Consider the following 113,431-nt stretch of genomic DNA (forward strand, 5'->3'; position numbering starts at 1 on the left):
CGCCAGCAGCGCCGCCGCCCTCGTCAGTGACCGCCTTATAGAACTACCCTCCCAAAACAGTCAACACCATTTCGCAAAAAAACTATCACAAAATCATAAGTCGCTGTAATCACAAAGAAATTTGAAACACCGCAGTGGGAGGGGACCAAAACGTGCTTCTTAATGGCCGTTAACCTGAAGAGGCGCTCCTCCGATCCGGGCTTTTCCCGTTCTCCAGTCCATCCGGAACGCGCGTTGCCTCATTCGCGCCTCATCCTCGCCCCATGAAACACATAGAGAAGGGTCTCTTCGTTCGAGCGCATCGGCAAGACCGACCGGGCGAAGGCAGCATGGTTTGACTCGCGCGGCAGAAGCGGGCACATCATTCCGGAGACTGAACATATATGGGGACCGCTGGACCTTACGGATGGTGATTGATCCACAGCTGAAGCGCTCGCTGGGCGATGCCCCTCCGATCCTGGCCGACGGGAGGCGGGCGCCCGATCGTCGCGAAATCTCTCTTCGCTGGCTCGCTGGCACCTTCCTGACGGGGGTAACCAGCAGCATTCTCATGGGCGTTGCGCTGTTTGCCGCCTTGGATGGCCGTCAGCAGCTTGCTATTCCGGCAGAGGCCTATGCAAAGACCGAGGCGGCGGTCAAGACGGAGACGACCAAGCAGGGCGGACGCCTCATTCCCGCAACCATTGCCCCGCGCGCCACGGACAAGAAGATCCTGGAAGTCGCAACGCTGGTGAAGGAAGGCGATCAGGAGGTGGTCCGCCGTCAACCCTTTGCGCTCGTGAAAATGTCGCTCGCCAATGCGCCGACCACGCAGGAGGACTATCCGGCCTTCGATCCCCTCGCCGTTATGTCCTCCGACGACAAGGAGCCCGAAGTTCCGCGCGCGGGCGTGATCTATGGTTCGGACGTGGAGTCGGAGGTCAGCCTCAAGACCGAGGACTTCCCGCTCAGCCGATCGGAATATGCCTTTGCGGAACCGATGAGCGCCGACGAGATCGAGGAAAACGTCCGCACCAACGGATCGGTTCTCACCGATGGCGACAGCCAGGTTTCCGCCCTCTACTACGTCGACCCCCAGCGCTTTGCCGCCGACGACGAGGATGTGGCACTCGCGACCGGGATCACCGCCCAGGTCATCGAGCAGAACATGTCGACCGCCGAGCCGGAATCGGTAACGCCGCAAAGCCCCGAGTTCGCAGACGATATCATTGCCATTCATCGCGATACCGCGATTTCCGATGCGATGGTCGAAGCGGGCTACCCCGGCGATCAGGCAAAGCAGGTGGAGCAGGCTCTGTCCGATCTCCGCAGCACGCCCGAGGTCGAGGAAGGCGATGTCCTGCGCATCGGCCTCCTGCAGAAAGGCGAGAAGGCGACGATCATACGGGCGAGCGTCTATCGGGACGGCGCTCATGCGGCCACCGTGGCCGTCGATGACCGCCAGCACCTCGTGGAAGCGTCCGAGCCGCCCATGCTGGATGCGGTTCGCACCGCTTTCGATGACGACGCTGTCGTGACCACGTCCGACGATAACCTGCCTCGCGTCTATGACGGCATTTACCGGGCGGCGCTTTCCTACGGCATGGGACAGTCGATGACGTCCAGGGTCATCAAGCTGCTCGCAAGTTCCGTGGATTTCCAGGCGCGGCTGCGGCCGACGGACACGCTGCAGGCTTTCTTCTCGGTCGATCGCGAGACGGGGCGGGCGGATGCCAATTCAGAGCTTCTCTATCTCCACGCGAAGTTCGGCGACGCAGACGCCCGGCTCTATCGGTTCCAGGACCCGGAGGATGGAAGCGTCGACTACTACAATGAGGACGGCAAGAGCCTGAAGCAGTTCCTCATCCGCAAGCCTGTCCCGAACGGGATCTTCAAGTCGCCCTTCGGCATGCGCCGGCACCCCATTCTCGGCTACATGAAAATGCATACGGGCGTCGATTGGGCCGCGCCATCAGGCACACCCATCATCGCGGCCGGCGACGGCATCGTAGAAAAGGCCGGTTGGGATTCGGGCGGTTACGGCAACCAGACCCTCATTCGCCATGCCAATGGCTATGTTTCTTCCTACAACCACCAGAGCGCCATCGCGAAAGGCGTCAAAAAGGGCGTGCGCGTTCACCAGGGGCAGATCATCGGCTGGGTCGGGACAACCGGAGAGTCCACCGGGCCCCACCTGCACTATGAAATGATCGTCAACGGCACGAAGGTGGATCCCCTCAAGATCAGGCTTCCCGGCGGCAAGTCGCTGGAGGGCCCTTCTCTTGCCCGCTTCCAGGAGGAGCGCAAGCGGATCGATGCCCTGCTGGCCAAGGATGGCAAACAGGAGCAACTGGCCAGCAACTCGAACGGTTGAACCAGATCCGATTTGCTGAACGAGAAAAGCCCCGGACTGCTCCGGGGCTTTCGTCATCTGCATCTCGGTCAGCGGAAGGGTCAGGCCGCCTGGGCAACCGACCCTGCAACCGTGAAGAGCAGCCGGTCGCTGCCGGCACGCACCTTCACCAGCGATCCATCCGGGACTTCGCCCGAAAGGATCTTCTCCGCCAGCGGGTCCTGAACGAACTTCTGGATGATCCGCTTCAGGGGGCGAGCACCGTATACCGGGTCGTATCCCCGCTCCGCCAGCCAGTTCCGGGCCGCTTCGTCCATCTCGATGGCGATCTTGCGCTCGGCCAGAAGGTTGAGCAGGCGCTTCAGCTGGATGTCGACGATCGCCCCCATCTCGCTGCGACGCAGGCGATGGAAGAGAAGGATTTCGTCGACACGGTTGAGGAATTCCGGCCTGAACGCCGCCTTGACGACACCCATCACCTGTTCACGCGCCACTTCGCTGTCTTCGTTTTCACCGAGCGCCGTCAGATATTCGGCACCGAGATTGGAAGTCATGATGATCAGCGTGTTCTTGAAGTCCACGGTGCGACCCTGGCCGTCGGTGAGACGCCCGTCGTCCAGAACCTGAAGGAGCACATTGAAGACATCCGGATGAGCCTTCTCGATCTCGTCGAACAGGACCACCTGGTAGGGCCGGCGGCGAACGGCTTCGGTAAGGGAACCGCCCTCTTCATAGCCGACATATCCCGGAGGAGCGCCGATCAGGCGTGCAACCGAGTGTTTCTCCATGTATTCCGACATGTCCATGCGGACCATCGCCGTTTCGTCATCGAAGAGGAAGCGGGCGAGCGCCTTTGTCAGCTCGGTCTTGCCCACGCCGGTTGGCCCGAGGAAGATGAACGAGCCGATCGGCCGGTTCGGATCCTGAAGCCCGGCGCGCGAACGACGGATCGCGCGGGAAACGGCCTGAACCGCGTCGCCCTGGCCGACGACCGACTTAGCCAGCTCGTCCTCCATGCGCAGGAGCTTCTCGCGCTCGCCCTCCAGCATCTTGTCCACCGGGATACCGGTCCAGCGGGACACCACATGGGCAATGGCATCCGGAGTGACAACCTCTTGAACCATGCCACCCTGCGACTGCCCATCCTGGGCCTCCGCCGCCACAAGCTGGCGCTCGAGATCCGGAATAACACCATAGGCGAGTTCGCCAGCCCTCTGGAATTCACCCTTGCGCTGGGCAATGGCCAATTCGTTGCGGGCTTCGTCCAGTTTTCCCTTCAGATCGGCAGCGAGCCCGAGCTTCTGCTTCTCCGCCTGCCAGCGGGCAGTCAGCGCATCGGCCTGTTCTTCCAGCGCGGCGAGATCCAGTTCAAGACGGGCAAGCCTGTCGGCCGATGCCTGGTCGGTTTCCTTCTTGAGGGCTTCGCGCTCGATCTTGAGCTGGATGATGCGGCGATCGAGTTCATCCAGCTCCTCGGGCTTCGAATCCACCTGCATGCGCAGGCGCGACGCGGCCTCGTCCATGAGGTCGATCGCCTTGTCCGGCAGGAAGCGGTCCGTGATGTAGCGGTTGGAAAGGGTTGCAGCGGCAACCAGCGCGCTGTCCGAAATGCGGACCTTGTGGTGCTGCTCGTATTTTTCCTTGAGCCCGCGGAGAATGGAGATGGTGTCCTCGACCGTCGGCTCCTCGACCATCACCGGCTGGAACCGGCGGGCAAGGGCAGGATCTTTTTCCACGTGCTTGCGGTATTCATCAAGCGTCGTGGCTCCCACGCAATGGAGCTCGCCTCGCGCCAGTGCGGGCTTCAGGAGGTTCGATGCATCCATCGCGCCATCCGATTTTCCCGCCCCCACGAGCGTGTGCATTTCATCGATGAAGAGAATGACTTCCCCGCTCTCCGACTGCACCTCGGAAAGGACCGCCTTCAGCCGCTCTTCGAATTCTCCGCGATATTTCGCACCGGCGATCAGCGCACCCATGTCGAGAGCCATGAGCCGCTTGTCCTTGAGGGACTCGGGCACGTCGCCGTTGACGATGCGCAGCGCAAGCCCTTCGGCGATGGCGGTCTTGCCAACGCCCGGCTCGCCGATCAGCACCGGATTGTTCTTGGTACGACGGGACAGGACCTGAATGGTCCGGCGGATCTCGTCGTCACGACCGATCACCGGGTCGAGCTTGCCTTCCCGGGCCTCCGCTGTCAGGTCCCGAGCATATTTCTTCAGGGCGTCGAAGCCCTGCTCGGCATTCGCGCCATCGGCAGTGCGGCCCTTGCGGATATCGTTGATGACCTGATTGAGCGCTGCTGCAGTGACACCCGCCTTCTTCAGCGTGGCAGCCGTTGAAGCCGTAGTTTCGATGACAAGCGCCAGCAGAAGCCGCTCGACCGTGACGAAGCTGTCGCCGGCCTTCTTGGCAGCGTCTTCAGCCGTTGAGAATACTTTTGCAAGCGGCTGCGAAAGGTAGATCTGGCCGTTGCCGCCGGAAACTTTCGGCAGCTTGGCCAATGCGGCGTCGTTGCCGATGCGGGCCTCGCGGGCACTGCCACCGGCGCGCTCGATGAGCGAAGATGCCATGCCCTGGTCGTCATCGAGGAGCACCTTCAGCACATGTTCCGGGCTGAACTGCTGATGTCCCTCGGAAAGAGCCCAGGTCTGAGCCGACTGCAGGAAGCCCCGCACGCGCTCGGAATATTTTTCGATATTCATGTCTTACCTCCTTGGATCACCCCGCCCTGGAAGGCGCGCGGGTGATGGTTCCGGATCAGCCCCCTTGCAGGCGGGCTGTCGAGCTGAGACTGCCTGAGAATCACAAGCTCCTGTTTGATTGAGGTCAAGCCCGCTGATGGCGGACTGCCCCGTTCGAAGCTGATATGGGGAGTGTTTTCCGGCTTTGAAGGGCAGCCGAAAACGAAGCGGAGTTTTTTTGCCAATGCGGCAATCACTGCCCCAAAACAAAAACCCCGGCGCCATGCACCGGGGTTCTCGATAGTCAGAAAGCAGAGTATTTACTCCGATCCGGCAAGAGCGGGCTCGGCACCCTCGGAAGGCTTGGCCTCGCCTTCGGGAGCCTCCGCTGCGCCACCGCGCGGCTGACGGCGCGGACGTGCTGCAGCACCGCGGCGGCGCGTGGATGCCCGTTCGCGGGAAGCCCCCTCGCCGGCTTCCGCTTCGGCAGCAACGACTTCTGCCGGCATGCCTTCGATGACCGGTTGTGGCGTTGTTTCGTCGATCACGGCAGCTGCGGGAGCAGAGGCCTGACGCTCCGGCCGCTCGCCCCGTTCCTGCCGCTCACCGCGCTCCTGACGCTCTCCCCTTTCGGGGCGCTCACGCCGTTCCCGGCGGTGTTCGCGCTCGTGCTGCTGGTTGTTCTGGCGGGGCTGGGCGCTCTGGGCAGAGGGCTGCTCGTCCTGATCCGATGCATCGGCTGCCTCGGTGCTCTCAGCGCCGTCGGTATCCACGTCATCGTCCCGGTCCATGAAATCGTTCCGGTCGTCGCGCTGGAAACGTTCCTGCATCTGCGCCTGGGCGGCTGCGATGATGCGATTGTAGTGTTCCGCGTGCTGAAGATAGTTTTCCGCCATGACGCGGTCGCCTGCGCTCTGTGCGTCCCGGGCCAGCGCGGCATATTTTTCGGCGATATGCTGGGCGGTGCCGCGAATCTTGACGTCCGGACCCGAGCTGTCGAAAGTGCGCGTCAGCGGGTTGGAGCCCTTGCGGTTGAAGTTGTTGCCGTTACCGCCATTGCCGTTGTTGCCACGCCCGCGACCGCGCTTGTTTTGCTGTCCTGGCCTCATCGAATGCTCACCTGTATTCCCGTTGTGATAACCGGCCCTGGCCTGCGGCAAAGGCCGCTCACGCACAAGGCATCCAAAAACCGACCCGCAAACCGCTCATCGCTTGGTCTGGGGCATCCCATGGCTCGGCCCGATCGACACGACCGTGATCGCGGCAGGGGCAGCGCGCCAACTGTCGGCCGGGTTTCCGTCTTGCCAGGGCCTTCTAGGCCGCATCAAGACTGCCCGACCGGCCCCGTCCGGACCAATGCCGACATCGGAGCCACAAGGCTTTGGAGGTGGCTTTCGCACACCACTGCTGCCTGAAGGTCAAGATTACTGAGTTCACGTCCCGGAAATTTCGGCCTCTCGCGGCTCCGCTCAAGGAGCCATCCCCTCGGCTGATCTGAAACTGGACGAACCGATCGTCCACCCCCGTCTGCCCGGTACGTGGCCGGAACCTATCGCGCTTCGCCGCGAAATCCAAGCACTTTCTCAGCGCTCCTGAAAAATATTACCAAAGCGTCACATCGCCCAAATCCCTTGCGAACAAGGATTTTCCTGCATCTTCTCCACGAACTGACGCAACGTCAGGGCATGGAAAAAACCAGCACGCGATCGTTGCCGCCATAGTCCCGGGCAGCGGCCTCCAGTTGAAACCCCGCCTGTTCAAACAAGGCGGTCACGGGGATCTTCTGATCGTAACCGATCTCCAGGGCGACAATCCCGTTCGGCCGCAGAAGTGGCCCCGTTTGTCGCGCCAGAATTCTGTAGGCATCAAGCCCGTCCTCGCCACCGTCAAGCGCGCGCGTGGGATCGTGAAGCCTGACCTCCGGGTCCAGATCCTCGATCACCCGAGACGGAATGTAAGGCGGATTGGAGACAATCGCGTCGAATGTTCCCTCGACCTTTTCAGCCCAATCGCTCAACAATGGTTGAAACCGATCTCCGAGGCCAAGTTGCCGGGCATTTCTCTCTGCCGTTTTCAGGGCATCTTCGGAAATGTCGACGGCAACGGCTTCTGCATCGGGACACTGGGATAACAACGCCAGAGCAATCGCTCCCGTTCCTGTCCCGAAGTCAATAAAGCGTGGCCTGTTTCCTAGCGCGGCAATGCGTTCAAGATGAGGCAGCACATGGTCCACCAGGATTTCGGTGTCGGGCCGGGGTTCGAGCGTCTCGCTGGACAGAAGCAGCTCCAGCCCGAAGAACTCCCTGCGGCCAAGGATCCGGTGCACGGGTTCGCGCATCAGCCTTCGCCGAACCGCCTGGTCCACCCGCCTGGCCTCATCCTCCGATATCGGTCTTGATGGGTCCGTGACGAGGGCAGTCGGTGCGATGTCCAGCAGGCCACCGATCAGAAGACGCGCATCGGCCGACGGATCGGTCAGCCCCGCATCGAGGAACCTCTTGCGCGTATGCGCGAGCAGTGCGGATAATGTGAGCCCGCTCACGACTGCTCGCCGAGCTGCGCAAGCTGGCCCGCCTGATGATCGGCAAGCAATGCGTCCACGACCTCGTCGATCTCGCCCATCATCATCCGGTCGAGCTTGTAAAGCGTCAGGTTGATGCGGTGATCCGTGACGCGCCCCTGTGGGAAGTTATAGGTGCGGATGCGCTCCGACCTGTCCCCGGAACCGACCTGGCTTTTCCGATCCGCAGACCTTTCGCTCTCTGCCCTCTGGCGTTCCATGTCATAGAGGCGCGAGCGAAGCACCTGCATCGCCTTCGCCCTGTTCTGGTGCTGGGATTTTTCCGAGCTGGTCACGACCAGCCCGGTGGGAAGGTGGGTGATCCGAACTGCAGAATCCGTGGTGTTGACATGCTGTCCGCCCGCACCGGAAGAGCGCATGGTATCGATGCGGATATCCTCGGGCCGGATCTCGATGTCGATCTCCTCTGCCTCCGGCAACACGGCAACCGTTGCAGCCGACGTGTGGATGCGCCCGCTGGCCTCCGTTTCCGGTACGCGCTGGACGCGGTGGACGCCGGACTCGAACTTGAGCCGCGAAAACACGCCCTTGCCCGTGATGGTCGCAATGATTTCCTTGTAGCCGCCCGCTTCACCCTCCGATGCGGACAGGACCTCCACGCGCCATCCATTGGCACTGGCAAATCGCTCATACATGCGAAAAAGATCACCGGCGAAAAGGGCCGCCTCGGATCCTCCGGTTCCGGCCCTGATTTCCACGATGGCGCTTTTCTCGTCGGCGGCATCCTTGGGAAGAAGCAGGATCTGGATGTCTTTTTCCAGAGCATCCAGCCGTTGCGAAAGATCCGGCAGCTCCATCTGAGCCATCTCCCGCATTTCGCGATCGGTATCCCGGTCGGCAATGAGGGTTTCAAGCCCGGCCTTTTCATCCAGCGCCTTCTGGTACTGGCGGATCTTTCCGACCACCGACTGCAGCTCGGAATACTCGGACGCAAGCTTGACATAGACGTCGGCCGCGGGCCCCGCCGACATGCGCGCTTCAATCTCGCCGAAGCGGCGTTCGAGCTCGCGCATTTTCTCTACAGGCAGTTTGGCCAAGGATCGGGACTCCAGGAATTCGAGAGCGCATCAAAGCGGAATGTTGTTTTCCTCGGCGAAGCGCTGCAGCACTTCCCGCATCGGCATCTTCGGCTTCAGATCATCGAGCGCTGTATCCATGACATTGGCAAGCTTGCCGACATCCAGCCCAAGCAGCATCGCCTTGACCGGGCCGATAGCCGCCGGCGACATGGAAACGGAGCGGAAACCCAGCCCGAAAAGCGCCATGGATGACAGCGGCTTCCCCGCCATCTCGCCACACAGGGTTACCGGTGTCTGGTTTCGTTCCCCAGCGCGGACGATATCTCTGAGGATGCGCAGGAAGGGTCGGCCCAGAATGTCGAACCGGTCGGAGACGCGGGCATTGCCCCGGTCCACGGCCATGGAGAACTGGAACAGGTCGTTCGAGCCGACGGACACGAAATCGACTTCCTGCATCAGCTCGTCGAGCTGCCACATCAGGGCCGGCACCTCGAGCATCGCGCCGAACTGCAGACGCTTGGGCAGCGGGTGCCCGAACTTCGACAGGTGCTGAACCTCCTTCTGGAACAGCTCACGCACCCTCTGGATCTCCGACACTTCCGTCACCATCGGGATCATCATCTTCAGGTCGGCACCCGCCGATGCGCGCAGCAAGGCCCGCAACTGGGTCCGAAGCAGACCCGGCCGGTCGAGGGAGAGCCGGATGGCTCTCCACCCCAGCGCCGGGTTTTCTTCCTCATGGGCCCGGAAGTAGGGAACCACCTTGTCACCACCGATATCGAGCGTGCGGAAGGTAACCGGGCGCCCCGCCGCCTGACGGATGACGTTTCGATAGAATTCTTCCTGCTCCTCGAGCTTGGGCAAGGTGGAGGCAATCATGAACTGGAGTTCGGTGCGGAAGAGACCCACGCCTTCAGCGCCGCTTTCAACCAGCTGCGGAAGATCCACCAGCAGGCCGGCATTCATCAGCAGGCTGATGCGGTGGCCGTCACGCGTGACGGGCTCGACGTCGCGCAAGGCGCGAAACTGCTCCTGCCTGCGCGCGCGGAAGCGAACCTTTTCCTCGTAGCTCTTCTGCAGGTCGGACACCGGCCGAAGATGCACCTTGCCGTCGTCGCCATCGATGATGATGGCGTCGCCATTTTCCGCAAGGGCGACCACGCCGGCAGCCTGCCCGACGACCGGGATGCCCATGGCACGCGCAACGATGACGATATGGCTTGTAACAGCACCTTCCTCGAGCACGAGGCCTCGGATGTTTGTACGCGGATAATCGAGCAGCTCCGCCGCACCCATGGCGCGGGCAACGATGATCGAGTCGCTGGGCAGCGACGCGCCGGCTGCCTTCGACCCGTAATCGGTCAGCTGGCGCAGCAACCGGTTGGCAAGATCGTCCAGATCGTGCATCCGCTCCCGCAGATAGGGATCCGTCAGGCGCATCATGCGTGCGCGGGTATCGCTCTGCACCTTTTCGACGGCCGCTTCCGCAGTCAGGCCGTTGCGGATCGCCTCTTCCAGCCGCCGGACCCAGCCCCGATCATGGGCAAACATGCGGTAGGTCTCGAGCACCTCCCGATGCTCACCCTCCATCGAGACTTCCCGCCGCGACAGCATGTCGTCGATCGAAATCCTGAGCGAGCTCATGGCATCCGCAAGACGCGAGATTTCCTTGTCCGTATCCTCGTTCAGAAGGTTCGTGACGACGATGCGCGGCTCGTGGAGGACAACGTGCCCGAGGCCGATGCCGTCGTTGTAGCCGTCGCCGTCGATGGTCACGGGACGCGTCAGGTCAAGCTCGAGACCGGGCTTGGTGATTTTCTTGAGCTCGCCCGTCGCAACCATCTCGGCGAGCACCATCGCCGTCGTCTCGAGGGCCTCTACCTCGTCCTCCCGGTAGTTGCGCATCGCCTTGTTCTGGACAACGAGAACGCCGAGAGAGCGCCCTGCCCGCAGGATCGGCACGCCGAGAAACGAGTGGAACTCCTCTTCACCCGTTTCCGGCAGATAGCGGTAAGCAGGGTGGGACTGCGCGTCCGAAAGGTTGAGCGGCTGGGCCGATGCCGCAATGGTACCGACCAGACCCTGCCCCATCTGAAGCTGAGCCAGGTGCACGGCGCCCTTGTTGAGACCTTCCGTGGCATACAGTTCAAGGACGCCGTCGGCGCGGAGAACGTAGACCGAGCACACCTCCGCCACCATGTTCTGGGCGATCTGGCGAACGATGCGGTCGAGGCGCTCCTGTGGCTCGAGCGGTTCCGCCATCAACTCGCGCAACCGCTTGAGCAGAACGCGCGGACCCGCAGACAGGTCTCTCATCGCGTAGGCTCCTAAGGTCTCAGTTCCCGATCCGCCGCCCGCCGGGCGGCCGGATCACGATTCCGGGAATCCGGTCCGCACATCAACTCTTATCGAGACCGTAGCAGGAATGCAAAGTCCTGACGGCGAGTTCTGCATAGGCACCGTCGATCAGGATGGAGATCTTGATTTCGGAGGTGGTGATCGCCTTGATGTTGATGCCTTTCTCGGCAAGCGCCCGGAAGGCGGATGCCGCCACGCCGGCATGGCTTCGCATGCCAATACCGATCACCGAGACCTTGACCAGGCCGGATTCGCTCTGGGCGACGTCATAGCCGATCTCGTCCTTGTTGTCGGCCAGGACCTTCTTCGCCTTTTCGAGATCTCCCGACGGCACGGTGAAGGTCATGTCGGTCCGCGATCCGTCTTCGGAAATGTTCTGAACGATCATGTCCACGTTGATATGCGCTTCGGCCAGAGGCCCGAAGATCGCGGCGGAAACGCCCGGCCGGTCGGCGAGGCGCCGGAGCGAAATCTGGGCTTCATCCTTGGCATAGGCAATGCCGGTTACGACTTCCTGTTCCACGATCTCATCCTCGTCACAAATCAGCGTACCGGGCGGGTTGATCGGATCGCCCATGCCCGGCGCATCGGGATCCTCGAAGCTCGAGCGCACAAAGGTGCGCACCTTGTGAACCATGGCCAGCTCGACCGAGCGGACCTGCAGCACCTTCGCCCCGAGAGAAGCCATTTCCAGCATTTCCTCGAAGGCAATCTTCTTCAGTCGGCGCGCCTTCGGCTCGATCCGCGGGTCGGTGGTGTAGACACCGTCCACATCGGTATAGATATCGCAACGGTCCGCCTTGACCGCGGCTGCAATGGCAACCGCCGAGGTGTCCGACCCCCCGCGACCAAGCGTGGCGACTCGGTTGTCGGGACCAAGACCCTGGAAGCCGGCAACAACGGCGACCTGGCCCTCTCCCATCCGGCGGATGATATCGCTGCCTTCGATTTCGAGAATGCGGGCGGCGCCATGGGCATTGTCGGTTCGGATCGGGATCTGCCATCCCTGCCAGGAGCGGGCATTGATGCCCATGGACTGCAGGGCGATGGCCAGAAGACCGGCAGTCACGAGTTCCCCGGAGGCAACGACGGCATCGTATTCGCGTGCATCGAAGAACGGGGTGTCGGCACCCGTGACCTTCGGCATGTTCTGCACCCAGTCAACCAGTTCGTTCGTCTTGCCGGACATGGCGGACACCACCACGGCAACCTCGTTGCCCGCATCCACCTCGCGTTTGACGTGACGGGCCACATTGTGGATGCGTTCCAGATTGGCAACGGAAGTGCCGCCAAATTTCATCACGATGCGTGCCATAGGCTAATTCCAGAGCAATGTGGCGCGTCTGATGGAAGCCGCGCCGGCCAAACGAACGGCACCAGTAACGGTGCCGGATACCATACTTGCCGACGGCCCGTGACCGAGCGCGGAAGATGCGCGGTCTCTTAGCGAAAACGGACTTGTGGTGCAATGAAAAAGGCGGCCTGCAATGCGCACCTTTGGTCGGGGCGCCGAGGCTTTTTCCAGCCGATGCCGGGCTTTATCCCCGGCCGGCTCCGTCAGTCACTTCGCCGAGGCGCAGGAGCAGGCGCCGGTCGAAGCAGTGTCCCTGCTCGAACATCCAGTTGATGGCCTGCTGTCCGGACCAGGCCTTCTTGTACGGGCGCGTGCTCGTGAGGGCGTCGTAGACATCGCAGATGGTCGAAATGCGCACGAAGGGCGAAAGCGCTGCGCCGCTCAGCCCCTGCGGATAGCCGCTTCCATCCAGCAACTCGTGATGGTGGCGACAGACGTCGAGCACCATGCCGGGCATGTCGGGATAGGTCACCAGTCGCTGGTATCCAAGCTCGGGGTGGTTGCGGATGATCTGCCGCTCCACGTCGCTCAGGCTGCCGCGCTTGTTCAGGATCATGTTGGGAATAAGCAGTTTTCCGAAATCGTGGAGGATACCGGCGATGCCAAGGAGTTCCACGGTCGCTTCGTCGTAACCGAGTGCCTGCCCGACCGATGCCATGAGGGCGCCCACCGCAAGCGAATGCAGGAAGGTGCCTTCATCCTTCGTCTTGAGACGTGTGAGCTCGAGGACGATCTCTGGTCCTTCGGACATGGATTCGATGAGGTCACGGGAGACCGGAGCAAAGGCCTGAATGTCCTTGATGTCGCCGGTGGCGAAGCCTGTGAAGCCGGTCTTGACGGCAGCCGTCGACCGGGTCAGCGTTTCTGCCGCTTTCTGACGCTTGACTTCATCCACCTGGGCGGGCGCATCGCCATTACCATTCGCCTTCCCTGAGGAAGCGGCCCCCATGGCGCCCTTGCTGCGCGCGGTGTTGACGAGCACGAATTCAGCAGGTGCAGCCGCTATTGCATCCAGATCCTCATCGAGGTCCAGGATGAATCGACGCTTGCTGAACACGAATTGGGGACATTCCACCGATTCGACATACATGCCCTTGCGCAGCTGGCCTTTTGGAATTCGAACAACGGTCATCGTGCCCAGACATCTTCTTATCGCCCATATCCGGTCATACGCGCAGCGCGTAAAGAATTAGTAAGTACGGATACACAAATGCGATAAATGCGTGGGGATCCATACGCAGATGGTGTGCTGCCCATGCAGGGGTAACGTTCTGGATTTATCCCATTTATTACACTTGCATTACATAATCAATTTTTCCAGGAGACCAACGGTTCTAACGACTGGCTCGCGACAGAAGTTACCTCACGTAAGCGTCACAAAATTGGCGAGCCAAGAAATGCCTGCGGCCATGGATGCTGACGATCCACTGCGCGCGGGAAATGGCCAGAGGTCAGGAACCAGCATCCAACCTTGTGCGATCAAACTCGACGGAAAATGTCAGTGGTTTCTGGCCGAATGCCACTGGAAAGCCGAACGGACGATGTCATCGAGGCCGTATACAGGCTGCCATCCGAGCACGCGCCGGGCACGGGCATTGCCGGCGACGAGCGTTGAAGGGTCACCGGGTCGTCTAGGGGAGTCGCGACGGGCAAGGTGATGGCCGCTCACCGCCTCGACTGCGGCCGCGAGTTCGAGAACCGAGGTTCCCGTACCCGTGCCAAGATTGATCGCATCGCTGTCGCCCCCGCCGATCAAGTGCCGCACCGCCCGCACATGTGCATCCGCCAGATCCAGCACATGGACGAAGTCCCGGATGCAGGTTCCGTCACGCGTCTCGTAATCATTCCCGAAGATTGTCAGTTCCTTGCGCCGTCCAAGTGCCACATCGATGGTCAGGGGGATGAGATGGGTTTCCGGCTCGTGCCACTCGCCGATGCGCCCCGAAAAATCCGCACCGGCAGCATTGAAATAGCGGAGGATCACGGCCCGCATGCCTTCGTGCTGGCAGGCATCGCGGATGGCCATCTCGGCAATCAGCTTGGTGCGGCCATAGGGATTGATCGGCTGCTGCTCCTCCTCTTCGGTAATCGGGAGGTTCTGCGGCATGCCATAGGTGGCGCAGGTCGAGGAGAACACCAGCGAGGTGACGCCCGCCTTCTGCGCGGCCCTGAGCACGTTCAGTGTTCCGGTGACATTGTTGTGATAGAAATCCGTAGGCGTGAGCGTCGATTGACCCACTTCGATCAACCCGGCGAAATGCACGATCGCCGCGGGTCGCAGGTCGCAGATCGCCGCCTCGATCGCCTCGTAATTGGTGACATCGCCCTCGATGAGGGGACCCCATTGCACGAATTCCCGATGCCCGTTCGACAGGCAGTCAAAGGTGACGGGTGCATAGCCGCTCTCGGCGAGCAGCATGCAGGTGTGCGAGCCGATATAGCCGGCTCCACCGATCACGAGTATGACATTCGAAGCCATTGCTGCATCCCTGTAAGGTTTGAACCAGTTCAGCGCGGGGAAGAGGATTGAGCCGCTGGAGCCAGAAGAGGCGTGTTCTGGAGGCTTGACGGAAAAGGCAGGCGGATGACGCTGCCTTATGGTTGCGAGACTCGCCTTGCCGGAGTGGCACGGCGGATATGGTAGGCGCTTGCCCCTCGATAACTGCGCAGCAGGTGATCGGTTCCGGGAGCTGCCCGTCAAACGATCCTAGGCCGCGTAGGCAGGCAAATACCGGCTTCCGCCGCTGTCCAGCAGGAGATCGAGGCCCAGATGGAACAGGTCTTCGAGGCACGAGGCGCGAAGCTCCCGGTGCGTGCTCATGGCTTTGGCAGTGCCATCATCGGTCGCACCTGCCCTTCCGCCCGCGCCGGCGATCGGCGGATATATCCTGCAGGAGGAGATCAGAAGGGGCGGGCTCGTCTGGTGATGCAACGGATGGGGACCGACCGTTCGGCTGAAGAGCAGAAGCGGCAGGTCAAGCTGCCGCGCATGGGCTCGGACCATGTCCATCGAAGGATCCGGGTCGCCGCCGAGAAGCAGGATGATCGCCCAGGTCTGGCGTTCGGAAGAAAGGCTGACATGACGTGCGGCATCCGTGCCCGGCAGGGCTGCGAGCCGTATCGCCGTACAATCCATGCCCCGCAGATCGAGCACCGTCTGCAGCGTCAGAAGCGGTGCATCCTCCGCCGCGACCACGAGAGCGCATCTGTCCGCCGGTTCTGCCTTCTTCGGCCGATCCCGGGGCCGGTGAAACCGTTCCGGCCGGCGCCACCAGCCTGGCCTGTCGAGGATGGGGTGATCGAAGTCACCGTCCCGGCAGATCGCGGCGGCGGCAGATGCGAGCGCCGTGGGTTGCGGGCTTCTGCCACGGACATCGAAGGCACCCGCTTCATAAGACCCTTCACGCCTGCGCAGCAGGCTGTTCCAGTCCGTGCTGCCAAACATCGACCAGATGGTGACGGCCGTGATGTCAATGTGGTCGTTCCGCAGCCGTTTCGCCGTTTGCCAGATTTCCGAGAGCCAGCGAAGCTGTTCGTCGCGGCTGCATCCAAGATGGGCCTCGGTTACGGCGATCTTCGTGCCATAACGCCCCCACACTTCGCGAAGCCGGTGTTCCAGGCCAGTGTCCTCCGCGGGCAGATGGACGCGCACGGCTTCCAGATCCGCATAGTGATGCCGCCCGTTTCCGCCCGCCTGCTGCCATTCCGGCCAATATTCCTTGCGGTGATCGAGAAAGCGCTCGCTGGTAAGATAATAGTTTATGCCGACGATCGCTGGCGGCACGGCATCGCGCTCGAGTTCCTCGAGTTCTGCCTGCTCGATGCCGTGATCCATCAGGATCCGGTGCCAGGGATGATCGTTTCCGACGCGCCCGAACAGAAGATCGAGGCTCAGCCATCGCCGCTCGTTCTCGTAATCGGCCTGATATTTCAGCCGTGCGGTGCTGAAGGTCTTGCCCATGTCTTCCGTCTGTACGAGCTCCGCCGCAGGATTAACCGTCCGGATGGCGCGCATGCACAGCATGGTCGCCCGGCACTGGTTGACCACTGCGCGGCAGAAGTCCCGCATGTCGGTGCTATGTGGGTACCAGAAGCCGTAAAGGGCAGAAAACCGCGCCGTCGTCAGCGGTTCGTTGATGGGCGTGAATCGGCGTACATGCGGGTAACGGTCGGCAACCCGAAGCGCATGAGCCGCGAGAAGCTCGGGTAAGTTCCGGTCCAGGAGATCGGTGTAGCGTGGCCCGCTGCCGTGATGCATGAGGCCGATCACGGGCTCGATCCCAAGCGCCTTCAGCTGCGCCAGACGTTCGTCATGCCAGCCGAAATCCTGGATCTCGGGACTTTCGGGGGAAACCGCTTCCCACAGGACAGGATAGCGCAGCGTGCGGATCCCGAGATCCGCGACCGCATCGAGATCCGTGGGACGCTCGTAATGTCCGGTCTCCTGGAACTGGTCCCGATAGGCATCGCCTACCCGTACGATGGAGCATTCGAGCCCGCCCCAGAGTTCGAGCGGATGCTTCGCCGGGCTGGTCACGGCATACCTGCTTCCGGCGCAGGTGCAAGCATCCCGTTCAGATGTGGCCTTGCGACAGGAATGGACTCGGAAATTCTGCGATAGGTCGCCAGCGCCTGACCGACCACCTGATCCATGTTGTAATAGCGGTAGGTGGCAAGCCGGCCGACAAACCAGACATTCTCCTCCGCTCGCGCCAGCGCCTCGTAGCGCTTGTAGAGCGCGGCGTTTTCCGGCCGTGGCACGGGATAGTAGGGATCGCCGCGGTCAGAGGGATACTCATAGGTCAGGCTGGTATGTGGATGCGTCTGGCCGGTCAGGTGCTTGTATTCGGTGATGCGCGTGTAATCGTGGTCCATCGGATAGTTCACGACGGCGACGGACTGATGCCACTCGTTTTCCTCCGTCACATGTTCGAAACCGAGCGACCGATAAGGCAGCTTGCCGAAGCGGTGGTCGAAGTATTCGTCAACAGGGCCCGTATAGACGACGCGCCTGAAGGGGATCTCATCCCTGATGTCGGCAAAATCCGTCTGCAGCATGATCTTGATATTGGGATGATCCAGCATGGACTCGAACATGCGGGTATAGCCGTGCTTCGGCATGTACTGGTATTCGTCGGTGAAATACCGGTCGTCCCGGTTGGTGCGTGTGGGAACGCGGGCCGTCACTGCCTTGTCGAGTTCGGAGGGATCGACGCCCCACTGCTTGCGGGTGTAGCCACGGAAGAACTTCTCATAGAGTTCGCGGCCGATCTGGCTAACGACGACATCTTCCGACGTGCGGATCTCCTCCACCGGTTCCGCCCGTTCGCCGAACCAGACGGCCAGTTCCTCGGTCGTCAAGTCAAGACCATAGAGGCGATTGATGGTATCGAGATTGATCGGAATGGGCAATTGCATCCCGTCCACGCTCGCCAGCACGCGATGCTCGTAAGCCCGCCATTCGGTGAAGCGGGAGAGATAATCGAAGATTTGCCGCGAGTTGGTGTGGAAGATATGCGGGCCATACTGGTGGACGAGCAGGCCCGCCTTGTCATGCCGGTCATAGGCATTGCCTGCAATATGCGGCCGCTTGTCGATGACGAGCACGCGCTCGTTGCGGTCCCGGGCCAGGCGTTCGGCCATTACGCTGCCGGCAAAGCCGGCTCCTACGACGAGCCAGTCAAACATGGAGGGTCTCCTCCGCGGTGACGGGTAGGGAATGCGGCTGGCGCGGTGCGGCCTTCTGCATCAGCTCGCCCATCGCGGCCCAGGTTGCATCCCATGACATGCCTGCCAGATGCCTGTCGACCTTCTTCAACCATTCCTCTTTCGGGCGGGCCAGCAGCATCTCGATCCGCTCTACCACTTCATCGGCGGTTGCCCCGATTTCGACGAGGCCAAGTTCGCCATAGGGGCGGATCACGTCGCGTATGGGGGTAGACACCACCGGCAGTCCGGCTGCCAGAAATTCCGGTGTCTTCGTGGGACTGATGAAGCGCGTCGCCTCGTTGAGCGCAAAGGGCATGAAGCCTGCATCCCAGCCCCTCAGATAGCTCGGAAGCTCCGCATAGGATTTCGAGCCGAGCCAGTGCAGATTCGGTGCCTGCGGCAGCGAGGCGGGATCGATCTTCACGACCGGGCCGATCATCACGAAATGCCAGTCCGGCCTGAGTGCAGCCGCGCGGCGGACGAGATCCAGATCCATGCGCTCGTCGATAACGCCGAAAAAGCCGATGCGCGGGGCGCCGATGCTGCGCTGGTCATCGGGTTCAACCGTCTCCCCGCGGCGCGCGCCTGCAAAATGCGGCACGTCGATGCTGCTTGGAAAGGCGTGGACATTCGGGTGCCGTTTGCGCTTCGATTCATAGAGGCTCTGCCCACCGGTGAACACCACGTCCACCTTGCGGAAAAGCTCGCGCTCCATCGCGATCATGCGCGGATGGGCGCCATTGAAGGCGGAGAGCTCGTCCATGTTGTCATAGACGCGCAGCGCGGCATTGAGATGCCGGCTGAAGGGCAGCGCCATGGGTGTGTAATACCAGAGAAGCGGTGGGCCGCTTTCGATGCTCGCTACGAGTCGATCAACCAGCATGCGGAGGGCACTGGTTATCTGCGGTGCGTTGATGCCGGCCGGCAGGACGGGAGTGAGAACCCGGACCCGTTCGGGAGACAGGGTCTTTTCCAGGCGCGGCTGGACGCCTTGTTCGAAAACCGGTTCTTCAAAAAAATAGACATCCCGGCTGCGCGCTGCCCGGCGGAGCAGATGCTGGGGTCGCTGGAAGACGAAGTTCCAGCGCAGGTGGGAGAAACAGAGGATCGGCGAGGTCCCCGCCAATCCGGTTAGATCGTGGCCCATGATCGCTCGCTTTCTTGGCACTTGCGCCGGGCCGGGCAATCTTGCCAGCCACGCTGCGCTTGGCATGCCTGTAAGCTAACGGAAACCGGATGCTTTGGTTCCGTCGGCGACGAAAGAAGCAGAATCAACCTCGCGTAACGCACGAATGCGATACGGGTTCCATAGAAAACGGTTCCCCTTCGCTTTTTTCGCCACAAATTAATCTCCGAAGTGGTGCACTCCAGTGTTGCGCAAGCAAAACATGAAAAATTCTGAGATACGTCGCCGGCAGGGCACTACATTGAACGGGGCATGAGAGTGAGAGTCATCCTAGAAAACAACGTATTTCCATTGTTCAACCCCGACGCGCAGGAGGACGTAAAGGACCCCTGCCCCGTCTTCGACGGTGCGCTATGGCACATGTTCGGCTCTGGGGGGACGGTCACCACGGAAACATGGGACATCCTCCACGCAACGGCCACTTCGCTGGAAGGGCCCTGGCAGGAGCAGGATCCGATCAAGCTTCCGATCACCGGGTCGGGGATCGCCGCGCCGGGCGTTATCTATGCGGACGGCGTGTTCCACATGTTCGTGCAGACCGAATTCATGAAGCCGCATGGCCGCGTGGAACATGCGGTTTCCAATGACGGCTTCCGCTGGGTCGTGCTCAATCCTGCGCTGGTTTCCATTCCCGGAACGGATGAACACGGCGTCTACGATCCGCATCCGGCTGAAATCGACGGGCAAAAGTATATCGTCTACTCGGCTATGCCGCCCTTCGAGCGTGTGCCGCAGCCCGATGTCTATCTGGCGCGCAGCCTGTCCGGCACCTGGTTCGGGCCCTGGGAGCGCATCGGCAAGATCCTCGATCATAACGACCTGCCGCACCACAACCGTCGCGATGATCCCGATTATGAGTGGGGGATTGAAGGCGCGCAGCTGGTGCAGCTGCCCAACGGGAAGATCCTGCTGAATGCCACCTGCTTCCTGCCGTCCGGCCCGCGCGGCCAGCGCCAGCGGGTCTTCTTCGCGCTCGCGGATCGCGTCGAGGGTCCTTATGCGTCCGTAGGCCCCGTGCTTCATCCGGAGCAGCCCGGCGAAAACGGACATTCCACCGTGCTCCTCCACAACGGCGAGCTCCTGCTGATCTACCAAAGCCGGATCGAGGCCACCAATCACCGCTGGCGCTACGGCATCGCCAAATGCAGCCTTGAGCCTCTGGCGGCTTGAAGAGGCTGGCGATGGATAAAACGGCCGTGCACCCATTGTGAACCCCATCCCTTGAAGCCCCCTATCTCATTTCCGAGCCCGGGGCTCAGGACGGTCTGCATCGCAGAGCCATACCGAACCTCGTCTGTAAACGGGAAAAACAGGTCCACGGATCAGCGCCGCTTCTCGATCGGAACAAGCTTGCATGCCGACCGGATAAACATCACGCTCGATCTTGTATCGGCCTATTGTTGGCCTTCTGGTGTTGGCCTTCTGCCTGAGGCCGAGAATATGACCGCCATTTTCACCGAATGTCATCCCGTCCGGATGACTGATATGAACGATCGGGGACGCTAGGTCGTTAAATTATATTGATCTTTCAGAAATTTACGGATTTGTCTGGACATCCGTGGATCGCGAAGTGGTGCCCCATGCCGGGATCGAACCAGCACTCCTTTCGGAACTCGATTTTGAGTCGAGCGCGTCTACCAGTTCCGCCAATGGGGCAATCACGCGAAGCGAAGACCTGGCGATATAATGCAGGCCCGGCGCGAAAAGCAACGGCTAAGTGTGCTCAGGCGAGGAGGAGCAGAACGCCGGGTTCAGAAGAGCCAAGCGGCAAGGACAGGCGGCAAAGCGCTTGGCGCACCTCGATGGCGCGCAGCCGCGCGGCATCGGCAGACAGATCCGCATCGACAAGCACTCCTATGCCCCTGGTCATCTCCAGCACGAGACGCGCGTGGAATTGCTTCTGCATATCGATGCGCTTCGCCACGAGGCCAAGCGCGGACGAAGCGGTAACCAGCTTGGTTCTGACATTATCGAGCGCAGTCACCATTTCCTCGATGTGTGAGACAGGCGTCGTAGCGGCCAGCGCAATATCACGCGCGTTGACCCAAAGATGCGACGCCGTGCCCACGAGCTGATAATACATGGTGGGATAGGTAGCCCCGGCAGGTTGGGCAATCGGATTGAGATAGCTGACGGCAGCAAACCTGCCGGCGGTCGCGGCATTCGTGCTGATCATCAGAAGATCCTTGCCCGGCGCATCTATGGTCGAGAGAGACAGGGAGCCGTCGGATTTGCGGACGAGACCCGCTACGATTTCATGGGCCGGCCAGGACAAATAGGCGCTGGCGGTAGGCACATCGTCCACAAGCCAGTTCACGCCATTGAAGCCGGCAGAGTTGATCATCCCGGCAATGCCGGACTTCAGCGTGTCCAGTTCCCTGCCGAGGGCGGCGCGATCCGCTCCAGGCTCCAGCGCGAGGTTCAAAAGCCTGTTTATTCCCGTCACGCTCTCGAGAACACCTTCGAGCGCGGTTACGGCCATGTCCGTTTGCAGCGCCCCGAAATCAAGTGACCGGTCGACGGCCTCCAGCATGCGCCGATCATCGGAGACCCGCTGCGCAACGGACCAAAAAGCCGCATTGTCCTTGGCCGAAGATATACGAAGCCCCGAGGACATTCTTTGCAGAAGTGTTGCGCGTTCTTCCTCCAGGCGTTCTTGTGCCCGCCCGATACCCGACTGGTGACGGGATGTTGGAACTGTCATGAAGTGGCACCCGTTTATTGATGTGCCACTACTATAATAATCCTCTTATTGTTCTGGTTCAGGAAACACTAAAATTGACACGATCTCGGCAAACGCAGCTTGCCGTCACGCAAGTGTCAACGCCCCTGTCACGTCGGGCATTTACAGGCGCAGGCCGGACGCATAAAAAGCAGCCGACTGAAACGGAACGGAATGCCATGCTGCGCCGCCTTTACGACTGGACCCTCTCCCTCGCGGCAAGGCCGTCGGCCGAAAAATGGCTCGCCGTCATCGCCTTCGTGGAGAGCTCCGTTTTCCTCGTTCCCGCCGATGTCCTGTTCCTGCCCATGGCCCTCGCTCGCCCCGAAAGGGCCTGGCGATATGCCTTCGTGGCCACGCTGGCATCGGTCCTCGGGGGGATTGCAGGCTGGTATCTCGGCTATTATGCCTTCGAGGCGCTGGCAAAGCCGGTCCTGGAATTCTATGGCAAGCTGGACGCCTTCGAGGCGCTGCGCACATCCGTCGACTATTCGACGATCCTCCTGCTGCTCGTGACATCGGGGCTCGCTCACCTGCCCCCCATCAAGGTGGTCACCATTCTCTCGGGGGTGGCCCATGTGAACCTTGCGCTGTTCATCGTGTCGGCAGTTCTGGCGCGCGGGGCGCGGTTCTATCTCATCGCGTGGCTGCTCCGGGTTTACGGTGAGCCGATCCGTGAGTTTATCGAGAAGCGCCTCGGTCTTCTTGCCGGCATCGGTGCCGGCGTTCTCATCCTGACTTTCGTGGCCTACAAGCTATTCGCGCATTGAGGGGAGAAGGCCATGGTATCGGCAAACACGGTGATCTCGGGCAAGCCCGGCTTTGCAACGGCGCTTCTGCTGGCGGCCGGCATGGCCGTCACGGTCGGATCGGCGCTCGGCTTCGAGCATATCGGCGGCTATATTCCCTGCGCTCTCTGCCTGCTGCAGCGACAACCCTATTATTACGGCATTCCGGTGGCCCTGCTTGCCGCACTCAACGCGGCCCTTGGCGGCCCCGCTTGGCTTACACGGCTGTTGATCGCCCTGGTCGGCGTCATGATGATCGTCGGTGCCGGCCTCGGGGTCTACCATTCGGGCGTGGAATGGCATTTCTGGGAAGGCCCCGCGACCTGTGCCACCAGTGCCAATGGCGTCACGCAGGACGCGGGCAATCTGCTCGATGACCTGAACAAGGTAAAGGGCCCATCCTGCACGGAGGCGTCGCTGCGGGTGCTCGGGCTGTCGTTTGCCGGATGGAACGTCATCGCAAGCCTGATCCTGGCGACCATCGCCTTTCGCGGCGTGGCGACGCGCCGCGCCTGATAGCGCGTCAGGGCTGCAGTTCGCTGTCCCAGTAGAGGTAATCCATCCAGCTTTCATGCAGGTAGTTGGGCGGGAAAAGCCGGCCGTTGTTATGGAGATCCTGCACCGAAGGCCGGTAGGGCTTTTGTGCAGGAAACATGCCCGCCTGCTTCGGAAGCTTGGACCCCTTCCGCAGATTGCAGGGGGAACAGGCGGTCACCACGTTTTCCCAGGTCGTCTGCCCCCCATGGGCCCGGGGCAATACGTGGTCGAAGGTCAGATCATCAGGAGATCCGCAATACTGACATTCGAACTTGTCCCGCAGGAAAACATTGAAGCGGGTGAAGGCGGGATTGCGAGTCGGCTGCACATAGGTCTTGAGGCACACCACGCTCGGCAGGCGCATGGAGAAGCTCGGAGACGACACCGAATGATCATATTCGGCGATGATGTTCACACGGTCGAGAAAAACCGCCTTGATCGCGTCCTGCCAGGACCATAGCGACAAGGGATAATAGCTCAGCGGCCTGTAGTCAGCATTCAGTACAAGTGCCGGCAAGGCCTGCGGCGAGACTGCAATCGTCAAGGTCATGCTCCTGATCGATTCTGCTTTCCAGGAACTTATACTAAGTCGCTTGTGACAGGCTTGTGAAGCCAAATATCCAGAAAAACACGGAATTCCCGCGAGACCAGTTGTCTCAGGGAAGTGTGTCGGCCGCGGGCGCGAGATGCCGCCCATAGAAGGCCCAGAAAAGTCTGGCGGCAACGGAGCGGTCTGGCGACCAGCGGCGAGCGATCGCGCTAACAAGTGCCGCGGCAGGGCGGTCGCCGATGCCCAGGGCACGTCCGACAGCGATGCGCAGGGCAAGGTCCCCGGACGGAAAAATGTCCGGATGCCCCGCATTGAAGAGCAGGTGCACTTCCGCGGTCCAGGGCCCGATGCCTTTCAGCGCGGTCAGCGCGGAGATGGCCTGATCCGCCGGCAGCCGCCCTACCGCCTCGAGATCAAGCTTGCCGTTCAGGATGGCCTCTGCGAGCTTCGACAGGCAATCCGCCTTGGCTGCGGTCAGGCCGAGACGCGGACCATGCCCTTTTGCGAGGGCAATGAAACGCACCGCATCCAGCGTTCCGGTTTCGTCAACGAGGCGCTGCCAGATAGCCTCCGCACTCCTGCGCGACACGAGTTGCGAAACGACGACGCTGGCGAGACCGGCAAAACCGGCCCGGCCCGGTCGCTCCGGCAAGGGGCCGGCAGCTTCGATAATGGGAATGAGAGCGGGGTCCCGCGCCGCCAGACGGTCAAGGGCAGCACCAAACGGGGGATCGAGAACGGGTTCGGCCACGACTGTCCTTTTCCCCTAGCCGGAAATCATGGCAGAAGGGACCATGCCCCAAACGCACCGTCAACCCGCCATTTTCCGCTTTGCTCCCAGCCCCAACGGCAGGCTTCATCTCGGCCATGCCCTGTCCGCGTTCCTGAACCACGACATGGCCCGTGCCGCGGAAGGCACTTTTCTCATCCGGATCGAAGACATCGACCGGACGCGCTGCACCCCCGAACTCGAGAGGGGCATTCTCGAGGATCTTGCATGGCTGGGGCTTTCTTCCGATCGCCCGATACGGCGTCAATCGGACCATCTCGAGGATTATCAGGCAGCCTTGCAACGCCTTGCGGAGCTTGGCGTCACCTACCCGTCATTCATGACGAGGGGAGACGTGCGCAACCATGTAATGGCGGCGCAGGCAGAGGGCCTTGCATGGCCAAGAGACCCCGACGGAGCACCGCTCTACCCCGCGATCGACCGGCTTCGCGATGCGGCCGAACGCGAGGCCAGGCTCAAGCGCGGCGACCGCCATGCCATTCGTCTCGACGTGGGAAAGGCGATTGCCATGGCAGGCCCTGATCTGGACTGGCTGGAAACGGGTGAAGGCGTGCCTCGCCGCGTCGCGGCCAATCCCGCAGCCTGGGGAGACATCGTCTTGTCCCGGTCCGATGCCCCGGGCAGCTACGCCCTCTCGGTCGTCGTGGACGACGCCGCTCAAGGGGTCACTGATGTGGTCCGCGGCCAGGATCTTTACCATGCAACCGCCATCCAGCGTCTGCTGCAGGTCTTGCTGGGACTGCCGGAGCCCGTCTATCACCACCACAGGCTCGTCCTCGATGAAGAAGGCCGAAAGCTCTCAAAAAGCAGCAACTCGACTGCCCTCGCCGAACTGCGAACGCAGGGCCTTACACCTTCAGATATTCGCCGCCTGGTCTCTCTGTGACGGCGGAGGCGGCAGGGGCTCTCCCGTAACCCGTCGCAGCAGACGGTTCATCACCCGGTACTTGAGCATTGCTGCATTGATCTCCGCACCGATGATGAAGATGACGGCGGTCATGTAGAGAAAGACAAGGGCGATCATCAGCGACGCCAGGCCGGCATAGGTACGGGCATAGTTTGCGAAGGTGGTGATGTAGTAGGCAAAGACGATAGCCCCGATCGTCCAGGCAATTAGCGTCAGGGAAACGCCGGGAAGAACGTCCCGGAAGCGGCGGCGACCGGCAGGAAGCCAGAGATGGGCAATGGTTACGCCGACCGTCAGCACCAGAAGCGTGCCATAGACACGCCAGCTGGCCAGAACACCGAGCGGCTCCTTCATCCAGGGAAAACGTTGCTCCGCAAAGCCGAGCGCAACCGGAACCACCACAAGGAGAAGGCTGATGGCCGCGAGCGACAGGACGGCCGCGAGCACCCAGAAAAGGCTCGTGATACGGGTGATGTACCAACGCCGCGTTTCGGGGATGCGATAGGCTCGGTTCAGCGAAACCCGCACCGCCTCAACTCCGTTGGAGGCAAAATAGGCCGCCGCCAGCACCGAAATCGTCAGAAGGCCGCTGCGCGGAATGGTCAGAACCTGACGCACTTCGTCCGAGATCGGCTTGGCGATGCTGGGGGGCCAGGTATCGAAGATGAGATGCACGGCGGTCTCGGCAAAACGGTCAGCGCCCATGTAAGTGGCCAGGGTCGTGCCGAAAATCAGGAAGGGGAAAAGAGCAAGCAGCGTCGAGAGCGCGACATGGCTTGCCATTGCCCAACCGTCATCTTCGGAAAAATGATAGAGCGCATCATAGACGACGCGGTAAACAATGCGGATAAAGGTCGCCATTCCATCTCCGGTTCATTGACGGAAGGACAGACCAGCCCTCCTTCCGCGAAGCCGAATATGGGAAACCGCAAACCATTTGTACAGGAATCGCCATGGACGGCCGAAAAACGATCATCGTCACCGGAACTTCCAGCGGCATCGGCGCGTATTGTGCCCATGCGTTGAAGAAAGATGGATGGCGGGTATTCGCCACCGTGCGACGGGAAGAAGATCGCCGGGCTCTGGATGCGGATGGCATTGAGACCTTCCTGATGGATTATCGCGACCATGCCAGCATCGAGGCCATGGTTGCCGCGGTCCTCGCCAGATCAGGGGGTCGGATCGATGCGCTCTTCAACAATGGAGCCTACGGCCAGCCGGGCGCGGTGGAAGATCTGCCCGTCGAAGCCCTGCGGGAGCAGTTCGAGGTCAATCTGTTCGGATGGCATCATCTGACACGCCTCGTCATTCCCCACATGAGGCGCACCGGTGCCGGGAGAATTGTCCAGTGCTCGTCGATCCTGGGCCTGGTTCCCTATCGCTGGCGCGGTGCTTACACCGCTTCCAAGTTCGCGCTCGAAGGATTGAGCCTGACGCTCCGCATGGAACTCGACGGTAGCGGGATTTTCGTCAGCCTGATCGAGCCCGGACCGATTGCATCCCGTTTCACGGCCAATGCCCTCGCTCGGATCAAGGACAACATCGACCTCGAGAGTTCCGTACATGCTGCGGCCTATCGCCGCGAACTCGCCCGGCTGGACGGCACGGGACCTGTAAACCGCTACAAGCTCGGCCCGGAGGCCGTCTACAAAGTGCTGATCGAAGCCTTGACCTCCGCGAGACCGCGCCCTCATTATCTCGTCACCACCCCGGCCAAACGCGGCTATTTCCTGAAGAAGCTGATGCCCGCGGACCTGTTCTACAGGTTGCTGCGCCGGTTCGACTAAACGCCCTCGAAAGGTATACAGATCGCCATGTCCGGCTTTACCACCGTGCTCGCCCTCATCGTCATGGGCCTCGTCGCGCTCGTTCTTGTTCGTGGCCTCTTCAACATGATGAAGGGTGGCAACGCCAACCTGTCCAACAAGCTGATGCAGATGCGCGTGCTGCTGCAGGCGCTCGCCGTGGCGCTGATCATGCTGACCCTCTGGCTGACGGGCGGCGGGCGCTGATCGTTTGGCCCTGTTTGCGCCGGTCGCTGGCGCGCCGGAAAAAGCCGGCCTGACCGAGACGTGACAGGCTGAAACTGACGAACATCAAGATAGCCGCGACGTGTTGATGCGCGGTCGAAGAGACGAGAATGGTCAAGCTCAACAAGATCTACACCCGCACCGGAGACAACGGAACCACGGCCCTCGTCAGCGGACCGAGGCGCGTCAAGCATGACCTTCGCATCGAAGCCTACGGCACGGTCGACGAAACGAATTCGGCAATCGGCATCGCGCGCCTGCACACCCGCGGCATGGACCCTCTGGACGGCATGCTGGAGCGGATCCAGAACGATCTCTTCGATCTTGGGGCCGATCTTGCCACGCCGGATACCGGCGAAAAGCTCGAATGGGAACCGCTGCGGATCGTTCCGTCGCAGGTCAGCCGCGTCGAGGCCGACATCGATGAACTCAATGCCGAACTCGAGCCTTTGACGTCCTTCGTGCTTCCCGGCGGATCCGAAGCTGCAGCCCACCTTCACCTGGCCCGCACCATTGCACGGAGGGCAGAGAGGCTTGTGGTGGCCCTGTCCCGCGAAGAAACGGAGATCGTGGCACCGGAAGTGATCCAGTATCTCAACCGCCTGTCGGACTTCCTCTTCGTTGCGGCCCGCATGGCCAATGACCGGGGCCGCGCCGACGTGCTGTGGGTTCCCGGACAGAACAGGTAATTTCCCGGCACGCGCTTCGTGCCTCTTGCCAGCGCGGGAGCCCTCGCCCATCTTCGGAAACAGGCGCGGCAAAGCGACGCAGAAGGGCGATAGATGCTGATACCCCTCCATGACGCGAATGCGCTACGGCACATCAGGACACCCGTGGTCACGCGGCTGCTGATCCTTGCGAACATCGCCGTTTATCTGCTCATGCTGCCAGACGGCCTCGCGGCCCTGGCAGACAGGCTTGTGCTGCTGTTCGGGTTCATTCCGGCGCTGGTCACGCATGCCGCGGTTCTTCCTCCGGACCTGCAGCTGGTGCCGCCGGAAATAACCTTCGTGACCTACGCCTTCCTCCATGGCAGCATTTCGCACATCGGGATCAACATGATCTTCCTCTACATCTTCGGCGACAATGTCGAGGACGCCATGGGACATGGGAAGTTCCTGTTCTTCTATCTGGCCTGCGCTGCGGCTGGCGCGGGCCTGCATCTGATCCTGACGGGCCAGCCGGAAGCTCCCCTGATCGGGGCGTCCGGTGCGATTTCGGGCGTGGTGATAGCCTATGCCCTCCTGCATCCGCATGTAAGGCTTTGGGTGCTCGTCCTGTTTGGGATTCCTGTTCCGCTCCCGGCGTTCATTCCGCTGGTCTTCTGGATCGGCCAGCAGTTCTTCGAACTCGTGACAGGCCTGGGCGACAGCGTATCCTTTGCCGCACATGTGGGGGGAATCGTTGCGGGCGGGCTCCTGGTGCTGGTTCTGAGAAGGCCGGGGGTGCCGTTATTCGATCGCGATATCGCACGCAGCAGGGCGGCCGCGGACGAGCCTGTCCCCGTTCAGCCCTGGCGTCGCATTCAGAACGACAAGAAAGGCCCTTCCTCGGATGATTCCCCGCCTCCCGCAACCCGGTGGGGACGTTGACGGAACCGGCAGGGCGCTTTAAATCCGGACCGGAATTTTGCGGCCGACATGGGCAAGTGTGGCGTTTCGGAGGAAAAGCGCGGTTCCATGTCGCCAACCGACCATCAAAGACCGTGCCCTTTGGCGCATTTTTCCGCCGACAGAGTTTGAAGGAAGAACACCATGAAGATCCTCGTACCCGTGAAGCGCGTGGTTGATTACAACGTGAAGATCCGCGTGAAGCCGGATGGTTCGGGCGTTGAGCTCGCGAACGTCAAGATGTCGATGAACCCCTTCGACGAAATCTCGGTCGAGGAAGCGCTGCGTCTGAAGGAAGCCGGCAAGGCCGAGGAAGTGGTCGTCGTCTCCATCGGTCCGGCCAAGGCTGAAGAGACGCTCCGCACCGCGCTTGCCATGGGTGCCGACCGCGCCATCCTGGTGGAGACCGACGACACCGTCGAGCCGCTCGCTGTCGCCAAGATCCTCAAGGGCGTTGTCGAAGCTGAAAACCCCGGCCTCGTGATTGTCGGCAAGCAGGCGATCGACGACGACGCCAACCAGACCGGCCAGATGCTCGCCGCCCTCCTCGGCTGGGCCCAGGGCACCTTCGCTTCGAAGGTCGAGATCGGTGCAGACAAGGCAACCGTCACGCGCGAAGTCGACGGTGGTCTCCAGACCATCGATATCAAGCTGCCGGCCGTCGTCACCACCGACCTGCGCCTCAACGAGCCGCGCTATGCCTCTCTGCCGAACATCATGAAGGCGAAGAAGAAGCCGCTCGACAAGAAGACTCCCGCCGACTTCAACGTGTCGACCGCAGCCCGCCTCAAGGTTCTGAAGACCGAGGAGCCGGAAGGCCGCAAGGCTGGCGTCAAGGTCAAGTCTGTCGCCGAGCTGGTTGAAAAGCTCAAGACCGAAGCCGGCGTCCTCTAAGTTTCAAGGATAGGAGAAATTCAAATGGCTATCCTGCTTCTCGCAGAACACGACAACACCACCGTTTCCGACCAGACCGCCAAGGCGCTTTCCGCTGCACAGAAGATCGGCGGCGACATCCACGTCCTGGTGGCCGGCAAGGGTGCATCTGCCGCCGCTTCGGCTGCCGCCAAGCTCTCCGGCGTCTCCAAGGTGCTGCTCGCCGAAAGCGACGACCTTGCAAACAACCTGGCAGAACCGCTTGCTGCTCTGATCGTTTCTCTCGCCGGCTCCTATGACACGATCATCGCAGCCGCGACCTCGGTCGCCAAGAACGTGATGCCGCGCGTTGCCGCCCTGCTCGACGTCATGCAGGTCTCGGAAATCACCGAAGTTGTCTCTGCAGACACCTTCAAGCGTCCGATCTATGCAGGCAACGCGATCCAGACCGTCCAGTCCACCGACGCCAAGAAGGTGATCACGGTGCGGACGGCCTCCTTCGCTTCTGCCGGTGAAGGCGGTTCGGCTGCTGTCGAGAGCATTTCGGCCGCCGGCAACCCGGGTGTTTCCAGCCACGTTGCCGACGCCCTGTCGTCTTCCGACCGCCCGGAACTGACCTCGGCCAAGATCATCGTGTCCGGCGGCCGTGCCGTCGGTTCGGCCGAGAAGTTCAAGGAAGTCATCCTTCCGGTCGCCGACAAGCTCGGTGCCGCCGTCGGCGCCTCGCGCGCGGCGGTCGATGCAGGCTACGCTCCGAACGACTGGCAGGTCGGCCAGACCGGCAAGGTGGTCGCCCCGCAGCTTTACATCGCCTGCGGCATCTCCGGTGCGATCCAGCATCTCGCCGGGATGAAGGACTCCAAGGTCATCGTTGCCATCAACAAGGACGAGGAAGCCCCGATCTTCCAGGTGGCCGACTACGGTCTCGTCGCCGACATCTTCGAAGCTCTGCCGGAGCTCGAAAAGGCTCTGTGAGCCAGTCCTTAACCGCACGCCTCTTCTGCGAAAGATGGGGCTGGTCAATCGACGTACAGCAGACTATCACTCTTGCCGGGTTCTGAAGGAGCCCGGCAAATTTCTGGTCCGGTGCAGGCAGTTCCTGCCCTCAGGAGGTCGACATGATCAAGAACATCGGCATCATCGGCGCAGGTCAGATGGGCTGCGGCATTGCCCATGTCTCTGCGGTAGCAGGCTACAAGGTGCACATCTATGATGTTGCCAAGGAGCGGATCGAACCTGCACTCGCCACGATCAACGGCAATCTTGCCCGCCAAGTCTCTTCCGGCAAGATGTCCGACGACGCGCGCAATCAGGCCCTGTCGCGGATCACCGCATCTGCCGACGTCAACGACCTCGCCAATGCGGATCTCGTCATAGAGGCGGCAACCGAAGACGAATCCGTCAAGCGCAAGATCTACGCGCAGGTCTGTCCCGTGCTGAAGCCCGAGGCGATCCTGGCCACGAACACCTCCTCGCTTTCGATCACCCGTCTCGCCTCCTCGACCGATCGCGCCGAACGTTTCATGGGCATCCACTTCATGAACCCCGTGCCGGTGATGAAGCTCGTGGAACTGGTCCGCGGCATCGCAACCGACGAGGAAACGTTCCAGGCCGCTCGGGAATTCGTCAACACGCTCGACAAGACCACCACTGTCGCGGAAGATTTCCCCGCCTTCATCGTCAACCGCATTCTGCTGCCGATGATCAACGAGGCAATCTACACGCTCTATGAAGGTGTGGGCACGGTCGAGGCCATCGATACCGCCATGCGGCTTGGCGCGAACCATCCGATGGGCCCGTTGCAGCTCGCCGATTTCATCGGTCTGGACACCTGCCTGTCGATCATGCAGGTGCTGCATGACGGGCTGGCCGACAGCAAGTATCGGCCCTGTCCGCTGCTCGTGAAATATGTCGAGGCAGGCTGGCTTGGCCGCAAGTCGGGTCGCGGCTTCTACGATTACCGCGGCGAACACCCGGTCCCCACTCGCTGATCGGTGGGGAGCCTCAGCTCCCCGCAGCCTCGATCAGCGCGCGCGCTTCCGGCCCATCCCATGCGGCAGGGCCATTCATCGAGCCGAGAACGCAACCCTTTTCGTCGATCAGGAGGCTGACCGGCAGTCCGAGGGCGAGGCCTTCCTTCTTCAGCGCATTGAAAATTCCCATCGAACTGTCCCGATAGGACTTCAGATGCTTGATTCCGGTTTCGGTGAGAAAGGCCTTCGGCTTCTCGTCGGATCCCGTGTCGATATTGACGGCGACGACCTCGAAGGCATTGCCACCGGCGAGGTTCTCCAGCCGATCGAGCGCCGGCATCTCCTCGCGGCACGGAAAGCACCAGGTGGCCCAAAGATTGAGCAAGACCGTCTTTCCTGCAAAGTCCTTGAGGGTGAGGTCCTTTCCATCGGGACTCTTGAAGCCTACGCCATCCAGCAGGCGGGGCGGATCGAGCGGTGTCATCGCAGCCACCGCTCCTTTGGCGGCGGCAGCAAAGGCCGCCTTGCGCGCCGGAGGTATCTGGCATTGCGAAGCGGAGGCAACCGTACCGCCGGACGCCTGACCGGCATTGCCAGACCCGGCCCCATTCACGTATACCGCTGCCACACCGGCAAGGCCGCCCGCAACAAGGGCAGCCGCGATCAAGAGGACGGGGGGAAGGCCGAGAGGCTTCTTCACTGTCATTTCAGTCTCCAGGATGGTAGCGCATGGCAAACGGCACTTCCGACACTCAAGCTTCCAATCAGATGTGGGGCGGGCGCTTCGCGTCCGGACCGGATGCCATCATGGAGGAGATAAATGCCTCCATCGACTTCGACAAGAAGCTGTATGCCGAAGATATCCGCGGCTCGATAGCGCATGCGACGATGCTGGCAAAGCAGGGCATCATCACCGAGAGCGACCGGGACGCGATCGTCTCAGGCTTGAACACCATTCGCGGCGAAATCGAAAGTGGCAACTTCGCCTTCTCACGGAAGCTTGAAGACATCCACATGAACATCGAGGCCCGGCTTGCAACGCTGATCGGTCCGGCGGCGGGGCGTCTGCACACCGCGCGCTCGCGCAACGACCAGGTTGCCCTGGACTTCCGCCTCTGGGTCAAGGCTGAACTCCAGCGCACGGATGCGGCTCTCACCAAGCTGATCGCCGCCTTCCTCGACCGGGCGGAAGAGCATGCCGACACCGTCATGCCCGGCTTCACGCACCTGCAGACCGCCCAGCCGGTTACCTTTGGCCACCACTGCATGGCCTATGTGGAAATGTTCGGAAGGGACCGCGCCCGCGTGCGCCACGCCATCGAGCATCTCGACGAAAGCCCGATCGGCGCGGCAGCCCTGGCAGGCACGCCCTACCCGATCGACCGGCACATGACCGCGTCGGCTCTCGGCTTCCGTGAGCCGACACGCAACTCCATCGATACCGTTTCGGACCGTGACTTCGCGCTCGAATTCCTGTCGGTCGCCGCCATAACTGCAATGCATCTTTCCCGGTTGGCGGAAGAGATCGTCATCTGGACCACGCCGCAATTCGGCTTCGTTCGCCTTTCCGACGCCTTTTCGACCGGCTCCTCCATCATGCCGCAGAAGAAGAATCCCGACGCCGCCGAGCTGGTGCGGGCAAAGACCGGTCGCATCAACGGGTCTCTGATCGCCTTGCTGACGGTTATGAAGGGCCTGCCGCTGGCCTATTCGAAGGATATGCAGGAAGACAAGGAACAGGTCTTCGACGCGGCGGAGAGCCTGGAGCTCGCGCTTGCGGCCATGACCGGAATGGTGCGCGACATGACCGTGCGCACGGACCGCATGAAGGAAGCCGCAGGTTCCGGCTTCTCGACTGCGACCGACCTTGCCGACTGGCTCGTGCGCGAAGCGGGGCTTCCCTTCCGTGAAGCCCACCATGTCACCGGACGCGCGGTCGCTGCTGCCGAGGCCAGGGGTTGCACGCTTTCCGAACTCGCACTGGATGACCTGAAGGCGATCAACCCCGCCATCAACGATGGCGTGTATTCCGTTTTGACCGTCGAGGCCTCGGTGGCGTCGCGGAAGAGCTATGGCGGAACGGCACCGGCCGAAGTTCGCCGGCAGATTGCCTATTGGCGCGAACGGGTCTGAAACAGGGCGGGCCCATGTAATACACTTTGCTCCCGGGCCCGATTTCCATTAGAAACACCAGCCTGAAGACTGCCGGGAGACGGCGGTTGCGACTGTTCCCATCGTCTGCACGAGGATCCCGATGCTGAAAAAGACCGTGAAGCTCGCTCCGCTTCTTGCACTCCTTGCGGCATCGCTCGCGCTATCGTCTTGCGGCCGCAAGGGCGATCTGGATCCGCCGAGCGTTGCCGCACAAGCTGACACGAAGTACGGAAAACAGGGGGCAACGCAGCCCGCCCAGCCTGACAAGCCCTTCGTTCTCGATCCGCTCCTCTAATCGCCAAACCAGGTGACTGCTCCGTGAACCACTTCGACTATCGCGACGGCGTACTCTATGCGGAAGACGTTCCGGTCACCGATATCGCCGATCAGGTCGGTACGCCCTTCTACTGCTACTCGACGGCCACGCTGGAACGGCATTACAAGGTCTTTACCTCTGCCTTCGGCGATGTAGACGCCCTCACCTGCTATGCGATGAAGGCGAACTCCAACCAGGCCGTGCTGAAGACGCTGGCCCGGCTGGGCGCGGGCGTCGATGTGGTCTCCGAAGGTGAGTTGCGCCGCGCCCTTGCCGCCGGCTTCCCGGCCGAGAAGATCATGTTCTCCGGCGTGGGCAAGACTGTTGCCGAAATGGACCTTGCACTTGTTGCCGGGATCTATTGCTTCAACGTGGAATCCGAGCCTGAACTCGAGGTTCTCAACCGTCGTGCCATGCTGCTCGGGAAGAAGGCACCGGTTTCCTTCCGCATCAATCCGGATGTCGATGCGCGCACCCACGCGAAGATCTCGACCGGCAAGAAGGAAAACAAGTTCGGCATTTCGTGGGAACGGGCGCGTGCGGTCTATTCCCATGCTGCAACGCTCCCGGGCATCCAGGTCACCGGTATCGACATGCATATCGGAAGCCAGATAACCGAGCTGCAGCCCTTCGACGACGCGTTCCGTCTTCTGCGGGAACTGGTCGACGTGCTGCGATCCGACGGACACACCATCGAGCATGTGGATATCGGGGGCGGCCTGGGTATTCCATACCGTGAAGACAACAATCCGCCGCCGCTGCCCGACGCCTATGCCACCACCGTGAAGAACCAGCTGAAGGATCTTGGCTGCAAGATCGTCACGGAACCGGGCCGCCTGATCGTCGGCAACGCGGGCATTCTGGTGACAGAGGTCATCTATGTGAAGGACGGCGGCGAAAAGACGTTCGTCATCGTCGACGCGGCCATGAACGACCTCATCCGCCCCACGCTCTACGAAGCCTATCATGAGGTCCGCCCCGTGATCGTCACCGCGGCAAACGCGCCGCGGATCAAGGCAGATATCGTTGGCCCCGTCTGCGAGACCGGCGACTATCTGGCGCTCGACCGGGAAATGGCGATGCCGAAGACCGGCGATCTGCTGGCGGTCGGTTCCGCCGGCGCGTACGGCGCGGTTCAGTCCGGCACATACAACACCCGCCGGCTGATACCGGAAGTGCTTGTCAGCGATGACCGCTTCCACGTCATTCGCAATCGCCCCTCCTACGAAGACATCATCGGCCTCGATTCGGTTCCGGACTGGCTCGCGTAAAAACTTTTGCCAATTCCTCCTGGCTGCCACAAAGAGTGCTATCTTCCTTCAAGACTCCGGGTCGAATCTGATCCGGTGAGGAAAGCAAGGGACAGGGCATGACGGAAGGCAGGGACCCGCAGCTGGAAAAGGCCGTATCCCGCAGGATTGCGATGGCGCGCCTGCGTGCACGGCTTGCCCTGCTTGCCGAAAGATCCCTGCCCCATCTCATCGCTCCGCTCTGCGTGCTGTCGCTTTTTCTGTCTGCGGCCTGGTTCGGTTTTTTCAGAAGCTTGCCTGACTGGCCAAGACTGGCTGTGGCAATCCTGCTGGTTTTCTCCTTCCTTGCCAGCCTTCTCCCGCTGGTCCGGCTGCGCTGGCCGGATCTTGCCGAGGTGGACGGGCGGCTGGAGGCCGTGAACCGGCTCCCGCATCAGGCTATCCGGGTTCAACAAGACCGACCCGTTTCCGATACCCCGTTCGCACGAGCGCTGTGGGAGCGCCACCGGGCCCGGATGGCGGAGAAGATAGGTCCCCTGGAGAGCGGACTTCCTCGCCCCGACATCAGCCGGTTCGACAGCCATGGTTTGCGCGCTGTTCCTGCACTGGTCTTCGCAATTGCCGCAGCCTACTCCCTCTCCGGTCAGTCGGGGCGGGTTGCCGATGCATTCGTCTTCAGGGCGCCCGAAGTGAACGAGGCAGGGTTGCGCGTGGATGTGTGGGTCACCCCCCCATCCTATACGAACAAGCCGGCCATGACCCTGGCCGCTGACAAAGGTCCGGTTCCGGTCCCGCGCTTTTCGCAACTCAGCGTACGCGCCAGCGGCGAAGCCACCGATGGCGCGGTCACGTACAGGCCGGCGGGAAGCGAACGAACGGTCCCGCTGAGCCCGGAGAAGCCCGCGTCCGGCCCCAAGGGATCGCCCGCCGAGGGCAGTGTGTTCAAGCTGAAGCTTGAAACCGACGGAGAACTGGAGGCGTTCGGACAGGCGTTCTCCATCCGCCTCATCCCTGACGAACCGCCCCGCATTGCCTTCGACGGCAAACCGAGACGGACGGTGACAGGGGCGCTGGAAATCCGGTTCAAGGCTCACGATGACTATGGCATAGAACGTGCGCGGGTCGATATCGTGCCCCTGGAGCAACCACCGCAAGCACGTCCGCTCTTTCCGCTCCCGGAATTCCCTCTCGACCTTCCCGCCCGGAAGGCGGGAGACATCAAGGGCATTGGCAGCCGAAACCTCACGGAACATCCCCTTGCAGGACAGCGGGTTCGCGTAACCCTGCTTGCAGAAGATGCCGCGGGGCAGACGGGACGCTCCGATCCCATCGACATGGTAATGCCCGCGCGCGGCTTCTCCGATCCGCTTGCGGCGGCAATTGCCGAACAGCGGCAGATTTTCTCTCTCGACACGAGACAGATACAGCGTGCCATCGAATACAATGATGCAGCGGCACTTCGCGCCGACGAGACCATTTCCAATCTATCCCATTTCCTCTTGCTGAAATCGGCTCGAGGGCGCATGGCGCTGGCGCGCGACGAAGCATCCTTGAAGGATGCTGCCGATTATCTCTGGGAAATTGCTCTTGGCATCGACGGCGGGGATCTGCCGATGGCCGAGCGCGCGGTGCGGGACGCCCAGAAGGCACTGGCCGACGCGCTGAAGCGGAACGCGCCGGACAGCGAGATCCAGGCCCTGATGGACAATCTCCGCAAGGCCATGAAGGACTACATGCAGGCCCTGGCCAAGAGAATGGAGCAACAGCCGCAGGGGGCGTCTCCCAAGGGCGATGCGCGCAACGTGATCCGCCAGCAGGATCTGGAGAAGATGCTCAACCAGCTGGAGAACATGGCACGATCAGGAAACAAGGACGCCGCGCAACAGCTTCTTTCCGAAATGCAGAGGCTGATGAACAACCTGCAGGCCGGCAACGGCCAGCGCCAGCCTTCGGAGGCAGAAAGCAGGGCGCGCGAGCAGGTCGACAAGCTTGGAAAGATCCTCAGGGATCAGCAGAAGCTGATGGAGGACACCTACAAGCTCAACCAGGAACTTCAGCAGCAGCAATGGCAGACCGATCCCGGCATGCCGGGTGAAGACGAACCTCTTGATCCCGGCAGCGAAGAGCAGGCGACAGACCCGGGCGCGATGACAAGGAAGCAGCAGCAGGACATGCAGGCGCTTCAGGAAAGGCAGCAGCAACTTGAGCAGCAGCTGAAGGAGCTGGGAGAGGGCCTTAAAGGCCTTGGCATGAAGCCCAACAAGGGCCTTGGCGATGCCGGGAAGGAGATGGAAGGCGCTGGAAAGGCATTGGGACGCGGTGAAGGCCAACCGGCTTTCGAAGGTCAGGGGCGTGCACTCGAGGCGCTGCGTAAGGGCGCGAAGGAAATGATGCAATCCATGGCTGGCCAGGGCCAGGGCGAGGGTCAGGGCATGGGGCAATCCGGGCAGGGACAGGCCGGAGGTCAGGACCCGCTGGGGCGGTCGACCGGTCGTGACGGCATGGGAGATTATGGCGGCGACAAGCTGCCGGACACCACCGATGTCCAGCGGGCTCGTGACATCCTGGATGCGATTCGCCGCAAGCTGGGAGAGGGCGGCATGTCACCCACGGGCCGCCAATACCTGGAACGGCTGCTCAATCTCGACTGAGTAGCGGCCCTTCAGGCCGCGAGCGCCAGGGCCACCGCTTTGCGGATATCCGGCAGTGCAAAGGGCTTCGGCACGACATCGACGATTTTCTCCATGAGATCGTCGGCGCGCTCCCGTTGTTCGGCATATCCCGTCATCAGCAGGATCTTCATCCCGGGGAATGCGTCCGCCGCGCGGTGGGCCAGCTCAATCCCGTCCATCACCGGCATGCGGATATCCGACAGCAAGAGGTCGAAGCCCCCTTCCTGGAGCATCTCGAGACCTTCGGCGCCGTCGGCAGCCTCATGGGTTTCGTGACCATCCATGCGCAAGGCGCGCGCCACGAAACGGCGAAGCGAATCTTCATCTTCCGTGATCAGGATCCGGGCCATTTGCGGTCACTCCATGCTGGTGTTCGATAAAACCTTCATGACCGCTTTTTTCTTTTCGGGGCGTAAACGGCCTTGGTTAACCAAATGGATGGTTAACAAGACTCTTCAAATTGAAGCCATTTTTCCCACTCTGCCTTGGCCTCAGGCGTCGCCTGTGACGACGCCCACGAAAGGCAGCTCCCTAAACGCATAGGCCACGTCCATTCCGTAGCCGACCACGAAGTAGTCGGGGCATTCGAAACCTACATAGTCCGCCTCGAGCTCTTCCTTGCGCTTCACGCTCTTGTCCAGAAGAACGGCGATGGTGACATTGCGGGCCCCGCGGGAATACAGCAGTTCCTTTGCGAAAAGCAGGGTGCGGCCGGATTCCAGGATGTCGTCGATCAGCAGCACGTCCCGGCCGCTGACGTCGCTATCGATATCCTTGACGATGCGCACGCCCTTCGATTCGGTCCCCGCCCCGTAGCTGGAGAGCGTGATGAACTCCACTTCCGGAGCAAGCCCGGTATGGTGCAGCGCGCGTATCAGATCGGCAGCAAAGATGAAGGAGCCCTTGAGGATGGCGATGACGAGCAGGTCCTTGACCGGACCGGAGGCGATCTGTTCGGCCATCTGATTGTTGCGCTCGGCAATCTGCTCGGCGGTGAAAAGGGGTTCGATGTTCTTTCCACGGACGACGGGCATGGTTTTCTCCTCAGCGGGGATCTCGACAGACCCCGCGATATCAAATGATACCACCGGGAGACAGTCTATTGTGCGAGCGAAACCTTAACCTCGGGCGCTTTTCCACCGGCTTGCGGCAATTTTGCCTGAAAGCCGCGGCTCTCGCCCTGGTGGATCGCGCCGATGCGGGTGCGAAACAGGGTGGACGATACGAGCTGTCCGCCGGAATAGATGTCGGCCCGCAGCCTCGGCGCATTCAACGTAGCCTCGCCGTGGTTCTCGATGACGCCCGAGACCACAAGAACCGGCAGCCCGTTCACCGTTTTCGAAAGCGCCGTGACATGGGTTACATCCGCCACGACAGGGGCGGTGCCGCTTCCCGATGCCATCGCTATCGCAGAAACCCCTCCCGCCAGTGCAAAGACGATCAGGAAAACCAGAGCCACAAGCGCGGAGAACATGTTGTCCGACAAGCGCCGGAGCCATTTTTCCCCGGCCGCCAGATCGAAGCTCCTCTCCGGCTCGGCAATCTGAAAAGGGTGCACCGCATGGCGAGGGATCGAAGGCCCGGTCTTTCTTCCGTTGTCGTTGCCGGGCGAAGCCGCCGCATGGGACGCAGCAGATCTGGGCCGGATCGTCCTGGGCTCTGCGATGACCGTGAAATCGGCATCCTCGATCTCGCCGCCATGGGAAAAGCGGTTGAGCGAAGCGGATGGCCGCGTGCGTTCCGGCGGCAGAAGGTCATAGGTCTGGGCGGCGCGAGAACGGGGGCGGTAGGAGCTCATCGGCAGGGCCTCTGTCGTCGGGTGACTGCTCTTCGCCCCTCAGCCGGCTTGCCGGGCATTGAAACGAATCCCGCCCAGTCGTAAAGATTAATGGTTAACGCATCGCAAATGGAGGCGCAGGCGCGCCATTCTTCGGTGCCTTTCATGATTTATTAACGCATCTTGTTAAGAAATGAATGATCCGGAAATCCGTTTCGTCCGCACATCTAGAGACTGGGCACGCCCTTGATTCACTTTGAAAATGTCGGTCTGCGATATGGCATGGGCCCGGAAATCCTGAGGGACCTGACCTTCGACATCCCGAAGCGATCCTTCCAGTTTCTCACCGGTCCCTCGGGCGCGGGAAAGACGACCTTGCTCCGCCTTCTTTTCATGTCGCTGAAGCCGACCCGCGGATTGATTCGCACCTTCGGCCGGGACGTGAACACGATCCCCCCGGGGGAATTGCCGATGCTGCGGCGGCGGATCGGCATCGTGTTTCAGGACTTCCGCCTGCTGGATCACCTCACCACCTACGAGAACGTGGCCCTGCCGTTGCGTGTCCGCGGCAAGGACGAGATTACCTACAAGACCGACGTGCTCGAACTCCTCAAATGGGTTGGGCTCGGCGACCGGATCAACGTCCTGCCTCCCGTCCTGTCCGGCGGGGAAAAGCAGCGCGCTGCCATCGCACGGGCGTTGATCGACCGGCCCGAGGTCTTGCTCGCCGACGAGCCGACGGGGAACGTCGATCCGCCGATGGCGAGACGGCTTCTCAATCTTTTTCTCGAGCTGAACCGGCTTGGCACGGCTGTCGTGATCGCCACGCATGACCTGGGCCTGATGGACCAGGTTGAGGCGCGACGGATGATCCTGACCGGGGGGCACCTCGACATCTATGAGTGAGCCTCCCAGAAACCCCCGTTCGGCAGAAGGCGGAACGCCCCCCCGGCGGCCGGAAATGCGCGTGCGGCCGATGGGCCCCATCGTCCCCCCCACCAACATCCAGAGCAACGCGCTCGCAGTCGTGATCGCGATCATGGCCTTCCTGGCCTGCCTCACGCTCGGCGGTGTCAGCATGGTGCGGGCCACGGCGGCCAGCTGGCAAAGCCAGATCTCCCGCGAAATCACGATCCAGATCAAGCCGGACGACAAGCTGGACATGAACGCTGCTCTGACGAAGGCACGGGACATAGCCCTGAGCTTTGTCGGCACGCGTGACGGACAGATCATGGACGACGCGGCAACATCCCGCCTTCTGGAACCTTGGCTTGGACCGAACCTGAACCTCGACGAATTGCCGGTACCGCGGCTGGTCGTGATCACCATCGATGAGCAGAACCCGCCCGATTTCGAGGCCATGCGAGCCATGCTGAAGGACGAGATTCCGCAGGCTTCGCTCGACGACCACCGGACCTGGGTGGACCGCCTGGTTTCCATGGCCCACACGACCGTTCTGATCGGCCTGTCGATCATGACCCTGGTCTTCAGTGCGATGATTCTCACGGTCATCTTTGCGACACGGGGCGCACTTGCAGGAAACCGCCATATTGTGGAAGTCCTGCACTTCGTGGGGGCAGAGGCCTCCTTCGTCGGAAGAGAGTTCCAGAAGCACTTCCTGAAGATCAGCCTGAAGGGCTCTGCCGCGGGCAGCCTCCTTGCTGCGGGACTTTTCGCCGGGCTGGGCTTCTGGCAAAGCCGCTCCCTTGCCACTCCCCAGAGCGATCAGGCAGCCGCCCTCTTTGGCACATTCTCGGTCGGCTATGGCGGCTATCTGGGCATCTTTGCCACCATGCTGATCATCGCCCTGCTGACGACCATTACGGCGCGACTCACCGTGATGCGCACCATCCACGAGATCGATCAGATACGCTCCGATCCAGCCAGAACCGATATCTTGCCTGATTGACGGGTTGCCATGAAAGCGCCCGGAGCCTGCGATAGAACCAGAAATGATCGTCTGAGGCCGGGCTACTCCGGAGGGCGACAGAATGAACGTGATTCTGACTGCACGGATGACTGAGAAGAAGCGCGACGAGGCTGATGCCGGTATCGGCGCTGCGCCCGATGGGCGTGCGGCGGGCGATGACGCGCGCCCGGCGACGCCGCGGCCTCATCGCAGCCCTGTGCGCCGTTTTCTCCGCTGGGCCGGTCTTGCAAGCGTCATATCGGGAGCAATCTTCTTCGCAGGGTTCCTCTACTTCGCCGATCTCGTAACCTCGCTGGCCACACCGACCGAAATCAAGGCTGACGCCATTGTGGTGCTGACGGGCGGATCGCAGCGACTCAACCAGGCGCTCGATCTGCTCTCCCGCGGAGCCGGGGAACGGCTGCTGATTTCGGGGGTTCACCGGGCCACGACGCCGGGCCAGATCCGGCGCATGACTCAAAGCCCGAACAGCATTTTCCGCTGCTGCGTCGATATCGGTTACGAGGCAAAGGACACGATCGGGAATGCGGCGGAAGCCGTCGACTGGATCCGGGCTCATGGGTATCGCCGCGTTCTGGTTGTCACCAACAACTACCACATGCCGCGAAGCCTGATAGAGCTGCGGCGCGCGGATCCGGAAACAGACTTCATCCCCTACCCCGTCGTCAACTCCAATCTCAAGACGCGGAACTGGTTTGCAGACCCGCAGACACTGCGCGTCATGCTGAGCGAATACCTGAAGATTCTTGCGACCGGCATCCGGGGCATGACCGGGATTGCCGGAGCGAGGGATGACGTCGCGCGCAGAGAGCCGACGAAACAGGGCTGAAAAAGCGGAATGCGGTGACCGCAATCTTTTTATCCCCCGGATAATCGTGTAGCACCACGCAAAAGCCTTAGCGGGAAATTGCGCTCCATGACTGTCCTACGCTCGATTCTTTTCAACGCTATATTCTACGTCAATCTCATCGTGCAGATGATCATCTTCACGCCTTTCTATTTCCTCCTGCCGCGGAAGGTCGCCTACGGAATCCCCAAGTTCTGGGCGCGCTCCAACAATTGGCTCATGGGGCTGATTGCGGGGACGACATTCGAGGTGGAAGGCGCGGAAAACATACCCAAGGGGGGCTACATCTTCGCCCCCAAGCATCAGTCCTTCTGGGATGTGTTCGGGCTCCTGCCGTGGCTCGACGATCCGGTTTACATCCTCAAGCGGGAACTGACCTGGATCCCGCTGTTTGGCTGGTATGTGATGAAGCAGAAGATGATACCGGTGAATCGCGGGGCGAAGGGCAGGGTCATGCTCGACGTGATGCGGCGCGCGACCGAGGAAATGGAAGCCGGCAGACAACTCATCATTTATCCGGAAGGGACCCGCAGAGCGCCGGGCGCAGCGCCGGATTACAAATACGGCATTGCCCGTATCTATCGTGACCTCAAGGTTCCGGTCGTACCTGTCGTCATGCATCCGGGATTGTTCTGGCCCCGCCGCAAGTTCATGCGCTATCCCGGCCATTTCAAGGTGCAGATCCTCCCGCCCATCCAGCCCGGCCTCGATCCGGACCTGTTCCACCAGACGCTCATCGATCGCATGGAGGCTGCAAGCGACCAGCTACTCATCGAAACCGTCAGGAACAATCCGCAGGTCCCCCTGCCGCCTACGGCAGAGAACCGGCTTCAGGAGCTCGGCGCAGAGCTCTGAGAAAGGCGCCGAACGCGGTTCCCCACCTCTTCCAGCCAGTGGTCCCTGATGCCCATCTCTTGGAGATGCTGCAGCGTGTTGAAGACATAGGCGTCGTTGGGTCCCGACTGACCGCTTGCGGTTGCGACCACCTGCGCCGCATGCTCCGCGTCCAGGCCCCCCGCATACTGAACGTGCGTCCGGTCGATGACATAGGTCAGGGCCATCACCTGTCGTCCATCGGTGAGGCGGATCGGAAGGCGCCGCTCCAGATAGACATGCGTGACCAGCTCCCGCCTGCGCAGATAATCGACCACCGCGTCTTCGTGTTCGGGAAGCGTCCGGAAGGCCATGCCGAGGCATGAGCCTCCCCGGTCGAGACCGAGAACCAGACCAGGTCGCTCCTGCGTCCCGCGATGAACCCAGGAACGGACGCAGAGTGATCGCCGGTAGCCATGGATTCGCGCATGCGCGCTTTCCACGTATTCGAAGCCCGGGTTCCACATCAGTGACCCATAACCGAACACCCAGAAATCCGTGATCCCATCCATCCGCCGTCCACCCTCGGTACCCGCAGTCCAATTTGCCGCCGACACGCATTTTTGCCACGGATGACGGACAAACCACCCGAAACGGGGATTCGCCGCACGATTCGCCAATGCCTGGTGATTGCGTGTCGCTTCGATGCCTGCGCCATGCTCTAGTACATATCTGGCAAAAGTGCGTAAGGCTTTTCGCAGCACAGGACGAAAAAGGTCATTGCGGAACGGCGCAGGCCGCACGGCAAAACGAGACGGGAGAATTCAATGACGGGAACCGGAACGACGGCGTCCAGGCGGATCAGAAATCTTGCGGTCGCAGTGGTCGGTTTCACGGCCCTTTATAGCGGCGCGTGGTATTATGGCGCGCACGAAATCCGCTCTCGTCTGCAGCAATTCATGGTGGAACGGCAGGCAGCCGGTCTTACCATCGAGTGCGGCAACATGGAGGTGAAGGGTTTTCCCTTCCGGTTCGAGATCTTCTGCACCAATCCGGGTATTGCCGATCTCAATCACGGCGGCAGCGCGGATGCAGCTGCGCTCCGAACAGCGGCCCAGGTTTATCAACCCTTCCATGTGGTATGGGAAATGGACGGTCCGCTGGATGCAACGCTCGCTACAGGCGAGAAACTCAGCATGAACTGGTCTTCGCTACAGTCCAGTCTCCAGCTGAAATTGGGAGGGCTCGAGCGCTCCTCCGTCGCGGCAGAGGGGTTTGCCCTTCGCTTCCCGTCAGGCAGTGCCGACGAGGCAAGCGCGCTCGACATGAAGGCAGAACATGCCGAATCCCATGTTCGTCAAAACAACGAGGATCTGGATGCGGCCTTTCTGGCCCGGAAGATCGCCCTGAAGCTCCCGGGGACTGGCGCTCCCGTTGCCCTGCCCGTTTTTGACGCCAGTGTCGATGCCACGCTGGGCGGGAAGGCAGGTCTCCTCGACGGCCGCATAAAGGGGCCCGGGCTCCTGCGCCCGGCAACGGGCGAAATAAGGCGGGCTGTCGCGGATTTTGGCGAAGGCAGGGTGACGACTGTCTCCGGCCCCCTGTCTATCGATGAGGAGGGTTTGATATCGGGCAAGCTCTCCCTTGAGGCCGAGCAGTTCGAGAAGTGGGAACCCTTGCTGACGGCTGCGCTGCCGGATGCCGCGGACAACATCCGCACCGCCATGGGCGCTTTGAAGGCCATGGCCGACTCAAAAGGAACGGTGCGCGTCAATCTGGTCCTGGACAAGGGCCAGGTCCTGCTCGGCTTCATTCCGACGGGCATTGTTCTGCCGCCGCTGTGACGCCCTATTTCGGATCGAGGGCGTGGCGGCCGAAATCGGGCGCGTCCACGTCCTGACCAGCCTGGACGATGGAGCGGCGGATTGCACGGGTTCGCGTGAAAAGCTCGAACAGCTTGTCGCCCTCGCCCCAGCGGATTGCCCTCTGCAGGTAGGCCAGGTCCTCGGAGAAGCGGGCAAGCATTTCCAGTATGGCGTCCTTGTTGTGCAGACAGACGTCGCGCCACATGGTCGGGTCCGAGGCTGCGAGACGCGTGAAATCGCGGAAACCGGAAGCGGAGTACTTGATCACTTCCGACTCGGTCACGGTCTCAAGATCATCCGCCGTACCGACGATGTTATAGGCGATGATGTGCGGCAGGTGAGATACGATGGCCAGAACCTTGTCGTGGTGCTGGGGGTCCATCTCGTCGACCATGGAGCCCATGGCCTCCCAGAAGGCGCGCAGCAGTGCCAGGGCGTCCCTGTCCGTCCCTTCGATGGGCGTAAGGATGCACCAGCGGCCCTTGAAAAGTCCGACGAAGCCGGCATCCGGGCCGGACTTTTCCGTACCCGCGATCGGGTGGCCTGGAATGAAATGTACGTGGGGAGGCATGTGCGGCATCATCTGGGCGATGACCGAGGCCTTGGTGGACCCTACATCGGTCACCAGCGCGCCCGGCTTCAGATGCGGCGCGATTTCCTCTGCCACGGCCCCGGATGCACCGACCGGCACGGAAACGATCACGAGATCCGCGCCCTTCACCGCCTCGGCAGCCGACAGCGTGTAGGAATCGCCGAGCCCAAGCTCCTCGGCGCGTTTCAGCGTCTCGGGGCTGCGCGTGGAGATGGTGACATGTCCCGCCATACCCTGCTCGCGAATTTCGCGCGCGATGGACGAGCCGATCAGGCCGATGCCGATCAGGGTGATGCGCTCGAATGCCAGACTGCCCATGGAAACTCCCGCCGGAACAGGCAATTAAGATCAGGAAAGCGGCTCGGGCATAAAGCCCTTTCCCCCTTTTGTCGAGGGCGGAGCGCCTGGATCGACGGAACCGCTTCTCTGTCTCGTGCTGGGCACTCCCTGCGGCGCGATGACCGGCATGAATACGCGCCGCGAGTTTCTCGCAGCCACGGGCAGACCCTGGTAAAGCCGCTTCTGTGCCTCGACAATGATGACGCCAGAGAAAGCCGGCCACAGCAGGCGTCCACATTTCTCGAACCCCTTGCGCAGGCGCAGCAGCCCCGAAAGGCGCGTTGGCGGGAAATGAAGCGCATCGGCACTCGCCCCGGGGGTGAAGTTGGTCTCGCGGAGAAGGCGTGTCAGCTGCCCGCGGGAATAGGGCCGGCCACTGCCGAATGGTGTGTAGTCCAGCTGGGCCCAAACGCCCCGCCGGTTCGGCACGACGATGACGAGGCGCCCGCCGGGCGCCAGAACGCGCCACATCTCCTTCAGCGTCTCCCGAGGATTTTCGGCATATTCGAGCGCGTGGACCATCAGTATGCGGTCGACAGAGGAGTCTGGCAGGGGCAGTTCCTCCTCGAAGACAAGGGCTGTTGCCGAAAGCTCCCCCGTCGGCCAGTTTACGGCGCCCTGTCCTGCCGGCATGAAAGCGAAGGTTCGCTCCGTACCCTCGCGAAAGCGATCGAGGAACGGAACGGCGAAGCCAAAGCCTACCAGACGCTCGTCCGGAAGCGTGGGCCAGAGACCTGCCAATGCGGCAGCGATCGAATGCTCGGCCATACGGCCGAGTTCGGAATGGTAGAATTGGCGAAGGTCGACGATGTCGGCGTGCATTCCTTCAATGTTATCAGCGAGCGGGTGGACTTCAAGGCTGCAATCCCTACATTCAGCCTTGGAATCGAATTGGCGGAGTCCCCTTTATGGAAGCGCTTCAGATCGAATGCTTTCCCTGTCGCAGCGACAATTTCGGCGTGCTCCTGCACGATCCGGAAACTCTCATGACGGCCAGTATCGATGCGCCGGAAGAAATGGCCATCGTGGCTGCGGCGGAGCGCCGCGGCTGGAAACTGACTCATCTATTCACCACCCATCACCACCAGGACCACGTCGAGGCCAATCTGGCGCTGAAGGAACGATATGGGCTCGCCATCATCGGGCCGGCGTCCGAAGCCCGGAAGATACCGGGCATCGACCGCACCGTGGCGGATGGCAGCTCGTTTCTCTTCGGCAACAATACCGTTCGCGTCATCGAGACACCCGGCCACACGGCCGGTCACGTCTGCTACCATCTGCCGGATGCCAAACTGCTTTTTGCCGCCGATACGCTCTTTGCCCTCGGATGCGGGCGGCTCTTCGAGCGTCCTGCGGCGGATATGTGGGCCTCGCTGCAGAAGCTGGCCGCTCTGCCCGATGAAACCGTTGTCTACTTCGGCCACGAATATACCCAGAGCAATGCCCGCTTTGCCCTGACAATCGATCCGGAGAACCGGAGGCTGCGTGATCGCGCCGCGGAAATCGATGCCGCCCGCGCGGAAGGGCGTTTCACCTGCCCCACCACCATCGGGCTGGAAAAGGAAACAAACCCGTTCCTGCGCGCCGGCGATCCACAGATCCGGGCGCTTCTGGAAATGCCGGAGGCGACAAACGAGGAAGTCTTCGCCGAGATACGCCGGCGAAAAGACAATTTCTGAGGGGCCAGGGATGCAATCCAAAGACATTATCGCCATTCTGGACCTCGAGCCGCATCCCGAAGGGGGATGGTATCGGCAGACCTTTCGGGATGCGGATGGCGGGGAACGAGGTCACTCGACCGCCATCTATTACCTGCTGGAAGCGGGGGAGAGATCTCACTGGCACCGGGTCAGGGACGCGGCAGAGGTCTGGCATTACTATGCCGGCGCTCCGCTGATCCTGCGCTCGGCAGCAGATGGCGGCCCGCTGGAAACCGTCATCCTCGGACCGGACATTCTGAAGGGTGAACGGCCTCAGGCCGTCATTCCTGCCAATGTATGGCAGTCGGCGGAATCGCTGGGTGCCTTTACGCTGGTCGGCTGCACCGTTTCTCCCGGCTTCAGCTTCGATGCCTTTGAAATGGCGCCTCCGGCCTGGGCACCCGGCGAGGACAGCAAGGATCTGCCCTGAGCACGGACTGGGCGTATCCTATGCCCGTGCAAAGGCAAGTGACAGCAGGAGCTGGGCTCCGTAATAGGTCCACCAGATGATCGGAGCCGTGTAGCGTCGCAGATACGAATCCTCCGGGATGCGAAAGGTCTCAAGCGACAGGACCGCATCCGACGCCACAAATAGCACCGCTCCCACGAGGATGCCCCCGTTTCCCGAGAGGATTGCCGCAAGCGCCATCGACAGAATGGCAATGCCGTAGGCCACGGCAGGCACGCGCATGCCCCGGGCGCCATTCCAGACTGCCGCCAGCATCCCCAGAACGACCAGCAGAACCGTCAGACCTGCGCCCCACTGCCAGACCTGCGGCAGCGCACGATCCCATCCGCTCCACAACTCCCAGCCATAGAGCAGATGGGCGACGAGGAATGCCGCCAGCCCAGCCAGAAAGGGGCCTCTGGTGCGAAAGACCAGTGCCGCATCGCCAAGGGCAGAGAAGGCGAGAGCGGCAACGACCAGCGAACCCGTTTCATTGAGAGCCGAGAGCGCTGCAAGGAGGAGGACCGAGCCCGCCTTTACGGGAAGCCTCACCTGCCAGGGGCCCCGACGGCCGATGATACCGTAAAGAGCTGCAAGCCCGAGAGAGGCCAGAAGAAGCCCTGCGGCAAGCGGATCGGACAGCATTTTCCTAGTTGCTTATCTTGCGGGCGGAGATCGTCAGCATCCCGATCTGTGTGGGAATTCTGACGAAGACAGGAGCCATCAACCGCACCTTGCCCGCGCTCGCAAACCAGATCTCCATTTCGGAGGACCGCTTGAGGTATTCGATATCCTTGCGTCCCTGCTTGTAACCGCCCTTGGGAACGAAGCGGACGCTGCAGACCATTGCTTCGCCGGCATAGCCGTCGAACTTGAAAGGTTTGGTACCCTTGGCGGCAAGAACCAGGTCCATGCGGGTCTCGCCATCGAAGATCGGCAGAGACCGCGGGCAAACCTTCTTGCCTTCGGGGAAAACCAGCCCGGACAAGGGATCGAGAACCGAGCGGAGATGGCGGGCTGTGACCGGAACCCAGCCTTCCGGCCGGACAGGTTCCGGGCTGATCGAATTGCTCACGACCCGCCCCCCGTTGAAGTTGACGCGATAGACCCTCGTCTTCTTGCCGCTGGAATAGGTAAGATCATAGTTTCGCGCTTTCAGCGCGCCGCCGGCATAGGTGCCCGAGACAGATGTTTCCGCGCGGATGTCGGCAATCAGGTCCGCGAGACCCGACGTGTTCACCCGTCCGGAGATGGAATAGCGCGTCTTGTCGATGCGGGTGCTGAAAACCGCCCGTGCCACAGGGAGACCGCCGATCGCGATCCGGTATTCGGTCTGCTGCGTCAGGGATGCGGCAGGGGAAGCAGATGGTGTAAGGCCCAGAAAAGATAGCGCTGTCGCGGTCGTGATCCAAAAACTCTTGCTCATGGCGCCCCTCTTTTCCATTCGTGCGGATGTCTGGCGGTTCAGCTCCGTCGAACCGTACCGTTTGTTATAACCCGACCCGGCTAGACAAGAAAACATCGGCTTTTTCAAGGATTCTGCTGCCTTGGGCACAGGTTTGGCTTGACTGGCGCGCAGGGCGTGACTATAGAACCGCAACTTTCCAATCCTGCCTGTTGGATTGCGCGCCCGTTTTGTCGGGTTGAGATCCATGGCCAAGAAAAATAGGTGTACCATGTCCCGCTGCTGCGAATTGACTGGCAAGGGTGTTCAGACTGGCAACAATGTCAGCCATGCGAACAACAAGACCAAGCGCCGGTTCCTGCCGAACCTCTGCAACGTCACGCTGATCTCCGACGCTCTCGGCCAGCGTTATCGCCTGCGCGTATCGGCTGCAGCCCTGCGCTCTGTCGAACACCGCGGCGGCCTCGACGCCTTCCTGCTGAAGGCCGACGAATCCGAGCTGAGCATGCGCGCCCGGCTGCTGCGCCGCCAGATCGTCAAGAAGACTGCCGAAGCCGCCTGATAGGCTGACGCATCAAGCTCATACGGCTTTCGAGAGGCTTGTCCGGAAAACCGGTCAAGCCTTTTGTCTGTCCGGCCTGTTCCTCCAACTGGTGGCATCACCCAGGATAAAAAAATGCAAGCGAACCGCTTCGTCCTCCTTTATGCCCTGATGATGACGCTCGTCGTCGTCGCATCCAATTTCCTCGTTCAGTTTCCCCTGAATGGAACCGTCGCCGGCATCGCGCTGGGAGATATCCTCACCTGGGGAGCCTTCACGTATCCGGTAGCATTTCTGGTCACCGACCTGACGAATCGTCAGTTTGGACCCTCGGTCGCCCGTCGGGTGGTCTTCGTGGGATTTGTCGCCGGGGTTGCCCTGTCGCTCGTCACCGCACCGCACCGCATTGCGATCGCGTCCGGCTCTGCCTTCCTGATCGGCCAGCTTCTCGACATCACGGTCTTCAACCGCCTGCGCAGGCAAGCCTGGTGGCAAGCGCCTCTGGCAGGCTCCCTGGCCGGTTCAGCGCTCGATACGGTGATGTTCTTCTCCTTTGCCTTTGCGCCCCTTTTCGTCGTCTTCGGCCCGAACGATCCCTTCGCCATCGAGCAGGCTCCCGTCCTTGGGGTGTTCGCTGCCGAAGCGCCCCGCTGGATCTCCTGGGCAATCGGCGATTTCGCAGCGAAGATCACGGTGGGCCTCGTGATGCTCCTCCCCTACGGTGCGCTGATGAACATCATCCGCCCTATGCCGGCGCTCGACGCCCGCTGACGCGGCACTCGAGATGAAGGCCCGCCAAAGCGGGCTTTCATTCATCGAGCCTGAATTCGAGCATCAGGGTGCGTTGGAAGACGGAGTGGTTGTCGTCCGAGACCAGGATGAGATGAAGCGACCCGTCCGGCATCGGAAGGGCATCAATCCCTTCCATGTTGTCGATCTGATCTGCCATGGTGGCTTCGATGAGGACGTCACCCTCGACGACGGCTCCCGGCACGAGATCTCCTGCCCTTATCCGCCGGATGCGCATGGCAACGCCCGTTGCCAGGTTGAAGCGGCGCTCAAGCAGGAGAAGATCTCCTGACGGCAGGAAGGTACCGTCGGACACGGCAAATGCATCCCTTGCTGCGACGGAGAAACGCCCTTTGCGGGGGCCATCGAGAATGGCTGCCAGGAGGTTTCCGCTCTCGTCCACGCTGCGTTCGGCAACGATCACGGCCGCTCCCTGCAAGGGAGAAGCCTTTGGGGCAGTCACGACCGTTTCAAGCCCACCGTTGGCACGAAGCAGCCCTTCCGGTATCAGAATGGGAACCGTGCCGACCGGACGCGCACGCTCGAAATCGCCCGCGGGATAGACATCGACGCGATGCTTGCGCTCGTAGGAGACCAGTATCTCCGCGCCTCGCACCGCCACTCCCTCGCTATCCATGAAATATTTCTGGGCTTCCAGCCGACCGAGGGCGTCGGTCATCGAGGTGATGCGGACATCCGTCAGGCCGGCAAGGCGCCCGTCCGGGTCGCGCTGGACACGTCCGCGCAACCAGTGGCCCGTATCCAGCACCGAAACGAATTGCGTTCCATCGTCCAGAAACCGGATGGACGACACGCTCCCGAACAAGGCATCCGACGATCCGAGAACCAGGCCGCCGAGAAACTCAAGCTTCCCGAACCGGGTTTCGTCGCTTCCCAACCTGAACTGGCTTATCGGGCTCGCCGTCACGGGGGTCGGGACCATGTCTGCTTGCGCAGCCAGATGCCCCTGGCCTGCAAGACAAAGCAGCAAGGCCATTCCCCACATCGGCAGAGAACGGCCCGACCATGGCATCACGCAGGATTTCTCCGCTTGGCGCCGCGCCCCGTGTTCTCTTCGAAGAGGGACGCAAGCTGCTCGGTCATGGCACCCGCCAGTTCGTCCGCATCCACGATGGTTACGGCCCGGCGATAATAGCGCGTCACGTCGTGACCGATCCCGATTGCCAGCAGCTCAACGGGAGAGCGCGTTTCGATCTGTTCGATGACAGCACGCAGATGGCGCTCGAGATAATTGCCCGGATTCACCGAAAGCGTGGAATCATCCACCGGTGCACCATCGGAAATCATCATCAGGATCCGGCGCTGTTCCCGCCGCTGCATCAGGCGGTTATGCGCCCACATCAGGGCCTCGCCATCGATGTTCTCCTTGAGCAGGCCTTCCCGCATCATGAGCCCGAGGTTGCGGCGTGCCCGGCGCCACGGTGCGTCTGCGGACTTGTAGATGATGTGCCGGAGGTCGTTCAGTCGACCGGGTGCCGGCGGCTTGCCCGAGCCCAGCCACTTCTCGCGCGACTGTCCGCCCTTCCAGGCTTTCGTCGTAAAGCCGAGGAGCTCCACCTTCACGCCGCAGCGTTCGAGCGTGCGCGCCAGAATATCGGCACATGTGGCGGCAACCGTGATCGGTCGCCCGCGCATGGAGCCGGAATTGTCGATCAGCAGCGTCACCACGGTGTCTCGGAACTTGGTGTCCCGCTCCATCTTGAAGGAGAGCGGCTGCATGGGATCGATGACGAGACGCGGCAGGCGGGCGGTGTCGAGATAGCCTTCCTCAAGGTCGAAGTCCCAGGACCGGTTCTGCTTCGCCATCAGACGACGCTGGAGGCGGTTGGCCAACCGACCGACGGCCCCCTGCAAATGGGAGAGCTGCTTGTCGAGGAAGGCACGGAGGCGCTCCAGTTCCGCCTCGTCGCACAGCTCTTCGGCCGTGATTTCCTCGTCGAAATCCTGCGTGAAGATCTTGTAGTCGACCTTCTCGTTGAAATCGTCGAAGGGGCTGGCGGGGCGGCGTGTCTCGCCAGGTGTCTCCGAATCGTCCTGATCGTCATCCGAAAGCTCGTCTTCGGATATCTCCGCGCCGTCCATCTCGCCTTCGTCGAGTTGCTCCTCGGCAGACTGGGAGTCTTCGGCGGGCGCCTGCTCGCTTCCGGCCTCCTCCTCGGCGCTTTCCTGGTTCTCTTCCTGGCTGCGCGGCTGGTCTTCGTCAGCCTCGGGCTGGTTCTCTTCCGCCTCGTCCTGCTCGTCAGCGAGATCGTCAGCCATGTTCATGGAGGAGAGGATGCTGCGCACCACACGGGCAAAGGCCTGCTGATCGTTCAGCGTCGAAGCGAGGTTGTCCAGCTGGCCACCGGCCTTCTGTTCGATGTAGGGCCGCCAGAGATCGAGCACCTTGCCGGCGCTTTCCGGCGCCCTTGCACCGGTCAGCTTTTCCCGGACCAGCATCGCCAGCGCTTCCTGGATGGGCGCATCCTGCTGGCGCTGGATCCCGGAAAAATTGGCCCGGGCGTATTTTTCCGCGTTCATGGCTGCAAGGTTTTCCGCCATGCCCGCCATGCGAAGTGCGCCGATCGATTCTACCCGCGCCTGCTCCACCGCATCATACACGGCACGAGCGTCCGCGCCCTGAGGCGCGAGCGAGTTGTGGATCTTATGGTCATGACAGGCGATGCGAAGGGCCATGCTGTCGCCGAGGCCGCGCGTGACGGCAAGCTCGGCAGCAGAGGGTTTCCGCGACAGTTCGGGGAGCCGGATGGAATTCCCGGTCATCCCCGGCCTGTCATTGGCGAAGGTCACTTCTACCGGCGTTCGGCCGGCGACGGATCTGACGCAGCCGGAGATGGCCCGGCGCACCGGCTCCATGTCCACGACCGTTCCGGATTTCGCTCTGATGTTGTCGCCGCGGCCTGCCATATGTCCTGCCCTGAAGCCTTAGGATCCCAATACGATGTTGGCTGCACTTTCCTTCAGCTCGACGCCGAAGGCGCGCTGATACTGCTCGGCCACAAGGGTCCGCTCCAGCTCGTCGCACTTGTTCAGGAAGGTCACGCGGAAAGCGAAAGCCGTATCGCCAAAAATCTCGGCATTCTCGGCCCAGCTGATCACCGTACGCGGGCTCATGACCGTGGAGAGGTCCCCGTTCATGAAGGCGGCGCGGGTGAGGTCGGCGACGCGAACCATTTTGGAAACGGTGTCGCGGCCTGCCGAGGCAGCAAAGCCCTTGACCTTGGCGCAGACGATATCGACTTCCTTCTCGTGCGGCAGGTAGTTCAGCGTCGTGACGAGAGACCAGCGGTCCATCTGCGCCTGGTTGATCTGCTGCGTGCCATGATAAAGACCAGTCGTATCGCCGAGGCCAACCGTGTTGGCGGTCGCAAAAAGCCGGAAGGCCGGATGCGGGCGGATCACGCGGCTCTGGTCGAGAAGGGTGAGCCGGCCCGAGCTTTCCAGGACGCGCTGGATCACGAACATCACGTCCGGACGCCCGGCATCGTATTCGTCGAAGACGAGCGCGACATTATGTTGGTAGGCCCAGGGCAGAATGCCGTCCTTGAATTCGGTGACCTGCATGCCGTCCTTGACGACGATCGCATCCTTGCCGACCAGATCGATACGGCTGACATGGCTGTCGAGGTTGACGCGCACGCAGGGCCAGTTGAGGCGGGCGGCCACCTGCTCGATATGCGTCGACTTGCCGGTGCCGTGGAAACCGGAAACCATCACGCGGCGGTTATGGGCAAAGCCCGCGAGGATCGCCAGCGTCGTGTCGCGGTCGAAGAGGTAATCGGGATCCAGATCAGGCACATAGGCGCTGCCGACGCTGTAGGCGGGCACGCGGATGTCGGTATCGATCCCGAAAACCTCGCGCACCGAGATCGTCGTGTCGGGCAGGTTGGAATATTCAAGGTCAACTTTGCTCATCGTCTCTCCAAGGCGAACAGGCCACCTGTCCGTCCGTCTTCCCTCTTGCTGTCACGTTTTTGCAGGTGTTCCAGAAAGCGTCTAGCAGAAACCTTCCTGCTTTAACAATTGATACGCCTGTATAACTGCCCGAAAGCGCTCTTCCGAGCCCCTGTCCCCGCCATTTGCGTCCGGGTGATGCTTTTTTACAAGCTCCTTGTAGCGCGACTTGATGTCCTTGGGCGTCGCATTTGCGGCAAGCCCCAAGGTATCGAACGCCTTTGCTTCCAGCGTCTTGAGTTTACGCTCGCGCGGAGCCGGCCCGCCCCCGGCACGCGTCTGGCGGACAAAACCGAATGGATCCTTCAGGCGGCCATTTGCCTGCGCAGAATGGATGTTCGCATGGAGCGGCGAGCTGCGGGCTGCACCATTTACACCCACCGTCCAGGTCGGACGGTGGCCGGTAATGGCCTCCTTCTGATATCGGGCGATTTCGCTGTCCGAGAGACCGGAGAAATAATTGTAGCCCTTGTTGTATTCCTTCACGTGCTCGAAGCAGAAAAGGAAGAACGACCCTTCGGCGTTTCGACCGACGGGCGCCCTATGTGCACCCTTCTCGGTGCAACCATCCCACTGGCACATCGGTGCCGAGGCCTCGATGGTCTCGGCCCGCTTGCGCCGCGTCCGGATGCGGTCGAAATATTTGGAATCAAGCTTCATGCGGCCTAGCGCACCGTCCGATCGGTCAAGGATGGGAATGCGCCCTCTGGGGGAAATACTGTGCGGAGGCGACGCCGGCGAAGGCGACGCGCGACTGCCCTATTATGGGGCTCGAAAACCCTCACAACAAGAATTGACAAACCGGAATGTTGCGGGCTTTGTGAAACTATTTGGCTGCGCCGCCCGCGGCAGCCCCCTCCTCTCCCATCCCGGAGGACCGACAGGATGACCAGCCTCACAGAAACCATCCATGCCCGCCTTGTCGAGGCGCTGAAGCCGGAGCGGCTCGAAGTGATCAACGAGAGCCACATGCATGCAGGGCATCAGCCGGGGTTCGACGGCACGGGTGAAAGCCATCTGCGCATCAGGATCGTGTCAGCCGTCTTTGCCGGGATGCCTCGCCTCGCCCGCCATCGAACGGTAACGGATCTGGTCAGGCCCGAACTGGAGCGGGGCCTGCACGCGCTTGCGATCGAGCCGGCAGCGCCGGGTGAAGCCATACGCTGGTGATCAAACGGCCATTTCCCTGCAGCGCTCTGCACAGGTCATACATGCGCGCACGCAGGCCTCCATCCCATCTAGCCGTGCGCAATCTTCGGCGCAGGCTTCGCAGATCTCTGCGCAGGCCCGGCAGGAATGGATATGCAGCGCAGACCCTGTCATCATGATGTGGGCACTGGCGCGACACATCTCGGCGCACGCGGCCATCAGACGAAAGTGGGCCGGCTCGATATGGGCGCCGCCTACGGTCAGGCAATGTTGCATCTGTGCGGAATGGCATTCGCGGTAACAGGCCATACAGGCGTCGATGCAGGCCTGCATCGGCTCTTCATAAACCTTCATCACTATGCTCCTTGAATGAATTGCGGGCTTTCCGGCGGCCGGCGGGAAGAGAGTTCGGAGAGAGCCGCAGGCACACCGGAAAGCCCAGCCGGAAGGCCAGGCGTCGGAAGGGAATTATTTCTCGCCCTTCTCCAGCCATGCCTTCATGGACTCGATCTCGGCCTTCTGCGCATCGATGATCTTCTGCGCCATGGATTTGGCAGCCTCGTTGTCACCATGTGCCAGCTCGGTTTCAGCCATGGAGATCGCGCCGATGTGGTGGGCGATCATGCCGCAGACGAACGCCACATCGGCGTCATTCTGCATCATGCCGGCCATCATGTTGGTGTTCATCTCGCGCATGCCGAGCCCGAAGGATTTCTGGTAGTCGGTCATCTCCGACGACATCTCCGGCCCCTTTGCAGCCTCGCCCTTGATCTGCCCGGGCATCGCCATGGCATTGGCCCGGCATTTCTCGGGATAGGGGATCTCTTTACCGCGGGCAGGGACGACGGTGACCATCAACATCAGGCCCAGGACAGCCGCAGCACAGGTGGTCTCGAGTATGCCGTTCATGTCTTTTCTCCTTGCTGGAGGCGAAACACGATACGGGCTGTTAAGGTTCCCTTAACCCTGCTCGTCGGAGGGCAAACCTTCTGCCGGCTTGATCCGGATCCGGGTGATGCGGTTTTTCTCCCGCTTCATGATGATGAAGCGCTTGCCATGGAAGGTAAAGGCCTGCCGCTCCTCGGGAATGGTCATGGATTCGTGGATGACGAGGCCGGCAATGGTCGTGGCCTCTTCATCGGGAAGGGTCCAGTCGAGCGCGCGGTTCAGGTCACGGATCGGCACCGACCCATCCACCACGATCGACCCGTCGGCTTCCTGGCGCACGCCCTGGATTTCGAGGTCGTGCTCGTCGGCGATGTCACCGACGATCTCTTCGAGAATGTCCTCAAGGGTGACGATCCCCTGAACCTCCCCGTATTCGTCGACGACCACGGCGAAGTGCATCTTGCGCCGCAGGAAGGCGTTCAGCTGGTCTTTCAGATTGGTGGTATCCGGGACGAACCACGGCTTCTGCGCAATCTTGACGATGTCGAGGTTTTCCGGCTCCACGCCCGGTTCCGCCAGAGCGCGCAACAGATCCTTGGCGTGAACCAGACCGATGATGTTGTCGATGGAGCCGCGCCAGAGCGGCATGCGGGTAAACGGGCTCTCCAGGATGGTGCGAACGATCACCTCGGGCTTGTCATCCGCATTCACCGCGCGCATCGAGGTGCGGTGGATCATGATATCGGAAACTTCGAGCTCGCCGAGATCCAGCACGCCGCCAAGCCGGTCGCGGTCCGCCTTCACCACGGAGCCTTCACGGTGGAGCAGATCCACCGCCCCGCGCAACTCCTCATGCGCGGACAGCATGGAGCTCTCCTTGGAAAGGGTCACGCCGAACAGCCCGAGTACAAGTCTGACGAAGTGGTTGATGGCGCTCGATACAGGGCCGACGACGGCAACGAAGAGGCGGGTGGGAACGGCAACCGCGAGGGCGAAACGATCGGGCGAGGATATCGCCCAGCTCTTCGGCAAGACTTCTGAAAACACGACGACCAGTACGGTCACGATCAGCGTGGCGATAACCACGCCGGACTCGCCGAACAGACCGAGAAAAAGGCTCGTCGTGAGCGAGGACGCCAGGATGTTGACGGCGCTGTTGCCGATGAGCAAGGCCCCTATCAGCCGATCGCGTCGGTCTATCAGCCGATTGACGATACCGGCCCGCGCTTCCCCGTTGCTCTCCAAGGTGTGCATCCGCGCCCGCGAAGTGGCGGTCAGGGCCGTTTCCGTGCCGGAAAAGAACCCCGACGCAACAAGCAGGCCAAGGATGGAGAGGGCTGTCAGCCAGTATTCGGAGAGATAGGAGAAGAGCGTATGTTCGTTCATCCGGGATGTTTCCCCTTCAGGAAGGCCACCACCTCGCTCGCGGGAACGTCGTCGGCAATGAAGGATTGCCCGAGACCTCGGGTCAGGATGAAGGTGAGCTTTCCATCCTTGACCTTCTTGTCCTGGGCTATCGCATCCATCAGGCGGTCCGGCGGGGGCAGCCGGCCAGGAATGTCTGCCATCGATACCGGAAGACCAACGGCCCGGAGATGGGCTTCTACCCGACGTGCAATATCCGGACTGGCGAGATTCATCCGCGCCGAAAACTCATGCGCGAGAACCATGCCGATCGCGACGGCCTCACCGTGAACCAGACGCTTGCTGTCATATTCGGTTGCTGCCTCCAGCGCATGCCCGAACGTGTGGCCGAGATTGAGGAGCGCGCGCGGGCCATTTTCCCGCTCGTCGGCAACAACGACATCAGCCTTGGCCTGGCAGGAGGTGGCAATTGCCCGGATGCGTGCCTCCCCCCCTGAAAACACGTCGTTCCAGCTTCCCTCGAGCCATTCGAAGAATTCCGGCTTGTCGATGAGCCCGTATTTCACCACCTCTGCGTAGCCGGCCCGAAACTCGCGGGGGCTGAGGGTTGCCAGCACATCGGAGTCTGCCAGCACGAGGTCCGGCTGGTTGAAGACACCGATTAGGTTCTTGCCGTGACGGGAATTGATGCCCGTTTTGCCGCCGACAGAGCTGTCCACCTGGGCGAGGAGCGAGGTAGGGATCTGGACGAAACGGACACCGCGGCGCACGATCCCGGCCACGAAGCCAGCGAGATCGCCGATGACGCCTCCACCCAGGGCGACGACGGCATCGTTCCGCTCGATACGGGCCGCGAGCACCTTGTCGCATGCTTCCATCAGGGGTTCGAAGCTTTTCGTCTTTTCTCCCGGGGGGAGGATCACGGCGCTTGCTTCGATGCCGGAGGCGGCAAGACTTTCCGAAAGGGGACGAAGATAATGGGCCGCGACATTTTCATCCGTCACGATCGCTGCCTTCCGGCCCTTGATGCGCGCAGCGATTTCCCGCCCCGCGCGCGCGATTAGGCCGGGACCGATCAGAATGTCATAGGCACGCTCTCCGAGGGGAACATGCACCCGGGCAGCGTTGTCGGTCGCGGCAGTCATTCATCGTCACTTTCATCATAGGGAATACCCGCCACGGCGGCGAGGATCTCGTTGGCCATCTTTTCCTTGCGCACATCGCGCGAAAGCACGGTGAGGTCGGCCTCCGCGTAGATCGGGTAACGCTGGTTCATGAGGTTCTCGAGCGTCTGCTTTGGATTTTCCGTACGCAGCAGCGGACGCGTGTCGCGCTTGTTGACCCTCTCCCAGAGAACGTCGAGATCGGCTTTCAGCCAGACGGAGAGGCCGCCCTTCTTGATGAACCGCCGCGACCGCTCGTTGATGAAGGCACCGCCGCCTGTGGAAACCACGCGTGGTCCTCCGCGCAGTATGCGCTTGATCACGCGTGCTTCCAGAGCCCGGAACTCCTGCTCGCCATAGGCTGCAAAAAGATCGGGAATGGTCATCCGCGAGACCCGTTCGATTTCATTGTCCGTATCGATGAAGGGAATGCCGAGCTGGCTCGCGACAATGCGGCCCACGGACGATTTTCCAGCCCCCATCAGGCCGACCAGGATGAGGTTGCGCTTGCCCAGAGCAGCGCGCGCCTTGTCGCGCAATGTTTCCGGGACGATCGTCAAAATTTCGCTCATTGGCCTGACCATGTTGTATGAGCGGATCGTATCGGCAAATGCAGGGGGAGCGTCAAGTCGTGAACCACGAGAAACATGGCGGTGACCACCGTTCTTGCAAGTCTGCCCCGGCTTATTCATAAAGATCGCAAGGGCGATGCCCAGAAAGAGAGCCTCCGATGCCGACACTCTTCCGCTTTCTCACCGTTCTGGCCATGATTGCTGCAGTTGTTTACGGATCCCTGCTGGCTCTCTCCGTGCTCGTGGTGCCGCGCGAGAGGGAGGTCACCGTTCGGATTCCCTCCGAAAAACTGAACCCGCCCAAGACCGATACCCAGTGAGGACGGGATGATGGTGGATCTGGGCCTCGCGCATGTCGAGAGCTTTCTGGAAATGATGAGCGCAGAGCGGGGAGCAGCCAGCAACACGCTGGAATCCTATCAGCGGGACCTGGAAGACCTGCACGCCTATCTGGCACGCCGCGGAACCCGGCTTGTATCGGCCAGCGCCACGGATCTCGGATCCTACATCCAGTCGCTTGCGGCTGAAGGGTATGCAGCCACATCGCAGGCGCGGCGGCTTTCGACCATCCGGCAGTTTTACAAGTTCCTCTATTCCGAAGGTCTGCGGACGGACAATCCGACCGGTGTACTCGACAGCCCGAAGAAAAACAGGCCCCTTCCGAAGACCATGAGAATGGACGAGGTGGATCGGCTTCTTGCACAGGCAACCGAGGAAGCCGGCATCGAAGACGGCAACAGGCTGACACGTCTGCGCATGCTGGCACTTGTCGAGCTGCTCTATGCGACGGGCATGCGCGTAAGCGAGCTCGTCTCGCTACCTTTGCGCGTCCTCGACCAGGAAGGCCGCTTTCTCGTCATCCGCGGCAAGGGCAACAAGGAGCGTCTTGTACCTCTATCGCGCACGGCTGTGACCGCGCTCAGGAATTATGGCACGGTAAAGGCCGCACAGGAGGCCGAGAAGGGCATCGGTGACCCGGGGCCGTTCCTGTTTCCATCCGCGGGCAAGGAAGGTCACCTCAGCCGGCAGGTGTTTGCAAGAGACCTCAAGGATCTTGCCGCGCGAGCAGGGATTGCCGCTGCTTCACTGTCCCCGCATGTCATGCGGCATGCGTTTGCCAGCCACCTGCTGGCAAATGGTGCGGATCTGCGTGTCGTGCAGGAGCTTTTGGGGCATTCCGACATTTCCACGACACAAATCTATACCCATGTACAGGAAGAAAAGCTGCATCAACTGGTGCAGACACATCACCCTCTTGCCAAACAGGGCAAAAACAAGGATTAGAGCAGCCTTTGCTGCAAGACTGGCCGGCGAGGATCTCCGGCGGGCCCTGATCAGGATCGGAAACGTTTATCATGCATAACTATCTCGATTTCGAAAAGCCCATCTCGGACCTCGAGGGCAAGATCCACGAGCTGAAGAAGCTCGCGCAGGAAGATCAGAGCATTGACACGTCGGAAGAGATTTCCCGGCTGGAGGCGCGGGCACGCGACGCCATGCGGGAAATCTATGCGCAGCTGAATGCATGGCAGAAGACCCAGGTCGCCCGCCACCCGCAGCGCCCCCATTTCGTTGATTATGCCAACGCCCTTTTCGACGATTTCACACCGCTCGCCGGTGACCGCCGATTCGGCGAAGATGCCGCTATCCAGGCAGGTCTCGCGCGTTTCCGCGGGCAGTCGGTGGCCGTAATCGGCCAGGAAAAGGGGCACGATACCAAGTCGCGCATTCTTCACAATTTCGGAAGTGCCCGCCCGGAGGGCTATCGCAAGGCCATCCGCGTGATGGAAATGGCTGACCGCTTCGGCCTGCCCGTCGTCACGCTCGTCGATACCGCAGGCGCCTATCCGGGGGTCGGCGCGGAGGAGCGCGGCCAGGCGGAAGCTATCGCGCGCTCGACCGAGATGTGCCTGAACATCCGCGTTCCGATCGTTTCCGTGGTTCTCGGAGAGGGTGGCTCGGGTGGAGCCATTGCTATTGCGACCGGCAACCGTGTCTACATGCTGGAACATGCCATTTACAGCGTGATTTCGCCGGAAGGCGCGGCCTCCATTCTCTGGCGCGACTCGACCCGTGCCAAGGAAGCTGCCACGAACATGCGCATCACGGCCGAGGACTTGAAGGCGCTGGGCGTGATTGACGGCATCATCAAGGAACCGGTAGGCGGCGCTCACCGCGATCCCGAGCAGGTGATCACAGCGACCGGCGACGTCATAGCCAAGGCCCTTGGCGACCTCTCCTCCCTCTCCGGCGATGCCGTCCGGGCAGAACGACGCCAGAAATTCCTCTCCATCGGCCGCAATCTCTGACGGCACGGTTCGCTTCGTCATAATCATGACGCTATTTCGCGGGATTCATGCCTTCGAAACGGCATGATCGCGAGGGGGCGACATGGTGATATCCAACATTCCGCTTGAGCATTCCTGCCGCTATTGGTTAAGGATTTGTGAAGCATAAGGGCATAAGGTTCGCTCGAACGACCTTTAGGCCAATGATCTCAGGAATTTCGCGGGCATTCCGAAATGCGCATTCGCAATCTTCTCCTCGCGGGCCTCGTTGCCCCCCTCCTCGCTGGCTGCAATGACAGCCTGGAGTCGATCGACATTTCGAAAGTGTCGAACAAGGTCGAGTACCAGCTTTCGGGCAAGATCGTTGAGGAAATGCGCAAGAAGGGAATGGCAAAGACCTCCCCCATCATGCTTCGCATCCTCAAGGAAGAAGGCATGCTCGAGGTTTGGAAGGCGCGGACCGACCAGCGCTTCGAGAAGCTGGTCGACTACAAGATCTGCGCCTGGTCCGGCCGTCTGGGACCGAAGATCAAGGAGGGTGACCGCCAGGCTCCCGAAGGCTTCTACGAGCTGACGCAGGCGAACCTCAATCCCAATTCGAAATACTACCTCGCCATCAACACCGGGTTCCCGAACAATTTCGACCGCGCGAACGGTCGCTACGGCACCAATCTGATGATCCATGGCGCTTGCTCGTCGTCTGGCTGTTATTCGATGACGGATGAACAGGTACTGGAAATCTATGCCCTGGCGCGCGATGCCTTCCGGGGCGGACAGAAGACGGTTCAGCTGCAGGCGCTTCCCTTCCGGATGACCGCAGAGAACATGGCGCGTCACCGCCTGAGCCCTCATTACGACTTCTGGAAAATGCTCAAGGTCGGCTACGACAATTTCGAGGTGACGAAGCGTCCGCCGGAAGTCGCCGTGTGCAACAAGAGCTATGTGTTCAATCAGGACACGGGTGGCAAGGGTTTGAACCCGCGTGGTACCTGCCCCGCCATGTCGACGCCTCCTGCCCTGGCGGCAGCTCTCCAGAAGTACAACGCCAGGTATGACGCCGAATACCAGGCAGCGCTGAAGAAGTTTGACGACAAGGTCTGGTACGACCCGACCGAGGCCGAGCGCAAGGCGGTCGTCGCCAATCTCCGTAAGGGAAAAGAACTGGCCTACGCACCGACGGGCACGGCCCTCGAGGCGGGCAAGCTGGTCTCGATCGAAGAATACCAGGCGCTGCTGTCCGGCCAGGGAGCGAAGCAGACGAAGGCCAGCGTACCGCAGGCGACGGCAGCCCTTGCGGCCGCAGGCCCGTCAACCCCTGCTGCAGCTGCCAATTCCGCAGCACCGGCAGGCGCTTCGAACGAAACCACCGCTTCGGTACCGGTTCCGATGCCCAATCCGAACGCCCCGGTCGCCACGGCTGCGGCCGAACCGCCGAAGAAGCCATTCTGGAAGTTCTGGGCTTCGGAATGACGCCTCCTGATGGCGCTCCTGGAGCGGACTTTCTCGATCTCAAGGGTTTGAAATGTCCGCTCCCGGTTCTGCGGACCCGCAAGAAGTTGCGTGCCCTTCCGGAAGGCGGCAAGCTTCTTGTCGAAACGACCGATCCGCTTGCCGGTATCGACCTGCCCCACTTCTGCAGCCAGGAAGGCCATGAGCTTCTGTCCCAGGAACGCACCGAAGGCGGTCACCGCTTTCTGATCCTGAAGGGACAAGCGCCCCGGACTTAGAACTTCATGCCGGGGACGGCGAGCGGATTGTCCTCGAGTGCCGCACGATCGGGTCGGTCGACCCGGGGCGTGCCGGTAAAGGCATCGAAGAGCTCGGTGACGAAGGCCTCCGGAAGATCCTGCGTGATGAGGACAAGGCGCGTACGCCGATCCTCCGCGTCCGGCCAGCGCTCAAGTCTTACGGGAGGATGGAAGACCTGCTGAACCCCGTGCAGCACCACCGGGCGATCGGGGTCGTCGGCGAGGGCGACGATACCCTTCATCCGCAAGAGCTTCTCCCCATGTGCCGACCGCAGGAGGTCGATGAACATCTCCAGCGCCATCGGCGATACCGGCCGGTCGTGAAGGATAGAGAAAGATCGTATTGAGCGGTCATGCCGCGTCACGTCATGGTGATGATGGTGGTGATGGCGCGGTTCATCGTGGTGGTGGTGATGACCGGACGCATGATGATGATGCCCGCTGTCGCGTTCCTCGTCGCCCAGCCAACGCTTCACGTCCGCAATCTTCTGGTCGGGATTGTAGAGACCGGTTTCCAGCAGGGAGAGAGCACCGGTACCCGGATAGTTCCCATGCAGGATGGGCGCCCTCGGGTTGAGGACAGTCAGGCTGTCCGTGATGTCTTGCATGGCTTCGGCCGATGCCAGATCCGTTTTTGTCAGCACGATGCGGTCGGCCACCGCCACCTGCTTCACCGCTTCCGGATGTCGGTCGAGGGTGCTCTGTCCGTTCACCGCATCCACGAGGGTGACGACGCCTTCCAGCCCGAAATGCTGACCGATGACCGGATTGCCCATCACGGACTGCATGACCGGTGCAGGATCCGCAAGACCGGTCGTTTCAATTACCACCCGTTTCAACGGGCGTAGCCGTCCCGTCTGCATGCGGTCGGCAAGATCCGCCAAAGTGTCGATCAGTTCGCCCCGGACCGTGCAGCAAAGGCACCCGTCCGAGAGCTCGACAATGTTGTCGTTGGACCGCTCGACAAGGAGGTGATCGATCCCCACTTCGCCGAACTCGTTGATGATCACGGCGCAATCCCGCATCGCGGGATCCTTGAGAAGCCGGTTCAGCAGCGTCGACTTTCCAGCTCCGAGGAAGCCGGTGATGATGCTCACCGGAATGCGCTGCAAGGCACGGCTCATCAGATCAGCCCTTTGTCGGCTTCGGGGTCGGAACAGGAACCGACATGGCATCGCCAAGATCGGCATCCGCTTGCTGCTTGCCGCCCTTCTTGGTCTTGCCGCCCTTCTTCTTGCCCTTCTGGTTTTCAACCTTGGCAGAGGCAACCGGTTCCGAGCCCGGTATCAGTCCGGCAAAAACGAAGACCGGTTCCCGCTCCATTTCATGAACATAGGGAGACTGGAGTTTCATCCGCCCCACTTCGTCGCGGCTTTCGCTGCGGACCTTGGCACCTTTCGCGCTGCATATGTCCGCGGAAATGTCGGCCACCCCAAGGGCGGCGTCCGCATCGGGTGCCAGCTGATCGAGTCTCGGGCCGCTTGCCGGCGATACGAAGGCCTTCTGCAGGAGGTCTGCGGACATGTCGGCACGGGCTGCAAGGCTATCCGTTCCCAGCACGACGGAAACGATCGTGCGGCCGTTACGGGTGGCAGACGTTACCTGATTGAAGCCGGACGCGCAGATGAAACCCGTCTTCATGCCATCGGCACCCTCGAAGCGGCCGATCAGCAGATTGTAGTTCGGATATTGCCGCTTGCCGGTATCGATACCCTCGATCTTGAAATAATCGGCATATTCCGGAAACTCGCGCTTCAGCAGAACGGCCAGCAGCGCCAGGTCACGGGCGGTCGTATACTGACCCTTGCCCGGCAGGCCGTTGGGATTGATGAAGTGCGTGTTGCTCATGCCGACGCGCGCCGCCTCGGCATTCATGCGCATGACGAAATTCTCCTGGCTGCCGCCCACTGTCTCGGCGATCGCCACAGCCACATCGTTGGCGGATTTCACGAGCAGGAGCTTCAGCGCACTATCGAGCGTCAGTTGTTGGCCGGGCTTGTAGTACATCTTGCTGGCAGGCTGCGCAGCAGCACGCTTGCTCATGGTCACGAGACTGTCGAGGCGGATTTCCCCTGCACGAATGGCCCGGAACGTAACGTATGCAGTCATGAGCTTCGTCAGCGAAGCGGGGTACCACTTGCGGAAGGCCATGTCCTGATCCAGCACCTTCAGCGTTCCCGCGTCCACCACGATCCTCGGATTGGCCTCTGCAGCGAAGGGCATTGCACCGGCGGCCAGAAGCGTAACGGCCAGCACGGTGCGGCGCACTGCATGCGTCAGCAGGGTCTTGTTTACAAACACGGCTATCCTCAAATTGTGGGTGAATCTGTCGTCAGGCGATCGATTTTAGCCTATAGGGAATAGAAATGGCAAAGGTAAGTCATGCGGTCAACCTTGCACATCTTGCGAAGGCACCGCCATGCTGCTCCATTGCCGTCGAAACAGACAGAAAGTGACCGCATGCCAATCTTGAACCGTGCCGCCGAATTGCAGGACGAGGTCGCCGCCTGGCGACGCCAGATCCACAGCCGCCCAGAGCTGCTGTTCGATGTCGTGGAGACAGCCAGCTTCGTTGCTGAAAAGCTTAAGGAATTTGGCTGCGACGAAGTGGTCACGGGCATAGGGCGCACCGGTGTTGTGGGGCTGATAAAAGGCCGGACAGCGGGGCGCAAAACCATCGGCCTGCGTGCCGACATGGACGCCCTTCCCCTGACGGAGGTGACCGGCAAGCCATGGGCCTCCACCATACCCGGGAAAATGCATGCCTGCGGCCATGATGGCCACACGGCAATGCTGCTGGGTGCGGCCAAATATCTCGCCGAGACCCGGAACTTTGTCGGCAATGTGGCAGTCATCTTCCAGCCGGCGGAGGAGGGCGGCGGTGGCGGCAACCTCATGGTCCAGGACGGCATGATGGAGCGGTTCGACATCGGAGAGGTCTATGGTCTGCACAATCTCCCCGGGCTGCCCGTGGGAGAATTCGCCATCCGCAAGGGGCCGATCATGGCCTCGACCGACGAATTCAGCGTGACGGTAACCGGGCGCGGGGGACACGCCGCTCAGCCTCACAAGACGGTCGATCCCATCGCCATCGCGACGCAAATGGTCTCGAACCTGCAACTGATCGCGTCCCGCAACACCGATCCGCTTGAATCGCTGGTCGTTTCCGTCACCAGGTTCAACGCCGGGTTCGCAAGCAACATCATTCCCGATACGGCGACATTCGGCGGGACCGTCCGCACCCTGAAGGGGGAGATTCGCGATCACGCTGAACGGCGCATCCGCGACATCGTGTCGGGGCTCGCGGCAGCGCACGGTGCGGAAGCGGAGGTGCGGTACATGCGCAATTATCCGGTGACGGTGAACCATCCAGCAGAAACGGGACATGCGGCGGATGCTGCCATAGCCGTTGCCGGCCTGGACAAGGTCGACCCGGAAACGGATCCCATGATGGGCGGCGAGGATTTCTCATACATGCTGAATGCAAGGCCGGGTGCCTTCATTTTCCTCGGCAACGGCGAGAGCGCCAACCTGCACAACCCGAATTATGATTTCAACGATGAAATCATCCCGTTTGGCATTTCCTATTGGGTGAAACTGGCCGAAAGCAGGCTTGCCGCCTGAGGAAGCACCCCAAGTCCCCAAAGCGCTTCGCCAACCCGCAAAATCGGGACTTGGCGAAGCTACGCCAGTTCTGTATTGGGTGTCAGAAGTGGTCCCGTAGCTCAGCAGGATAGAGCACCAGATTCCTAATCTGGGGGTCCCGCGTTCGAATCGCGGCGGGATCACCATTTTCAATCTCAGCAGGGATGAACGCTTCCCCGGGGCTCTCCCCACGGGCGGCAGGCGAAACAGGAATGGCTGCCCTTGCCCGCCCCTGCCGAAATGGCAAAACTCAATGACATAATATAAATATTTACTATTGTGTAACTTCACCCGGCGTGGCGTGAGGGAGGCACTACGATGGCGTGGCTTTATCCACTGACAAGTTCGTCTGCGGGCATCAATCTTTCCCTTTCGAGCAATGACGATGTCTTCGTGTCGAGCGGGATCACATTGTCCGCCTCCGGAGGTGCGGCGATATTCGGGCTTGGGGGCGGGCATTCCATCATCGTCGCGGGAAGCTTGGCCAGCGATTACCTGACACTTCTACTCCTGGGGAGCGCAGGGGTGGACAGTGGCAACACGGTCGAGGTTACCGCAACAGGTCAGGTATGGAGCCAGGGACCTGCAGCCATTGCGATCGTTTCCATGGCCACCGCCGTGACCAATGACGGCTATGTGAGAGCCGACTTCGGCAATGGCGTTTCATTGAACGGAATGGGGGCCGGCATCTGCCATGTGACAAATGCCGGCAAGATTCTTGCAGGACAAAACGCAGTGAATCGCGATGCCCTCTCGACGGAACGTCTGGACCTGAACAATACCGGTTACATCAAGGGCGTGCTTGCCGCCTACCAGACGAACAACGCTCTTGCCGTGGATCGAATCCAGAACACCGGCACGATGGTTGGCGAGATCCGTCTTGGAAGAGGTGACGACCTCTATAACGGCGTCTATGGCCACCATCTGACAGGCGTCATAGACGGCGGCGACGGCGCAGATCAGATCTATGACGGGGCAGAAGGTAATAGCATCGCTGGCGGGAACGGCAATGACATCCTGCGGGGCTACGGCGGAAATGACCTGTTGAGCGGAGGGACTGGCATCGACACCCTGGATGGCGGCACAGGGAACGATGTCATTCAGGGAGGTTCAGAAGCAGATCTTCTGATTGGCAGGTTGGGTGCCGACGATCTCTATGGCGGGAGCGGAGCAGACCGGTTCATCTTTTCCCAGCTTTCGGACTCGACGGTGTCGGCCACCGGTCGGGACGACATCCTCGATTTCAGCCATCTCCAGGGGGACCGCATCGATCTGTCACCACTGGATGCGCGCTTAGACCTCGCGGGAAATCAGGCCTTCGGCTTCATCGGAGCACAGGCCTTCACGGGGGCAGCGGGTCAAATCCGTTTTCAGATCGCGAGCGGCCAAACCTATGTCTACGGGGATGTGAACGGAGACAAGATCGCCGATTTCGCCGTTCACGTGGCAGGGGCCGTCAGCCTGGTCGCCAGCGACTTCATTTTCTAGGATCCACCGGACCCGACAGGAACCGAGCGTCAGGCAGCCAGATCGTCTGCTTCCGTGCCCTTGAACATCTTCGCCAGGTTGAGGAAGCAGATCATCCCGTTCTCGTTGGCGATGACCCCCTCACAGAAGCTCTTGTCGAAGGAAGCGGTCACTTCCGGCACGGGCTGCACCTGGCTCGAGGGAATGGTCAAAATGTCGGACACACGGTCAACCAGCATTCCGATCACCATGGTATGAACTTCCGCCACGACGATCGCGCTGCGCTCGTTGGCTTGCGTGCTCTTCATGCCGAGCTTGTAGGCGAGATCGATGATCGGGATCACCGATCCGCGCAGGTTCATGACCCCGATGATCTCGGGAGGGGAGTGCGGGATCGGCGTTGAGGGTGCCCAGCCGCGAATTTCGCGGATGGTCGTGGTCTTCACACAGAACTCCTGATCATGGAGGCGAAATGCGATGATCTCCAGCATTTCGCCGCTGAAGGTGGTCGAGTTGAAAGTCGTCGCCATCGGAATTCTGTCCCGTTCCCATCTGTCGGCTGAGCCGCCGCATGTCCTCGTGTGCCAGACCGCCTACCGTTGGCGTGCAGCATAGCTGCACCCGGAAGGTCGTCCGCGACTCAACCTAGCAGGAGAGTCTTGATCAAAACTGAATTGAGACAGAATTCCGCGAACTTGCCCCAAATCCGGACAATGCCGCTCGTCTCACGCTGCTCGCGTTGGACGGTCGAAGATGCGCCGCCCGAAGAGGCTGGCTGTCATCTCCACCAGCACGCGGGCACTCTTGCCCCGATCATCCAGGAACGGGTTGAGCTCGACGAGATCGAGAGAAGATACGAGTCCGCTGTCACAGAGCAGTTCCATGATCAGATGGGCCTCGCGGAAGGTCGCGCCGCCGGGAACGGTCGTTCCGACGCCGGGCGCAACATCCGGGTCGAGAAAATCGACATCGAAGCTGACATGCAGCAGGCCGTTTGCCGCCCGAACATTGTCGATGATGCGGTTTACGATCGCGCCGACGCCCGACTCGTCGATGGCACGCATGTCGAAAACATTGACGCCGTTGTCCCGCACAAGCTCGCGCTCCTGCGGATCCACGGACCGAATTCCAAGCTGGTAAACGTGGGAGGGTTCCACAAAGGGGCGGTCGGCAGGGAAAATTGGCGCGAATTCGGCCCGGCCGCAAAAATGCGCTACAGGCATGCCGTGCATGTTGCCGGAAGGCGATGTCTCGGGCGAGTTGAAATCCGCATGCGCATCCAGCCAGAGCACGAAGAGGGGACGGCCAACCTCGGCGGCATGGCGGGCCATACCGGCAACACTTCCCATGGAAAGGGCGTGATCGCCTCCCAGGATGATCGGCAGTCCGCCCTTCGAAGCGACCTCGTAAGTCTTGGCTTCAAGCTCGCGGACGAATGCGCCGACCATCTGCAAATTGAGGGCGTTGCGCAGCGCAGGAAGGTCCCGTGCCGGAACAGGCCGGATGTCGCCGTTGTCGGTGACTGCATAACCGAGATCCTGCAACGCTGTATCGATACCGGCAATACGCAGTGCCGCAGGTCCCATGGCAGCGCCACGTCGCCCCGATCCCTCTTCCATGGGAACTCCGATGAGTGTGATCGGCGGCTTGGCAGCTTCAGTCATGACCTCAATCTCCTGTTCGTCTCGGGCCGATTTAAATCACAAAGCGTGGTGGCAAATAGATGGAAAATTGTTCATTTTCCTGGCATAAAACGCAAATTGTAAGCCGTGATTGACAAATTGACAGATGGACGATCTGGATCAGGAATTACTCGCCGCTCTTCGGCACAATGCGCGCCTGCCGGTATCGTCGCTCGCGGCCATGACAGGGGCATCCCGAGCAACGGTAACCGCACGGATTGAGCGGATGGTGGAAAACGGCACGATCACGGCCTTCACGATCAAAACAGGGCATGAAACGCGCTCCGCCAACGTGCGCGCCATCATCATGATCGAGGTTCTGGGCAAGATGGCCGATCGTGTGGCGGATCAGCTCCGGGGGATGCCGCAGGTCCGCGCCCTGCACTCCACCAACGGCCGATGGGACTTCATTGCAGAACTCGAGGACCGCGATCTCGTGGCCTTTGACGAGACACTGCGCAGGATCCGCCTCATCGAAGGTATAAACGTGACGGAAACGAACATCCTGCTGCGATCCCGCAAGTCGAGCTTCTAGCGAGCACGCGGCGCACTCAGGGGATCCTCAGTATTCCTTCTCGTAGAATATGCCTGCTGCGCCAGCTCCGTCACTTCCCGCCTCGCCCTTGAGCTTGATGCCACGCCCGATATCCAGGTTGATCGAAGCCTTGCTGCCGGAGGCGGCCCCCTGTTCCACCTGGATGTAGGTTCGGTCATTGAGGTATTTCCCGGCCTTGACCTGAGCCTGCCCGTTTTCATCCGACGTCACGTCGAGATCATCGATGCCAAGATTGGAACGCAGGCTCTGGAAGAGGGACGTCGACCGTCCTCCCGCCAGCTGCGCTGCCGCATCTGCCAGCTGCGCGATCTGAAGTACGGAAAGACGCGAGAGCGACTGCTGGAATATCAGCTGCGCGAGGATTTCGTCCTGGGGCAGCGACGGGCTGGAGGAAAAGCTCACCGACGGGTCGTTGGCGGGTCCGTTGATGTTCACCGTCACGGTCACACTGCCGGAATCGGCTTCAGCAGCCATATCCAGCGTGGGCGTGAAATCGCCGCCGAAAGCAATGTTGCCGGAGGTGAAGTCGAGCCTGCGGTTAAGAATGGTCAGGCGCCCCCGCTTCATCTTGAAGCCACCCGATACGACCGGATCACTGGCCGTTCCCCTCAGCGTCAGGTCGCCGCCCAGCTCCGCATCGATCCCTCGACCCTGCACGAAAATCCGCGGGGCAGAAATGGTAAGGTCGAGCGCAATGGACGAGGAGGAACCTTTCGTTCCGCCGCCCGCACGCGACATGACATCTTCATTCTGGGCCGCAACGGCCTTGGATTCGTTCTTGTGCTTGACGTTGATCTGCGAAAGCGAGGCGGGAAGCTTCTGCGGAATGGTGATAGCGGACCTGCCGAGCGTGAGATTTCCGCCGAGCTTTGGACCGCCGGTCAACGGCCCCGTCAGAGCCAGGGTGCCATCCACCACCGTGGACACGATCTTGCCATCCACGTAAGCGGCCTTCTTCAGGTCTATCTTGAGATCGGCGGGGAAGCCGCTGCCGGGGGCTATGCCAACCGTCCCGGTCACGGACACCGTGCCACCCGTGGCGAGTGTACCCGACAGTTTGGAGATCGTGGCACGCGTGCGCTCCAGGTCGATCGAAAGCGTGAGATTGCGAATGGCGAGGTTGCGACGAACATCGACCAGTGACGCATCCGAAGATGTGACCCTTCCGGTAATTGCCGGGGTGGAGACGGTGCCGCCAATCTTCACGTCGAGGACAGCAGAACCGCCTACTTCCAGTCCCTGTGCCGCCAGGACGCCGGAGAGCGCCTTCAAGGGCAGCTTCCCATCGAAGGCCAGATTGAGGGCCTGATTTCCGGAAACGACAACCGAGCCGCCACAGTTGATCGAAAGACCGTCGGCGTTGGAGGCCGTGGCGTTCAACTGGAGTTTTCCGCCTCGCAGGCTACCATCGGTCTTGATGGCAAAGGCCTGTAATCCGGCAGCGCGGGTTTGGGCCAGTGCAGCACGCTCGAAGGCCAGACGATAATCGACAACAGGCGCCGCAGCCTTTCCGGTGATCTTGACCGCGCCGGTGACGGTACCATCTGCCTGCAAGGCGGGGGAGACCGCATTGGCGAGACTGAGCGGCAACGCCCTGATGTCGGCAGTGATATCCAGTGCCTCGCCCGCAGTACCGGAGATGGCAACGGTCCCCTTCCCCGCCTGGATGGTTGCGTCTCGAAGCGCCAACCGGCCGTTTTCAAGTGCGAGTGTCGTGGGACGGGCAAGTTTCAGCGCGATGCCACGGGGTTCGGCCGACAGAGTGTCGATCGCGATGCTCGTGCGTGTGCCCTCGACCTCGGCACTGCCCTTGAGCACGAGGGGTTTTCCATCATAGCCCGCCTTCAAGTCGAAACCGGTCTTTCCACCCTCGCGCTCAAAGGAAAGGGACAGCTTCGACAGGCGGTTTGCACCGGATGCAATTTCCGATGCCTGCACCACGCCGGAGGCGGCAAGGGCCTTGAGGTCTGCAATATCAAGCGAAACCTTGGGCTGGCGGATCACCAGTCCCTGGCGTTCCAGGGCGATGCCTGACGCTTCGATCCGTGCGGAGGACACGCCGCCACGGGATGTGAAGCGCGCCGTGCCCTTGAGGTCGCCTGCCGCTTTCTCACCCGCAAGCGCTGCGACCAGCCCGATGTCGGGGAGATCGAATGTCAATCCGCCCTCCGGCATGAGGTTTGAATCCAGACGAAGCGCACCCTCCATGTGATTGGGGCCGATATCGGCTTTCAGAACCGGGAGGGTCGTCACCCCGTCCTGCGAGCGCACTTCGGCATCGATGGCAACTGGCTGACCAGCAAGCGTCCCTTCTGCGCTGACACGGGCTACCGGAGCCGCGACATCGGCTTTCCCCTCCGCAGTCACGGTCAGATTTTCGAGCGTTCTCCCCGACAGAATGGCTTTTTCTGTTGTCAGGCCCAGCTTGAAATCCGGCCGAGACAGGGCTCCGGTGGCGGCGAGGGAAAAATCCGCTTCCCCTTTTGCGTCTGCAAGCCAGGCGCCCAATGAAGGAAGCCTGCCCGCAAGGGATGCCTCAAGAGATCCGCCTGCCACAGACACATCCCCCTTGGCCGCAAGAACGTCGGATGAGAGATCGACGCCCGTTATCGCCAGAGCGCCCTCGGAAGAATATGAAAGGCTGGCGGCGAGGGAGATCTTGTCTTTGACCTTGGCTGCCAGGGCCTCGGGAAGCACGGCAGGCAGCGCAAACAGCTTGACGCTGGATATAAGGCCGCCACCATTCATATCGTAGGAGCCGGACGCCGTTCCACCGAGGCGCGCACTCTCGACGGTAGCGCCGTCGAAGGCGATCTTGCCAGCGGCGATGTCGATAGGCGCCTTGAGGATGAAGGGGCCCGGCAGCAAGCGCTGCAGGTTGGGGTCAGCAAAGGTGCCCCTGGCAAATTCCACTGTAACCGTTGCCGGTCCCGTTCTCGATTGCAGGTTGAAGGCAGCACTGCGAGCGGCCAGCCGGACATCCTCGGTCCGGTATCCGGGGAAGCTCACGCTCGGCAGGGTTGCCTGGAGGTCCAGTACTGCCGCACTCGCCTCGCCAGAAAGGGAGAGGTCTATATCCGTCAGCTGAAGCCCGACATTGTCCTTCCCCACGGGAATGGCAAGCGAGACCGCCCCCTTGACGCCCTCGGCCCGGGCCGACAGCGTGTTCGATCCGTTGGGATCGTAGACACCGGAGGCCGCGACCGAAATACTGGACGACAGCAGCGAACCTTTCCTGATCTCAAGCCGGCCGCCCGCCTCAAGGACGAGGTCGAGTGCAAACTCGGTCTGACCTTCGAAAAGGTCGCGAACTGTGGCGGGCATCAGTGGCTGGGCGGCGCCGCTGCCCTGCATCAGCAGGTGGTGACCGTCATTTGCGACGGCCTTGTGTTGCACCTGCATGGCCATGGCAGGGGCTCCGTCAAGCGCCGCCACCAGTTTGCCGGCCCAATCGGGAAGAGGGCCGCTTCCGTCGACGGAAAGGCTGAGCGCAGGACGGTCCGGCAGCTTGAGAAGGCGGGCGATCATTCCGTCTTTCGGTTCCTCGACCGACGCCTTCAGCGTCAGCCTGTTTTCGGCTGGAACGAAGGCGATATCGGCGGTCGCCCTGGCTTGGGGATCATCCTTTCGGTGCGCGGCAAGGGTGAGGACGATATCCTGGTTATCGGCACGTCCCGAGCCGGATGCGGAAACCGTGAAGGCCCGGCCAGCGACAGGTTCGGCGATCACGATCTCCGGAAGCTGAATGTCAGCGATGTCAACCGCAACCGGAAGACGGAAAGGCTGGTCGTTTTCGGACGCCGCCGATACCGTCTCCGTGGTCGGGCGGAGATATTCGATGCTCGCTGCCCGCACGGACTGTGCCTTGAAGGTCATGCGCAGGAGGGAGGCAGGAGACCAGTCCATCTGGATTCCCCGGATCCGGGCGTAGACACCCTTGCTGTCCGAAAGCGTCACCTCATCGACCCGGAGGTTTCCCGTCAGAAGCGAGGACGGACCCTCGATGGAGACGACCCGACCCGGCACTGAGATCGCCTCGGCGACCTTGTCCGCAACGATTCTAGCTCCGGAGGGCGTGAAGCCGACGAACGCCACTGCCAGCACCAGCAGCAGGACAATCACGAACAGGATCCGCCCGACCGAGCGGAAGATGGAGCGGAGCACGCGAATCAGTCTTTTCATGTTGGGAACCTACTTCCCTCGGACAGAAACCGGAAATCGCCATTTGGGCGTGGACCGCTGCCGGGGCCAGGGATCGTCAGAACGCCTGTCCGATGCCCGCATAAATACCGTAACGGCTTCCGCCCTCATAGGGTTGCAGCGGCACGGCGACATCGAGACGGATCGGGCCAAAGGGTGTGGCATAGCGCAGGCCGATACCGGCACCGGCACGAACATCGGAAAAATCCGGGAATGCCTCGTCGGAAACGGTCGCCGCATCGATGAAGGGCACGACGCCGATCGTTTCGGTGACGTTGACCCGCGCTTCGAGCGAAGTCTGCAGGTAGGAGCGTCCACCCGTCGCCTCGCCCTTGGCGTTCCGAGGCGAGATCTGCTGGTAGGAATAGCCGCGGACCGAACCGCCACCACCGGCATAGAAGCGCCGGTTGACCGGGATGTTCTCCAGGTCCCCTCCCCCGACGATCGTACCGGCAGACACCTTGCCCGCAAGCACAACTCCGTTGTCGTCTCCGAAACCGTAATAGCCGGAGCCCGAGGCCTCGAAGGAGGAGAAAATGTTGCCTTCCAAGGCCTCGTAGCTCGGCTTTGCATTCACGATGGCGCGATAGCCGGAGGTGGGGTTGAGCTTGTCGTCGCGCGCATCCCGCTCGAACTCGACCGGTATGGAAAAGGTCAGGTAATCGTTGACGCCGAAGGCATCTTCCGTCTTAGCATAGCTGATCTCGCCGCCACCTGTAACCTTGTCGATATCGTTGATCTCGTAAGTCAGACCGGCGGCGGCGGTAACGGTCTTGGCCTCGTAGGATTCAGGCGCTTCCATCTTGGCCTTGAGGCTCGCATTGAGCGTGATCGTCGGCAGGATGAACCCCGGCTTCGAAAAGAGAATGCCGGCCGAGTAATCCAGCTTCTGCACATCCGTGGTTTCGCCGAGACGGCTGACAGCGCCTTCGATGCGCAGAGATTCCGCCCGGCCGAACAGATTGCGATGGCCCCAATAACCCTGCACGCCGAAGCCGTCGATGGTCGAATACTGCGCCCCGACGCCAAAGTAGCGATGCTTCCCCTCCGACACCTTGATGTCGACCGGTATGCGGCCGTCGTCATCGAGAGCCTGCGCCTCGCGTATGGTAACGCTGGAAAAAACGCCGAGCTTGCGCAGACGTTCGGAGGCTTTCGTGAGCGCTTCAGGCGAATAGGGCCTGCCATTGTTGAGCAGCGAATAGGTGCGGACGAAATCCTCGTCCACCGTTTCCGTTCCGGTGACCCGCGTTTCACCGATCGGGGCAATGGGCCCTCCCTCGGCGGAAATCGTCACGTCGACCGTGTTCGTCTTGTGATCGGCAATCACGTCCCGACCCGTCAACTTGGCCAGGGGACGCCCTTCCTTCTTGAGCTCGTTCACCACAAGCTCGCCCGCCTTGATGATGGCAAGGGAGCCTGCATCTGCGCCAGCACCAAGCCCGAATGCCTCTGGCGCAAATCGCGATGCGTCTCCAGCAAAGGTCACGCGACCGAGGGAGAATTGGGCTCCCGGATCGACGCGAACATGCACAGGCACAGGCTGCGAGCGGTTAAAGGCGGGATTGGGCGGAAGCTCTGCCAGATCGACCCCATTGACGGTGACATCGACCACTGCGCCGTAACGGGCGTTTTCGTAGAGGACAGCCAGCAACCTGTCCCGATCGTCACGCGCCTTGATGGCAACGCCCAGATCACCCGAAACCGGATCGTCCTTGTCTGCCACGAGCTGGGACGCGCCTTCGAGTTTTTCCTTGAGATCGTCGTCGCCGCCCGCGACGTCCAGGGTGACGCTGTAGCGCACCGGATCGAGAACCTGCTGCTCGGGCTCGTCGCTTTCGAAGAACTTGTAACCGAAGATGGTGAATGCCTCGGCTGGCAGCACGCCGAGCGACAGAAGCGCGGTTCCGGCCGAGAGGACCAGAAGAGCCTTCCTGACCCGTCTACCGAGGGGTCTTTTCGCGTCATACGAATGGTTGTGCATTACGCCATACTACAAGATGTCACGCCCGGCATCATGCACCCGAAGCATTGCCCCAGGGTTAACCGAGGCTTGCGTCATATCATTAAAAATCGGTGTCGGGCACCTTTTGGCGGAAAAAACTTTGCCGGAACGAAAAATCCCGGGCTTTTGGCCCGGGATCTCCGTCGCGATGAAACGCAAATTAGTAGCGCGGGCAGTCGTCGATGTAGCGACGGCCGTAACGGTCGCGATAGTAGCACTGGCCCGGCTGTTCGGACACGTGGCCGATCACGGCACCGGACACACCGCCGATGGCCGCACCCACGGCTGCGCCGCGAACGTCACCGGTGATTGCGCCGCCGAGGATCGCACCGCCGGCCGCGCCGATAGCCGCACCCTTTTCGGTCTGCGAGCAGCTTGCTACCGACAAACCAACCAACAGAAGAACGATGGCCTTTTTCATTGAACTCTCTCCAATTTTTCTTCGTCTGATACGCCAACTCCGGGTATAGCCGCCCCCCGACATTGCCGCAGCCAGGACAATCTTGATCATACATAAGCTACCGGACCGGGCAATATGGCCGGTTGAATCTTTAACTTGTACCGGATGCGAAAGTTCCCGACCGTTGCGCCTAAGCCCATAAAAAAACCGCCCCTACAAAAGTAAGTGTTGATACGTGAGCGAAAAAGACAAATGATGCCGTTGCGCCAGGGAGAGGCGCGAGGAGGAACATAAATGGCGAAAGTGACACTGACGGTGAATGGCCGGACAGTGAGCGGCGACTGCGAGGACAGGACGCTGCTCGTGCATTTTATCCGGGAGAAACTTGGACTGACGGGAACGCATGTCGGCTGCGACACCAACCAGTGCGGCGCCTGTGTCGTGCACATGGACGGAAAGTCGGTCAAGAGCTGTTCCATTCTTGCCGTCCAGGCATCCGGTTCCAGCATCACGACGATCGAGGGCCTCGCACAGAACGGCGAAATGCATCCGGTGCAGGCGGCGTTCAAGGACAATCACGGCCTTCAGTGCGGGTTCTGCACCCCGGGCATGGTTATGACCGCGGTCGACCTCATCAACCGTCACGGCAATTCCTTGACCGAAGAGACGGTCCGGGCAGGCCTGGAAGGCAACATCTGTCGTTGCACCGGCTACCACAACATCGTGAAAGCCGTTCTCTCTGCTGCTGCCGAAATGGGCACCGCCCGGCAGGCCGCCGAATAATCCGACAAAGGGCGCCGGCCGCCGGCCGGACGTGAATCATTCACCAGATACCCCATTGGGAGGAAATCATGGGTGTTGAAGGCATTGGTGCGCGCGTGACCCGCAAGGAGGACAAGCGCTTTCTCACCGGCAAGGGCCGGTATACCGACGACATGACCGTACCGGGCATGAAATATGCCTATTTCATTCGCAGTCCGCACGCGCATGCCCGCATCAAGGGCATCGACAAGTCCGCCGCGCTGTCCATGCCGGGCGTCATTGCGGTTCTGGATGGCAAGGAACTGAAGGCAGACGGGATAGGCAACCTCATCTGTGGCTGGATGATCCATTCCAAGGACGGCTCGCCGATGAAAATGGGCGCATGGCGCCCGCTTGCGGACGAAACGGTCCGCTATGTAGGTGATGCCGTTGCCATCGTGGTCGCGGACAGCATGGGCGAGGCACGGGACGCGGCAGAAGCCGTGAGCGTAGACTATGACGTGCTGCCAGCCGTGATCTCTTCCGTCGACACGCTGAAGCCGGGCGCTCCCCAGCTTCATCCGGAAGCTCCTAACAATCTCATCTTCGACTGGGAAATCGGCGACAGCGCCGCCGCGGATGCGGCCCTTGCCAGTGCAGCCCACGTCACCGAGATGGAGATCATCAACAACCGCCTGTCTCCCAATCCGATGGAGCCGCGCGCCGCGCTCGGCATCTATGACGAGGCGGAAGATCACTATACCTGCTATACCACCAGCCAGAACCCGCATGTGGCACGACTGGTGATGAGCGCCTTCTACAACGTGGCGCCGGAACACAAGCTCCGCGTGATTGCGCCAGACGTCGGCGGTGGCTTCGGATCGAAGATCTACATCTATCCGGAAGAAATCGTCTGTCTGTGGGCTTCGAAGAAGACCGGCGTTCCGGTAAAGTGGACGGCCGATCGAACCGAGGCGTTCCTGACGGACGCCCATGGTCGCGATCATGTCACGAAGGTGAAGCTTGGCTTCGACAAGGATCACCGCATCACCGGGCTCAAGGTCGATACCATCGCCAACCTCGGCGCCTACATGTCGCTCTTCTCCTCGGTGACGCCCACCTATCTGCATGCGACGCTGTTCTCCGGCCAGTACGTGATCCCGGCGATCCATGCGAATGTCCGGGCGGTCTATACCAACACCACACCCGTGGATGCCTATCGTGGCGCGGGGCGTCCGGAGGCGACTTACGTTCTCGAGCGGCTGATGGAAACCGCCGCACGCGAACTCGGCGTTTCGCCCGCGGAGCTGCGCCGCAAGAACTTCATCACGACATTCCCCTACCAGACACCGGTCATTCTCACCTATGACGCCGGCGACTACGCAGCCTCTCTCGATGCTGCCATGAAGGCCGCTGACTGGGACGGCTTCCCGGCTCGCCGGGCGGAGTCTGAAAAGCGCGGAATGAAGCGCGGCATCGGCATGAGCTGCTACATCGAGGCCTGCGGCATCGCCCCGTCTGCAGCGGTGGGCTCTCTCGGTTCCGGCGTCGGTCTTTGGGAATCTGCGGAAGTGCGTGTCAACGCGGTTGGCACGATCGAGGTGCTGACCGGTTCCCACAGCCACGGCCAGGGACACGAGACGACCTTTGCGCAGCTGGTGGCAGACCGTCTCGGCGTGCCGATGGACAGCGTGGCCATCGTGCATGGTGACACCGACAAGGTGCAGATGGGGATGGGCACCTATGGCTCGCGCTCCGGCGCGGTGGGCATGTCAGCCATCGTCAAGGCACTCGACAAGGTGGAGGCGAAGGCCAAGAAGATCGCGGCCCACCTGATGGAGGCGGATGAGAGCGACATTGTCGTCGAGAACGGAACGCTGAAGGTGGCGGGGACAGACAAGTCGCTGCCCTGGTTCCAGGTGGCTCTTGCTGCCTACACGGCGCACAATCTTCCCGCGGGCATGGAACCCGGGCTGAAGGAAGGAGCCTTCTACGACCCCTCCAACTTCACTTTCCCCGCCGGTTGCTACATCTGCGAAGTCGAGGTGGATCCCGAAACCGGGAAGACACACATCGTGCAGTTTGTCGCCGCCGATGACTTCGGCAACATCATCAACCCGATGATCGTCGAAGGCCAGGTGCATGGCGGGATTGCGCAAGGTGTCGGACAGGCACTGCTGGAGGGTGTTCATTACGATACCTCCACGGGCCAGCTTCTGACCGCATCCTACATGGATTATGCCATGCCGCGCGCGGATGACCTTCCGTCCTTCCAGGTGTCGCATCAGTGCACCCCCTCGCCCAGCAACCCGCTCGGGATCAAGGGTTGCGGCGAAGCAGGTGCCATCGGTTCGCCGCCGGCGGTCATCAATGCAATCACCGATGCGATCGGCAACAACGATCTGACAATGCCGGCCACACCGCAAAAGGTTTGGGCTGCATTGAACGCGGCCCGCTGAGAAGGAGGACAGTCATGTATGCGACCAACTATCATCGCGCCTCCTCCGTCGAAGAGGCAGTAAAACTCGCAACGGACAATGGGGACGCCAAGTTCGTGTCCGGCGGCCAGACGCTGATTGCCACCATGAAGCAGCGTCTCGCGTCGCCGAGCGATCTGATCGACCTCCGCCACGTGGCCGCCCTCAAGGGCATCGCCGTCAACGGGCGCAGCGTTCGCATCGGCGCTGCGGTCACCCATGCCGAAGTCGCGGCATCGGCAGAGCTTCGCGCCGTATGCCCCGCACTTGCCAATCTCGCTGGAGGTATCGGCGATCCGCACGTCCGCCATCTCGGCACGATTGGCGGCTCCATCGCCAACAACGATCCGGCGGCGGACTATCCTTCCGCCATGCTGGCACTGGATGCGACCATCGTCACCGACCGTCGCGAGATTGCAGCATCCGACTTCTTCCAGGGGCTTTTCACGACTGCCCTTGAAGAAGGCGAGATGATCACCGCCATTCGGTTCGAGGCACCCGAGAAGGCAGGCTACGCCAAGTTTCCGAACCCGGCGTCCCGCTATGCCATGACAGGCGTTTTCGTGGCCCGCCGCGGCGGTGCTGTCCGTGTCGCCGTGACCGGTGCCGGTGCTGATGGCGTCTTCCGCCATGAAGGGCTCGAGCTGGCCTTGAGTGGCAATTGGGCACCGGATGCGGTGGGCGGCGTCAGCATCGATCCGACGAACCTGATGTCGGATCTCCACGCAAGCTCGGAGTACCGCGCAAACCTGGTGAAGGTCATGGCAAAACGGGCGGTGGCATCCACCCTGTGAAGGCCTGAATGTTGCCGGCCGGGAGGTGAAACTTCCCGGCCGGAAAAAAGATAACAAGTACCAAAAATCGTTCTTACAATTGTCATCGTCGTTATATTTTCGTTAGCCGACCATTGCTACCTTTCGCACCACTACTTCTTGGGGGTGCATGACGCACACTCCTTGCTGCATGACGCAGACGTTGTACTGCCGCTTTCCCAAAAGAACAGGTTTACAAGGATCGGGTGTCGATGTCAGAGGTGAGTGAGTCCACCGTAAAGTCCAGTGTCGAAGATCGTCTTGCGTTCATGCAACTAAGCGAGTCGGGTCGCAGTGAAATACGGTCGCTGAAGTCTGTCGTGGAACGGGAACTGCCGCACGGGCTTGATCTATTCTACGATCAGTTGCGCAAGACGCCGGAAGTCAAACGCTTCTTTTCTTCTGAAGATCATGTCACGCGCGCAAAGCTCGCCCAATCCAGTCACTGGGAAAACATCGCAAATGGGGACTTCAGCGCGAACTACGTCACCAAGGTCAAGACAATCGGATCCGTTCACGCAAGGATCGGTCTCGAGCCTCGCTGGTACATTGGCGGATACGCCATCATCCTCGACCACCTGATCAAGGAAGTGGTCAGGCAGTACGCCCCCAAAGCGGGCCTGTTCGGTTCCCGGGGCACGGCTCCCGATGAGCTCGGCAGCATGTTGGGCTCGCTCGTCAAGGCGGTCATGCTCGACATGGACCTCGCCATTTCTGTCTACATGGAAGAAGCAGAGGCGGCCAAGAAGAAAGCCCAGGCGGAAATCATCGAGCAGGAAAGGAGCATGGTGCGCCAGGTCTTCGGCAAGGCTATGAAGGCCATTGCGGCAAAGGAGATCGGCTACCAGATCCAGGACGCTTTGCCGGAGGCGTATGAGCCGCTGCGTGCCGACTTCAACCAGGCGCTTCAGGAGTTGTGCCAGACGATTACCGGAATAGGAGATGCGTGCCAGGGCATCAGCGGAAGCGCCAGCGAACTGCTCGACGGGGCAAACGATCTGTCGCGGCGAACGGAACAGCAGGCTGCATCCATCGAGCAAACGGCAGCCGCTCTGGAGCAGATCACCACCACCGTCCGGGATTCCAGCCGACGTGCGGAAGAAGCAGGCGCTCTCGTCGCCAGGGCGAAGAGCGATGCGGAAATCTCGGGTCAGGTCGTGGAGAAAGCCGTCATTGCAATGGGGGCGATCGAAAATTCTTCCCGGGAGATATCCAACATCATCGGCGTCATCGACAACATCGCCTTCCAAACCAATCTGCTGGCGCTGAACGCCGGCGTGGAGGCGGCGCGCGCAGGTGAAGCCGGAAAAGGTTTTGCCGTAGTTGCACAAGAGGTCCGGGAACTGGCGCAAAGGTCTGCGACGGCCGCGCGTGAGATCAAGCAGCTGATCACGAATTCTGGCGAGCAGGTGAAATCCGGGGTATCTCTCGTCGGCGAGACCGGTCGGACGCTCTCCTCCATCGTTGAACAGGTCAGCGAGATCAATCGCCATATCGGTCACATTGTGGACGGCGCGCGCGAACAGTCCACTGCGCTTCAGGAAATAAGCCACGCCGTGAACCAGATGGATCAGGCGACGCAACAGAATGCCGCGATGGTGGAGCAATCCACCGCCGCAAGCCACTCGCTTGTCCAGGAAGTCACGCGCATTTCCGGGTTGCTCAGGGAATTTGCAACGGGCGTCTCCGAACTCCGGGCCAGCCACGGCGCAAGCCGGATATCGCGGGCCGCTTGAAGACACTCCGCGATGAAGGGTACCCGACAATCTGCAACCGGATACAGGAAGCGTCCGGTTGCTTGATATGAATCAAGTTTGCACCGGCTCCGGGCGTGTAAGTTCCCAATCAGCAGAATCGGCAGAGCCCGGTTCTTTTGCCGCACCCAAGGTCAAAACCCGGTGAAAGGGGTTGACGGGCGGAGCGGCAGAAATCAAAAGGTTGAAGGCCGGGACACCACACCGGCACGCGTCTGGAGCATTTCATGGATTTCGAGGCATTTTTCAAAGGCGAGCTCGAAGGTCTTCACCAGGAAGGCCGTTATCGTGTGTTTGCCGATCTGGAACGTCAGCGCGGGGCCTTTCCGCGTGCCACGCGCCATACCGCCGATGGTGCTTCCGATGTGACCGTTTGGTGCTCCAACGACTATCTCGGCATGGGCCAGCATCCGCTGGTGATCGAAGCCATGAAGCAGGCGATCGATCACTGTGGCGCGGGTGCGGGAGGCACCCGGAATATCTCTGGGACCAATCACTACCACGTTCTTCTCGAGCGCGAGCTGGCCGATCTGCACGGCAAGGAATCGGCGCTGATCTTCACATCCGGCTATGTTTCGAACTGGGCAACCCTCGGCACGCTCGGTCAGAAGATTCCCGGCCTCATCATTTTTTCCGATGCCCTGAACCATGCCTCCATGATCGAGGGCATCCGCCATGGCCGCTGCGAGCGGGTCATCTGGAAGCATAATGACGTGGCCGATCTTGAAGCAAAGCTCGCTGCGGCTGATCCCAACGCCCCCAAGCTGATTGCCTTCGAATCCGTCTATTCCATGGATGGCGACATTGCCCCCATCAAGGAAATCTGCGATCTGGCCGACAAGTACAACGCCATGACTTACCTCGACGAGGTGCATGCCGTTGGCATGTATGGCCCGCGTGGCGGCGGCATTGCCGAGCGCGAGGGTCTGATGGACCGGCTGACGATCATCGAAGGCACCCTTGGCAAGGCCTTTGGCGTCATGGGTGGCTATATTGCCGGCTCCGCCGCGGTCTGCGATTTCATCCGCTCGTTTGCATCGGGCTTCATTTTCACCACCGCGCTGCCGCCTGCGCTCGCAGCCGGTGCTGTTGCCTCCATCCGTCATCTGAAGGGTTCCCAGATGGAACGCGCTCGGCACCAGGAGCGTGTTCGCCGCTTCCGCCAGATGCTGGATCAGAAGGGAATTCCGCACGTCGACAATCCGAGCCACATCGTGCCCGTGATGGTGGGCGATGCAGCCAAGTGCAAGTGGATCTCGGACATCCTGCTGGATAGCTACGGCGTTTACGTTCAGCCGATCAACTACCCGACCGTTCCGCGCAAGACCGAGCGCCTGCGTTTCACGCCGACACCTCTTCACACGGATGCTGACATGGAGCACCTGGTCTCGGCCCTGCACAGCCTGTGGTCCCGTTGCGCCCTCGCCCGGGCTGTCGCCTGAGCGGCAGGCATGCGTCAGTGAAAAAAGCCGCCCGGAAGGCGGCTTTTTTCATGCCTCATCGAGCCATTGCACGAAGCCTCTCGCCGGCCCTGCGCCGGGCTTCTGCGTCGATCGCAAAGACCTGGTCGATATCCAGCGCCTCACCGGCATCGATCATGTCCTCCATGACGGCTTCCGCGATTTCGGCCATGTCGAGAAAGCCGATCCGTGCCTCGACGAATGCCTCGAACGCCGTCTCCTCTGCAGCGTTCATGACCGCGCTTTGCAGGCCTCCCCTCTCGAGTGCTCGCCGCGCAAGGCGAAGCGCCGGGAAGCGGTCCTCGTCGGGCGCTTCGAAATCCAGCCTCGACAGCCGAGCGAAATCGAGCCTCTCGACGGACAGCGCGGGCCGATGGGGATAGGCCAGCGCATAGCCGATTGCTGTCCGCATGTCAGGGCAGCCCAGCTGCGCCAGAACCGATCCATCCGTGTAGCCGACCATGCTGTGAATGATCGATTGCGGGTGAACCACGACCTCGATCTGCTGGGGCGATACATTGAAAAGATGCTTCGCCTCGATCATCTCGAGGGCCTTGTTGAACATGGTCGCGCTTCCGACCGATATCTTCATGCCCATGGACCAGTTGGGGTGGCGGGCGGCCGTTTCAGCCGTAACGCCAGCCATCTGCTCCCGCGTCCAGGTGCGGAAAGGACCGCCCGAGGCCGTCAGGACGATCCGTTCCAGGGCATGGCGCTGGTGCTCCTCGAGCACCTGGAAAATGGCATTGTGCTCGCTGTCGACAGGGAGCAGTCGTCCGCCCCCCTTCCTGACGGCGTCCACGAAAAGATCCCCTGCCGTGACCAGGCATTCCTTGTTCGCAAGAGCAATGTCGGCCCCGCGGCGCGCTGCCGAAAGTGTAGGCGCGAGACCGGCCGTTCCGATGATGGCAGCCATGACCATCTCGGCCGGGCGATCTGCCGCCTCGATGAGCGCGGACGGTCCCGCACCCGCCTCGATACCGGTGCCGGCGAGCGCCTGCTTCAGAGCGTCATAATGAGCCTCGCTGGCCGTCACTGCCATGCGAGCACCAAATGCGCGTGCCTGCTCCGCAAGAAGGCCGATGTTGCCATTGCCCGTCAGGGCTTCGATCTCGAAGGCCTCGCGTCCGCCGAGCTGGCGCACGACATCGAGCGTATTCTGACCGATGGAGCCCGTCGAACCGAGTATGCTCAGGCGGCGAGGCGAACCGGGAACGTTCATTCTGTCTCTTCCTGTAACCTTTTCGGTTCCCTCTAAAGCCTTTGTGCCCCGGCAACAAGCCGCAGCGGCCAGGGATGTCAGATGGCAGTATAGCCGCCATCGGCCATCAGGATCGTCCCGGTGATGAAACTCGCCGCATCCGAAGCCAGAAACACCACCGCATTGGCAATCTCCTCCGGCTCGGCAAACCGGGCCATCGGCGTCATGCGAATCCAGGTCTTGTAGCACATCTGGTTCTTCCGGCCCGCAAGGGTCATGTCGGTGGCGACATATCCCGGGGCAACGGCGTTCACCCGGACCCCATGACGGGCCCATTCGGCGGCAAGCGACCGGGTGAGCTGATTGACGCCGGCCTTGCTGGCATCATAGGCGGTCTGGGACTGCGGCACCGCGGCCACGTCTCCACAGATGGAAGAAATGTTCACGATCGAGCCCTTCCGGGCCTTGACCATGTGGCCTCCGAAGGCCTGCATGCACAGGAAAGTTCCACCAAGGTTGACGTTCACCACGTCCTGCCACTGCGCATGCGTGAGATCGGCAAACGGAGTGTTGCTGACGATGCCCGCATTGTTGACGAGGATATCCGGAACATTCTCCCGGCAGATGTCGTCTGCCACACGGCGAACATCCGCCTCATCCGTCACATCGAGCGCTATGAAGCGGCTTCGGCCCGGATGCATCTCCTCCATGGCGCGAAGCGTTTCCTCACCTTGCCGGTGATCGCGGTCAAGAAGAATGATCGACGCCCCCGCCTTCAGAAAGGCCTCGCCGATCGACCGGCCTATACCACGGGCTCCGCCCGTAATCACGGCAGTCCGGCCAGCAATCTCAAAGGCGTTAAGCATCGTCATCCGGATGGAAAGAACTCTCAAAGGTTTATGAAGCTCTAACCACTTTTCCGAGCGAAACCAAGTGCGGCAGCATCCTGTGCTGCCGCAAAACTGTTGGAAATAATGCAAACTTGGCGTCGGCACCGGCCTGCAAGAGGCCGATGCCGTCAATATGGAATGAGATCACGAACTAAAGCACAAGCGGAAACAGGGCAGCCAGGACAATCGCCGCGGCCGCCACCGACAGCGCGACGCGTATTTCATGCCGACGTGCCGTCTGCTCGCCTTTCCAATCATATGACATGACAGACTTCCTCACGATTGTGGGAGGGGCAGAATAGACAGCGACACTTACGTCAGACTGTCGTGGCGAACGGATGATCGGCGGGGTTGCAAAAGAAAATGCCCGGCCAGAACGACCGGGCATTTCACTATTCCACTGCTCGAAGGTCTTACTTCTGCCAGCTCTTGACGAGTTCGTCGTAGTTGACCGTGATCGGCTTTTCCTTCTCGTTCTCGATCTTCAGCTGCGGAGCAAGATGGCCGGCAGCGACGGCTGCCTTGTTCTGCTCTTCAAGCGAGGTTTCTTCGGCCAGTGCCGGGCCGATGTCACCCTGAACGCCCGACTTCTCGATACGGGCCAGAACCTTCTCCTGCTCTGCGCAGAGCGAGTCCATGGCTTCCTGAGCAGTCTTTGCGCCCGAGGAGGCATCGCCGATGGCCTGCCACCACAGCTGGGCAAGCTTCGGATAGTCCGGAACGTTTGTACCGGTCGGCGACCACTGCAGGCGGGCCGGCGAACGGTAGAACTCGATCAGACCGCCAAGCTTGGGTGCCCGTTCCGTGAAGCTCTGGTGGTCCAGCGTCGACTGACGGATGAACGTCAGACCAACATGGGACTTCTTCACGTCGACGGTCTTGGAGGTGACGAACTGCGCATACAGCCAGGCTGCCTTTGCGCGGTCATCCGGCGTGGACTTCATCAGCGTCCAGGAACCGGCATCCTGGTAGCCGAGCTTCATGCCGTCCTTCCAGTAGACGCCATGCGGCGAGGGTGCCATGCGCCACTTCGGCGTACCATCGGCGTTCATGACCGGCAGGCCTTCCTTCACCATGTCGGCGGTGAAGGCCGTGTACCAGAAGATCTGCTGGGCGATCTGACCCTGGGCCGGAACCGGACCGGATTCGGAGAAGGTCATGCCAGCGGCTTCCGGCGGCGCATACTTCTTCAGCCAGTCGAGGTACTTCTCGATCGAGTAGACAGCTGCCGGACCGTTGGTATCGCCACCGCGTGCGACGCACGAACCGACGGGCTGGGACTTCTCGTTGACCTTGATGCCCCATTCGTCGACCGGCAGACCGTTCGGGATGCCCTTGTCGCCGTTACCGGCCATCGAAAGCCAGGCGTCGGTGAAGCGCCAGCCAAGCGACGGGTCCTTCTTGCCGTAATCCATATGGCCATAGACCTTCTTCCCGTCCTGCTCGCGGCCGGTGAAGAATTCGGCGATGTCTTCATAGGCAGACCAGTTGACCGGAACGCCGAGATCGTAGCCATACTTGGCCTTGAAGTCGGCCTTGTTCTTCTCGTCATTGAACCAGTCGTAACGGAACCAGTAGAGGTTCGCGAACTGCTGGTCGGGCAGCTGGTAGAGCTTGCCGTCGGGCGCAGTCGTGAAGCTCTTGCCGATGAAGTCGTCGATGTCGAGGTTCGGGTTCGTTACGTCCTTGCCTTCGTTCGCCATCCAGTCGGTCAGGTTGCGGGCCTGCTGGTAACGCCAGTGGGTACCGATGAGGTCGCTGTCGTTGATGTAGGCGTCATAGATGTTTTCGCCCGACTGCATCTGGGTCTGCAGCTTTTCGACGACGTCACCTTCACCGATCAGGTCGTGGGTAATCTTGATACCGGTGATATCGGAGAACGCCTTGGCGAGGACCTTGGATTCGTATTCATGCGTGGTGATGGTTTCGGAAACCACCTTGATTTCCATACCGGCGAAGGGCTTCGCGGCATCGACGAACCACTGCATTTCCTTTTCCTGGTCCGCGCGCGAAAGCGTGGAGAGATCACCGATTTCCTTGTCGAGGAAGGCCTTCGCCTCCTCCATTCCGGCCCAGGCGTTTCCGGCCAGGGTCAGCAGCAGGAATGCCGTCGTGGTCATAAGTTGCTTGCGCATGTCATCCTCCCGAGAGTTTTGCGTTAGCAGGTTGCAGTCTGGATCACCGACGCACTGGCCGGAAATCCCGTTCATGATCCCTCACACGAACTTGAACACGCCGATGGCGTAGACAATGCTGAGGGCTAGCGCCCACCAGAGGCTGAACTCGGTCAGGCCGAGCCAGCCCAGATGGATGAAGGCGGAGCCGAGGAGAGAGATGAAGAGCCGGTCTCCCCGGGTTGTTTTGAAACGCAGTATGCCGTGGCGCGGGCCGCCGCCCGGCGAGAAGTATTCCCACACGCCCATGGCTGCGATCAGAAAGGCAATGGCTGAAAAGAACAGTGCCGTCGGCAGCGTCCATGCCATCCAAGAAAAGTCCATGTCTTCCTCCCAGTCAGACGCGGCCGAGGGCAAAGCCCTTGGCGATGTAATTGCGGACGAAGTAGATCACCAGCGCGCCCGGAATGATGGTCAGCACACCTGCAGCCGCAAGCACGCCCCAGTCCAGGCCCGAGGCCGAAACGGTGCGGGTCATGATGGCCGAGATGGGCTTTGCTTCGGTGGTTGTCAGGGTTCGCGCGATAAGCAGCTCCACCCACGAGAACATGAAGCAGAAGAATGCGGCGACCCCGATGCCGGAGGCGATGAGCGGCATGAAGATCTTCACGAAAAACCGCGGGAACGAATATCCGTCGATATAGGCCGTTTCGTCGATCTCCTTGGGCACGCCGGACATGAAGCCTTCCAGGATCCAGACTGCCAGCGGCACGTTGAACAGGCAGTGGGCAAGTGCCACCGCGATATGCGTGTCGATGAGGCCGAAGGCGGAATAGAGCTGGAAAAAGGGAAGCGCGAACACCGCAGGCGGCGCCATCCGGTTCGTCAGCAGCCAGAAGAAAAGATGCTTGTCACCGAGGAAGCGGTAGCGGGAGAAGGCATAGGCAGCCGGCAGCGCAACGGCCACCGAAATCACCGTGTTCAGGACCACGTAGATCATCGAGTTGATGTAGCCCGAATACCAGGACGGATCGGTGAAAATCACCATGTAGTTGCGCAGCGTCGGCCTTTCCGGGATGAGCGAGAAGGTCCCGAGGATCTCGGTATTCTCCTTGAAGCTCATGTTGACGAGCCAGTAGATCGGCAGCAGCAGGAAAATGATGTAGATCGTGGGAATGAGGAAGCTGAGGCGGCTGCCTTCAGAACGGTTGCTCATGATGGTTCCTCCTCAGGCTTCGGCGTCGCTCTGCGTCATCACGGTATAGAAGACCCATGACAGCAGCAGGATGATCAGGAAGTAGATGATCGACATCGCGGCCGCGGGACCGAGATCGAACTGACCGACGGCCATCTTCACGAGGTCGATCGACAGGAAGGTCGTGGAATTGCCGGGTCCGCCACCCGTGACGACGAAGGGTTCGGTGTAGATCATGAAGCTGTCCATGAAGCGCAGAAGGACGGCAATCAGCAGGACACGCTTCATCTTCGGCAGCTGGATGTAGCGGAACACGGACCAGCGCGACGCTCCATCGATCTTGGCGGCCTGGTAATAGGCGTCGGGAATCGAGACCAGCCCGGCATAGCAGAGCAGCACCACAAGGCTCGTCCAGTGCCAGACATCCATCACGATGACGGTGATCCAGGCGGCAAAAGGATCCTGAGTGTAGTTGTAATTGATCCCCAGAGCTTCCAGCGTGTGGCCGAGAAGGCCGATATCCACACGTCCGAAGACCTGCCAGATCGTGCCGACGACGTTCCACGGAATAAGCAGCGGCAGCGCCATCAGAACAAGGCACACGGAGACGCCCACGCCCTTCTTCGGCATGTTGAGAGCGATCACGATACCAAGAGGAATCTCGATGGCGAGGATGATGACCGAGAAGCTCAGGTTGCGGACGAGCGCATCCCAGAAGCGGTCGGAATGGAGGATTTCCGTGAACCAGTCGGTGCCGTTCCAGAAGAACTCGTTGTTGCCGAAGGTATCCTGCACGGAATAATTGACCACCGTCATCAGCGGGATGACGGCGGAAAAGGCAACCAGCAGCAGCACCGGCAGCACCAGAAACCAGGCCTTGTTGTTCCAGGTCTTCTGCATGTTCAGCCCTCCGAACCGACGCGCCAGCTGTCGGCGTAGATGTTGATCGCGGACGTATCGAACTGCACCCTGGGATCCGCGGGAATGTCCATCCCCTCCGGAACGACCACCGCAAGCGGCTTGCCTTCGAATTCTGCCCGCACGATTCTCTGACGGCCGATGTCCTCCACCTTGCCGATGCGGACCGGTAGTCCCTCGCGCTGAAGCCGGACGAATTCCGGCCGGATGCCCAGCTCGATCTTCTGTGCTCCGCCAACGGCCGGTGCGTAGGCAAGCGCTATGGACTGGCTGCCCACCGTGGCGCTTGTCCCGTCTACCCTCGCCTCCATGAAGTTCATGCCGGGCGAGCCGATGAAATAGCCGACGAAGGTATGGCTCGGGCGCTCGAAGAGTTCGGCAGGGGTTCCGATCTGGACGATCTGTCCGTCATACATGACCACGACCTTGTCGGCGAAGGTAAGCGCTTCGGTCTGGTCGTGCGTGACATAGACCATGGTGAAACCGAACTGCCTGTGCAGCCGCTTCAGCTGAGAGCGAAGCACCCATTTCATGTGGGGATCGATGACCGTCAGAGGCTCGTCGAAGAGGATGGCATTCACATCGTTTCTGACCAGCCCTCGGCCCAGCGAGATCTTCTGCTTCTGATCGGCGGTAAGGCCTCTCGCCCGCCGCCTTGCCATATCGGACAGCCCGGTCATGTCGAGTATCTCGTTGACCCGCCGGTTCACCTCGGCCTCCGGCACGTGGCGATTCCGCAGCGGAAATGCCAGGTTGTCGTATACGGTCATGGTGTCGTAGATGACCGGGAACTGGAACACCTGCGCAATGTTGCGCTCCTGCGTCGACAGATTGGTCACATCCTTGCCGTTGAAGAGGATCCTGCCCTCCGACGGGTGAAGGAGCCCCGAAATGATGTTGAGCAGCGTGGTCTTGCCACAGCCGGAGGGGCCGAGCAGCGCATAGGCACCTCCATCGTTCCAGGAATGATGGACCTCCTTCAGCGCATAATCGGACTCTCGCGTGGGCTTCGCCCCGTAAGCGTGGCGGATATGGTCGAGATCGATGCGTGCCATGATCCCCTCCTCAGGCGGTTGCGGCGAGCGAGCGGCCATCCGGCCCGAAGGCCATCAACCGGCTTGTATCTAGATAAAGGGTAATGTTCTGGTCGGGATCGATGTCATGGATGCCATGAGCCAGCATGACCCAGCGAGCATCGCCAAAGGCGACATGGACGAAACTCTCCGAGCCGGCGATCTCCGAAATCAGGGTGCGCACCGTAAGCGCCTGGGCCGCCGGGATTTCCATGCTCCGCTTGAGGTGATGCGGCTGGAACGCGATCGTCAGTGGCCCATCTGCAATATGCGCCAGATGGCTTGGCACGGCGATTTCCGCAGCGCCGGCCCTGAAGATGGTACCGGCCTTCACAACCGGCAGCGTGTTCAGCGGCGGATCGCCGAAGGTCTTCGCGGTAATCAGATCCGCGGGATTTCGGTAGACGGAGATCGTCTGGCCGAATTGCGTGATGCGCCCCTCGCAAAGCGTGGCCGTATTTCCGCCCAGCAGCAGGGCCTCCGAAGGCTCGGTGGTGGCATAGACGAAGATCGCGCCGGACTCCGCAAAAATCTTCGGCAGCTCCTCACGCAGTTCCTCGCGCAGCTTGTAATCCAGGTTTGCCAGCGGTTCGTCCAGTAGCACTAGGCTCGCATTCTTCACGATGGCGCGCGCCAGGGCGGTGCGCTGCTGCTGGCCGCCGGACAGGTTGAGGGGTGTCCGGTCGAGATAGGGGGTGAGCTTCAGAAGATCGGCCGCCTTTCGGACAGCCTTGTCGATGGTTTGCTGGTCCTTGCCGGCGATGCGCATGGGCGAAGCGATGTTCTCATAAACCGTCAGCGCCGGGTAATTGATGAACTGCTGATAGACCATCGCCACGTTGCGGCTCTGCACGGGAAGGCCGGTAACATCCTTTCCGTCGAAAACCACCGACCCACTCGAGGGGCGGTCAAGGCCGGCCATCAGCCGCATGAGGGAGGTCTTGCCGGACAGGGTGGGTCCCAGCAGGACGTTCAGCGACCCCCGCTCCAGCGTCAGGCTGGTCGGGTGGATGTGATACTCACCCGCAACCATCTTCGTGACGTCGCGCAATTCCAGCATTTTTCCTCCCGGACCCGCATCGGTCCTTCAATAAGAGCTTCCACCTCTCCCGGGCGCGCTCTTCTTGGCATCTTCATTACGGCGCGTGGTGCGCCATGTATTCGTCGAGCGCTGCCGCTTCGGCGGAGCCGAGGTAAAGGCCCCTTTTCGTGCGACGCCAAAGCACATCTTCCGCTGTGCGAGCCCATTCCCTTGTCATCAGCCAATCGATCTCGAAGGCGTATACGTCGCTTCCGAAATGCTGGCCGAGGTCAGCAGCCGATGTTCGTCCTTCAAGCATAGGGCGCCATTCGGAACCATAAAGGCGTACCAGCCGTCGCGCATGGACGGTCTCGAGATAAGGATGGGCTTTCTTGAGCGCCTCCACCTCGTTTTCATACCCGTGGACGCCAAAATCTCCGCCCGGAAGGTTGCTTTTCGCGGTCCATGGCCGCCCCTTCGCCCCGAGCACCTGCTCGATCTTCTCAAGCGCATGTTCCGCAAGGCGGCGATAGGTGGTCAGCTTGCCGCCGAAAATGTTCAGCAGCACCGCGCCTGTCCCCTCACCTTCGAGCTTCAGGACGTAGTCGCGGGTCGCCTCCTGGGCGGCCGACGCGCCGTCATCGAAAAGAGGGCGAACCCCGGAGTAGCTCCACACGATATCCTCCGGCCGGACCGGCTCGGCGAAATATTCGCTGGCAGCATTGCAAAGGTAATCGATCTCCTGCGGCGTGATCTTCACGTCGCGCGCATCGCCCTTGTAATCCTGGTCCGTTGTACCGATGAGGGTGAAGTCGTTCTCGTAGGGAATGGCAAAGATGATCCGGTTGTCGGGATTCTGGAAGAAATAGGCCCTCGGATCATCGAACTTCTTCCGCACCACGATGTGGCTTCCCTGAACCAGACGCACATTATGCACCTGGTTCTTGCCGAAGGCCTGGGAAAGCACCGTATCCACCCAGGGCCCCGCTGCGTTGACCAGCATTCGCGCCCTATGGCTGGAGCGAACGCCGGAGGCGGTGTCGAGGACTTCGACCTCCCAGAAATCCTTCTCGCGCCGAGCCCCGATCACCTTGGAACGGGGAAGAATGGTAGCTCCGCGCTGTTCGGCGTCTCGCGCATTGAGAACGACCATGCGGGCATCGTCCACCCAGCCATCGGAGTATTCGAACGCCTTCGTGAAGAGCGGCTTGAGTGGCTTGCCGGCCGGATCGCGGCGCATGTCCAGAGTGCGGGTCGCGGGCAAAAGCTTGCGGCCGCCCAGATGATCGTAAAGGAAGAGGCCGAGCCGGATCAGCCAGGCGGGACGAATCCCTCCCTTGTGGAAGGGCAGTACGAAGCGCATGGGCCAGATGATATGCGGCGCCATGGCCCAGAGGACCTCCCGCTCCATCAGGGCCTCGCGCACCAGCCGGAATTCGTAATATTCGAGATAGCGCAGGCCGCCATGAATGAGCTTTGTGGCCGCCGACGAGGTTCCCGATGCAAAGTCTTTGGCTTCGGCAAGCGCCACCTTGTAGCCACGCCCCACCGCGTCGCGCGCAATGCCGCATCCGTTGATGCCGCCACCGATCACGAACACATCGTAGAGAGCCTGCTCCGGCACGCCAATCCCCCCAAAAGGACACGCAGAACGTCGAAAGGTTCCGTTCATTTCGAAACTGACGAACCTTAAAACGAAACAAATCGCGTGTCAAACGAAAGTGAGAGGAAATTTCAAAACGATTAGCCCGCGCCTGTTTCGATCAGATCGACGCTGTTTGCGCTCGCGATTTCCCGCAGCCCCTCCAGCGAACAGACATCCGTAATGAAGCTGTGCACCTGCGAGAGGTGCCCGATGCGAACAGGCGCGGTTCTTTCGAACTTCGTGGAATCGGCAACCAGAATGACATGGCGCGCATTGGCGATGATGGCCTGCGCGACCTTCACCTCGCGAAAATCATAGTCCAGAAGTGCGCCGTCCTCATCGATGGCCGAGGCGCCGATGACGGCGAAATCCACCTTGAACTGCTTGATGAAATCGACCGCTGCTTCGCCGACGATACCGCCGTCCGAGCCCCGCACCACCCCGCCAGCAATGACCACCTCGATGGAGGGGTATACGCGCAAGCGATTGGCGACATTGATGTTATTGGTAATCACCATCAGCTCGTGATGATTGCGGAGCGCTTCGCCCACCGCCTCTGTCGTGGTTCCGATGTTGATGAACAGAGAGGAATTGCTGGGGATGAGAGCCGCCGCCGCCCGCCCGATAGCCTGTTTCTCGGCGGCAGCAATGGATCGGCGCGCCTCGTATTTCACGTTTTCCGTGCCGCTCGGGAAAAGGGCTCCTCCGTGAATTCGGGTCAGCGCACGCCCATCGCAGAGATCGTTCAGATCCTTGCGTATCGTTTGGGGCGTAACCGAAAATCGCTGCGCGAGGTCTTCCACGAGGACACGCCCCTCCACCTTCGCAATTTCAAGTATCTCCGCCTGCCTGCCAGTAACGAACATGCATTAATCTCCGATATGCCCGGGCGCCGCTTTCGCATCATAGGCCAAAACGAAAATAACGAAAGGCGAAACGCAGCGGTGAGCATTCTTGGCAGGCAAACATTTTGACGCAGTCGCAATTGGAGTAGAAAGCTGACCGAGGCCGAGGCACAAGGCAGGGGCGGGACAGAGAGGCTCCATGATCGACAAGCTGGAATATTTCATTGCACTGGCGCGCGAACGACACTTCGCCCGCGCCGCGGAGGAACTGGGCATCTCCCAGCCCACGCTTTCGGCGGCAATCCGGCAGCTCGAGGATCAGCTGGGGGTCAGCCTCGTGGTGCGCGGCTCCCGGTTCCAGGGGCTCACCCCCGAGGGACAGCGGGTGCTCGAATGGGCGCGCCGCATCGTCGGCGACGCCCGGACCATGCGCCAGGAAATGCAGGCGGCCAAGAAGGGGCTGACCGGCCATATCCGGCTTGCCGCCATCCCGACAGCGCTCTCCATGGTCCAGCAGATCACTGCGCCCTTCCAGGAAAAGCACCCCGACGTCACGATATCCGTTTCTTCCTCCACGTCGCTGCAGGTCCTCAGCCAGCTGGAGAATCTCGAGATTGACGCCGGCATCACCTATCTGGAAAACGAGCCGCTGGGACGCGTGACGAGCGTGCCGCTCTATGCCGAGCGTTATCACCTGATCACTGCGCGCGACGCGCGTTTTTCCGAGGTGGAAGCCGTCACATGGAGGGATGTTTCAGATCTTAGGCTTTGTCTATTGACACCGGATATGCAGAACAGGCGCATCATCAACCAGCATTTTGCCGAAGCCGGCGTGTCGGTGAAGCCTACGCTCGAATCGAACTCCATGATCGTGCTCTTCTCCCATTTGCGAACTGGCAGATGGTCCTCCATCATGCCTCTTCACGCTGCGGAATCCTTTGGATTTCCGGAGGAAATTCGCGCAATTCCCATCACGGAGCCGGACACCAACCATGTCGTTGGCCTGATTGCGACACATCGCGAACCCTATACGCCACTCGTCTCGGCACTTCTGCATGAAGCGAGGGCGCTCAGCGAGAAAAATGGCGTTCAATAGGAAAAAACTATCGATCGACGGATCTGCATTATTGACCGAGGCACCGGCGCCTGAGACACTGCCTCCCATGCGAGCGGCGTCCGACAGAGTTCCGGCCACGTTGCCCCGTTCCAATCCTTTCAGATCCGGCACGGTCGTCTGTCTTCGCTAGGGAAATCCGCGGGTACGGCGCCGAGAGCCTTCGGGAGACGCGTTGATGACCTTGAATGTTGCAGCGGGCGATCTGACCCAGCGCACCCAGGCGATCGTGGATCGCCTGATCGGCCTCGAAGGGCCGCTTCTGCCCATCCTTCACGAAGTTCAGGACGAATTCGGCTTCGTGCCGCAGGAAAGCCTCCCCGTCATTGCGGAGGCCCTCAACCTGTCTCGGGCGGAAGTCCATGGCGTGATGACCTTCTATCACGACTATCGCAACCATCCCGCAGGCCGTCACGTGCTGAAGATCTGTCGCGCCGAAGCCTGCCAGTCCATGGGCGGCGACGCGCTGGCCGAACGGGTGAAGAAGCTGCTCGGCATCGACTTCCATCAGACGACACTCGATGGTTCTGTCACGCTGGAGCCGGTCTACTGTCTCGGCCTCTGTTCCTGCGCGCCGGCCGCGATGCTGGACGGCGAAATTCACGGCCGCCTTGATGGCGCAGCAATCGACGAGCTGGTTCAGGAGGCGCGCAAATGACCATCCGTATCTTCGTTCCCCGCGATGCCGCAGCAGTCGCGCTCGGCGCCAACAAGGTGGCGGCGCGCATTGCCGAAATGGGCAAGGCTCGCGGTCTCGATATTGCCATCGTGCGCAACGGTTCCCGCGGCATGCACTGGCTGGAGCCAATGGTCGAGGTCGAAACGGCCGAAGGTCGCATCGCCTATGGCCCCGTGAAGCCGGCTGACGTCGAAAGCCTCTTTGCCTCCGGTTTCGAAAAGGGCGCTGCTCATGGTCTCTGTCTCGGGAAGACGGAAGAGATTCCCTTCCTGAAGAACCAGACCCGCCTCACCTTCGCTCGTTGTGGCATAACCGATCCGCTGTCGCTGGATGACTACAGGGCCCACGGCGGCCTCGAAGGCCTCAGGCGTGCAGTCGCCATGGCGCCCGCCGAGATCGTCAAGGAAGTCACCGATTCCGGTCTGCGCGGCCGCGGCGGCGCAGGCTTCCCGACAGGCATCAAGTGGAACACCGTTCTGCAGGCTGTGGATGACCGCAAGTATATCGTTTGCAATGCGGACGAGGGCGACAGCGGCACCTTCACCGACCGCATGATCATGGAAGGCGATCCCTTCGTCGTGATCGAGGGCATGGCGATTGCCGGTATCGCAACGGGTGCCACCAAGGGCTTCATCTACATTCGGTCCGAATATCCCCATGCGATCGAGGCGATGAACGCTGCAATCCAGGTGGCGCGCGCCGCCGGTGTTCTGGGCGTTTCGGTCCTTGGCTCCGCCAACAGCTTCGACATGGAAGTCCGCGTCGGCGCGGGCGCTTATGTCTGCGGGGAGGAAACCGCACTTCTGAACTCGCTCGAAGGCAAGCGCGGCATCGTGCGCGCCAAGCCGCCGCTCCCGGCTCACAAGGGCTTGTTCGGCAAGCCGACCGTGATCAACAACGTGATCTCGCTCGCCTCCGTGCCGGTCATCATGGCAAAAGGCGCCGCCTATTACCGCGATTTCGGCATGGGCCGTTCGCGCGGCACCATCCCGCTGCAGATCGCCGGCAACGTCAAGCATGGCGGCCTCTATGAAGTTGCCTTCGGTTTGACCCTTGGCGAAATCGTCGACCAGATCGGCGGCGGGACTGCCTCCGGCCGCCCGGTGAAGGCCGTGCAGGTGGGCGGTCCGCTCGGCGCCTATTTCCCGCGTGCACTCTTCGATACGCCGTTCGACTACGAAGCCTTTGCGGCAAAGGACGGCCTCATCGGCCATGCTGGCATCGTCGTCTTCGATGATACCGCCGACATGCTGAAGCAGGCTCGCTTTGCCATGGAATTCTGCGCCGTCGAAAGCTGTGGCAAGTGCACGCCCTGCCGCATCGGCTCCACACGCGGCGTGGAAACCGCCGACAAGATCGCCCGGGGCATCGAACCCGAAAAGAACAAGGCCCTGCTTCAGGACCTTTGCAACACCATGAAGTTCGGTTCGCTCTGCGCGCTGGGCGGCTTTACGCCTTACCCGGTCATGAGCGCGATGACGCACTTCCCCGAAGACTTTGCCCCCACCCCCTTTGCTGACGCTGCGGAGTAAGAAACGATGGGTCTCGTTCACGAAATCGATTACGGCACGCCGGCCTCCAAATCCGAAACCATGGTAACGCTCACCATTGACGGCGTTGCCATTTCCGTTCCGGAAGGCACTTCCGTCATGCGCGCTTCGATGGAAGCCGGCATCTCCGTTCCGAAGCTCTGCGCGACCGACATGGTCGATGCCTTCGGTTCCTGCCGCCTCTGTCTGGTGGAAATCGAAGGCCGCGCCGGCACGCCGGCCTCGTGCACCACACCGGTTGCGCCCGGCATGGTCGTCCATACCCAGACCGGCAAGCTCAAGGACATCCGCAAGGGCGTCATGGAGCTCTATATCTCCGACCACCCGCTGGACTGCCTGACCTGCGCCGCCAATGGCGATTGCGAACTCCAGGACATGGCCGGCGCCGTTGGTCTCCGCGACGTGCGTTACGGTTATGAGGGCGACAACCACGTTCGTGCCCGCAACAACGGCGCGATCAACGCCAAGTGGATGCCGAAGGACGACTCGAACCCGTATTTCACCTACGATCCCTCCAAGTGCATCGTCTGCTCGCGCTGCGTGCGCGCCTGCGAAGAGGTTCAGGGCACCTTTGCGCTGACCATCGAAGGCCGTGGCTTCGGCAGCCGCGTCTCGCCCGGCATGCATGAGAGCTTCCTGGAATCGGAATGCGTGTCCTGCGGCGCCTGCGTACAGGCCTGCCCGACCGCGACGCTGACGGAAAAGTCGGTGATTGCAATCGGCCAGCCGGAACATTCCAAGGTGACGACCTGCGCCTATTGCGGCGTTGGCTGCTCCTTCAAGGCTGAAATGCGCGGCGAAGAGCTGGTGCGCATGGTGCCCTGGAAGGATGGCCAGGCAAATCGTGGCCATTCCTGCGTCAAGGGCCGCTTCGCCTATGGCTATGCGACACACCGTGACCGTATCCTGAACCCGATGATCCGCGAAAAGGTCTCCGATCCCTGGCGGGAAGTCACCTGGGAAGAGGCCTTTGCCCACGTCGCCTCGGAATTCCGCCGCATCCAGTACCAGTATGGCCGGGAATCCATCGGCGGCATCACCTCATCGCGCTGCACCAACGAGGAAACCTTCCTGGTGCAGAAGCTGATCCGCTCCGGCTTCGGCAACAACAATGTCGATACCTGCGCCCGCGTCTGCCATTCGCCGACCGGCTACGGCCTCGGTCAGGCTTTCGGCACCTCCGCCGGCACGCAGAACTTCGATTCGGTCGAAGATTCAGACGTGGTCATCGTCATCGGTGCCAACCCCACGCAGGGCCATCCCGTCTTCGGCTCGCGCCTGAAGAAGCGCCTGCGCCAGGGTGCCAAGCTGATCGTCATCGATCCGCGCCGCATCGATCTGGTCGACAGCCCCCATATCAAGGCCGCGTATCACCTGCCGCTGAAGCCGGGCACCAACGTCGCCGTCATGACGGCGCTCGCCCATGTGATCGTCACCGAAGGTATCTACAACGAAGCCTTCATCCGCGAGCGCTGCGACTGGTCCGAGTTCGAGGACTGGGCAGCCTTCGTCTCCGATCCGTCGCGGAGCCCGGAAGCGGTCGAAGCCTATACGGGCGTCGATCCGCAGCTCATCCGCGGCGCTGCCCGTCTCTATGCAACCGGCGGCAACGGCGCGATCTACTACGGCCTTGGCGTCACCGAGCACAGCCAGGGCTCGACCACCGTCATGGCCATTGCCAACCTCGCCATGGCGACCGGCAATATCGGCCGCAAGGGCGTGGGCGTGAACCCGCTGCGCGGGCAAAACAACGTGCAGGGCTCCTGTGACATGGGCTCCTTCCCGCACGAGCTGCCGGGCTATCGCCACATCTCCGACGATGCGACGCGCGAGATCTTCGAGAAGCTCTGGGGCGTCGAGCTCAACAAGGAGCCGGGCCTGCGCATCCCGAACATGCTGGATGCGGCCGTCGAAGGCACCTTCAAGGGTATCTACATCCAGGGCGAGGACATTCTTCAGTCCGACCCCGATACCAAGCATGTGGCCGCCGGCCTTGCTGCCATGGAATGCGTGGTCGTTCAGGATCTCTTCCTCAACGAAACCGCAAACTATGCCCACGTCTTCCTGCCGGGCTCGACCTTCCTCGAGAAGGATGGCACCTTCACCAATGCCGAACGCCGCATCAACCGCGTTCGCCGGGTGATGACGCCGAAGAACGGCTATGCGGATTGGGAAGTGACCCAGAAGCTTGCCCAGGCCATGGGCCTCAACTGGAACTACACCCATCCGAGCGAGATCATGGATGAAATCGCGGCCACCACGCCGAGCTTCGCCTGGGTCAACTACGACTATCTCGAAAAGCACGGTTCGGTGCAGTGGCCGTTCAACGAGAAGAACCCGCAGGGTTCGCCGATCATGCATGTGAACGGCTTCGTCCGCGGCAAGGGCAAGTTCATCCGCACGGAATATGTGGCAACCGACGAAAAGGTCGGCCCGCGCTTCCCGCTGCTGCTGACCACCGGTCGTATTCTCAGCCAGTACAACGTGGGCGCCCAGACCCGTCGTACCGAGAACGTGGCCTGGCATGCGGAAGACGTGCTGGAGATCCATCCCCACGACGCCGAACAGCGCGGTATCCGTGAAGGGGACTGGATCCGCCTGGCATCCCGCTCCGGTGAAACCTCGCTGCGCGCGACGATTACCGATCGCGTGGCTCCGGGCGTGGTCTACACGACCTTCCATCACCCGACCACGCAGGCAAACGTGATCACCACGGACTTCTCCGACTGGGCGACAAACTGCCCGGAATACAAGGTCACGGCCGTGCAGGTATCGCCGTCCAACGGACCGTCCGAGTGGCAGCAGGAATATGAGGAGCAGGCGCGCCAGTCCCGCCGAATCGTCGGCAAGCTGGAAGCGGCGGAGTAATGTCCGCTCCCCGCGCCACACATCGCATGGTCACCCGCATCGCCCGCAAGGGCGGTGCGGTGGCAAGCGGTCTGCGCGCGGTTCCGGAGGAAGTGCCGATTGCCTTCTCTTATGGCGGCTCCACCCATGCGGTGATGATGGGCACGCCTGCCGATCTTGAGGATTTTGCCCTTGGCTTCAGCCTGACGGAAGGCATCATCGCCAGCCGTTCGGATGTGGAAGAGATGGAAATACTCGACGAGGAAACCGGCATAGACGTGCAGGTGACGCTGAAGGACGACCCGGCAGATGCGCTGCGCATCCGCCGCCGTCACATGGCCGGTCCTGTTGGATGCGGCCTCTGCGGCATCGAATCGATCGAACAGGCGGTTCGGCCTGTTCCCGATGTCAGCGCCGTGCGGCTGCACATCACGGCCGATGTTCTGGTGGAGGCGATTGCATCCCTGAACGGCAACCAGCCGCTTCACCGGCTGACGCATGCCGTCCACGGAGCAGGCTTCTATGTCGCTGGAAAGGGCCTCGTCGCCCTGCGCGAGGATGTTGGTCGCCACAACGCGCTCGACAAGCTCGCCGGCGCGGTACTGAACAGCGGTCACGCCGGCGCTGAAGGGCTTGTCGTCGTAACCAGCCGGCTTTCCGTCGAAATGGTGCAGAAGACGGCCATCCTGGGCGCTTCCATTCTAGTCGCCATCTCCGCACCGACGGCGCTGGCCATCGAGACGGCTGAGAAGGCAGGCCTCACCCTCGTCGCGATCGTTCGCGGCGAGGATTTCGAAATCTATACCCATCATAGCCGTATCGATACGGGAGTATCCGCAGATGTCGCATGACAAGCTCGTCTACATGGCAAACCAGATTGCCACCTTCTTCAAGTCGCAGCCCGCCGCAGAGGCAGCCGATGGCGTGGCGACGCACATCAACAAGTTCTGGGAGCCGCGCATGCGCCGCCAGCTGTTCGAGAAGATCGAGGCCGGCAACAGCGGTCTATCCGATCTGGTGATCGAAGCCTCGAAGAAGATCAACCGTCCGGCCCCGGCACCGGCAACACAGCACTGATCTTGGTCAGGGGCGGCCCGCGCGACATCCTGCCTCGCGATCCGCCCTTGACATCTGAAGCCCGCCGGACAACTTCAATCGCCAGGCATTGAAGGAGGCTCCCATGGCTGAAACCGCCCGCAGCACGATCGACCAGAGCGAAGTCGACCGCTTTTCCGCCATGGCTGCGGAGTGGTGGGACCCCACCGGCAAGTTCAAGCCACTGCACAAGTTCAATCCCGTCAGGCTCGCTTACCTGCGGGATACGATTGCCTCGGAGTTTGGCCGCGACTCACGGGATGCCCGCCCCCTCACCGGCCTGCGCGTGCTCGACATCGGCTGCGGCGGTGGCTTGCTGTCCGAGCCAGTGGCTCGCATGGGCGCGGAAGTCGTCGGTGCCGATCCCTCCGAACGCAACATCGGCATTGCGTCGACCCATGCGCGGGAAAGCGGTGTTGCGGTGGATTATCGCGCGGTGACCGCCGAGGCACTGGCAGATGCCGGCGAAACCTTCGATGTCGTCCTCAACATGGAAGTGGTCGAGCATGTGGCCGATGTCGAGTTCTTTCTTTCCACCTGCGCCAAAATGGTGCGCCCCGGCGGCCTGATGTTCGTCGCCACCATCAACCGCACGATGAAGGCCATGGCGCTTGCGATCGTCGGTGCGGAGTATGTGCTCCGCTGGCTGCCAAAGGGCACGCATCAGTATGAAAAGCTGGTGCGCCCCGAGGAGATCGAAAACCCGCTCTCGGCTGCGGGCATGCAGGTTTTCGCCCGCACGGGCGTGTTCTTCAATCCGCTGGCCAACCAGTGGAACCTGTCGAAGGACATGGACGTCAACTACATGATGGTCGCAAGGCGCCCGAAGGCAGAGTAAGGCCCCGGTCTTCGCCTTTCAGTTGGCGTCGTCGGGAAGAACCGGAAGCGGCGCGATCTCTATGCCTTCTTCGATCAGGGCGAGCGCATCTTCCTGGCTCGCCTGCCCGATGATGCCCCGCGCCTCGACTTCACCGTAATGGATCTTTCGCGCCTCCTCGGCAAAGCGTTCACCGACATCGTCCGCATTGGCGCGGATCTCGGCCACGACCTGCTTCAGGCGCGCAATCGCCTCTCGCTGCGCCGCCTCCATCACGAAGGCGCGGCTTTCCTCCTTCTTGCGCGCGGTGGCGACGGAAGGCGCCATCAACGTCTTCTCGACGCGCTGCGACTGGCAGACGGGACAGGAAACGAGCCCAAGCCCCTTCTGACGATCGTAATCCTCACTCGAAGAAAACCATCCTTCGAACTGATGCGCATTGTCACAGGAGAGCGCGTAGCGGATCACCCGGCACCTCCTCCTGCCTGTATGCGGGGCGCAAGCTTGAAGGAGCGAGCGTTGCGGAGATTGGGGATCCGGGCACGGGCCGCGGCAACCTCGGCCGTATCGATATCGGCGAGGATAACCGTCTCGCCTGTGGACCCGGCCTCCGCAAGCACCTTGCCCCAGGGGTCGATGATGATCGAATGGCCGTAGGTTTCCCGGCCATCCTCATGAATACCCGCCTGGGCGGCGGCAACCACGAAAAGACCGTTCTCGATGGCGCGGGCTCGAAGCAGCACATGCCAGTGCGCTTCGCCGGTCTGGCGGGTGAAGGCCGCCGGCAGCGACATCACCTCGACACCCTCCACCGCCTGTGCGCGGAAAAGTTCGGGAAAGCGGACATCGTAGCATATGGCAAAGCCAAGTTCGGCAAAGGGCAGCGATACGGACTTCGCCTCGGCCCCCGGCGTATAGACGGCACTTTCCCGCCAGCTCTCGCCATTCGCCAGGTCGACATCGAACATGTGGATCTTGTCGTAGCTGACGACCGTCTCTCCTCTCGGGGAGAAGAGATAGCCGCGATTGGCGATCATGCCGTCGCCGCGATCGATGGCTGTGGAGCCGATATGGAGATGGATGCGCAGTTCGCTCGCCAGGCGCGCACCGGCAGCGACCACCGGATCATCCTTCTCCTCACGCAGGATGGCATCGAGGGCTTTCCGGTTGCGCTGAAGCGCACCCGTCATCTCCGGGGTCTGCACGTAACGGGCGCCTTGTCCGGCGGCTTCACGCACCAGACGCTCCATGGTTTCGATGTTCCGGTGAGGATCGACGCCGGAACACATCTGGACGGTTGCAGCCCGGAACACGCCCATGTCGATCAGGCTCCCCGGGCCAGAAGCGGATCGAGCTTGCCCTGCGCATCGAGGGCGTGGATGTCGTCGCAACCGCCGAGATGCTGGCCGTTGACGAAGACCTGAGGGAACGTGTTGCGGCCCGAGCGCTCCACCATCTGCTGGCGGTAAGAAGGGTCATGGCTGGCGTTGTATTCGGTAAAGCCCGCACCCTTGGCGCTCAGCAGGGCCTTTGCGCGGGTGCAATAGGGACATCCGTCCCGGGTATAGATGATCACATCAGCCATGCTATCGCTCCTTGCAGCATTCCTCAGACCGGTCAAAGGCCTTTTGTTTCCGTCATATAGGCGCTGCGAAAGCCATTGCAAAGGTCAAAACCGTGACCTCCAGGGCACCGGCGCGCTTCAGTGCGCGCGCAGCAGCGTTGACGGTGGCACCGGTCGTGAACACGTCATCCACCAGTATGATCCGACGACCCAGAACCGTGTCACGGTTCTCCGCCGGCACCTCGAATGCACCCTCGACGTTGCGCAGCCGCGCCTTGCGGCCAAGTCCCACCTGCCGCTTCGTGGCGCGCTTCCGGACGAGGCTTCGCGGCAGATGTGTCACGCCGGATTGGCGCGCAATCTCCCGCGACAGTTCCGCAGCCTGGTTGTAGCGCCTCAGGAAAAGCCGCCAACGATGCAGCGGAACGGGAATGATGGCGTCGGCCTTTCGCAGTTCCTCTGCACCGGCCCTCGCCATCCAGGTCGCCATCATCGGCGCGAGCTCGGTACGGTCCTTGTATTTGAGGGAATGCACCAGCCGGCGAACGATCCCGCGGTGGACTGCAACGGCTCTCAGCCTGTCGAATACCGGTTGGGAGGCCATGGCCTTGGGCGAGATGGCGCCTTCACCCTGATCATGGACAAAAGGAATACCGAGAACTTCGCAATAGGGTCTTTCGATGAAAGGGATGGTCGACCAGCAGGGGCCGCAGAGACCGCGATGACTGCCCGTCATGATGCCGCAACCGGCGCAGATGGCCGGATAGACAAAGTCCAGGGCCAAAGACCAGACCCGTCCCACAGATTGCCAGGGCAGATTGGCCATCCGCATGTGTTGCTTTCCCCCGCAGCGACCCCACATCCGATTGACACTAGTGCCTTTTGTCCTGCAAGGCGAGAGGAGCACAGCAACAGGATCACCGTCATGGATGCGCTTTTCGACACCGAACTTGTTACCATCCGGCGCCGGCGTGCCCTGCAGCAGCCAGTTGAGGGTGCCGACTTCCTGATGAAGCTCGCCGCGGATGAACTGGCCGAGCGGCTGAGCGTCGTTGAGCGCAGTTTCGACGTTGCCGTGGAGCTGTACGGAGGGACCGGGGCGACCGGGGAAGCCTGTCTGGCAACCGGCAAGATCGGCATGCTTCGCAGGATTGAACTGCCGGATGCCTTCGCACGGACCGATGCGACCGTTGCCACGGCACCGCTGGAGATTCTGCCACTGGAGCCGGAATCGGCAAACCTCATTCTCTCCCCGCTCAGCCTGCATCTCACGAACGACACCCCCGGCGTGTTCATCCAGGCACGGCGGGCGCTGAGGCCCGACGGCCTCTTTCTTGCAATGATTCCGGGAGCGGGCACACTCGCCGAACTCAAGGACGTGCTTCTTCAGGCGGAAACCGAGCTTTACGGCGGGGTCAGTCCACGCGTCATCCCGTTTCCGGATGTGCGCGATGTAGGCGCGCTGATGCAGCGCGCGGGCTTCGCCCTGCCGGTCGTCGATGCCGAAAGCAGGACCGTTCGCTACAGCTCTCTTTTTTCTCTGATGCGTGATTTGAGAGGGATGGGCATGACCAATCCCCTCGTCGGGCGAAGCAGGCGCCCGCTGACCCGGGCCTTCTTCTTGAGAGCGGCGGAAATCTATGCGGAACGATATGCAGATCCCGATGGCCGCATCCGGGCTACCTTCGCCTTCATCAACGCCTCCGGCTGGGCGCCCCATGAAAGCCAGCAGAAGCCGCTCAAGCCCGGATCTGCAAAGGCGAGACTGGCCGATGCGTTGAAAGGCCGATGAAGATCAGGGCGTTCCGCCCATCTGGGTCGTCAGATAGTCGTAAGTTTCCTTGAACTTGTCGGTGAACAACAGAAGGGCCGGAATGATGGCGACGGCGATCAGGGCGGCGATGAGACCGTATTCGATCGCCGTGGCGCCTCGGGTGTCGGCAGCAAAAGACTTGAACAACTTGAGCATGGTTCAACTTTCGGGCTGGCACAGGTTCCGACGCCATCTCTGGATCATCAAAACGCTGGATGGGGTGGACCGGTTGGCCGGCATCAATCAGCAACCCTCGCCCGACTTGTAGCCTTCGACGATGCACACCGAGCCGGGGCTCTCCTGCAGAATGCTGCGACGGATCACGTAACGCCGGCCGTTTTCGGTCTCCGGCTTGGCATTCACGTCGGGGACCGGCCGAATGGAGCCAGTCTTGATATCGTCGTAGGGATCGGCTGATGGCGCGTTGGCAATGGCGACCGAGCTGCGCCCGGCCAGCATGGGAGTCAGGATCAACGTGAGAGCGATCGCCGCGGTGCCAAAAAGCAGGGCGATGTTCAGCGCCCCCGTCCGACGGGACTTGTTTGAGTTGCGTTCCTTCATGCGAACGGCCCTCCAAAAATCCTCGTTGATCATCATAACCTCGGCAACACATACAATCGCGCGTCGAAAGAAATGATTGTCAGAGGGTGTTAAACACTCTCTTAACAGAGGCTTCAAAAGGCCGATCTAAGGCTGTTATCCCGCCATATTTGTAAAGAATCCGTCTCCGGGTATCCCCGGGACGGAATGCTGCCGTCACAGCAGATCCTGAAGAGCCGGGATCAGGGGTTCATCCGCAGGCGGCATCGGATAATCGCGCAGGGCCTGGGGCCGGACCCATTTCAAGGCCTGTCCCTCGATGCCACGGGGGGTGCCCTCGAACCGGCGGCAGACATAGAGCGGCATCAGCAGATGGAAGGTTTCGTAACTGTGGCTGGCAAAGGTAAGGGGTGCAAGACAGGCAACCTTGGTTTCGATTCCCAGTTCCTCGCGCAGTTCACGCACAAGCGTTTCCTCGGGGGTTTCCCCCGCTTCCACCTTGCCACCCGGAAACTCCCACAGTCCCTCCATGGACTTGCCTTTCGGCCGCTGCGCGAGAAGGACGCGACCATCGGCATCCACCAGCGCACAGGCCGCCACCAGGACGATCTTCAAGGGGCTTTTTGCATCTGAGCTCATGCTTGCTTCCGCCAGTAATGGTATTCGTAGACGAGCCCGAAGCCCAGCCGGGCATATAGCGCCAGGGCAGGGTCATTCATCGCGGAGACCTGCAGCCAGGCAGTCTTGGCACCGCGAAGGCGAGCCCAGCGCAAGGCAGCACTCAATAATTCCGTACCCAGCCCGGTGCGACGCACCTCCGGCGCCACGGCCAGAGACTGGATGCCGGCCAGGTCGTTATCCTGCACGCAAAGCGCACAGGCGCGCGGACCGTGCTCGACATCGTCTATCAGGAAATAGCCCGCCACCGGCTTGATCCGGGAGAGAATGCTGGCAATCACCGATGCGTCGTCGGAGCCGCCTGCCCGCAAAACCGCACAGGCCTCCGAAAAACGTGCGGCATCCTGCATTGGCAAGTGGTCCATCGTATCGGGCAAAGCGGCCGTTTCAATGTCCACCGTCAGAACGCGGACGGTTTCGAAACGGCTCCAGCCGGACTTGCGCAAATGATCCATCAGCACAGGCGGGGCGAGCGGAGTTTCGCGAATGGTCAGCGTCTGGCCAACCGCTTCGAACTTTGCGGCTGCCTTTGCCAAACGGTCATCCATGTCCTTGTGGTCGGACGGATCGAGCGGCACCACACAGTTGAGGCGCTTGGAAGGATGCCCTTCCGTCAGGCGTATCTGCCAGCTCCCGTCATACTGGACGAAGGCCGAGGGCCATGCACGAAAGCCGACCGCCTCCAGACGGCGCACCGCTGGAAGATTGCTTCCGTGGATAGGCGTAGCCAGCATGACGAGGCATCAACTCCGATAGTCGCCGTTGATGGCTACGTATTCCTTGGTGAGATCGCAGGTCCAGACCGTTGCGCGACCGTCGCCAAGGCCGAGGTCCACCCGCACCGGGATATCTTCCTGCTGCATGACCGCAGTGGCGGCCGCTTCGGAATAGCCGGGGTCACGCGCACCATCGACTGCAACGCGAACATCACCGAACCATATTGCCAGACGGTCACGGTCGGCCATCTCTCCCGATTTGCCCACGGCCATGACGATGCGGCCCCAGTTCGCGTCTTCCCCTGCAACCGCTGTCTTCACCAACGGCGAGTTGGCAATGGAGAGCGCGATTCGCTTTGCGGCGGCATCGTTCTCGGCACCGGTCACGGTAACTTCAACCATCTTGCGAGCACCCTCGCCGTCGCGCACCACCTGAAGCGCCAGATCCTTCAGCAGGTCGTTGAGGGCGGCACGAAACCCGGCGAGCCGCTGGTCATCCGCGGCGAGAACCGGCTTCTGACCGCGAGCCTCGGCAGCGCCGGTCGCAAACAGCATGAGCGTATCCGACGTCGAGGTATCGCTATCCACCGTGACGGCGTTGAAGGTGGGGCCGACGCCGGCCGAAAGTGCGGCCTGCAGCGCTTCCGGGGCAATGGCCGCATCGGTGACCACAAAGGAGAGCATGGTGGCCATGTCGGGTGCAATCATGCCGGCACCCTTCGCAATCCCGTTGATCGTCACGCGCACGCCATCGATCTCGGCGCTGCGGGTCGCGACCTTCGGATAAGTGTCGGTGGTCATGATGGCCTTGGCCGCTTCCAGCCAGAAATCGCCGGTGCCTTCCTTTGCCATGGTGCCGAGCACCCCGGAAAACTTCGTGGCATCCAGCGGCTCGCCGATCACGCCGGTCGACGCGAGATAGACCTCGTTCTCGGCACATCCGACGGCCTCGCTGGCCGATTTTGCGGTGAGCTCGGTTGCCGCGCGCCCCTTGGCGCCCGTAAAGGCATTCGCATTGCCGGAATTCACCACGACCGCCCGCGCCACGCCATGCGGAAGATTGCTGCGGCAAAAGTCGACGGGAGCAGAAGGGCACTTCGAACGGGTAAAGACGCCGGCGACGCTCGCCGGGCGGTCGAAGACCATCATGAGGACATCCGTCCGGTTCTTGTACTTGATTCCGGCGGCAGCGGTCGCCATGCGTACGCCGTCTATGACAGGCATGGAGGGATAGGATTTCGGCGCGAGCGGAGAAACGGTTCCGGACATGGATTTTTCCTGCAATTCGGCGGGCGCAGACGCGCAATCTGGACTTGAAGATCTTCAATCTTCCGACACAGAGCGGATGGAGAGGGCCACCAGAGCGGCCCTTTCCGCTGGATATTACTGCTTCTTGTTGGCTTCTTCGTAACCCTTGCGAAGTGCCTCATCGAGAATCTCGACGCCCTGCGCGTCCCGCGCCTTGGAAAGGAGCTCCAGGTACTTGTCGCGCATGACCAGGTTGCGGATCTGCGGCTGAACCTGTTCGAAGGCCGGCGGCGGCGCAATGCGCTTGTCTTCGACCTTGATGACATGCCAGCCGAAATCGGTCTTTACCGGGGTCTTGGTGTAGGTACCCTTCTCGAGACCGAAGGCTGCGGCTTCGAATTCCTTCACCATGCGTCCCTTGCCGAAATAGCCGAGATCGCCGCCGTCATCCTTGTTCGGATCGGTCGAATGCGTCTTGGCCAGCTCGGCAAAGTCCTTGCCCGCGTCCAGTTCCTTGATCACGGCCTTGGCCTCGTCCTCGGTCTTCACCAGGATATGGCGCGCGTGAACCTCTTCCTCCTTGGGAAGTGCGGCAACTTCCTTGTCGTAGCGCGCCTTGATATCCTCGGGCGTCACGACGTCGATGACGTGCTTCTTGAAATAGGCGCCGTGCAGCTCCCGTTCGGTGAGATACTTGATGCGGGCCTTGAAGTCTTCCGTCTGATCGAGCTTTTCGGCAGCGGCATCCTTGGCGAAAAGCTTGACGTCAATCGCGCCGGAGAGGGCAGCAACCTTCTTCTGATCGTCGGGCAGCTGCGCAAGCTGGGGATCGAGATTGGCGACGGCAACGTCGAGTTCGGACTGGTGGATTTCCAGACCGCCAACCTTTGCTACGACGGGATCGGGCTTGTCCTCAGCGAGAACGGGCAGTGCGACACCAATCAGCGCGGCAAGCGACAGCGAGGCAAGTATATTGTAACGCGGCATAAGAAAAACCCTTTGGTGCACCGGCGTAATGTTTCTTCCTGATTCAGGCCGGAAAGCGTCCTCACCACCACATTGTGGCCATTCTGGTACTGCCTATCCGTTGACATCAATCGACCCCCCTCTTATCTGTCACGCAACCCCGCGTCCAGATACGTTTCCGGGCCTTTTGCACGTCCTGACCTGTTTTTGAAACGGGCAGGCAATGCCGGTTCCGGGAGAGATGACAGAAAGGACCACTTGATGGTCAGCTTTGGCGGCCTCGCCCGCAAACTGTTCGGCTCTGCGAATGATCGCCGTGTCCGCTCCTACCAGCCGAAAGTCCAGGCCATCGGCGCCCTGGAAGCGGCGATGCAGAAACTCTCCGACGACGAACTTGCTGGCAAGACCGCCGAGTTCCGTCAGATGATCGCCGAAGGCAAGACGATCGACGATCTGCTCGTGCCGGCTTTCGCAGTGGTCCGGGAAGCCTCGCGGCGCGTCCTCAAGATGCGGCCGTTCGATGTGCAGCTGATCGGCGGCATGATCCTGAATGACAATTCCATCGCGGAAATGAAGACCGGCGAAGGCAAAACCCTTGTGGCGACCTTGCCGGTCTATCTGAACGCCCTGGCAGGCAAGGGCGTGCATGTTGTCACCGTGAACGACTACCTCGCGCGCCGTGACGCGGCGACCATGGGACGCCTCTATGGCTTTCTCGGACTGACCACCGGTGTCATCGTCCATGGACTCAGCGACGAGGAACGCCGCGCCGCCTACGCCTGCGACATTACCTACGCCACCAACAACGAACTGGGCTTCGATTATCTTCGTGACAACATGAAGTATGACCGTACCCAGATGGTTCAGCGCGGCCATAACTACGCCATCGTCGACGAAGTCGATTCCATTCTGGTCGACGAGGCGCGGACGCCGCTGATCATCTCGGGCCCTCTCGACGACCGGTCGGACCTTTACACCACGATCGATGCCTTCATTCCGCGCCTCAGCCCGGAAGATTACGAAATCGACGAAAAGCAGCGGTCGGCGAATTTCTCCGAAGCCGGTACCGAGAAGCTTGAAAAGATGCTGCGGGAAGCCGGGCTTCTGAAGGGCA

General features: G+C 61.3%; 106 protein-coding genes, 2 tRNA genes and 2 pseudogenes (1 of these 110 cut by a window edge). 49 read left to right on the forward strand and 61 right to left on the reverse strand.

The annotated features are described in order from the left end of the window. Positions 1–406 precede the first annotated feature (406 nt). On the forward strand, positions 407–2,353 hold the full coding sequence (locus GGR23_RS11320) for a M23 family metallopeptidase (RefSeq protein WP_183366400.1): 1,947 nt from the start codon (positions 407–409) through the stop codon (positions 2,351–2,353). Between the two features lie 80 nt (positions 2,354–2,433). Here the strand turns inward: GGR23_RS11320 and clpB are convergent, their stop codons facing one another. The 11 genes from clpB to GGR23_RS11375 form a co-directional block, all read right to left on the reverse strand. Then, positions 2,434–5,037 carry an ATP-dependent chaperone ClpB gene (clpB, locus tag GGR23_RS11325; protein WP_183366401.1) on the reverse strand — a complete coding sequence of 868 codons (2,604 nt, stop codon included), beginning with the start codon at positions 5,035–5,037 and terminating at the stop codon, positions 2,434–2,436. A gap of 299 nt (positions 5,038–5,336) precedes the next feature. Then, positions 5,337–6,125: a DUF4167 domain-containing protein gene (locus GGR23_RS11330; protein ID WP_183366402.1), complete on the reverse strand. Its 789-nt coding sequence runs from the start codon at positions 6,123–6,125 to the stop codon at positions 5,337–5,339. Positions 6,126–6,694: 569 nt separating this feature from the next. Continuing rightward, positions 6,695–7,558 carry a peptide chain release factor N(5)-glutamine methyltransferase gene (prmC, locus tag GGR23_RS11335; RefSeq protein WP_183366403.1) on the reverse strand — a complete coding sequence of 288 codons (864 nt, stop codon included), beginning with the start codon at positions 7,556–7,558 and terminating at the stop codon, positions 6,695–6,697. Next, positions 7,555–8,634, reverse strand: a complete 1,080-nt coding sequence (gene prfA / locus GGR23_RS11340) for a peptide chain release factor 1 (protein ID WP_183366404.1) — start codon at positions 8,632–8,634, stop codon at positions 7,555–7,557. Before prfA ends, prmC begins: the two co-directional genes overlap by 4 nt. A 30-nt stretch (positions 8,635–8,664) precedes the next feature. Next, entirely contained in the window at positions 8,665–10,932 is a 2,268-nt protein-coding gene (ptsP, locus tag GGR23_RS11345; protein WP_183366405.1) for a phosphoenolpyruvate--protein phosphotransferase, read from the reverse strand. Between the two features lie 82 nt (positions 10,933–11,014). After that, complete coding sequence (locus GGR23_RS11350; protein WP_183366406.1) at positions 11,015–12,289, reverse strand: aspartate kinase; 1,275 nt, start codon at positions 12,287–12,289, stop codon at positions 11,015–11,017. 223 nt (positions 12,290–12,512) lie between these two features. Continuing rightward, the gene (locus GGR23_RS11355; RefSeq protein WP_183366407.1) at positions 12,513–13,460 is read right to left on the reverse strand and encodes an HD-GYP domain-containing protein; all 948 of its coding nucleotides are present in this window, start codon (positions 13,458–13,460) and stop codon (positions 12,513–12,515) included. Between the two features lie 366 nt (positions 13,461–13,826). After that, positions 13,827–14,807, reverse strand: a complete 981-nt coding sequence (gene galE / locus GGR23_RS11360; RefSeq protein WP_183366408.1) for a UDP-glucose 4-epimerase GalE — start codon at positions 14,805–14,807, stop codon at positions 13,827–13,829. Positions 14,808–15,035: 228 nt separating this feature from the next. Then, positions 15,036–16,865: a family 1 glycosylhydrolase gene (locus tag GGR23_RS11365; protein WP_183366409.1), complete on the reverse strand. Its 1,830-nt coding sequence runs from the start codon at positions 16,863–16,865 to the stop codon at positions 15,036–15,038. Continuing rightward, on the reverse strand, positions 16,862–18,016 hold the full coding sequence (glf, locus tag GGR23_RS11370) for a UDP-galactopyranose mutase (RefSeq protein WP_183366410.1): 1,155 nt from the start codon (positions 18,014–18,016) through the stop codon (positions 16,862–16,864). The genes GGR23_RS11365 and glf overlap by 4 nt, the downstream gene beginning before the upstream one ends. Continuing rightward, complete coding sequence (locus GGR23_RS11375) at positions 18,009–19,184, reverse strand: glycosyltransferase family 1 protein (protein ID WP_183366411.1); 1,176 nt, start codon at positions 19,182–19,184, stop codon at positions 18,009–18,011. The genes glf and GGR23_RS11375 overlap by 8 nt, the downstream gene beginning before the upstream one ends. A gap of 330 nt (positions 19,185–19,514) precedes the next feature. Here GGR23_RS11375 and GGR23_RS11380 point away from each other — a divergent pair, with 330 nt between their 5' ends. Next, positions 19,515–20,393: a glycoside hydrolase family protein gene (locus tag GGR23_RS11380; protein ID WP_246365304.1), complete on the forward strand. Its 879-nt coding sequence runs from the start codon at positions 19,515–19,517 to the stop codon at positions 20,391–20,393. A 401-nt stretch (positions 20,394–20,794) separates the two neighbouring features. Here GGR23_RS11380 and GGR23_RS11385 read toward each other — a convergent pair. Then, positions 20,795–20,879, reverse strand: a tRNA-Leu gene (locus GGR23_RS11385). A gap of 67 nt (positions 20,880–20,946) precedes the next feature. Continuing rightward, a complete protein-coding gene (locus tag GGR23_RS11390) occupies positions 20,947–21,927 on the reverse strand; it encodes a flagellin N-terminal helical domain-containing protein (RefSeq protein ID WP_183366413.1) in 981 nt (326 codons plus the stop codon). Between the two features lie 197 nt (positions 21,928–22,124). On the opposite strand from GGR23_RS11390, the gene GGR23_RS11395 reads away from it, so the two are divergent. Continuing rightward, a complete protein-coding gene (locus GGR23_RS11395) occupies positions 22,125–22,715 on the forward strand; it encodes a YqaA family protein (RefSeq protein ID WP_183366414.1) in 591 nt (196 codons plus the stop codon). Positions 22,716–22,727: 12 nt separating this feature from the next. Next, positions 22,728–23,249: a disulfide bond formation protein B gene (locus GGR23_RS11400; protein ID WP_183366415.1), complete on the forward strand. Its 522-nt coding sequence runs from the start codon at positions 22,728–22,730 to the stop codon at positions 23,247–23,249. Positions 23,250–23,256: 7 nt separating this feature from the next. Here the strand turns inward: GGR23_RS11400 and GGR23_RS11405 are convergent, their stop codons facing one another. Further along, positions 23,257–23,814 (reverse strand): HNH endonuclease, encoded by a 558-nt coding sequence (locus GGR23_RS11405; protein WP_183366416.1) that lies wholly within the window; start codon positions 23,812–23,814, stop codon positions 23,257–23,259. A 112-nt stretch (positions 23,815–23,926) separates the two neighbouring features. Then, positions 23,927–24,571, reverse strand: a complete 645-nt coding sequence (locus tag GGR23_RS11410; RefSeq protein WP_183366417.1) for a DNA glycosylase family protein — start codon at positions 24,569–24,571, stop codon at positions 23,927–23,929. Between the two features lie 28 nt (positions 24,572–24,599). On the opposite strand from GGR23_RS11410, the gene gluQRS reads away from it, so the two are divergent. Continuing rightward, a complete protein-coding gene (gene gluQRS / locus GGR23_RS11415) occupies positions 24,600–25,496 on the forward strand; it encodes a tRNA glutamyl-Q(34) synthetase GluQRS (protein ID WP_183366418.1) in 897 nt (298 codons plus the stop codon). Here gluQRS and GGR23_RS11420 read toward each other — a convergent pair. Further along, positions 25,467–26,378: a YihY/virulence factor BrkB family protein gene (locus tag GGR23_RS11420; RefSeq protein WP_183366419.1), complete on the reverse strand. Its 912-nt coding sequence runs from the start codon at positions 26,376–26,378 to the stop codon at positions 25,467–25,469. The two genes, gluQRS and GGR23_RS11420, sit on opposite strands and share 30 nt — an antisense overlap. 92 nt (positions 26,379–26,470) lie before the next feature. On the opposite strand from GGR23_RS11420, the gene GGR23_RS11425 reads away from it, so the two are divergent. The 7 genes from GGR23_RS11425 (at position 26,471) to GGR23_RS11455 (ending at position 32,021) form a co-directional block, all read left to right on the forward strand. Further along, a complete protein-coding gene (locus GGR23_RS11425; protein WP_183366420.1) occupies positions 26,471–27,304 on the forward strand; it encodes an SDR family oxidoreductase in 834 nt (277 codons plus the stop codon). A 27-nt stretch (positions 27,305–27,331) separates the two neighbouring features. Then, positions 27,332–27,529 (forward strand): twin transmembrane helix small protein, encoded by a 198-nt coding sequence (locus tag GGR23_RS11430; RefSeq protein WP_183366421.1) that lies wholly within the window; start codon positions 27,332–27,334, stop codon positions 27,527–27,529. A 128-nt stretch (positions 27,530–27,657) separates the two neighbouring features. Next, positions 27,658–28,236: a cob(I)yrinic acid a,c-diamide adenosyltransferase gene (locus tag GGR23_RS11435; RefSeq protein WP_183366422.1), complete on the forward strand. Its 579-nt coding sequence runs from the start codon at positions 27,658–27,660 to the stop codon at positions 28,234–28,236. Between the two features lie 93 nt (positions 28,237–28,329). Next, the gene (locus GGR23_RS11440; RefSeq protein ID WP_183366423.1) at positions 28,330–29,139 is read left to right on the forward strand and encodes a rhomboid family intramembrane serine protease; all 810 of its coding nucleotides are present in this window, start codon (positions 28,330–28,332) and stop codon (positions 29,137–29,139) included. Positions 29,140–29,301: 162 nt separating this feature from the next. Beyond that, on the forward strand, positions 29,302–30,051 hold the full coding sequence (locus tag GGR23_RS11445; RefSeq protein WP_183366424.1) for an electron transfer flavoprotein subunit beta/FixA family protein: 750 nt from the start codon (positions 29,302–29,304) through the stop codon (positions 30,049–30,051). A gap of 24 nt (positions 30,052–30,075) precedes the next feature. Then, positions 30,076–31,005 carry an electron transfer flavoprotein subunit alpha/FixB family protein gene (locus GGR23_RS11450; RefSeq protein ID WP_183366425.1) on the forward strand — a complete coding sequence of 310 codons (930 nt, stop codon included), beginning with the start codon at positions 30,076–30,078 and terminating at the stop codon, positions 31,003–31,005. A 143-nt stretch (positions 31,006–31,148) separates the two neighbouring features. Further along, positions 31,149–32,021, forward strand: coding sequence for a 3-hydroxybutyryl-CoA dehydrogenase (locus tag GGR23_RS11455; protein WP_183366426.1), 873 nt, complete (start codon positions 31,149–31,151; stop codon positions 32,019–32,021). Positions 32,022–32,034: 13 nt separating this feature from the next. On the opposite strand, the gene tlpA is transcribed toward GGR23_RS11455, so the two are convergent. Then, the gene (gene tlpA, locus GGR23_RS11460) at positions 32,035–32,709 is read right to left on the reverse strand and encodes a thiol:disulfide interchange protein TlpA (RefSeq protein ID WP_183366427.1); all 675 of its coding nucleotides are present in this window, start codon (positions 32,707–32,709) and stop codon (positions 32,035–32,037) included. Between the two features lie 23 nt (positions 32,710–32,732). Here tlpA and argH point away from each other — a divergent pair, with 23 nt between their 5' ends. The 4 genes from argH to GGR23_RS11480 all read left to right on the forward strand — a co-directional run bounded on the left by argH (position 32,733) and on the right by GGR23_RS11480 (position 38,374). Then, complete coding sequence (gene argH / locus GGR23_RS11465; RefSeq protein WP_183366428.1) at positions 32,733–34,136, forward strand: argininosuccinate lyase; 1,404 nt, start codon at positions 32,733–32,735, stop codon at positions 34,134–34,136. A 121-nt stretch (positions 34,137–34,257) separates the two neighbouring features. Continuing rightward, positions 34,258–34,452: an LPS translocon maturation chaperone LptM gene (lptM, locus tag GGR23_RS11470; protein WP_183366429.1), complete on the forward strand. Its 195-nt coding sequence runs from the start codon at positions 34,258–34,260 to the stop codon at positions 34,450–34,452. 23 nt (positions 34,453–34,475) lie between these two features. Further along, on the forward strand, positions 34,476–35,744 hold the full coding sequence (gene lysA / locus GGR23_RS11475) for a diaminopimelate decarboxylase (RefSeq protein ID WP_183366430.1): 1,269 nt from the start codon (positions 34,476–34,478) through the stop codon (positions 35,742–35,744). A gap of 98 nt (positions 35,745–35,842) precedes the next feature. Continuing rightward, complete coding sequence (locus GGR23_RS11480) at positions 35,843–38,374, forward strand: TIGR02302 family protein (protein WP_183366431.1); 2,532 nt, start codon at positions 35,843–35,845, stop codon at positions 38,372–38,374. Positions 38,375–38,385: 11 nt separating this feature from the next. Here GGR23_RS11480 and GGR23_RS11485 read toward each other — a convergent pair whose 3' ends face one another. From GGR23_RS11485 to GGR23_RS11495, 3 genes are all read right to left on the reverse strand, one after another. Beyond that, positions 38,386–38,745 carry a response regulator gene (locus GGR23_RS11485; protein WP_183366432.1) on the reverse strand — a complete coding sequence of 120 codons (360 nt, stop codon included), beginning with the start codon at positions 38,743–38,745 and terminating at the stop codon, positions 38,386–38,388. Between the two features lie 141 nt (positions 38,746–38,886). Next, positions 38,887–39,429 carry a hypoxanthine phosphoribosyltransferase gene (gene hpt / locus GGR23_RS11490; RefSeq protein WP_183366433.1) on the reverse strand — a complete coding sequence of 181 codons (543 nt, stop codon included), beginning with the start codon at positions 39,427–39,429 and terminating at the stop codon, positions 38,887–38,889. Between the two features lie 65 nt (positions 39,430–39,494). Next, the gene (locus GGR23_RS11495) at positions 39,495–40,193 is read right to left on the reverse strand and encodes an FxLYD domain-containing protein (RefSeq protein WP_183366434.1); all 699 of its coding nucleotides are present in this window, start codon (positions 40,191–40,193) and stop codon (positions 39,495–39,497) included. 225 nt (positions 40,194–40,418) lie between these two features. Between GGR23_RS11495 and ftsE the strand changes: the two genes are divergently transcribed. From ftsE to GGR23_RS11515, 4 genes are all read left to right on the forward strand, one after another. Further along, positions 40,419–41,078, forward strand: coding sequence for a cell division ATP-binding protein FtsE (ftsE, locus tag GGR23_RS11500; protein ID WP_183366435.1), 660 nt, complete (start codon positions 40,419–40,421; stop codon positions 41,076–41,078). Next, positions 41,071–42,081 carry a cell division protein FtsX gene (locus GGR23_RS11505; RefSeq protein WP_183366436.1) on the forward strand — a complete coding sequence of 337 codons (1,011 nt, stop codon included), beginning with the start codon at positions 41,071–41,073 and terminating at the stop codon, positions 42,079–42,081. Before ftsE ends, GGR23_RS11505 begins: the two co-directional genes overlap by 8 nt. An 82-nt stretch (positions 42,082–42,163) precedes the next feature. Next, entirely contained in the window at positions 42,164–42,931 is a 768-nt protein-coding gene (locus tag GGR23_RS11510; protein WP_246365309.1) for a YdcF family protein, read from the forward strand. 87 nt (positions 42,932–43,018) lie between these two features. Continuing rightward, positions 43,019–43,804 (forward strand): lysophospholipid acyltransferase family protein, encoded by a 786-nt coding sequence (locus GGR23_RS11515; RefSeq protein WP_183366437.1) that lies wholly within the window; start codon positions 43,019–43,021, stop codon positions 43,802–43,804. On the opposite strand, the gene GGR23_RS11520 is transcribed toward GGR23_RS11515, so the two are convergent. Beyond that, on the reverse strand, positions 43,780–44,334 hold the full coding sequence (locus GGR23_RS11520) for a gamma-glutamylcyclotransferase (RefSeq protein ID WP_183366438.1): 555 nt from the start codon (positions 44,332–44,334) through the stop codon (positions 43,780–43,782). The two genes, GGR23_RS11515 and GGR23_RS11520, sit on opposite strands and share 25 nt — an antisense overlap. Before the next feature lie 255 nt (positions 44,335–44,589). On the opposite strand from GGR23_RS11520, the gene GGR23_RS11525 reads away from it, so the two are divergent. Further along, complete coding sequence (locus tag GGR23_RS11525) at positions 44,590–45,606, forward strand: DUF2125 domain-containing protein (protein ID WP_183366439.1); 1,017 nt, start codon at positions 44,590–44,592, stop codon at positions 45,604–45,606. 4 nt (positions 45,607–45,610) lie between these two features. On the opposite strand, the gene GGR23_RS11530 is transcribed toward GGR23_RS11525, so the two are convergent. Then, positions 45,611–46,537 carry a prephenate/arogenate dehydrogenase family protein gene (locus GGR23_RS11530; RefSeq protein ID WP_183366440.1) on the reverse strand — a complete coding sequence of 309 codons (927 nt, stop codon included), beginning with the start codon at positions 46,535–46,537 and terminating at the stop codon, positions 45,611–45,613. Positions 46,538–46,567: 30 nt separating this feature from the next. Beyond that, positions 46,568–47,380 carry a class I SAM-dependent methyltransferase gene (locus GGR23_RS11535; RefSeq protein ID WP_183366441.1) on the reverse strand — a complete coding sequence of 271 codons (813 nt, stop codon included), beginning with the start codon at positions 47,378–47,380 and terminating at the stop codon, positions 46,568–46,570. Between the two features lie 86 nt (positions 47,381–47,466). On the opposite strand from GGR23_RS11535, the gene gloB reads away from it, so the two are divergent. Both gloB and GGR23_RS11545 read left to right on the forward strand, forming a co-directional pair. Next, the gene (gloB, locus tag GGR23_RS11540; RefSeq protein ID WP_183366442.1) at positions 47,467–48,237 is read left to right on the forward strand and encodes a hydroxyacylglutathione hydrolase; all 771 of its coding nucleotides are present in this window, start codon (positions 47,467–47,469) and stop codon (positions 48,235–48,237) included. A gap of 10 nt (positions 48,238–48,247) precedes the next feature. Next, positions 48,248–48,688 carry a cupin domain-containing protein gene (locus tag GGR23_RS11545; protein ID WP_183366443.1) on the forward strand — a complete coding sequence of 147 codons (441 nt, stop codon included), beginning with the start codon at positions 48,248–48,250 and terminating at the stop codon, positions 48,686–48,688. Between the two features lie 18 nt (positions 48,689–48,706). Here the strand turns inward: GGR23_RS11545 and GGR23_RS11550 are convergent, their stop codons facing one another. Both GGR23_RS11550 and GGR23_RS11555 read right to left on the reverse strand, forming a co-directional pair. Then, complete coding sequence (locus GGR23_RS11550) at positions 48,707–49,351, reverse strand: lysoplasmalogenase (protein WP_183366444.1); 645 nt, start codon at positions 49,349–49,351, stop codon at positions 48,707–48,709. Between the two features lie 4 nt (positions 49,352–49,355). Next, positions 49,356–50,132 (reverse strand): DUF3108 domain-containing protein, encoded by a 777-nt coding sequence (locus tag GGR23_RS11555; RefSeq protein ID WP_246365311.1) that lies wholly within the window; start codon positions 50,130–50,132, stop codon positions 49,356–49,358. 250 nt (positions 50,133–50,382) lie between these two features. On the opposite strand from GGR23_RS11555, the gene rpmB reads away from it, so the two are divergent. Together rpmB and GGR23_RS11565 are read left to right on the forward strand one after the other, a co-directional pair. After that, positions 50,383–50,673: a 50S ribosomal protein L28 gene (gene rpmB, locus GGR23_RS11560; RefSeq protein WP_183366445.1), complete on the forward strand. Its 291-nt coding sequence runs from the start codon at positions 50,383–50,385 to the stop codon at positions 50,671–50,673. Between the two features lie 114 nt (positions 50,674–50,787). Continuing rightward, complete coding sequence (locus GGR23_RS11565; protein WP_183366446.1) at positions 50,788–51,423, forward strand: queuosine precursor transporter; 636 nt, start codon at positions 50,788–50,790, stop codon at positions 51,421–51,423. 37 nt (positions 51,424–51,460) lie between these two features. On the opposite strand, the gene GGR23_RS11570 is transcribed toward GGR23_RS11565, so the two are convergent. The 4 genes from GGR23_RS11570 to GGR23_RS11585 all read right to left on the reverse strand — a co-directional run bounded on the left by GGR23_RS11570 (position 51,461) and on the right by GGR23_RS11585 (position 56,076). Continuing rightward, positions 51,461–52,438: an esterase-like activity of phytase family protein gene (locus GGR23_RS11570; protein WP_183366447.1), complete on the reverse strand. Its 978-nt coding sequence runs from the start codon at positions 52,436–52,438 to the stop codon at positions 51,461–51,463. A gap of 35 nt (positions 52,439–52,473) precedes the next feature. After that, a complete protein-coding gene (gene cobT, locus GGR23_RS11575; RefSeq protein WP_183366448.1) occupies positions 52,474–54,369 on the reverse strand; it encodes a cobaltochelatase subunit CobT in 1,896 nt (631 codons plus the stop codon). 18 nt (positions 54,370–54,387) lie between these two features. Then, complete coding sequence (gene cobS, locus GGR23_RS11580) at positions 54,388–55,377, reverse strand: cobaltochelatase subunit CobS (protein WP_183366449.1); 990 nt, start codon at positions 55,375–55,377, stop codon at positions 54,388–54,390. An 81-nt stretch (positions 55,378–55,458) separates the two neighbouring features. After that, positions 55,459–56,076, reverse strand: coding sequence for a J domain-containing protein (locus GGR23_RS11585; RefSeq protein ID WP_183366450.1), 618 nt, complete (start codon positions 56,074–56,076; stop codon positions 55,459–55,461). 225 nt (positions 56,077–56,301) lie between these two features. Between GGR23_RS11585 and GGR23_RS11590 the strand changes: the two genes are divergently transcribed. Next, positions 56,302–56,586, forward strand: coding sequence for a BolA family protein (locus GGR23_RS11590; RefSeq protein ID WP_183366451.1), 285 nt, complete (start codon positions 56,302–56,304; stop codon positions 56,584–56,586). On the opposite strand, the gene GGR23_RS11595 is transcribed toward GGR23_RS11590, so the two are convergent. The 5 genes from GGR23_RS11595 to GGR23_RS11615 all read right to left on the reverse strand — a co-directional run bounded on the left by GGR23_RS11595 (position 56,587) and on the right by GGR23_RS11615 (position 60,553). Next, the gene (locus GGR23_RS11595) at positions 56,587–56,919 is read right to left on the reverse strand and encodes a four-helix bundle copper-binding protein (protein WP_246365317.1); all 333 of its coding nucleotides are present in this window, start codon (positions 56,917–56,919) and stop codon (positions 56,587–56,589) included. Positions 56,920–57,033: 114 nt separating this feature from the next. Beyond that, on the reverse strand, positions 57,034–57,474 hold the full coding sequence (copM, locus tag GGR23_RS11600) for a CopM family metallochaperone (RefSeq protein ID WP_183366452.1): 441 nt from the start codon (positions 57,472–57,474) through the stop codon (positions 57,034–57,036). Between the two features lie 51 nt (positions 57,475–57,525). After that, positions 57,526–58,839 carry an HlyC/CorC family transporter gene (locus tag GGR23_RS11605; protein WP_183366453.1) on the reverse strand — a complete coding sequence of 438 codons (1,314 nt, stop codon included), beginning with the start codon at positions 58,837–58,839 and terminating at the stop codon, positions 57,526–57,528. After that, positions 58,836–59,963: a 3-dehydroquinate synthase gene (gene aroB, locus GGR23_RS11610; RefSeq protein ID WP_183366454.1), complete on the reverse strand. Its 1,128-nt coding sequence runs from the start codon at positions 59,961–59,963 to the stop codon at positions 58,836–58,838. Before aroB ends, GGR23_RS11605 begins: the two co-directional genes overlap by 4 nt. After that, positions 59,960–60,553 carry a shikimate kinase gene (locus tag GGR23_RS11615; protein WP_183366752.1) on the reverse strand — a complete coding sequence of 198 codons (594 nt, stop codon included), beginning with the start codon at positions 60,551–60,553 and terminating at the stop codon, positions 59,960–59,962. The genes aroB and GGR23_RS11615 overlap by 4 nt, the downstream gene beginning before the upstream one ends. 158 nt (positions 60,554–60,711) lie before the next feature. On the opposite strand from GGR23_RS11615, the gene GGR23_RS11620 reads away from it, so the two are divergent. From GGR23_RS11620 to GGR23_RS11640, 5 genes are all read left to right on the forward strand, one after another. Continuing rightward, a complete protein-coding gene (locus tag GGR23_RS11620) occupies positions 60,712–60,873 on the forward strand; it encodes a hypothetical protein (protein ID WP_183366455.1) in 162 nt (53 codons plus the stop codon). A 10-nt stretch (positions 60,874–60,883) separates the two neighbouring features. Continuing rightward, entirely contained in the window at positions 60,884–61,837 is a 954-nt protein-coding gene (gene xerD / locus GGR23_RS11625; RefSeq protein ID WP_183366456.1) for a site-specific tyrosine recombinase XerD, read from the forward strand. A 71-nt stretch (positions 61,838–61,908) separates the two neighbouring features. Continuing rightward, complete coding sequence (locus GGR23_RS11630) at positions 61,909–62,862, forward strand: acetyl-CoA carboxylase carboxyltransferase subunit alpha (RefSeq protein ID WP_183366457.1); 954 nt, start codon at positions 61,909–61,911, stop codon at positions 62,860–62,862. A gap of 213 nt (positions 62,863–63,075) precedes the next feature. After that, entirely contained in the window at positions 63,076–64,311 is a 1,236-nt protein-coding gene (locus GGR23_RS11635; protein WP_183366458.1) for a L,D-transpeptidase family protein, read from the forward strand. Next, a complete protein-coding gene (locus tag GGR23_RS11640) occupies positions 64,308–64,568 on the forward strand; it encodes a sulfurtransferase TusA family protein (RefSeq protein ID WP_183366459.1) in 261 nt (86 codons plus the stop codon). Before GGR23_RS11635 ends, GGR23_RS11640 begins: the two co-directional genes overlap by 4 nt. Here the strand turns inward: GGR23_RS11640 and GGR23_RS11645 are convergent. Together GGR23_RS11645 and GGR23_RS11650 are read right to left on the reverse strand one after the other, a co-directional pair. Next, positions 64,565–65,713, reverse strand: coding sequence for a CobW family GTP-binding protein (locus GGR23_RS11645; protein WP_183366460.1), 1,149 nt, complete (start codon positions 65,711–65,713; stop codon positions 64,565–64,567). The genes GGR23_RS11640 and GGR23_RS11645 overlap by 4 nt on opposite strands. A 4-nt stretch (positions 65,714–65,717) precedes the next feature. Then, positions 65,718–66,812, reverse strand: a complete 1,095-nt coding sequence (locus GGR23_RS11650; RefSeq protein WP_183366753.1) for a D-alanyl-D-alanine carboxypeptidase family protein — start codon at positions 66,810–66,812, stop codon at positions 65,718–65,720. 237 nt (positions 66,813–67,049) lie between these two features. On the opposite strand from GGR23_RS11650, the gene GGR23_RS11655 reads away from it, so the two are divergent. From GGR23_RS11655 to GGR23_RS11665, 3 genes are all read left to right on the forward strand, one after another. Continuing rightward, positions 67,050–68,213, forward strand: coding sequence for a M20 aminoacylase family protein (locus GGR23_RS11655; protein WP_183366461.1), 1,164 nt, complete (start codon positions 67,050–67,052; stop codon positions 68,211–68,213). 90 nt (positions 68,214–68,303) lie between these two features. Beyond that, a tRNA-Arg gene (locus GGR23_RS11660) sits at positions 68,304–68,380 on the forward strand. Positions 68,381–68,552: 172 nt separating this feature from the next. Further along, positions 68,553–69,722 carry a calcium-binding protein gene (locus tag GGR23_RS11665; protein ID WP_183366462.1) on the forward strand — a complete coding sequence of 390 codons (1,170 nt, stop codon included), beginning with the start codon at positions 68,553–68,555 and terminating at the stop codon, positions 69,720–69,722. A 29-nt stretch (positions 69,723–69,751) separates the two neighbouring features. Here the strand turns inward: GGR23_RS11665 and GGR23_RS11670 are convergent, their stop codons facing one another. Both GGR23_RS11670 and rocF read right to left on the reverse strand, forming a co-directional pair. Next, entirely contained in the window at positions 69,752–70,231 is a 480-nt protein-coding gene (locus GGR23_RS11670) for a chemotaxis protein CheW (RefSeq protein ID WP_183366463.1), read from the reverse strand. A 195-nt stretch (positions 70,232–70,426) separates the two neighbouring features. Continuing rightward, positions 70,427–71,365: an arginase gene (rocF, locus tag GGR23_RS11675; protein WP_183366464.1), complete on the reverse strand. Its 939-nt coding sequence runs from the start codon at positions 71,363–71,365 to the stop codon at positions 70,427–70,429. A 124-nt stretch (positions 71,366–71,489) separates the two neighbouring features. On the opposite strand from rocF, the gene GGR23_RS11680 reads away from it, so the two are divergent. Beyond that, entirely contained in the window at positions 71,490–71,918 is a 429-nt protein-coding gene (locus GGR23_RS11680) for an Lrp/AsnC family transcriptional regulator (RefSeq protein ID WP_183366465.1), read from the forward strand. A gap of 27 nt (positions 71,919–71,945) precedes the next feature. Here GGR23_RS11680 and GGR23_RS23615 read toward each other — a convergent pair. From GGR23_RS23615 to GGR23_RS11695, 3 genes and pseudogenes are all read right to left on the reverse strand, one after another. Further along, positions 71,946–73,025: pseudogene (locus GGR23_RS23615) on the reverse strand (translocation/assembly module TamB domain-containing protein); the annotation flags it as partial. Between the two features lie 3,172 nt (positions 73,026–76,197). Beyond that, positions 76,198–78,123 carry an autotransporter assembly complex protein TamA gene (locus GGR23_RS11690; RefSeq protein ID WP_183366467.1) on the reverse strand — a complete coding sequence of 642 codons (1,926 nt, stop codon included), beginning with the start codon at positions 78,121–78,123 and terminating at the stop codon, positions 76,198–76,200. Between the two features lie 181 nt (positions 78,124–78,304). Continuing rightward, complete coding sequence (locus GGR23_RS11695) at positions 78,305–78,565, reverse strand: glycine zipper domain-containing protein (protein ID WP_183366468.1); 261 nt, start codon at positions 78,563–78,565, stop codon at positions 78,305–78,307. 273 nt (positions 78,566–78,838) lie between these two features. Between GGR23_RS11695 and GGR23_RS11700 the strand changes: the two genes are divergently transcribed. The 5 genes from GGR23_RS11700 (at position 78,839) to hemA (ending at position 85,770) form a co-directional block, all read left to right on the forward strand. Further along, positions 78,839–79,327 (forward strand): (2Fe-2S)-binding protein, encoded by a 489-nt coding sequence (locus tag GGR23_RS11700; protein ID WP_183366469.1) that lies wholly within the window; start codon positions 78,839–78,841, stop codon positions 79,325–79,327. Positions 79,328–79,395: 68 nt separating this feature from the next. Then, on the forward strand, positions 79,396–81,744 hold the full coding sequence (locus tag GGR23_RS11705; RefSeq protein ID WP_183366470.1) for a xanthine dehydrogenase family protein molybdopterin-binding subunit: 2,349 nt from the start codon (positions 79,396–79,398) through the stop codon (positions 81,742–81,744). A gap of 14 nt (positions 81,745–81,758) precedes the next feature. Further along, the gene (locus tag GGR23_RS11710; protein WP_183366471.1) at positions 81,759–82,556 is read left to right on the forward strand and encodes an FAD binding domain-containing protein; all 798 of its coding nucleotides are present in this window, start codon (positions 81,759–81,761) and stop codon (positions 82,554–82,556) included. Positions 82,557–82,786: 230 nt separating this feature from the next. Next, the gene (locus GGR23_RS11715) at positions 82,787–84,310 is read left to right on the forward strand and encodes a globin-coupled sensor protein (RefSeq protein ID WP_183366472.1); all 1,524 of its coding nucleotides are present in this window, start codon (positions 82,787–82,789) and stop codon (positions 84,308–84,310) included. Positions 84,311–84,555: 245 nt separating this feature from the next. Continuing rightward, a complete protein-coding gene (gene hemA, locus GGR23_RS11720; RefSeq protein WP_183366473.1) occupies positions 84,556–85,770 on the forward strand; it encodes a 5-aminolevulinate synthase in 1,215 nt (404 codons plus the stop codon). 55 nt (positions 85,771–85,825) lie between these two features. Here hemA and dxr read toward each other — a convergent pair whose 3' ends face one another. The 10 genes from dxr to GGR23_RS11770 all read right to left on the reverse strand — a co-directional run bounded on the left by dxr (position 85,826) and on the right by GGR23_RS11770 (position 96,711). Continuing rightward, complete coding sequence (gene dxr / locus GGR23_RS11725; RefSeq protein ID WP_183366474.1) at positions 85,826–87,010, reverse strand: 1-deoxy-D-xylulose-5-phosphate reductoisomerase; 1,185 nt, start codon at positions 87,008–87,010, stop codon at positions 85,826–85,828. Positions 87,011–87,087: 77 nt separating this feature from the next. After that, positions 87,088–87,855 carry an SDR family NAD(P)-dependent oxidoreductase gene (locus GGR23_RS11730; RefSeq protein ID WP_183366475.1) on the reverse strand — a complete coding sequence of 256 codons (768 nt, stop codon included), beginning with the start codon at positions 87,853–87,855 and terminating at the stop codon, positions 87,088–87,090. Positions 87,856–88,292: 437 nt separating this feature from the next. Further along, entirely contained in the window at positions 88,293–90,014 is a 1,722-nt protein-coding gene (locus GGR23_RS11735) for an ABC transporter substrate-binding protein (protein ID WP_183366476.1), read from the reverse strand. Positions 90,015–90,095: 81 nt separating this feature from the next. Then, positions 90,096–90,377 carry a DUF2160 domain-containing protein gene (locus tag GGR23_RS11740; protein ID WP_183366477.1) on the reverse strand — a complete coding sequence of 94 codons (282 nt, stop codon included), beginning with the start codon at positions 90,375–90,377 and terminating at the stop codon, positions 90,096–90,098. 13 nt (positions 90,378–90,390) lie between these two features. After that, entirely contained in the window at positions 90,391–91,209 is an 819-nt protein-coding gene (locus tag GGR23_RS11745; RefSeq protein ID WP_210296943.1) for a carbohydrate ABC transporter permease, read from the reverse strand. Positions 91,210–91,221: 12 nt separating this feature from the next. After that, complete coding sequence (locus GGR23_RS11750) at positions 91,222–92,088, reverse strand: carbohydrate ABC transporter permease (RefSeq protein WP_183366478.1); 867 nt, start codon at positions 92,086–92,088, stop codon at positions 91,222–91,224. A 2-nt stretch (positions 92,089–92,090) separates the two neighbouring features. Further along, positions 92,091–93,161, reverse strand: coding sequence for an ABC transporter ATP-binding protein (locus GGR23_RS11755; RefSeq protein ID WP_183366479.1), 1,071 nt, complete (start codon positions 93,159–93,161; stop codon positions 92,091–92,093). A gap of 10 nt (positions 93,162–93,171) precedes the next feature. Continuing rightward, complete coding sequence (locus GGR23_RS11760; RefSeq protein ID WP_183366480.1) at positions 93,172–94,239, reverse strand: ABC transporter ATP-binding protein; 1,068 nt, start codon at positions 94,237–94,239, stop codon at positions 93,172–93,174. A 76-nt stretch (positions 94,240–94,315) separates the two neighbouring features. After that, positions 94,316–95,824 carry a glycerol-3-phosphate dehydrogenase gene (gene glpD, locus GGR23_RS11765; RefSeq protein ID WP_343066677.1) on the reverse strand — a complete coding sequence of 503 codons (1,509 nt, stop codon included), beginning with the start codon at positions 95,822–95,824 and terminating at the stop codon, positions 94,316–94,318. A gap of 119 nt (positions 95,825–95,943) precedes the next feature. Continuing rightward, complete coding sequence (locus GGR23_RS11770; protein WP_183366482.1) at positions 95,944–96,711, reverse strand: DeoR/GlpR family DNA-binding transcription regulator; 768 nt, start codon at positions 96,709–96,711, stop codon at positions 95,944–95,946. Positions 96,712–96,889: 178 nt separating this feature from the next. Here GGR23_RS11770 and GGR23_RS11775 point away from each other — a divergent pair, with 178 nt between their 5' ends. The 7 genes from GGR23_RS11775 to ubiG all read left to right on the forward strand — a co-directional run bounded on the left by GGR23_RS11775 (position 96,890) and on the right by ubiG (position 104,813). After that, positions 96,890–97,786: a LysR family transcriptional regulator gene (locus GGR23_RS11775; RefSeq protein WP_183366483.1), complete on the forward strand. Its 897-nt coding sequence runs from the start codon at positions 96,890–96,892 to the stop codon at positions 97,784–97,786. A gap of 196 nt (positions 97,787–97,982) precedes the next feature. Then, complete coding sequence (locus GGR23_RS11780; RefSeq protein WP_183366484.1) at positions 97,983–98,462, forward strand: formate dehydrogenase subunit gamma; 480 nt, start codon at positions 97,983–97,985, stop codon at positions 98,460–98,462. Beyond that, entirely contained in the window at positions 98,459–100,015 is a 1,557-nt protein-coding gene (locus tag GGR23_RS11785) for a formate dehydrogenase beta subunit (RefSeq protein WP_183366485.1), read from the forward strand. Before GGR23_RS11780 ends, GGR23_RS11785 begins: the two co-directional genes overlap by 4 nt. Before the next feature lie 6 nt (positions 100,016–100,021). Next, complete coding sequence (fdhF, locus tag GGR23_RS11790; protein WP_183366486.1) at positions 100,022–102,901, forward strand: formate dehydrogenase subunit alpha; 2,880 nt, start codon at positions 100,022–100,024, stop codon at positions 102,899–102,901. Then, positions 102,901–103,731, forward strand: a complete 831-nt coding sequence (gene fdhD / locus GGR23_RS11795) for a formate dehydrogenase accessory sulfurtransferase FdhD (protein WP_246365320.1) — start codon at positions 102,901–102,903, stop codon at positions 103,729–103,731. The genes fdhF and fdhD overlap by 1 nt, the downstream gene beginning before the upstream one ends. Next, positions 103,721–103,957, forward strand: a complete 237-nt coding sequence (locus GGR23_RS11800) for a formate dehydrogenase subunit delta (protein ID WP_183366487.1) — start codon at positions 103,721–103,723, stop codon at positions 103,955–103,957. The genes fdhD and GGR23_RS11800 overlap by 11 nt, the downstream gene beginning before the upstream one ends. 103 nt (positions 103,958–104,060) lie before the next feature. Beyond that, the gene (gene ubiG, locus GGR23_RS11805) at positions 104,061–104,813 is read left to right on the forward strand and encodes a bifunctional 2-polyprenyl-6-hydroxyphenol methylase/3-demethylubiquinol 3-O-methyltransferase UbiG (RefSeq protein ID WP_183366488.1); all 753 of its coding nucleotides are present in this window, start codon (positions 104,061–104,063) and stop codon (positions 104,811–104,813) included. Between the two features lie 18 nt (positions 104,814–104,831). Here the strand turns inward: ubiG and GGR23_RS11810 are convergent, their stop codons facing one another. From GGR23_RS11810 to GGR23_RS11825, 4 genes are read right to left on the reverse strand one after another with little or no spacing between them, the layout of a single operon-like run. After that, positions 104,832–105,260 carry a DUF1178 family protein gene (locus tag GGR23_RS11810; RefSeq protein ID WP_183366489.1) on the reverse strand — a complete coding sequence of 143 codons (429 nt, stop codon included), beginning with the start codon at positions 105,258–105,260 and terminating at the stop codon, positions 104,832–104,834. Beyond that, positions 105,257–106,111 carry a carbon-nitrogen hydrolase family protein gene (locus GGR23_RS23210; RefSeq protein WP_183366490.1) on the reverse strand — a complete coding sequence of 285 codons (855 nt, stop codon included), beginning with the start codon at positions 106,109–106,111 and terminating at the stop codon, positions 105,257–105,259. Before GGR23_RS23210 ends, GGR23_RS11810 begins: the two co-directional genes overlap by 4 nt. 5 nt (positions 106,112–106,116) lie before the next feature. Next, a complete protein-coding gene (gene grxC, locus GGR23_RS11820) occupies positions 106,117–106,377 on the reverse strand; it encodes a glutaredoxin 3 (protein ID WP_183366491.1) in 261 nt (86 codons plus the stop codon). A gap of 52 nt (positions 106,378–106,429) precedes the next feature. After that, on the reverse strand, positions 106,430–107,173 hold the full coding sequence (locus GGR23_RS11825) for a ComF family protein (RefSeq protein ID WP_382342791.1): 744 nt from the start codon (positions 107,171–107,173) through the stop codon (positions 106,430–106,432). Between the two features lie 108 nt (positions 107,174–107,281). Between GGR23_RS11825 and GGR23_RS11830 the strand changes: the two genes are divergently transcribed. Then, positions 107,282–108,148, forward strand: coding sequence for a methyltransferase domain-containing protein (locus tag GGR23_RS11830; protein WP_183366492.1), 867 nt, complete (start codon positions 107,282–107,284; stop codon positions 108,146–108,148). Positions 108,149–108,151: 3 nt separating this feature from the next. Here GGR23_RS11830 and GGR23_RS11835 read toward each other — a convergent pair whose 3' ends face one another. The 6 genes and pseudogenes from GGR23_RS11835 to GGR23_RS11860 all read right to left on the reverse strand — a co-directional run bounded on the left by GGR23_RS11835 (position 108,152) and on the right by GGR23_RS11860 (position 112,338). After that, positions 108,152–108,325 (reverse strand): Flp family type IVb pilin, encoded by a 174-nt coding sequence (locus GGR23_RS11835; protein ID WP_183366493.1) that lies wholly within the window; start codon positions 108,323–108,325, stop codon positions 108,152–108,154. A gap of 87 nt (positions 108,326–108,412) precedes the next feature. Further along, on the reverse strand, positions 108,413–108,760 hold the full coding sequence (locus GGR23_RS11840) for a hypothetical protein (RefSeq protein WP_183366757.1): 348 nt from the start codon (positions 108,758–108,760) through the stop codon (positions 108,413–108,415). 165 nt (positions 108,761–108,925) lie between these two features. After that, complete coding sequence (gene mutT, locus GGR23_RS11845) at positions 108,926–109,348, reverse strand: 8-oxo-dGTP diphosphatase MutT (protein WP_183366494.1); 423 nt, start codon at positions 109,346–109,348, stop codon at positions 108,926–108,928. Then, positions 109,345–110,141: pseudogene (locus GGR23_RS11850) on the reverse strand (GNAT family N-acetyltransferase). Before GGR23_RS11850 ends, mutT begins: the two are co-directional and overlap by 4 nt. Continuing rightward, the gene (gene argJ, locus GGR23_RS11855) at positions 110,131–111,372 is read right to left on the reverse strand and encodes a bifunctional glutamate N-acetyltransferase/amino-acid acetyltransferase ArgJ (protein ID WP_183366496.1); all 1,242 of its coding nucleotides are present in this window, start codon (positions 111,370–111,372) and stop codon (positions 110,131–110,133) included. The pseudogene GGR23_RS11850 and the gene argJ overlap by 11 nt, the downstream one beginning before the upstream one ends. 114 nt (positions 111,373–111,486) lie before the next feature. After that, on the reverse strand, positions 111,487–112,338 hold the full coding sequence (locus tag GGR23_RS11860; protein WP_183366497.1) for a peptidylprolyl isomerase: 852 nt from the start codon (positions 112,336–112,338) through the stop codon (positions 111,487–111,489). Between the two features lie 240 nt (positions 112,339–112,578). Here GGR23_RS11860 and secA point away from each other — a divergent pair, with 240 nt between their 5' ends. Next, positions 112,579–113,431 carry the beginning of a preprotein translocase subunit SecA gene (gene secA / locus GGR23_RS11865; protein WP_183366498.1) on the forward strand. It continues 1,868 nt past the right edge of the window, so the window shows 853 of its 2,721 coding nt (coding positions 1–853); the start codon lies at positions 112,579–112,581; its stop codon lies off the right edge, out of view.

This window comes from Gellertiella hungarica, from assembly GCF_014197145.1.
In the GTDB taxonomy this organism is placed as follows: Bacteria; Pseudomonadota; Alphaproteobacteria; order Rhizobiales; family Rhizobiaceae; genus Gellertiella; species Gellertiella hungarica.

Excerpts from the sequence above, each read along its gene's own strand:
- GGR23_RS11320 (WP_183366400.1), top strand. The coding sequence starts at position 407 with ATGGTGATTGATCCACAGCTGAAGCGCTCGCTGGGCGATGCCCCTCCG.
- clpB (WP_183366401.1), bottom strand. The coding sequence starts at position 5,037 with ATGAATATCGAAAAATATTCCGAGCGCGTGCGGGGCTTCCTGCAGTCG.
- GGR23_RS11330 (WP_183366402.1), bottom strand. The coding sequence starts at position 6,125 with ATGAGGCCAGGACAGCAAAACAAGCGCGGTCGCGGGCGTGGCAACAAC.
- ptsP (WP_183366405.1), bottom strand. The coding sequence starts at position 10,932 with ATGAGAGACCTGTCTGCGGGTCCGCGCGTTCTGCTCAAGCGGTTGCGC.
- GGR23_RS11350 (WP_183366406.1), bottom strand. The coding sequence starts at position 12,289 with ATGGCACGCATCGTGATGAAATTTGGCGGCACTTCCGTTGCCAATCTG.
- GGR23_RS11355 (WP_183366407.1), bottom strand. The coding sequence starts at position 13,460 with ATGACCGTTGTTCGAATTCCAAAAGGCCAGCTGCGCAAGGGCATGTAT.
- galE (WP_183366408.1), bottom strand. The coding sequence starts at position 14,807 with ATGGCTTCGAATGTCATACTCGTGATCGGTGGAGCCGGCTATATCGGC.
- glf (WP_183366410.1), bottom strand. The coding sequence starts at position 18,016 with ATGTTTGACTGGCTCGTCGTAGGAGCCGGCTTTGCCGGCAGCGTAATG.
- GGR23_RS11375 (WP_183366411.1), bottom strand. The coding sequence starts at position 19,184 with ATGGGCCACGATCTAACCGGATTGGCGGGGACCTCGCCGATCCTCTGT.
- GGR23_RS11390 (WP_183366413.1), bottom strand. The coding sequence starts at position 21,927 with ATGACAGTTCCAACATCCCGTCACCAGTCGGGTATCGGGCGGGCACAA.
- GGR23_RS11395 (WP_183366414.1), top strand. The coding sequence starts at position 22,125 with ATGCTGCGCCGCCTTTACGACTGGACCCTCTCCCTCGCGGCAAGGCCG.
- GGR23_RS11400 (WP_183366415.1), top strand. The coding sequence starts at position 22,728 with ATGGTATCGGCAAACACGGTGATCTCGGGCAAGCCCGGCTTTGCAACG.
- gluQRS (WP_183366418.1), top strand. The coding sequence starts at position 24,600 with ATGGCAGAAGGGACCATGCCCCAAACGCACCGTCAACCCGCCATTTTC.
- GGR23_RS11420 (WP_183366419.1), bottom strand. The coding sequence starts at position 26,378 with ATGGCGACCTTTATCCGCATTGTTTACCGCGTCGTCTATGATGCGCTC.
- GGR23_RS11425 (WP_183366420.1), top strand. The coding sequence starts at position 26,471 with ATGGACGGCCGAAAAACGATCATCGTCACCGGAACTTCCAGCGGCATC.
- GGR23_RS11430 (WP_183366421.1), top strand. The coding sequence starts at position 27,332 with ATGTCCGGCTTTACCACCGTGCTCGCCCTCATCGTCATGGGCCTCGTC.
- GGR23_RS11435 (WP_183366422.1), top strand. The coding sequence starts at position 27,658 with ATGGTCAAGCTCAACAAGATCTACACCCGCACCGGAGACAACGGAACC.
- GGR23_RS11440 (WP_183366423.1), top strand. The coding sequence starts at position 28,330 with ATGCTGATACCCCTCCATGACGCGAATGCGCTACGGCACATCAGGACA.
- GGR23_RS11445 (WP_183366424.1), top strand. The coding sequence starts at position 29,302 with ATGAAGATCCTCGTACCCGTGAAGCGCGTGGTTGATTACAACGTGAAG.
- GGR23_RS11450 (WP_183366425.1), top strand. The coding sequence starts at position 30,076 with ATGGCTATCCTGCTTCTCGCAGAACACGACAACACCACCGTTTCCGAC.
- GGR23_RS11455 (WP_183366426.1), top strand. The coding sequence starts at position 31,149 with ATGATCAAGAACATCGGCATCATCGGCGCAGGTCAGATGGGCTGCGGC.
- tlpA (WP_183366427.1), bottom strand. The coding sequence starts at position 32,709 with ATGACAGTGAAGAAGCCTCTCGGCCTTCCCCCCGTCCTCTTGATCGCG.
- argH (WP_183366428.1), top strand. The coding sequence starts at position 32,733 with ATGGCAAACGGCACTTCCGACACTCAAGCTTCCAATCAGATGTGGGGC.
- lptM (WP_183366429.1), top strand. The coding sequence starts at position 34,258 with ATGCTGAAAAAGACCGTGAAGCTCGCTCCGCTTCTTGCACTCCTTGCG.
- GGR23_RS11480 (WP_183366431.1), top strand. The coding sequence starts at position 35,843 with ATGACGGAAGGCAGGGACCCGCAGCTGGAAAAGGCCGTATCCCGCAGG.
- GGR23_RS11485 (WP_183366432.1), bottom strand. The coding sequence starts at position 38,745 with ATGGCCCGGATCCTGATCACGGAAGATGAAGATTCGCTTCGCCGTTTC.
- hpt (WP_183366433.1), bottom strand. The coding sequence starts at position 39,429 with ATGCCCGTCGTCCGTGGAAAGAACATCGAACCCCTTTTCACCGCCGAG.
- GGR23_RS11495 (WP_183366434.1), bottom strand. The coding sequence starts at position 40,193 with ATGAGCTCCTACCGCCCCCGTTCTCGCGCCGCCCAGACCTATGACCTT.
- GGR23_RS11505 (WP_183366436.1), top strand. The coding sequence starts at position 41,071 with ATGAGTGAGCCTCCCAGAAACCCCCGTTCGGCAGAAGGCGGAACGCCC.
- GGR23_RS11510 (WP_246365309.1), top strand. The coding sequence starts at position 42,164 with ATGAACGTGATTCTGACTGCACGGATGACTGAGAAGAAGCGCGACGAG.
- GGR23_RS11515 (WP_183366437.1), top strand. The coding sequence starts at position 43,019 with ATGACTGTCCTACGCTCGATTCTTTTCAACGCTATATTCTACGTCAAT.
- GGR23_RS11520 (WP_183366438.1), bottom strand. The coding sequence starts at position 44,334 with ATGGATGGGATCACGGATTTCTGGGTGTTCGGTTATGGGTCACTGATG.
- GGR23_RS11525 (WP_183366439.1), top strand. The coding sequence starts at position 44,590 with ATGACGGGAACCGGAACGACGGCGTCCAGGCGGATCAGAAATCTTGCG.
- GGR23_RS11530 (WP_183366440.1), bottom strand. The coding sequence starts at position 46,537 with ATGGGCAGTCTGGCATTCGAGCGCATCACCCTGATCGGCATCGGCCTG.
- GGR23_RS11535 (WP_183366441.1), bottom strand. The coding sequence starts at position 47,380 with ATGCACGCCGACATCGTCGACCTTCGCCAATTCTACCATTCCGAACTC.
- gloB (WP_183366442.1), top strand. The coding sequence starts at position 47,467 with ATGGAAGCGCTTCAGATCGAATGCTTTCCCTGTCGCAGCGACAATTTC.
- GGR23_RS11545 (WP_183366443.1), top strand. The coding sequence starts at position 48,248 with ATGCAATCCAAAGACATTATCGCCATTCTGGACCTCGAGCCGCATCCC.
- GGR23_RS11550 (WP_183366444.1), bottom strand. The coding sequence starts at position 49,351 with ATGCTGTCCGATCCGCTTGCCGCAGGGCTTCTTCTGGCCTCTCTCGGG.
- GGR23_RS11555 (WP_246365311.1), bottom strand. The coding sequence starts at position 50,132 with ATGAGCAAGAGTTTTTGGATCACGACCGCGACAGCGCTATCTTTTCTG.
- rpmB (WP_183366445.1), top strand. The coding sequence starts at position 50,383 with ATGTCCCGCTGCTGCGAATTGACTGGCAAGGGTGTTCAGACTGGCAAC.
- GGR23_RS11565 (WP_183366446.1), top strand. The coding sequence starts at position 50,788 with ATGCAAGCGAACCGCTTCGTCCTCCTTTATGCCCTGATGATGACGCTC.
- GGR23_RS11570 (WP_183366447.1), bottom strand. The coding sequence starts at position 52,438 with ATGGCCTTGCTGCTTTGTCTTGCAGGCCAGGGGCATCTGGCTGCGCAA.
- cobT (WP_183366448.1), bottom strand. The coding sequence starts at position 54,369 with ATGGCAGGCCGCGGCGACAACATCAGAGCGAAATCCGGAACGGTCGTG.
- cobS (WP_183366449.1), bottom strand. The coding sequence starts at position 55,377 with ATGAGCAAAGTTGACCTTGAATATTCCAACCTGCCCGACACGACGATC.
- GGR23_RS11585 (WP_183366450.1), bottom strand. The coding sequence starts at position 56,076 with ATGAAGCTTGATTCCAAATATTTCGACCGCATCCGGACGCGGCGCAAG.
- GGR23_RS11590 (WP_183366451.1), top strand. The coding sequence starts at position 56,302 with ATGACCAGCCTCACAGAAACCATCCATGCCCGCCTTGTCGAGGCGCTG.
- GGR23_RS11595 (WP_246365317.1), bottom strand. The coding sequence starts at position 56,919 with ATGAAGGTTTATGAAGAGCCGATGCAGGCCTGCATCGACGCCTGTATG.
- copM (WP_183366452.1), bottom strand. The coding sequence starts at position 57,474 with ATGAACGGCATACTCGAGACCACCTGTGCTGCGGCTGTCCTGGGCCTG.
- GGR23_RS11605 (WP_183366453.1), bottom strand. The coding sequence starts at position 58,839 with ATGAACGAACATACGCTCTTCTCCTATCTCTCCGAATACTGGCTGACA.
- aroB (WP_183366454.1), bottom strand. The coding sequence starts at position 59,963 with ATGACTGCCGCGACCGACAACGCTGCCCGGGTGCATGTTCCCCTCGGA.
- GGR23_RS11615 (WP_183366752.1), bottom strand. The coding sequence starts at position 60,553 with ATGAGCGAAATTTTGACGATCGTCCCGGAAACATTGCGCGACAAGGCG.
- GGR23_RS11620 (WP_183366455.1), top strand. The coding sequence starts at position 60,712 with ATGCCGACACTCTTCCGCTTTCTCACCGTTCTGGCCATGATTGCTGCA.
- xerD (WP_183366456.1), top strand. The coding sequence starts at position 60,884 with ATGGTGGATCTGGGCCTCGCGCATGTCGAGAGCTTTCTGGAAATGATG.
- GGR23_RS11630 (WP_183366457.1), top strand. The coding sequence starts at position 61,909 with ATGCATAACTATCTCGATTTCGAAAAGCCCATCTCGGACCTCGAGGGC.
- GGR23_RS11635 (WP_183366458.1), top strand. The coding sequence starts at position 63,076 with ATGCGCATTCGCAATCTTCTCCTCGCGGGCCTCGTTGCCCCCCTCCTC.
- GGR23_RS11640 (WP_183366459.1), top strand. The coding sequence starts at position 64,308 with ATGACGCCTCCTGATGGCGCTCCTGGAGCGGACTTTCTCGATCTCAAG.
- GGR23_RS11645 (WP_183366460.1), bottom strand. The coding sequence starts at position 65,713 with ATGAGCCGTGCCTTGCAGCGCATTCCGGTGAGCATCATCACCGGCTTC.
- GGR23_RS11650 (WP_183366753.1), bottom strand. The coding sequence starts at position 66,812 with ATGCCCTTCGCTGCAGAGGCCAATCCGAGGATCGTGGTGGACGCGGGA.
- GGR23_RS11655 (WP_183366461.1), top strand. The coding sequence starts at position 67,050 with ATGCCAATCTTGAACCGTGCCGCCGAATTGCAGGACGAGGTCGCCGCC.
- GGR23_RS11665 (WP_183366462.1), top strand. The coding sequence starts at position 68,553 with ATGGCGTGGCTTTATCCACTGACAAGTTCGTCTGCGGGCATCAATCTT.
- GGR23_RS11670 (WP_183366463.1), bottom strand. The coding sequence starts at position 70,231 with ATGGCGACGACTTTCAACTCGACCACCTTCAGCGGCGAAATGCTGGAG.
- rocF (WP_183366464.1), bottom strand. The coding sequence starts at position 71,365 with ATGACTGAAGCTGCCAAGCCGCCGATCACACTCATCGGAGTTCCCATG.
- GGR23_RS11680 (WP_183366465.1), top strand. The coding sequence starts at position 71,490 with ATGGACGATCTGGATCAGGAATTACTCGCCGCTCTTCGGCACAATGCG.
- GGR23_RS11690 (WP_183366467.1), bottom strand. The coding sequence starts at position 78,123 with ATGCACAACCATTCGTATGACGCGAAAAGACCCCTCGGTAGACGGGTC.
- GGR23_RS11695 (WP_183366468.1), bottom strand. The coding sequence starts at position 78,565 with ATGAAAAAGGCCATCGTTCTTCTGTTGGTTGGTTTGTCGGTAGCAAGC.
- GGR23_RS11700 (WP_183366469.1), top strand. The coding sequence starts at position 78,839 with ATGGCGAAAGTGACACTGACGGTGAATGGCCGGACAGTGAGCGGCGAC.
- GGR23_RS11705 (WP_183366470.1), top strand. The coding sequence starts at position 79,396 with ATGGGTGTTGAAGGCATTGGTGCGCGCGTGACCCGCAAGGAGGACAAG.
- GGR23_RS11710 (WP_183366471.1), top strand. The coding sequence starts at position 81,759 with ATGTATGCGACCAACTATCATCGCGCCTCCTCCGTCGAAGAGGCAGTA.
- GGR23_RS11715 (WP_183366472.1), top strand. The coding sequence starts at position 82,787 with ATGTCAGAGGTGAGTGAGTCCACCGTAAAGTCCAGTGTCGAAGATCGT.
- hemA (WP_183366473.1), top strand. The coding sequence starts at position 84,556 with ATGGATTTCGAGGCATTTTTCAAAGGCGAGCTCGAAGGTCTTCACCAG.
- dxr (WP_183366474.1), bottom strand. The coding sequence starts at position 87,010 with ATGAACGTTCCCGGTTCGCCTCGCCGCCTGAGCATACTCGGTTCGACG.
- GGR23_RS11730 (WP_183366475.1), bottom strand. The coding sequence starts at position 87,855 with ATGCTTAACGCCTTTGAGATTGCTGGCCGGACTGCCGTGATTACGGGC.
- GGR23_RS11735 (WP_183366476.1), bottom strand. The coding sequence starts at position 90,014 with ATGCGCAAGCAACTTATGACCACGACGGCATTCCTGCTGCTGACCCTG.
- GGR23_RS11740 (WP_183366477.1), bottom strand. The coding sequence starts at position 90,377 with ATGGACTTTTCTTGGATGGCATGGACGCTGCCGACGGCACTGTTCTTT.
- GGR23_RS11745 (WP_210296943.1), bottom strand. The coding sequence starts at position 91,209 with ATGAGCAACCGTTCTGAAGGCAGCCGCCTCAGCTTCCTCATTCCCACG.
- GGR23_RS11750 (WP_183366478.1), bottom strand. The coding sequence starts at position 92,088 with ATGCAGAAGACCTGGAACAACAAGGCCTGGTTTCTGGTGCTGCCGGTG.
- GGR23_RS11755 (WP_183366479.1), bottom strand. The coding sequence starts at position 93,161 with ATGGCACGCATCGATCTCGACCATATCCGCCACGCTTACGGGGCGAAG.
- GGR23_RS11760 (WP_183366480.1), bottom strand. The coding sequence starts at position 94,239 with ATGCTGGAATTGCGCGACGTCACGAAGATGGTTGCGGGTGAGTATCAC.
- GGR23_RS11770 (WP_183366482.1), bottom strand. The coding sequence starts at position 96,711 with ATGTTCGTTACTGGCAGGCAGGCGGAGATACTTGAAATTGCGAAGGTG.
- GGR23_RS11775 (WP_183366483.1), top strand. The coding sequence starts at position 96,890 with ATGATCGACAAGCTGGAATATTTCATTGCACTGGCGCGCGAACGACAC.
- GGR23_RS11780 (WP_183366484.1), top strand. The coding sequence starts at position 97,983 with ATGACCTTGAATGTTGCAGCGGGCGATCTGACCCAGCGCACCCAGGCG.
- GGR23_RS11785 (WP_183366485.1), top strand. The coding sequence starts at position 98,459 with ATGACCATCCGTATCTTCGTTCCCCGCGATGCCGCAGCAGTCGCGCTC.
- fdhF (WP_183366486.1), top strand. The coding sequence starts at position 100,022 with ATGGGTCTCGTTCACGAAATCGATTACGGCACGCCGGCCTCCAAATCC.
- fdhD (WP_246365320.1), top strand. The coding sequence starts at position 102,901 with ATGTCCGCTCCCCGCGCCACACATCGCATGGTCACCCGCATCGCCCGC.
- GGR23_RS11800 (WP_183366487.1), top strand. The coding sequence starts at position 103,721 with ATGTCGCATGACAAGCTCGTCTACATGGCAAACCAGATTGCCACCTTC.
- ubiG (WP_183366488.1), top strand. The coding sequence starts at position 104,061 with ATGGCTGAAACCGCCCGCAGCACGATCGACCAGAGCGAAGTCGACCGC.
- GGR23_RS23210 (WP_183366490.1), bottom strand. The coding sequence starts at position 106,111 with ATGGGCGTGTTCCGGGCTGCAACCGTCCAGATGTGTTCCGGCGTCGAT.
- grxC (WP_183366491.1), bottom strand. The coding sequence starts at position 106,377 with ATGGCTGATGTGATCATCTATACCCGGGACGGATGTCCCTATTGCACC.
- GGR23_RS11830 (WP_183366492.1), top strand. The coding sequence starts at position 107,282 with ATGGATGCGCTTTTCGACACCGAACTTGTTACCATCCGGCGCCGGCGT.
- GGR23_RS11835 (WP_183366493.1), bottom strand. The coding sequence starts at position 108,325 with ATGCTCAAGTTGTTCAAGTCTTTTGCTGCCGACACCCGAGGCGCCACG.
- mutT (WP_183366494.1), bottom strand. The coding sequence starts at position 109,348 with ATGAGCTCAGATGCAAAAAGCCCCTTGAAGATCGTCCTGGTGGCGGCC.
- argJ (WP_183366496.1), bottom strand. The coding sequence starts at position 111,372 with ATGTCCGGAACCGTTTCTCCGCTCGCGCCGAAATCCTATCCCTCCATG.
- GGR23_RS11860 (WP_183366497.1), bottom strand. The coding sequence starts at position 112,338 with ATGCCGCGTTACAATATACTTGCCTCGCTGTCGCTTGCCGCGCTGATT.